The sequence below is a fragment of the Pontibacter ramchanderi genome (assembly GCF_002846395.1).
Lineage (GTDB): Bacteria > Bacteroidota > Bacteroidia > Cytophagales > Hymenobacteraceae > Pontibacter > Pontibacter ramchanderi.
In genome coordinates, this window is sequence record NZ_PJMU01000002.1 from 1 (window position 1) to 115,343 (window position 115,343).

82 protein-coding genes and 1 tRNA gene (1 of these 83 running past the window's edge) are annotated in these 115,343 nt (G+C 50.1%); 33 read left to right on the plus strand and 50 right to left on the minus strand.

Annotated elements, in window-relative coordinates:
• Positions 1-486: 486 nt before the first annotated feature.
• The 4 genes from BD749_RS06805 to BD749_RS06820 are packed head-to-tail and all read right to left on the minus strand — an operon-like array spanning position 487 to position 4,834.
• Positions 487-1,773: an adenylosuccinate synthase gene (locus BD749_RS06805; RefSeq protein WP_101443670.1), complete on the minus strand. Its 1,287-nt coding sequence runs from the start codon at positions 1,771-1,773 to the stop codon at positions 487-489.
• A gap of 7 nt (positions 1,774-1,780) precedes the next feature.
• Positions 1,781-2,131, minus strand: coding sequence for an STAS domain-containing protein (locus BD749_RS06810; protein WP_101443671.1), 351 nt, complete (start codon positions 2,129-2,131; stop codon positions 1,781-1,783).
• The gene (locus tag BD749_RS06815) at positions 2,103-2,603 is read right to left on the minus strand and encodes a Fur family transcriptional regulator (protein WP_101443672.1); all 501 of its coding nucleotides are present in this window, start codon (positions 2,601-2,603) and stop codon (positions 2,103-2,105) included. Before BD749_RS06815 ends, BD749_RS06810 begins: the two co-directional genes overlap by 29 nt.
• 35 nt (positions 2,604-2,638) lie before the next feature.
• Positions 2,639-4,834, minus strand: a complete 2,196-nt coding sequence (locus tag BD749_RS06820; protein WP_101443673.1) for a RelA/SpoT family protein — start codon at positions 4,832-4,834, stop codon at positions 2,639-2,641.
• A gap of 298 nt (positions 4,835-5,132) precedes the next feature.
• Between BD749_RS06820 and BD749_RS06825 the strand changes: the two genes are divergently transcribed.
• The 4 genes from BD749_RS06825 to clpX all read left to right on the plus strand — a co-directional run bounded on the left by BD749_RS06825 (position 5,133) and on the right by clpX (position 8,976).
• Positions 5,133-5,214 (plus strand) — tRNA-Leu (locus tag BD749_RS06825).
• A 76-nt stretch (positions 5,215-5,290) separates the two neighbouring features.
• A complete protein-coding gene (gene tig, locus BD749_RS06830; RefSeq protein WP_101443674.1) occupies positions 5,291-6,613 on the plus strand; it encodes a trigger factor in 1,323 nt (440 codons plus the stop codon).
• An 88-nt stretch (positions 6,614-6,701) separates the two neighbouring features.
• Positions 6,702-7,400 (plus strand): ClpP family protease, encoded by a 699-nt coding sequence (locus BD749_RS06835; RefSeq protein WP_170871878.1) that lies wholly within the window; start codon positions 6,702-6,704, stop codon positions 7,398-7,400.
• Positions 7,401-7,752: 352 nt separating this feature from the next.
• A complete protein-coding gene (clpX, locus tag BD749_RS06840; RefSeq protein ID WP_101443675.1) occupies positions 7,753-8,976 on the plus strand; it encodes an ATP-dependent Clp protease ATP-binding subunit ClpX in 1,224 nt (407 codons plus the stop codon).
• A gap of 109 nt (positions 8,977-9,085) precedes the next feature.
• On the opposite strand, the gene lpxB is transcribed toward clpX, so the two are convergent.
• The 4 genes from lpxB to BD749_RS06860 all read right to left on the minus strand — a co-directional run bounded on the left by lpxB (position 9,086) and on the right by BD749_RS06860 (position 12,607).
• Positions 9,086-10,204 carry a lipid-A-disaccharide synthase gene (gene lpxB, locus BD749_RS06845; RefSeq protein WP_101443676.1) on the minus strand — a complete coding sequence of 373 codons (1,119 nt, stop codon included), beginning with the start codon at positions 10,202-10,204 and terminating at the stop codon, positions 9,086-9,088.
• Positions 10,205-10,289: 85 nt separating this feature from the next.
• Positions 10,290-10,706: a 6-pyruvoyl trahydropterin synthase family protein gene (locus BD749_RS06850; RefSeq protein WP_101443677.1), complete on the minus strand. Its 417-nt coding sequence runs from the start codon at positions 10,704-10,706 to the stop codon at positions 10,290-10,292.
• Positions 10,707-11,714, minus strand: a complete 1,008-nt coding sequence (locus tag BD749_RS06855; RefSeq protein WP_101443678.1) for a FecCD family ABC transporter permease — start codon at positions 11,712-11,714, stop codon at positions 10,707-10,709.
• A complete protein-coding gene (locus tag BD749_RS06860) occupies positions 11,711-12,607 on the minus strand; it encodes an ABC transporter substrate-binding protein (protein WP_101443679.1) in 897 nt (298 codons plus the stop codon). The genes BD749_RS06855 and BD749_RS06860 overlap by 4 nt, the downstream gene beginning before the upstream one ends.
• Before the next feature lie 109 nt (positions 12,608-12,716).
• On the opposite strand from BD749_RS06860, the gene rfaD reads away from it, so the two are divergent.
• Complete coding sequence (gene rfaD, locus BD749_RS06865) at positions 12,717-13,682, plus strand: ADP-glyceromanno-heptose 6-epimerase (protein WP_101443680.1); 966 nt, start codon at positions 12,717-12,719, stop codon at positions 13,680-13,682.
• Positions 13,683-14,267: 585 nt separating this feature from the next.
• On the opposite strand, the gene BD749_RS06870 is transcribed toward rfaD, so the two are convergent.
• The 18 genes from BD749_RS06870 to BD749_RS06955 all read right to left on the minus strand — a co-directional run bounded on the left by BD749_RS06870 (position 14,268) and on the right by BD749_RS06955 (position 38,107).
• On the minus strand, positions 14,268-17,750 hold the full coding sequence (locus BD749_RS06870) for a hypothetical protein (RefSeq protein ID WP_101443681.1): 3,483 nt from the start codon (positions 17,748-17,750) through the stop codon (positions 14,268-14,270).
• Positions 17,747-21,181, minus strand: a complete 3,435-nt coding sequence (locus BD749_RS06875; protein ID WP_245868884.1) for a sensor histidine kinase — start codon at positions 21,179-21,181, stop codon at positions 17,747-17,749. Before BD749_RS06875 ends, BD749_RS06870 begins: the two co-directional genes overlap by 4 nt.
• Before the next feature lie 546 nt (positions 21,182-21,727).
• Positions 21,728-21,997 (minus strand): hypothetical protein, encoded by a 270-nt coding sequence (locus BD749_RS06880; RefSeq protein ID WP_317046346.1) that lies wholly within the window; start codon positions 21,995-21,997, stop codon positions 21,728-21,730.
• A 32-nt stretch (positions 21,998-22,029) separates the two neighbouring features.
• On the minus strand, positions 22,030-22,584 hold the full coding sequence (locus tag BD749_RS06885) for a DUF420 domain-containing protein (protein ID WP_101443683.1): 555 nt from the start codon (positions 22,582-22,584) through the stop codon (positions 22,030-22,032).
• The gene (locus tag BD749_RS06890) at positions 22,562-23,230 is read right to left on the minus strand and encodes an SCO family protein (RefSeq protein ID WP_101443684.1); all 669 of its coding nucleotides are present in this window, start codon (positions 23,228-23,230) and stop codon (positions 22,562-22,564) included. The genes BD749_RS06885 and BD749_RS06890 overlap by 23 nt, the downstream gene beginning before the upstream one ends.
• A gap of 11 nt (positions 23,231-23,241) precedes the next feature.
• Positions 23,242-23,589, minus strand: coding sequence for a cytochrome C oxidase subunit IV family protein (locus BD749_RS06895; RefSeq protein WP_101443685.1), 348 nt, complete (start codon positions 23,587-23,589; stop codon positions 23,242-23,244).
• Between the two features lie 73 nt (positions 23,590-23,662).
• Positions 23,663-24,409 (minus strand): cytochrome c oxidase subunit 3, encoded by a 747-nt coding sequence (locus BD749_RS06900; protein WP_101443686.1) that lies wholly within the window; start codon positions 24,407-24,409, stop codon positions 23,663-23,665.
• Positions 24,410-24,433: 24 nt separating this feature from the next.
• Positions 24,434-25,024 carry a cytochrome c oxidase subunit 3 gene (locus BD749_RS06905; protein ID WP_101443687.1) on the minus strand — a complete coding sequence of 197 codons (591 nt, stop codon included), beginning with the start codon at positions 25,022-25,024 and terminating at the stop codon, positions 24,434-24,436.
• Between the two features lie 3 nt (positions 25,025-25,027).
• Entirely contained in the window at positions 25,028-25,924 is an 897-nt protein-coding gene (gene cyoE, locus BD749_RS06910) for a heme o synthase (protein ID WP_101443688.1), read from the minus strand.
• Positions 25,924-27,000, minus strand: coding sequence for a COX15/CtaA family protein (locus tag BD749_RS06915; protein WP_101443689.1), 1,077 nt, complete (start codon positions 26,998-27,000; stop codon positions 25,924-25,926). Before BD749_RS06915 ends, cyoE begins: the two co-directional genes overlap by 1 nt.
• A gap of 5 nt (positions 27,001-27,005) precedes the next feature.
• A complete protein-coding gene (locus tag BD749_RS06920; protein WP_101443690.1) occupies positions 27,006-28,832 on the minus strand; it encodes a cytochrome c oxidase subunit I in 1,827 nt (608 codons plus the stop codon).
• Positions 28,833-28,850: 18 nt separating this feature from the next.
• Positions 28,851-29,909, minus strand: coding sequence for a cytochrome c oxidase subunit II (locus BD749_RS06925; RefSeq protein ID WP_101443691.1), 1,059 nt, complete (start codon positions 29,907-29,909; stop codon positions 28,851-28,853).
• Positions 29,910-29,930: 21 nt separating this feature from the next.
• Positions 29,931-31,217, minus strand: coding sequence for a quinol:cytochrome C oxidoreductase (locus BD749_RS06930; RefSeq protein ID WP_101443692.1), 1,287 nt, complete (start codon positions 31,215-31,217; stop codon positions 29,931-29,933).
• 26 nt (positions 31,218-31,243) lie between these two features.
• Entirely contained in the window at positions 31,244-31,867 is a 624-nt protein-coding gene (locus tag BD749_RS06935) for a c-type cytochrome (RefSeq protein WP_101443693.1), read from the minus strand.
• On the minus strand, positions 31,867-32,391 hold the full coding sequence (locus BD749_RS06940; protein ID WP_101443694.1) for a DUF3341 domain-containing protein: 525 nt from the start codon (positions 32,389-32,391) through the stop codon (positions 31,867-31,869). The genes BD749_RS06935 and BD749_RS06940 overlap by 1 nt, the downstream gene beginning before the upstream one ends.
• A gap of 2 nt (positions 32,392-32,393) precedes the next feature.
• On the minus strand, positions 32,394-33,812 hold the full coding sequence (gene nrfD, locus BD749_RS06945; protein ID WP_101443695.1) for an NrfD/PsrC family molybdoenzyme membrane anchor subunit: 1,419 nt from the start codon (positions 33,810-33,812) through the stop codon (positions 32,394-32,396).
• A 21-nt stretch (positions 33,813-33,833) separates the two neighbouring features.
• Positions 33,834-36,836, minus strand: a complete 3,003-nt coding sequence (locus BD749_RS06950) for a TAT-variant-translocated molybdopterin oxidoreductase (protein WP_101443696.1) — start codon at positions 36,834-36,836, stop codon at positions 33,834-33,836.
• Positions 36,837-36,874: 38 nt separating this feature from the next.
• Positions 36,875-38,107 (minus strand): c-type cytochrome, encoded by a 1,233-nt coding sequence (locus BD749_RS06955; RefSeq protein WP_101443697.1) that lies wholly within the window; start codon positions 38,105-38,107, stop codon positions 36,875-36,877.
• A gap of 613 nt (positions 38,108-38,720) precedes the next feature.
• Here BD749_RS06955 and rpsF point away from each other — a divergent pair.
• From rpsF to priA, 6 genes are all read left to right on the plus strand, one after another.
• Positions 38,721-39,089: a 30S ribosomal protein S6 gene (gene rpsF, locus BD749_RS06960; protein ID WP_076670074.1), complete on the plus strand. Its 369-nt coding sequence runs from the start codon at positions 38,721-38,723 to the stop codon at positions 39,087-39,089.
• Positions 39,089-39,340, plus strand: a complete 252-nt coding sequence (gene rpsR, locus BD749_RS06965) for a 30S ribosomal protein S18 (RefSeq protein ID WP_068838643.1) — start codon at positions 39,089-39,091, stop codon at positions 39,338-39,340. The genes rpsF and rpsR overlap by 1 nt, the downstream gene beginning before the upstream one ends.
• Positions 39,341-39,353: 13 nt before the next feature.
• Entirely contained in the window at positions 39,354-39,797 is a 444-nt protein-coding gene (rplI, locus tag BD749_RS06970; protein ID WP_101443698.1) for a 50S ribosomal protein L9, read from the plus strand.
• A gap of 108 nt (positions 39,798-39,905) precedes the next feature.
• Positions 39,906-40,886 (plus strand): GSCFA domain-containing protein, encoded by a 981-nt coding sequence (locus BD749_RS06975; RefSeq protein WP_101443699.1) that lies wholly within the window; start codon positions 39,906-39,908, stop codon positions 40,884-40,886.
• A gap of 112 nt (positions 40,887-40,998) precedes the next feature.
• Positions 40,999-43,065 carry a thioredoxin domain-containing protein gene (locus tag BD749_RS06980; RefSeq protein ID WP_101443700.1) on the plus strand — a complete coding sequence of 689 codons (2,067 nt, stop codon included), beginning with the start codon at positions 40,999-41,001 and terminating at the stop codon, positions 43,063-43,065.
• 144 nt (positions 43,066-43,209) lie between these two features.
• Positions 43,210-45,741 carry a replication restart helicase PriA gene (priA, locus tag BD749_RS06985; RefSeq protein ID WP_101443701.1) on the plus strand — a complete coding sequence of 844 codons (2,532 nt, stop codon included), beginning with the start codon at positions 43,210-43,212 and terminating at the stop codon, positions 45,739-45,741.
• Between the two features lie 776 nt (positions 45,742-46,517).
• On the opposite strand, the gene BD749_RS19355 is transcribed toward priA, so the two are convergent.
• The 4 genes from BD749_RS19355 to BD749_RS07000 form a co-directional block, all read right to left on the minus strand.
• Positions 46,518-46,700 carry a hypothetical protein gene (locus tag BD749_RS19355; RefSeq protein WP_180336344.1) on the minus strand — a complete coding sequence of 61 codons (183 nt, stop codon included), beginning with the start codon at positions 46,698-46,700 and terminating at the stop codon, positions 46,518-46,520.
• Positions 46,701-46,736: 36 nt separating this feature from the next.
• Complete coding sequence (locus BD749_RS06990; protein WP_101443702.1) at positions 46,737-48,176, minus strand: SLC13 family permease; 1,440 nt, start codon at positions 48,174-48,176, stop codon at positions 46,737-46,739.
• A gap of 94 nt (positions 48,177-48,270) precedes the next feature.
• Positions 48,271-48,795 carry a DinB family protein gene (locus BD749_RS06995; protein ID WP_101443703.1) on the minus strand — a complete coding sequence of 175 codons (525 nt, stop codon included), beginning with the start codon at positions 48,793-48,795 and terminating at the stop codon, positions 48,271-48,273.
• Positions 48,796-48,962: 167 nt separating this feature from the next.
• A complete protein-coding gene (locus tag BD749_RS07000; protein ID WP_101444685.1) occupies positions 48,963-51,509 on the minus strand; it encodes a M14 family metallopeptidase in 2,547 nt (848 codons plus the stop codon).
• Positions 51,510-51,732: 223 nt separating this feature from the next.
• Between BD749_RS07000 and BD749_RS07005 the strand changes: the two genes are divergently transcribed.
• Entirely contained in the window at positions 51,733-52,425 is a 693-nt protein-coding gene (locus BD749_RS07005; protein ID WP_180336345.1) for a TIGR02117 family protein, read from the plus strand.
• A gap of 63 nt (positions 52,426-52,488) precedes the next feature.
• Here the strand turns inward: BD749_RS07005 and BD749_RS07010 are convergent, their stop codons facing one another.
• A complete protein-coding gene (locus BD749_RS07010) occupies positions 52,489-60,729 on the minus strand; it encodes a PKD-like domain-containing protein (protein ID WP_143741238.1) in 8,241 nt (2,746 codons plus the stop codon).
• A 710-nt stretch (positions 60,730-61,439) separates the two neighbouring features.
• Here BD749_RS07010 and BD749_RS07020 point away from each other — a divergent pair.
• Positions 61,440-62,261 carry a PepSY domain-containing protein gene (locus BD749_RS07020; protein ID WP_101443707.1) on the plus strand — a complete coding sequence of 274 codons (822 nt, stop codon included), beginning with the start codon at positions 61,440-61,442 and terminating at the stop codon, positions 62,259-62,261.
• A 138-nt stretch (positions 62,262-62,399) separates the two neighbouring features.
• The gene (locus BD749_RS07025; protein WP_101443708.1) at positions 62,400-64,988 is read left to right on the plus strand and encodes a M14 family metallopeptidase; all 2,589 of its coding nucleotides are present in this window, start codon (positions 62,400-62,402) and stop codon (positions 64,986-64,988) included.
• A 709-nt stretch (positions 64,989-65,697) separates the two neighbouring features.
• On the opposite strand, the gene BD749_RS07035 is transcribed toward BD749_RS07025, so the two are convergent.
• Together BD749_RS07035 and BD749_RS07040 are read right to left on the minus strand one after the other, a co-directional pair.
• Positions 65,698-66,651 carry a PorP/SprF family type IX secretion system membrane protein gene (locus tag BD749_RS07035; protein WP_101443710.1) on the minus strand — a complete coding sequence of 318 codons (954 nt, stop codon included), beginning with the start codon at positions 66,649-66,651 and terminating at the stop codon, positions 65,698-65,700.
• A gap of 27 nt (positions 66,652-66,678) precedes the next feature.
• The gene (locus tag BD749_RS07040; protein WP_180336346.1) at positions 66,679-76,956 is read right to left on the minus strand and encodes a T9SS type B sorting domain-containing protein; all 10,278 of its coding nucleotides are present in this window, start codon (positions 76,954-76,956) and stop codon (positions 66,679-66,681) included.
• 590 nt (positions 76,957-77,546) lie between these two features.
• Here BD749_RS07040 and BD749_RS19360 point away from each other — a divergent pair.
• From BD749_RS19360 to BD749_RS07055, 3 genes are all read left to right on the plus strand, one after another.
• On the plus strand, positions 77,547-78,089 hold the full coding sequence (locus BD749_RS19360) for a hypothetical protein (protein WP_180336347.1): 543 nt from the start codon (positions 77,547-77,549) through the stop codon (positions 78,087-78,089).
• Between the two features lie 21 nt (positions 78,090-78,110).
• Complete coding sequence (locus BD749_RS07050) at positions 78,111-78,509, plus strand: DUF2721 domain-containing protein (RefSeq protein ID WP_101443713.1); 399 nt, start codon at positions 78,111-78,113, stop codon at positions 78,507-78,509.
• Positions 78,510-78,715: 206 nt separating this feature from the next.
• Entirely contained in the window at positions 78,716-79,930 is a 1,215-nt protein-coding gene (locus BD749_RS07055; RefSeq protein ID WP_101443714.1) for an S-adenosylmethionine:tRNA ribosyltransferase-isomerase, read from the plus strand.
• 346 nt (positions 79,931-80,276) lie between these two features.
• Here the strand turns inward: BD749_RS07055 and BD749_RS07060 are convergent, their stop codons facing one another.
• The 3 genes from BD749_RS07060 to BD749_RS07070 form a co-directional block, all read right to left on the minus strand.
• Positions 80,277-81,704 (minus strand): M20/M25/M40 family metallo-hydrolase, encoded by a 1,428-nt coding sequence (locus tag BD749_RS07060; protein ID WP_101444686.1) that lies wholly within the window; start codon positions 81,702-81,704, stop codon positions 80,277-80,279.
• A gap of 105 nt (positions 81,705-81,809) precedes the next feature.
• Positions 81,810-82,805 carry a DUF1028 domain-containing protein gene (locus BD749_RS07065; RefSeq protein ID WP_101443715.1) on the minus strand — a complete coding sequence of 332 codons (996 nt, stop codon included), beginning with the start codon at positions 82,803-82,805 and terminating at the stop codon, positions 81,810-81,812.
• A gap of 52 nt (positions 82,806-82,857) precedes the next feature.
• Complete coding sequence (locus BD749_RS07070) at positions 82,858-83,922, minus strand: ATP synthase subunit B family protein (RefSeq protein ID WP_143741239.1); 1,065 nt, start codon at positions 83,920-83,922, stop codon at positions 82,858-82,860.
• Positions 83,923-84,143: 221 nt separating this feature from the next.
• Here BD749_RS07070 and BD749_RS07075 point away from each other — a divergent pair, with 221 nt between their 5' ends.
• Positions 84,144-84,968 carry an NYN domain-containing protein gene (locus tag BD749_RS07075; protein ID WP_101443717.1) on the plus strand — a complete coding sequence of 275 codons (825 nt, stop codon included), beginning with the start codon at positions 84,144-84,146 and terminating at the stop codon, positions 84,966-84,968.
• A gap of 130 nt (positions 84,969-85,098) precedes the next feature.
• On the opposite strand, the gene BD749_RS07080 is transcribed toward BD749_RS07075, so the two are convergent.
• Positions 85,099-85,533, minus strand: a complete 435-nt coding sequence (locus BD749_RS07080; RefSeq protein WP_101443718.1) for a DUF3997 domain-containing protein — start codon at positions 85,531-85,533, stop codon at positions 85,099-85,101.
• A 151-nt stretch (positions 85,534-85,684) separates the two neighbouring features.
• A complete protein-coding gene (locus BD749_RS07085; RefSeq protein WP_101443719.1) occupies positions 85,685-86,284 on the minus strand; it encodes a porin family protein in 600 nt (199 codons plus the stop codon).
• Positions 86,285-86,406: 122 nt separating this feature from the next.
• Between BD749_RS07085 and BD749_RS07090 the strand changes: the two genes are divergently transcribed.
• Complete coding sequence (locus tag BD749_RS07090) at positions 86,407-87,003, plus strand: GNAT family N-acetyltransferase (protein WP_101443720.1); 597 nt, start codon at positions 86,407-86,409, stop codon at positions 87,001-87,003.
• Here BD749_RS07090 and BD749_RS07095 read toward each other — a convergent pair.
• Positions 86,969-88,066 (minus strand): AI-2E family transporter, encoded by a 1,098-nt coding sequence (locus BD749_RS07095; protein WP_101443721.1) that lies wholly within the window; start codon positions 88,064-88,066, stop codon positions 86,969-86,971. The genes BD749_RS07090 and BD749_RS07095 overlap by 35 nt on opposite strands.
• A 109-nt stretch (positions 88,067-88,175) precedes the next feature.
• Here BD749_RS07095 and BD749_RS07100 point away from each other — a divergent pair, with 109 nt between their 5' ends.
• Positions 88,176-89,492 (plus strand): M20/M25/M40 family metallo-hydrolase, encoded by a 1,317-nt coding sequence (locus BD749_RS07100; RefSeq protein ID WP_101443722.1) that lies wholly within the window; start codon positions 88,176-88,178, stop codon positions 89,490-89,492.
• A 615-nt stretch (positions 89,493-90,107) separates the two neighbouring features.
• Here BD749_RS07100 and BD749_RS07105 read toward each other — a convergent pair.
• From BD749_RS07105 to porX, 3 genes are read right to left on the minus strand one after another with little or no spacing between them, the layout of a single operon-like run.
• Entirely contained in the window at positions 90,108-91,334 is a 1,227-nt protein-coding gene (locus tag BD749_RS07105) for an alanine dehydrogenase (RefSeq protein WP_101443723.1), read from the minus strand.
• A 2-nt stretch (positions 91,335-91,336) separates the two neighbouring features.
• Positions 91,337-91,783, minus strand: a complete 447-nt coding sequence (gene tsaE / locus BD749_RS07110; RefSeq protein ID WP_245868887.1) for a tRNA (adenosine(37)-N6)-threonylcarbamoyltransferase complex ATPase subunit type 1 TsaE — start codon at positions 91,781-91,783, stop codon at positions 91,337-91,339.
• On the minus strand, positions 91,776-93,338 hold the full coding sequence (gene porX / locus BD749_RS07115) for a T9SS response regulator signal transducer PorX (protein ID WP_101443724.1): 1,563 nt from the start codon (positions 93,336-93,338) through the stop codon (positions 91,776-91,778). The genes tsaE and porX overlap by 8 nt, the downstream gene beginning before the upstream one ends.
• A 226-nt stretch (positions 93,339-93,564) precedes the next feature.
• On the opposite strand from porX, the gene BD749_RS07120 reads away from it, so the two are divergent.
• The 7 genes from BD749_RS07120 (at position 93,565) to BD749_RS07150 (ending at position 100,900) form a co-directional block, all read left to right on the plus strand.
• A complete protein-coding gene (locus BD749_RS07120; RefSeq protein ID WP_101443725.1) occupies positions 93,565-94,797 on the plus strand; it encodes an HD domain-containing protein in 1,233 nt (410 codons plus the stop codon).
• 140 nt (positions 94,798-94,937) lie between these two features.
• The gene (lpxD, locus tag BD749_RS07125; protein ID WP_101443726.1) at positions 94,938-95,960 is read left to right on the plus strand and encodes a UDP-3-O-(3-hydroxymyristoyl)glucosamine N-acyltransferase; all 1,023 of its coding nucleotides are present in this window, start codon (positions 94,938-94,940) and stop codon (positions 95,958-95,960) included.
• A gap of 160 nt (positions 95,961-96,120) precedes the next feature.
• Entirely contained in the window at positions 96,121-97,515 is a 1,395-nt protein-coding gene (locus BD749_RS07130) for a bifunctional UDP-3-O-[3-hydroxymyristoyl] N-acetylglucosamine deacetylase/3-hydroxyacyl-ACP dehydratase (protein WP_101443727.1), read from the plus strand.
• Entirely contained in the window at positions 97,512-98,303 is a 792-nt protein-coding gene (lpxA, locus tag BD749_RS07135) for an acyl-ACP--UDP-N-acetylglucosamine O-acyltransferase (protein ID WP_101443728.1), read from the plus strand. Before BD749_RS07130 ends, lpxA begins: the two co-directional genes overlap by 4 nt.
• Positions 98,293-98,931 (plus strand): ABC transporter ATP-binding protein, encoded by a 639-nt coding sequence (locus BD749_RS07140; protein ID WP_101443729.1) that lies wholly within the window; start codon positions 98,293-98,295, stop codon positions 98,929-98,931. The genes lpxA and BD749_RS07140 overlap by 11 nt, the downstream gene beginning before the upstream one ends.
• Positions 98,932-99,146: 215 nt before the next feature.
• Positions 99,147-99,854 (plus strand): YebC/PmpR family DNA-binding transcriptional regulator, encoded by a 708-nt coding sequence (locus BD749_RS07145; protein ID WP_101443730.1) that lies wholly within the window; start codon positions 99,147-99,149, stop codon positions 99,852-99,854.
• 83 nt (positions 99,855-99,937) lie between these two features.
• On the plus strand, positions 99,938-100,900 hold the full coding sequence (locus tag BD749_RS07150) for a calcium/sodium antiporter (RefSeq protein ID WP_101443731.1): 963 nt from the start codon (positions 99,938-99,940) through the stop codon (positions 100,898-100,900).
• 14 nt (positions 100,901-100,914) lie between these two features.
• Here the strand turns inward: BD749_RS07150 and BD749_RS07155 are convergent, their stop codons facing one another.
• Together BD749_RS07155 and BD749_RS07160 are read right to left on the minus strand one after the other, a co-directional pair.
• On the minus strand, positions 100,915-102,195 hold the full coding sequence (locus BD749_RS07155) for an erythromycin esterase family protein (RefSeq protein WP_101443732.1): 1,281 nt from the start codon (positions 102,193-102,195) through the stop codon (positions 100,915-100,917).
• A 149-nt stretch (positions 102,196-102,344) separates the two neighbouring features.
• On the minus strand, positions 102,345-103,073 hold the full coding sequence (locus BD749_RS07160; protein WP_101443733.1) for a DUF4197 domain-containing protein: 729 nt from the start codon (positions 103,071-103,073) through the stop codon (positions 102,345-102,347).
• A gap of 203 nt (positions 103,074-103,276) precedes the next feature.
• On the opposite strand from BD749_RS07160, the gene BD749_RS07165 reads away from it, so the two are divergent.
• Positions 103,277-104,536 (plus strand): competence/damage-inducible protein A, encoded by a 1,260-nt coding sequence (locus tag BD749_RS07165; RefSeq protein WP_101443734.1) that lies wholly within the window; start codon positions 103,277-103,279, stop codon positions 104,534-104,536.
• Positions 104,537-104,653: 117 nt separating this feature from the next.
• A complete protein-coding gene (locus BD749_RS07170) occupies positions 104,654-106,024 on the plus strand; it encodes a dihydrolipoamide acetyltransferase family protein (protein ID WP_101443735.1) in 1,371 nt (456 codons plus the stop codon).
• A 115-nt stretch (positions 106,025-106,139) separates the two neighbouring features.
• Here the strand turns inward: BD749_RS07170 and BD749_RS07175 are convergent, their stop codons facing one another.
• Positions 106,140-106,664 (minus strand): hypothetical protein, encoded by a 525-nt coding sequence (locus tag BD749_RS07175; RefSeq protein WP_101443736.1) that lies wholly within the window; start codon positions 106,662-106,664, stop codon positions 106,140-106,142.
• A gap of 136 nt (positions 106,665-106,800) precedes the next feature.
• Here BD749_RS07175 and BD749_RS07180 point away from each other — a divergent pair, with 136 nt between their 5' ends.
• Positions 106,801-107,316 carry a hypothetical protein gene (locus tag BD749_RS07180; protein WP_101443737.1) on the plus strand — a complete coding sequence of 172 codons (516 nt, stop codon included), beginning with the start codon at positions 106,801-106,803 and terminating at the stop codon, positions 107,314-107,316.
• A gap of 51 nt (positions 107,317-107,367) precedes the next feature.
• Complete coding sequence (locus BD749_RS07185) at positions 107,368-107,964, plus strand: packaged DNA stabilization protein (RefSeq protein ID WP_101443738.1); 597 nt, start codon at positions 107,368-107,370, stop codon at positions 107,962-107,964.
• Positions 107,965-108,024: 60 nt separating this feature from the next.
• Here the strand turns inward: BD749_RS07185 and BD749_RS07190 are convergent, their stop codons facing one another.
• The 3 genes from BD749_RS07190 to BD749_RS07200 form a co-directional block, all read right to left on the minus strand.
• Positions 108,025-110,652, minus strand: coding sequence for a valine--tRNA ligase (locus tag BD749_RS07190; RefSeq protein ID WP_101443739.1), 2,628 nt, complete (start codon positions 110,650-110,652; stop codon positions 108,025-108,027).
• Between the two features lie 167 nt (positions 110,653-110,819).
• Entirely contained in the window at positions 110,820-111,392 is a 573-nt protein-coding gene (locus BD749_RS07195) for a pentapeptide repeat-containing protein (protein WP_101443740.1), read from the minus strand.
• A gap of 195 nt (positions 111,393-111,587) precedes the next feature.
• Positions 111,588-111,938 carry a 4Fe-4S dicluster domain-containing protein gene (locus tag BD749_RS07200; protein WP_101443741.1) on the minus strand — a complete coding sequence of 117 codons (351 nt, stop codon included), beginning with the start codon at positions 111,936-111,938 and terminating at the stop codon, positions 111,588-111,590.
• A gap of 108 nt (positions 111,939-112,046) precedes the next feature.
• Between BD749_RS07200 and BD749_RS07205 the strand changes: the two genes are divergently transcribed.
• Together BD749_RS07205 and BD749_RS07210 are read left to right on the plus strand one after the other, a co-directional pair.
• Positions 112,047-113,057, plus strand: a complete 1,011-nt coding sequence (locus tag BD749_RS07205) for an acyl-CoA reductase (RefSeq protein ID WP_101443742.1) — start codon at positions 112,047-112,049, stop codon at positions 113,055-113,057.
• 100 nt (positions 113,058-113,157) lie between these two features.
• Positions 113,158-113,457 (plus strand): hypothetical protein, encoded by a 300-nt coding sequence (locus BD749_RS07210; protein ID WP_101443743.1) that lies wholly within the window; start codon positions 113,158-113,160, stop codon positions 113,455-113,457.
• 239 nt (positions 113,458-113,696) lie between these two features.
• Here the strand turns inward: BD749_RS07210 and BD749_RS07215 are convergent, their stop codons facing one another.
• Positions 113,697-114,551: a nucleoside phosphorylase gene (locus tag BD749_RS07215; RefSeq protein WP_101443744.1), complete on the minus strand. Its 855-nt coding sequence runs from the start codon at positions 114,549-114,551 to the stop codon at positions 113,697-113,699.
• 71 nt (positions 114,552-114,622) lie between these two features.
• On the minus strand, positions 114,623-115,343 hold the 3' portion of the coding sequence (trhO, locus tag BD749_RS07220; protein WP_101443745.1) for an oxygen-dependent tRNA uridine(34) hydroxylase TrhO. 248 nt of this gene lie beyond the right edge of the window; 721 of the gene's 969 nt are visible here — the last part of the coding sequence; its start codon lies off the right edge, out of view — the gene reads right to left on this strand; its stop codon occupies positions 114,623-114,625.

A 115,343-nucleotide genomic window follows, 5' to 3' on the forward strand; every position in this document is an offset into this window, starting at 1 on the left:
GCCGCCCTGCCGGCTAGCCTTGTCCCTCTCCCCCGAACCGTATGTCCGGGTTGGGAGTGCAAAGGTCGCAAAAGTTTTCTTCTCCGCAAGGGGTAACCGACAACTTTCAGCTTCCCCGCCCCCGGGTTCCGCCTAACTGCCTGACCGGCACGCCGAATAGTTTTTAAATTTCTTGCGGGTTTTTGCCTTCATTCCTCGAAAGCTTATTCTAACCTACGAAGTGAAGAGCTAAGTCATATTTTCACCTATAGTATTCTCCGCTTCTACCGTTTTTATAGATGACGGCTTTGGGTTAACATCTTTTATGGTTTCTGAAGTTCCAGCTATTTTTATTTTTATAAACTTTTTTCATACTGATTCTTCTATTCTATTTAAGAGATCAATTTTTTTCATACTCTTTCGTTCTTTTATGCTGCATATTACACTTGTAAAGAAAAAGGCTCCACCTATACTAGATGAAGCCTTTTTAATCAGTTCGAATTTTCGCTAGCTTATTCTTGCTCGCTCTCTTCTTAGGGTGCTTTTTCTATCTGGCCCTACAGATGCGATCGTAATCGGCACTTGCAGGTGTTCTTCCAGGAATGACATATAATTGTTAAAAGCTTCAGGCAAGGCATCCACTGATTCAATTTGATTCAGTTCTACTTTCCATCCTGGCAACTCTTCGTAAATTGGCTCTATATCACCTGTGTCAATTGAATGTGGCAACTGATCCGTAATCTCACCTGAGACTAGCTTGTAGTGTGTACATACTTTAATCGTATCAAATTCAGTCAACACATCCGCTTTCATCATGTTTAGTTGCGTTACTCCATTCAGCATAATAGAGTATTTCAGGCTTGGCAAGTCTACCCAACCACAACGACGTGGTCTTCCTGTTGTAGAACCAAATTCGTTGCCTGCCTTTCTGATTTGATCTCCTACTTCATCCAGCAACTCTGTAGGGAACGGCCCGCTTCCTACGCGTGTGCAGTATGCTTTGAAGATACCGTATACCTCACCAATGTGCCGTGGCGCTACGCCAAGGCCTGTGCAGGCGCCGGCAACCAGTGTAGTAGATGAAGTTACGAAAGGATATGTTCCAAAGTCTACATCTAGTAGAGAACCTTGAGCCCCTTCAGCCAACACACGCTTACCGTTTTTAAGCGCTTCGTTGATCATGTACTCGCTGTCTACTAGTTTAAGGGTGCGAAGATAGTCCACTGCTTCAAAGAAAGCCTGCTCCTGCTCTCCAAGGTCTAGGCTCTGGCCGTAGAACTCCACTGTTTTTCTATGACGCTCTACCAATTTGTTATACCGGTCCTGAAAATCATCAGCCAGAATATCGCCAATTCGCATGCCCACTCTACCAATCTTATCCTGATAGGTTGGCCCTATGCCTTTTAGCGTCGATCCGATTTTACCAGAGCCTAGCGCCTCTTCCGAAACTCTGTCCAGTATTTTATGGGAAGGCAGTATGAGTGATGCCTTCTTAGAAATAAACAGGTTCTGCGTTGCATCCACTCCCCTGTCCTGTAACTTTTGCATTTCGGTACGGAACACAATTGGGTCGAGCACTACGCCGTTGCCAATAACATTCTGAATATGCGCGTGAAAAATACCGGAGGGAATTTGATGAAGGACATGCTTGGTACCTTCGAACTCTAGTGTGTGTCCTGCATTGGGGCCTCCCTGGAAACGGGCCACAATGTCATAGGTAGGAGCCAGTACGTCGACGATTTTGCCTTTGCCTTCGTCGCCCCACTGCAGACCTATTAATATGTCAACTGCCATTTATACGTTAGTAAATTGATTCCTTTAAGAATTGCGCTGCGAAGTTATCATTTTCTGCGATGGTAAAAATGGCATTGAGCTTCGTAACGATTAAAAGTTTGCGGATGTGGTCGGATGGCTTGATCAAAACCAACTCTCCTCCCCTGTTCCGAAACTTTGTGAGCAGCGAAACAAGTACACCCATCCCGCTGCTGTCCATGAACCGGACATTTGAAAGGTCCACAGCGCACAACATGACTTTACTTTCCACGTGCTCTTCAGCAACGGCCATCAGTTTCTGGGTGTCAGGCCCTGCAATCAGGTCTCCCTCCAGCCTGATGAAAAGGACATCATCCTTTAGCTCTGTCTGATACTTCATGCGGTTGTTCGGTTGCTTTTTTGGCGCGGCAATCGCCGCACACCCCGTAAAGATTAAGGGAATGGTGCAAGATATGAAAATTTAAAAGGTCGCCCACCATGGTCTGTATATTATGAATGCGCGGGTCGCAGAACTCCACCACCTTGTGACACTCTGTACAGATTACGTGGTCGTGCTGCCGGTAGCCATACGATTTTTCGTACTGTGCCAGGTTACGGCCAAACTGGTGCTTGCTTACAAGGTCATTCTCTACCAACAGATCAAGGGTATTGTACACCGTGGCCCGGCTCACGCGGTAGTTCTTATTTTTCATGCTGATGTAGAGTGACTCCACATCGAAGTGCCCGGAGCGAGAGTAGATCTCCTCCAGGATCGCATAGCGCTCCGGTGTCTTGCGCAGGCCTTTGCTCTCCAGGTAAGCTGTGAATATCTTTTTTACTTGCTCTATTCTATTCTGCAGGTCTGTTACCATGTCGTTGCTCTCTTATATATAATAGGTATAGACACTTAGTCGAACCGTTCGACGGTGAGTACACCTGTTACCTTGCCCATGCGCTGAATCAACTTGTCCAGGTGGCTGGTATCATTTACAAAAACCATTATGTTCCCCTCAAAGATTCCATCATGCGAATCTATTGTGATGGAGCGCATATTCACACGAAGGCTGTTTGAAATGATGCGCGTTAAATCATTCACCAAACCAACGCGGTCTGTTCCTTTGATGCGTATACCTGCCAGGAAGGCCAGTTCCTTCTGATCTGTCCATTTGGCTTTGATGATGCGGTTGCCATAGTTAGACATCAGTTCCATACCTTTCTTGCAACTGGTACGGTGAATTTCGATCCCGTCTTCCTCCGTTTCAAAGCCAAACACTTCGTCGCCAGGTATAGGATTGCAGCACATGGCTACCTTATAGTTCATGTTTGAGGTGTTCTCCCCGATCACTAGCATGTCCGATGTAACACCACGAATCTTTTGTACTTCCCGATCAAAGGACTTAGGCTCGAGCATGGAGGCACCGCGCTCTGCCTGCGCAGAGAAAATGACTTCCTTGATATTTTTGATATCGATATGGCCCGTTGCGATGCGGTAGTGCAGGTCCTGCACGGTAGGCACGTTGAAAAAGGCCATCAGCTTGTTCAGATTCCCCTGCGTTTCGGGCACTTTCAGGTATAGCAAGCGGCGTTCCAGCATGGCCTTCCCCTGCTCCGACTTATATTTGCGGTCTTCGCGCAAGTACTCTTTAATGCGGGAGCGTGCCTTGGACGTCACCACATAGTCCAGCCACTCTTCGTTCGGTTTCTGCTTCTGCGATGTCAGGATCTCCACCTGGTCGCCGTTGCGTAATCTGAAACTGAGTGGCACCAGTTTTTGGTTCACCTTGGCGCCAAGGCAGTGCAGCCCAATCTCTGAATGTATCTCAAAGGCAAAGTCCAGGGCTGTGGCGCGATCGGGCAGTATGAGCAGTTCGCCTTTGGGCGTAAAAACAAATACCTCTTCCACAAACAAGTTCTTGCGGAACTCATCCATGAACTCCAGTGCGTTGGCGGTGTTATTCTCCAGCATGTCGCGCACTTTGTTTATCCACATCTCCAGGCCAGACTCTCCACCGCTACCGTCGCTCTTATACTTCCAGTGGGCAGCATAACCTCGTTCTGCGATCTCGTCCATCCGCTTGGTCCGTATCTGCACCTCTACCCACTGGCCAGACTTGCTCATGACCGTGGTGTGCAGCGACTCGTAGCCGTTGGCCTTTGGCGTGTTCACCCAGTCGCGCAGGCGGTCGGGATTTGGTTGGTAGAAGTCCGTTATAATAGAGTATACCTGCCAGCAGGCCGCCTTCTCATGCTCCAGTGGCACATCCAGTATAATGCGTATGGCAAACAGGTCGTAGATCTCGTCGAACGTGATGTTCTGCTTCTTGATCTTCTTCAGAATGGAGTAGATCGACTTTGGCCTGCCTTTGATGTTGAACTTAAAGCCATGACGGCGCAGCTCTTCTTCAATCGGAGAAATGAAATCCTTGATGAACTTACCACGAGCACTGCGCGTCTGCCGTATTTTTGTGGAGATATCTTTGTAAGTATCGGTATCGGTATACTTCAGGTATAGGTCCTCCAGCTCCGACTTGATCGCATAAAGCCCCAGGCGGTGCGCCAGTGGCGCGTACAGGTACATGGTTTCGGAAGCGATCTTGAGCTGCTTGTGGCGTGGCATGCTGTCGAGCGTACGCATGTTGTGCAGGCGGTCGGCCAGTTTGATCAAAATTACCCGCACGTCATCGGACAGGGTAAGCAGCATCTTGCGGAAGTTCTCGGCCTGCTGCGATGTACCGTAATCGAACACGCCCGATATTTTGGTCAACCCCTCGATGATCCGGGCGACACTGGTGCCGAACTCACGCTCGATTTCCTCTACCTCCATGGCCGTGTCTTCTACCACATCGTGCAGCAGGGCCGCCACAATAGAGGTAGTCCCCAGCCCGATTTCCTCTACAGCGATCTGCGCCACGGCCAGCGGATGCAGAATATAAGGTTCACCTGATTTGCGACGCATGTCCTTATGCGCCTCGACAGATGTGTTGAAAGCTTTCTTGATAATTTTGGCGTCGTTATCCTTCAAGAAAGGCTTGGCGTGCCGAAGTAACCTGCGGTAGTGTCTAAGGATCTCTTTGCGTTCTGCTTCTGGATCGATCATGTTCATGCTAAAGCTAGAAAGTATTGGGTGCTCAGGTTGGGCGAACCTGTAGCCATACTTATGCTACTATACTATAGGTATAAGTGAGGCAGTGTCGTTTTAAGTTTCAAATATACAGGAATATCCGCTTTCATGCACACAATGCCATGCGAATCGCGCAATATGTTGAGGTTGAACAACTAAGCCCAACGCCGCTGCACTATCTTGTAAAAAGGTGAAAAAATATCGGCTTTTTTTAGGCACACTGCTTGCATTTAAGTTTGGCGTTCGTAAATTTGCACCATCATTACAAACAAGCACACATGCGGATGTGGCGAAATTGGTAGACGCACTAGACTTAGGATCTAGCGCTGCGAGGCATGGGGGTTCGAGTCCCTCCATCCGCACACAAACGAAACCCTCAACAGCCCATGTTGGGGGTTTGTTTTTACTAGATGTATCATCAATAAATTTTTGTAAGCCTTGAATATTACATTAAATCAAACCGACGGCACTAACGCGCAACTGAAGGTAGTCCTGGAAGAGGCGGACTATGCTACTAAAGTTGACCAGCAAGTAAAGGAATTCAGCAAAAAAGCCCAGATCAAAGGCTTCAGACCTGGTAAAGTGCCTGCCGGCCTTATCAAGAAGATGTATGGCAAGAGCATACTCGTTGAGGCGATCAACAAACTTCTTCAGGAGGAAATCTCGAAGTATATCAAGGACAACGACGTGAAACTGCTGGGCGAGCCACTTCCGGAGCCAAGCCAGGAGAACATCGACTGGGACAACCAGAAAGACTTTGAGTTTAACTACGCAGTAGGTCTGCTGCCGGACTTTAACCTTCCGCTGGATAAAAGCGTAGAGGGTTACACTGTAGAGTTGGACCAGACAACAGTAGACGAGGCTTACGAAAACCTCAAGCGCCAGTTTGGCAAAACCACTAACCCGGAGGATTCTGAAGCAGGTGACTTTATTTATGGTGACCTGAAGCAGGTAGAGGGCGAGTTCGAGTCTAAAACGCTAATCCCTACAAACCGTGTAGTAGAAGGCAAAGATCAGTTTGTAGGTGTGAAAGCCGGCGACGTGATCCGTTTCGATATCCGTAAGGCATTTGGCGACGACAACAGTGCGCTGGCCCACGTAACTGGCCTGAGCAAAGAAGTAGTGGCTGACCTGAACGGTGAGTTCGAATTCACGGTAGAGAAAATCAACCGCACGGAGCCTGCTGAGCTGAACCAGGAGCTGTTTGACAAGCTGTTTGGCAAGGACGAGGTGAAGACCGAAGAGGAATTCGACGCCAAGATCCGTGAGACCATCAAAGAAAATTACGACCGTGAGGCAGATAACCTGCTGTACCGCAATATCATTGATACTTTGGTAGACAACGTGGACGTGGAGCTTCCTAACGAGTTCTTCAAGCGTTGGCTGCAAGTGACCAACGAAGGTCGCCTGACGACGGAACAAATCGAAGAGAACTTCGACAAGTACCTGAAGGAGCTGAAGTGGTCCATGATCAAGAACAAAGTGGTAGAAGAAAACGAGCTGAAAGTTACCAACGAAGAGGTAGTGAACAGCACGAAAGAGAAAATGTTGGCGCAATTCAACATGCCAGAAGTACCGGAAGAACTGGTAGAGAGCATGAACAACTATGCTAACCAGTATCTGCAGCAGGACAATGGCCGTAACTACATCAATGAGTACGAGCAACTGCTGGCCGAGAAGGTGCTCGCTAAACTTAAAGAAAAGATGACTGTTGTAGAGAAGACTATCTCTACAGAGGACTTCAAGAACATGTCGTTATAAGAACGATTTATAATTTTTAACCTAAAAAGTCCTTTATTATTTAAAGGACTTTTTTATTTTTGACCAAACCGTAAATCTAAACAAGATGATGTTTAACAAAGACGAGTTCCGGAAATTTGCCGTAAAGGGCCAGGGCATGAGCGGCCTGGGCGTAGATCAATATATTAGCCATGTAGAAGGCAGAGCCATGCATACCATCGAGAGTATGACACGTTCTGTAATTGAGGAACGTCCCACGAACTTCCGTGAGATCGACGTGTTCTCGCGCCTGATCATGGACCGTATTATTTTCCTGGGGACCCAAGTAGATGATTTCATCGCCAACATTATTACAGCACAGCTGCTGTTTCTGGAGTCGGCCGATGCGAAGAAAGACATCCTGCTGTACATCAATAGCCCGGGTGGCTCGGTATACGCAGGCCTCGGCATTTACGACACCATGCAGTATGTAAACCCGGATGTAGCGACGATCTGTACTGGTCTGGCTGCCTCAATGGGTGCCGTGCTGCTGGCCGGTGGTGCCAAGAACAAGCGCTCTGCCCTACCACATGCCCGTATCATGATTCACCAGCCGATGGGGGGTGCACAGGGCCAGGCTTCTGATATTGAGATCACAGCCCGTGAGATCCTGAAGCTGAAGAAAGAGCTGTACGAGATTTTGGCGGAGCACTCTGGCAAGTCGTACCAGGAGGTATACGACAACTCGGACCGTGACTACTGGATGAAAGCCGAGGAGGCGAAAGAGTACGGCCTGATTGACGAAGTACTGCACCGCAAGAAAGACTAATTCCCTTTAGAGCAACATTTGATAGCAAAGCCCATCCTATACCTAGGCATGGGCTTTGCTATTTTATTTAGCAAGAAAGAATTGCACCGTAATGGCACGAGTACCTGAAAGTTAAATTCAGCTTAAAAATTTATCAACAGGGCATTGTGGACAGCCTATCAGTATAACACAATGAATATCAGCAGTTTAATTCAAGATAAAGTAATAGCAATTTTTTAATTTATGGGTACTTTTTATAACCATATCAACATTTTAGAAATTAAAATACTACCTTAGTAAGGTTTCAATTTTGTACCTTTGCTTTTGAATTACACCCGCGAGGGCCAATAAAATCTTCTGAACAAACTTTTTTATGGCTGAAATTACCTGCTCATTTTGTGGCAAGAACAAAAAAGACGTATCTGTGATGATATCTGGTATCAACGCGCACATATGCGACCGTTGTATTGGGCAGGCACAACAGATTCTGAACGAGGAGAATAAGATACGCGCCAACAGCCGCACGCCTAAGTTTAACCTGATGAAGCCAAAGCAGATGAAGGAATACCTTGATCAGTTTGTGGTGGGCCAGGACGAAGCGAAGAAGGTAATGTCAGTAGCGGTATACAACCACTACAAGCGCCTGATGCAGCGCACTAATGAGGATGATGTGGTGATCGAGAAGTCAAACATCATCATGGTAGGTGAAACCGGTACAGGTAAAACCTACCTGGCCCGCATGATGGCAGGCATCCTGCAGGTACCGTTCTGTATAGCTGACGCCACGGTACTGACGGAGGCTGGCTACGTAGGCGAGGACGTAGAGAGCATCCTGACGCGCCTGTTGCAAGCGGCCGATTATAATGTGGAGTCCGCGGAGCGTGGCATTGTATACATCGACGAAATTGACAAGATTGCCCGTAAAAGCGATAACCCATCCATCACTCGCGACGTGAGTGGCGAAGGCGTGCAGCAAGCGCTGCTGAAACTGCTGGAAGGTACTGTTGTAAACGTACCACCACAGGGCGGACGTAAGCATCCGGAGCAGAAGATGATCACGGTGAACACCGAGAACATCCTGTTCATTTGCGGCGGAGCCTTTGTAGGTATAGACCGTCTGATCAAGAACCGCCTGAACACACGCCCGATTGGTTTCTCGAAGTCGAAGCAAGACGAGGCAGAGGAAAAAGAGAACTTCCTGAAATACCTGACAGCCCAAGACCTGAAAAACTTCGGCCTTATACCTGAGCTGATCGGTCGTCTGCCAGTGCTCACGCACCTGAACCCACTTGACAAAGAGACGCTTCGCCAGATCCTGTTGGAGCCGAAAAACTCCATTGTGAAGCAGTACAAGCGCCTGTTCGAGATGGAAAATATTAGCCTGAGCTTTGATGATGATGCGTTGGACTACATTGTAGAGAAAGCGGCTGAGTATAAGCTCGGTGCCCGCGGTCTGCGCTCGATCTGCGAAGGCATCATGACGGATGCCATGTTCGAGTTACCGTCAGAAGAGGGAGCCAAAGAACTGGTGATTACCGGAGAGTATGCCCGCGACAAATTTGACAAATCACCGCTGAAGCAGCTGCGTGTTGCCTAAGGTGTAGCAGGACTTAATAAAAAGAGAGGGCCTCAACTGAAAACAGTTGAGGCCCTCTCTTTTTAGGTACACGCCAGCTATAGCGTACTTTAATCTGTTCCTGCTACTTCTATACCTTCTCTTTCAGGTACCCTACCATCAGCTCAGCGGCTCGCTCTGCGGTACGGTACTCTCCTATTTTTTGCTTTACGAGGGCATATCCCTCCTTTTGCTTCTGTAGCGCATATTTATCAAAGAGTATGTTCTTCAACTCAGCCACGATCTTTTTGGCTGTGAAGTCCTCCTGAATCAATTCTGTTACAACAGGCCTGTCTGCGATTAGGTTGACGAGTGAGATATAAGGTACCTTGATCACCCGCTTACCGATGGCATAGGAAATCGCGCTGGTTTTGTAGCAGACCACCTGCGGTACATCAAATAGCGCCGTCTCGAGGGTAGCTGTACCAGAAGTTACCAGTGCAGCTTTTGCATGCGCCAGCAGATCATACGTCTGGTCATAGATGATCTTGATATTCGGGTCTTTGTTGTACTGCTCGTAATACTCCTTCGAAAAATTCGAGACGCCGGCCACGATAAACTGGTAATCGCGAAACGATGGAAGTACGCTCAGCATCACCTCCAGCATGTTTTCAATTTCCTGCTTGCGGCTGCCAGGCAACAGCGCAATAATGGGTTTGTTGTTATAGATGTGGTTGCGGTTTCTGAAATCGGGTGTAACCACATGATCGTTAACTGAGTCCGACACTGGGTTACCAATGTAGTCTACTTTGTAGTCGAAGCGGGCGTAGAAATCTTCCTCAAAGGGCATGATGACGAACATGCGGTCTACAAGGCGCTTGATCTTGTGCACGCGGCCTTGGTTCCAGGCCCAGATCTTGGGAGAGATATAGTAGAAAACTTTTAATCCGTGTTCTTTCGCGAATTTGGCGATCCGCATGTTGAAGCCGGCATAATCTACCAGGATGATCACATCCGGTTTAAAAGCTGTGATGTCTTCTTTACACTCACGCAAAAACCCCAGTATCTTAAAGAAATTGGCGGCAGCCTCTGCAAAGCCCATAAAAGCCATCTCCTGGTAATGCTTGACCAGGTGCATACCGGCCTCTTGCATCATATCGCCTCCCCATCCTCTTATGTCAGCATCAGGGTCTTGTTTCCGAAGCTGTTTAATTAGGTTAGAAGCGTGCAGATCGCCTGAGCGTTCGCCGGCAATAATGTAATATTTCATGTAATGTGTATGCGTTTGGGACTGCCTGACTAAGGCAGAAACGAAGAAAGCAACCGAACAGGTATAGCAGAAAGGCTATGATTGCTTATTCGCCAAAATACTCCACGTAGTTACGCGGCGTTTCATATAATTTAAGCGAGTGCAGCTTAGCACTGGAAATTTCAGCGATTTTAGGCTCCAGAATTTTCCAGAACTCTACCACCAGGTTCTCGGTGCTAGCCAATTTGTCTTCCATGAAGGCTACATCGAGGTTCAGGTTTTTGTGGTCTACCTTCTCAATGATGTTCTTGCGGATAAGGGAGCTCAGCTTTTTGAGGTCAATCACAAAACCGGTGTCGGGGTCCGGCTTTCCTTTTACGGTCACGATCAGTTCATAATTGTGCCCATGCCAGTTGGTATTCGCACACGGCCCGAACACCTCCTTATTCTTCGCCAACGACCAGTTCGGGTTGTGCAGCTTGTGGGCTGCATTGAAATGCTCTAATCTGCTTACGTAAATCATTTAACTGCTAAACTTATAATTCTTTTGGGACAGCAAATATACGAAGAAAGGAACACCAAAGAACGAAGTAATGATTCCAATTGGCAGTCCGGCAGGAGGATATAAAATACGGGACAGCAGATCGCAGAGGAGCATGAACAAACCGCCCACGAAAGCGCAGAAAAGCAGGTTACTCTTGCCGGTCGCCCCCATCAGTCCGCGGGTGACATGCGGAATGATCAGGCCGACAAAGCCGATGGGTCCGGAGGTAGCCACGGCAAAGCCCGTTACCACTGAAACGGTACCCAAAATAGCCCAGCGGGTTTGCGCCACATTCACCCCAAGTGCCTGCGCCCGGTCAGCGCCGAGCAGCAGGATATTGAGCTGTTTCTGTAGGAACGCAAAGAGCAATAGCGCCAGCAGTAAGGCCGTAGCCGGGTAAGGCAGCAGCGTCCAGCTGGCTCGTTCAAAACTGCCCATCGACCAGAAGATAACCGATTTTAATTTCCCTTCTGAATCGGACAGAAAAGTGAGTAGCCCGACAATAGCCGTTACCAGTGAGCTGATGGCTATACCTGCCAGCAGCAGTTGCGCAGGTATAAGCTGCCGCTTCCGGTAACCGAGCACCACCACAACTAACGTCACGACAAAAGCGCCTACCAGCGCAAATACTGGCGGCATGTAAAAACCTCCGATAGATACTTCTATAAATCCAAAGAACACGATGACCGCACCCAAAGAAGCCCCCGAGGCGGTGCCCAGCAGGTAAGGGTCGGCCAGTCCGTTGTTGACCATGGCCTGCATCAGGTAACCGCAAAAAGCCAACGATGCACCGACTACCAAAGCCAGCAATAGCCTGGGCAGACGCAGGTTCGTGATCGCATAATGCGTGGTGTTATCCGGGTCGTGGTGAAAAAAAGCGTTCCAAATGGTAGGCAGATCCACCTCGAATGTACCGACCTGCAGGCCCAGCGCCAGTGCCACCACGATCAGCAGGATAGCACCTATAAAGTAGAAGGCGCTTCTCATGGGTATAGGAAGCTTTCAAGTTCGCGGATCGACTCTACCACTCGCGGACTGGGCCGCTCAATGAGATTGCCGGTGGGTTGATAGATGCGCTTATTCTGGTAAGCGGCGATTTTGCGCAGCTCCGGGTATAGACTAAAAAACTCCCGCTCCAATCGCTCGATGCTCCCGCCGAGCAGCACATCCGGGTTCATTTTGAGGATATACTCACGGGTGAGCGCCGGGTAAGGCTGGTCAAATACTTCCTGCACCGCATTTTGTGCGCCGAGTATACGTAACTGATCTGTCAGGATGGTGTTCTGGCCATACACGTAAATCGGGTCGCTCCAGGTAATGGCCAGCACCCGCTGCCGCTGTGCCTGCTTGCTATACCTGCGCTCGATCGTTTGCACTTCCTGACGAAGCGAGTCGGTCAGGTAATTGGCTTGCTGTTCACGGCCCATAATACGGCCAATGTCCTCTATACCTTTCAGGATGTCTTCGACGCTTCGGTATTTCTGGTAGTACACGGGTATACCTAGCTCCTCTAGTCGGGCCGCCATGTCCAGTGGTGTTATACCTTCTACTGTAAAAATCAGGTCAGGCTTCAGAGCCAGCACCTGTTCCAGATCGACAGGGTAATTGTTCACGACCGGTTTGCTGTATACGGCATCCGGGTAGTCGCACTGTGGTGAGCGTCCGACAATGGAGGCCGTGTCGCAAACGGCAAAGAGCATTTCGGTCATGGAAGAGGCGAAGGCCATCACCCGCTCCGGCTGACGCTTCAGTCTTATCTCCCGCCCCAGGTCGTCCTGTAATACCAGCTCCTCCCCTTCCGACTCCTTTTGTCCGGAGCCACAGGCCCAGCAAATGAGCAGGAGAAAAGCCATCAAAAACTTGTTCAGGTATGGATACAAGGTATAGATCGGTTTCTGATTGAAGGAGTGAAAGCGGGTTGTACGCCTCGGCTCCGTTTATTTTCGTAAATTTAACGCAATATTACTTTACAGCCTATAAAACTGAATTATGATCGTTGTAACTGGTGCTGCCGGCTTTATTGCAAGCTGTCTTGTGAGCAGGCTCAATGCGGCTAACTTTAATGATATCGTGGTGGTGGACAACTTTTCTGTCGCCAAAAAAGAAGGGAACCTGAAAGGGAAAAAAATAAAGGAGTATGTAGACCGCGATGGTTTCTTTAAATGGCTGGACGATAACTACGAAGAAGTTGAGTTTATCTTCCACCTGGGCGCGCGCACCGATACTACCGAGTTTAACAAAGATGTATTCGACCTGCTTAACCTGAACTACTCCAAGCAGGTATGGAATGCCTGCTGCGAGTACCAGATCCCGCTGGTATACGCTTCATCGGCTGCTACCTACGGCTCAGGCACCCTTGGTTACGACGATGAAGAAGCTACTATACCTTTGCTGAAGCCGCTCAACCCATACGGCGACTCTAAAAACGACTTCGATAAGTGGGCACTGGAGCAAACGGCAAAGCCCTTCTTCTGGGCAGGACTGAAATTTTTTAACGTGTACGGCCCTAACGAGTACCACAAAGGCAAAATGGCCTCGGTTATTTTTCATGCCTATAACCAGATCAAGGAAAAAGGCAGTATGAAACTGTTCCGCTCCCACCACCCCGACTTTGCCGACGGTGAGCAAATGCGTGACTTCGTGTATGTGAAGGATGTGGTAGAGGTATGCATGTTCCTGATGCAGCACCGCAAAAACTCGGGCATCTACAATCTGGGATCTGGCAAGGCCCGTACCTTTATGGCACTGGCCATCAACACATTCGATGCCATGGGTATAGCGCCTAACATCGACTTTATGGATACGCCGGAGAACTTGCGCGACAACTACCAGTATTTCACAGAAGCGAACATGAGCAAACTGCGCTCCATTGGTTACGACCGAGAGTTCTATACCTTAGAAGAAGGTGTGAAGGATTATGTGCAGAACTACCTGATGGAGGGAAAGTATTATTAATGAGTAATGATTTAGCTGAATGATGGTTCGGCAGGTATAGCAAGGCCCCGCTTAGATAAGTAAGCGGGGCCTTGCTATTTTCTGGTAAATTTAATTATTCTTAATTCGCTTCTTTTTGCATTGGTGAGGGGGTCTAGTTTCTCTATTAGGACTAGGCTACTTTTTTTGATTTCTAATTACATAAGTAGTTATCCCTGATGTCCTTTCCGCAGGCATGAGGGCATCGCCTACTCTCCTAAGAATTATTTTTGATGTTGCTTCACGATAATAACGCTCGGTATTTTCGCTTACAGTACTTACTATTAGGTCTATACCTACGAGCCCTCCCGCACTACTAATTGAAAGTCGGTAGACGATTTTACCTCCATCAGAAGTTTGGTCTCCGATTAGACACTTAACTTCGTAACCCCCTCACTTTGATGTAATGGTTTCAAGCTATCAGGTATAGCAATAGTTCATTGCCCAGAAGTAGTGCCTATGGAAAGGACCTAAAGCAGTATGCTAAAACAGAGTATCGCAAATTTTATCTCATTAATTTTAATTGGATACAAATATTCCGAATAGCAACACTTTTAGCAAACCACATTAAAACAACACCGACACCTGCGTGCGCCCGGTGTGTACTGCCCCCACACTATTGGCTTTGCGGCCATCATAGTTGAGCGAGATGTTAAGCCCGTTACTCAGGCGCTGCTGCACATTAAAAGACCAGGTCAGGTTATTGCCGGGGCGAAGGGCATTCAGGATCTCATACCCTACATAGGAGTTCATGTCGCCGTTAAATTCAATATTCACCCAACGTACCAAGCCTGAAACCGTGCGTTTGCTCACTTGGCTCAGCTTTGTTTCCAGTCCCAGTTCATGGAAGGTAGCTTGTTGCTCGGCATCGGCGGGCGAGAGTTTGTCTTCGCGCAGGGCCAGTTGGTAGGTTCCTGTAAAACGCAGCTTCGCATTCGGCTGATAAGCCAGTTCCGGCGTCAACTCATTCGACACAATGCTGAAGTTCTTCGAGCTCAGGAAATTAGAACGATTGTCTCGCACGTTTTGGGCCAGGCTAAGCTTCGAGCTTAACACCTCGTTCAGGTTCAGTCGGGCGATCAACTGGTGGTTACCCACACTGCGGGTCTCAGTGCCGTTTGCCAAAAGCGATTTCTGCTGATTCTGCTGCACCGTATATTCCAGGCCATACTTCGGGTTGCTCCGGTTAAAGTATAAGGTATTGCGCAGCGACTTCACCAGCGAGATCAGGAACTCGTCCTCAAAATCCTCACTGAAAGGATTGAAACGGTTCATTACCTCATCGTCCGTCGTTTTTTTGTCGATGCTCACAAAACTCAGGGCCGAAAACTTGGCCATGAACCCCTTGAACCCCTCCGCACTGCGCCAACTGCGGGGTACGTTGCTGTTCAGGCGGTAGGTAAAGCGGTTAGTGTAGGCGTTGATGTACTCATCTGTGGGCAAAAATACTTTGATGAAACGGCGTTGGTCCACAGTCTGGGCCTCCAGGTAATCGTTCAGGTCGTTGGGGTTGCCGCCATCACGGAGGTAATGCGTGCCCTGCCCCGGCATGGTTTCCCTGAAAACAAAGATGCGCTTTAGCTCACGGCCTGTCCCCACCGAGTAACTCATCTCCGAGCGGAAGCTGCCATCCAGGAAAGAGGTATTCCAATCGATGCGCGACTGCACGGTTTCTTCGTCCTGTCCCTGCTCCAGTTTCAGATTACGGTAAGTGGCCTGCAAGGCAATGTCGCTGTCGCGGCCATACCTGCGCTGGAGCATGGCATTGTAAGTCTGTCCCACTTCCGGCGCCCCCATTTCTCCCAGTGCGGTTGGCCGCAAGTCGGTGCGGTAACTGTAATCGACACGGAAACGGGTTTTGGCGGTATCAGGACTTTCCACAAAAAACAGGTGCTCGTCAAAATACATGGCTGAGCCCGTTACAGAGTCACTACCAATGGCGGTAAGTTTGTTTTTATCGAAGCTATACCTGTAGCCGGGCTCAATTTTGCCGAGCCTATACCTGGCGCCTACATCGCCCCTATACCACTCCGACTCGCGTGTAGCCTGATTGCTGTGTAGCATAAAGAAGCTGTTGCGCAGTTCCAGTTTGCCAAACTCGCGGTGCAGGTCCAATTGGTGCTGTGTACCATCCACCTGCTGGTGTCGGTAGCGGCGGCTGATGCGGTAGTTGGCCATATTCTTGGGGCCCAGTACCGCTCCTACCGAGAAGTTGAAAATGTGGTCTTCGGCTTTCTGGTTGGGGTTGTCCAAGCTCCAGTCGCGGTCAAATTCGATGGGGCGGTAACGGTCGATCGGCTCAAAGTTCACATCGGTGTATTCGTAGTTGAGCGTACTGTTGAGGCGGTACTTACCCAGGAAAGACAGTTGCCGGTCCTGCAACGCATACCCTACCCGCATAGCCGCTCCGTTGTCATCCATGGCATCGAGACGGGAAAAGCGGTTGAGGTCGTTCTGCGAAGCGGCACCTTCCAGGAAGAAGTTCACGCCTTTTTGCAACTCGTAGTTTCCTCCCAGCGTGATCAGCTGCTTTTTGCGGGGAGTGGGCAGTATGCGTACCGGCGCATAGTTGCCCTGCGGCACCCCATTCACCGGTGCCACCCAGCGGTATACCCTGCCATTCACGGCATTGCTGGCCGCCACGTAGTTGCCCCGGTTGGCTCCAACTTCCGAGAACCGCACATTATAGATCGCCGAATCCGGATTACTGGAGAATACATATACTTGTTCAGGTATACCATTTACCAGTGTGTCGCGAAAAGCATAGAGTACCTGCGCCGGATCAAAGGGCACCTGCGTTGCTCCCGGAACTACAGCTTGGTCCAGGCTATCGCCTATACCTGCCAGCAAGCGTTTGTCTTCGTCGCGCAGGTCGAGGTGCAGCAGGTTATTAGGATTGTCGGACTCGTTGTAATAGTTAGCGTATACCTGCACTTTGCCCAATTGCTGGTAGTGGCTGGCGTGGTAAATACTGCGGCTGTAGTTGAGGTCAGAGTACTCGAAATCCACCCTAATACGGGAGTTCTTAGTGATGACGTGCCGTGTGGTAAAGGTAATCTCGGCCTGGTTATAGTCGATCACATAATCGAAATCGAAGCCACGGGTCAGCAGGCGGCCGTCCAGAAATACACGCTCCGAGTTAGCCAGCACAATAATGAAGCGCTCATTATTCGGACCTCTCAACCGGTAGGGCCCCTGCACTCCCTCCAATGCCTCCACAGCCTGCGAGGCAAACTTGCCTTTCGACACCGAAGCCGCTACCGTCGTCGTGCCCAGTTTATCAGGCGACTTCCCGAAAGTAGTCTCGAAAGCGCCTCCCTGCACGTTTTTGTAAAACTGCATGAAGTACGAGGGTTTGCTGCGCAGCACCACATCGCCTGCCGAGAGTTGCCATTGCTTGTGCTTGAGCGTAATGTATACCCGGTCGAACTCGTTCAGCTGTTGCGTATTCCCCTCCGGCTGAAAAGGGATGTTCTGATCGGTAATGGCCGCTGTGATGTCGATGTCGTCGGTCAACTTTCCATCGAGCTGCAGGTTCAGGGCAGAGTTCACAAACACATTCTGGGTGTTGCCAAAAGAGATGCCACGTGAAATGCTACCCGTTTTGTTCAGGCCGGGTGTTTTAAAAATCTCTTCCCGCTGGGCAAAATCCTCTTTGTACAACTCGGTTGGCGCACCGCTACGGTCCAGTTTCATGATGTCGCGGCGGTAGGCAGGCTTGGCGAGACTGAGCGGCAGCGTTCTATAGCATACCAGCACCGAGTCAGGCATAGGTACTACCGTTCCGAGTGTGTCGATAATCTGGTAAGTGGGAGCCGGGAACTCCGTCAGTCTGAACTCGTGGGTATAGTAATTGTAGTCAAATTTAAATTGGTCTTTGCGAGGGCCCACAAAAGTAATGGTGTTGACATCGATGGTCAGCGTATCGAGCTGCTGTGGGTAATCGGTCAGGTATAGCCACTTGCAATGGCGGTTGTTCACAGGTGCCTGAGCCAGTACGGAAAAACTCAGCAGCAACAGCCATACTCCGATGACAACACTCCGGATCATGTAGTGGCCAGCGGTAAAGAAATGTAAAACGTCGTCCCCTCTCCCTCTTCTGTCACAAACCAAATGCGACCACCCGCGTTTTCAATTCCTTTTTTGGCAACAGCCAAGCCTATACCTGAGCCCGTATACTTGGTGCTGAAGTTAGGTATAAATACTTTATGCTGAATCTCAGCAGGTATACCGCTGCCATTATCAGCAATAGCGACAAGCGCTGTGTTATCTGCTTCAATTTTAAGATCAATCTTGATTAACGGCTTCCGGTCGGCAGGAACCGCCTGTATTGCATTTAGCAGCAAATTGTTGAAAGTCCGTACCATCAGCGCCTCATCAGCCATCACCATCACGGGCTCTTCAGGTACACGCAGCTCCGTTTTCACAGAAGCCGGATTGGTGTGCAGGTCGGCGGCTTTATGCAGGGCTGCCCCCAGGTCCATCAACTCGGCCTTCGGCTCAGGCATGGAAGTAAAGTTGGAGAACGAAGTAGCAATATCGCTGAGGATGTTGATCTGGGTGATCAAGGTATGCGAGATCTTGTTGATCATCTGCTCCGTGTTCGGGTTCTTTTCTGCAATGGCCTTCTGGAGGTACTGCAGCGAAAGTTTCATCGGCGTGAGCGGGTTCTTGATCTCGTGCGCTACCTGCCGTGCCATCTCCCGCCAGGCTGCTTCCTTCTCCCGCATGGCCAGTTCTACCTTGTTCTGCTCCAGCGTCAGCAGCATGCGGTTATACTCATTTACCAGCATCCCGATCTCATCAGCTCCTTCGTAGGCCAGCATTTCGTTTTTACCTGTCAGAGAGGTATGTTTCAACTTGTCGGCGAGCATACGCAGCGGCACCGTGAGGGCTCGGGAGGCGAAAAAGGTGAGGATGATGAACACGATGAACATGACTGTGAAGATGTTCATCGTGGTTGTGATCAGTTCGATCAGCTTCAGGTCCAGCTGGCGCTCCGAGTCAAAGAAAGGTATACCGATAAAGCCGATCAGCTTTTCCGGGTCGTTGTCGGGGCGAAGTGGCAGGTATAGCGCATTAAAACTAAGGTTTCCGGCGTGCTCATCGGCCAGTACCCGCAACGCCTGCCGCTCCGATATGGCAGCAAAAGCATGTGGGTTCACAAGCTTGGAGAGTAGACCCGATTCAAATATCAACGGCTGGCTGGTAACCAGCAAGCGACCGGTACGATCATAAAGGCTCACATCGGCTTCTGACAAAGCGGCGATGGAGGCAACACGGCGTAGCAAACGGTTTCGGTCAGGAAGCACTTCGAGTGTAGTCGGTCTGCTGAGATGGTCCTGTATGGCCTCTCCCTTTTTCTCGTAAGACGACAACAGGTCTTTCTTATAAGAGCCCGTCACTAAACTCGCTGTCACGATGCTCACCAACATCAGGGGAAGCAGAATACCGAAATTCAGGAAAAGCTGGATCTTGGTACTGAAGTTAGGTTGGAAATCGCGCAGTCTCTCTCTGTTCAGCAAAATATAAAGCACCGCCACTATGATCAGGCAGCCGGTGAAGAACAAAAACAGAAACGAAAAATTAGAAAGCACCTCGCGGGCACCGTATTTACTCGTCGTGATGATCACAGTCGGACCTGAGTCCGTCTTCACGCCTAAATGGTGAAAGCCATCTTCCGTTGCTCCCTGCTTGTATAGTTCACTTTTCTCTAACTGGCTCCGATCGAAATTAGTGGCGTAGTCAAACTCCCCTTCGCTGTAAGTCAGCCTGCCCTTTTCATAGATCCCGTAACTTAGAATATCAGCCCGAAAAGGTTGCTGATGCTGCTGCCCGGCCAGGAGTTCTGGCACCAGGCTGTTTGGCAGCAACTCCTTTAGGCTCAACTGCAACACAATAGTACCGTACTGCTGCGTCCCCAGTGGCACTTCAATCAGTTTCAGGTAAAAACGGGTATGCGGCCGGGCCGGATCGTTGACCAGGTATAGATTCGTATATTCAGTTCGGTTAGAGGTGGTCGCATACTTTTGCCTTAGCTCGTCCAAAGTGGCTGCGGTGGTATCGGCACTTTCCAGCGTTCGTCCCTGGCTGTCGAACAAGAGTATGTTCGCCTCATACTTGTCAAAATAGTCTGGCAGAAACTGGCGGGATATCTTTCGCTTGATGAAGAAAGCATCCACATAAGGGCCTTTCATCTTGGATTGAATTAATACATCCTCCGACACACGCACTGCTACGTCTTCTTCCAGCAGGTACTCCGCCAGCACATCGTTACCCTGCATCAGGTCAAACGCAAACTTCTGCTTGTAAGCCAGCAACTCACTTTGGAAGTGCGTGTAGAGCGAGGCAGCACCCGTCAGGCTACTCACGACGATGATCAGAAAAAAGAAAAGGTAGGTACGGTAAGGCAAACTGATTGCCTGCCGATGCTGCGCTGCTAACAAGATGATGCTCCAGAAAACTGTTCCAATCAGAATAACTGGTACCCAAGGCACGTCCAATAGCACTGCCAGTGCAACAAGCGTAACTGCAATGATTAACAACACTTTGTATGGCCGCCATGCGTCTGATTTCCGCAGCAGCACATTCACAACCGAAGCCAGCATATAGGCAAACAGGCTGAGCGCTACGGTATGCAAAAACATCAGGCTATACATCACCAACTTGTAGCGCTCCAAAGCAATGGATTGGTTGATATCGAGTGCTAGCGGGGAGTTGTGATAGATGCCGTAGTAAAAGCGAAATAAAATGGCCAGCAACACAAAGAAAGCAAGTATGGCTGCCCCCAGCAATAAGTTGCTTTTTTGTGGGGAGTACGCTTTCACAGCTGCTAACACTTCGTTCTTATGAAACAGATAGTAAGCTGCCCAGGCAACTGCAACGAGCAGCAACACATTCAAGGCCAGGTCGCCAACAGAAGGAGACCAGAAAGAAGCAGCGTATAGACGCGGATCAAATAATTCTGTCTCAACGATGAGAAAAGGTAGGTTGAGGAACAAAAGCGCAAAGCGAAAACCCACCAGCAGCCCCAGCAATAGCACAATGCCCTGCGTATAGCGTTGGCGCCTCAAAAACAACCGGCACACGGAGATACTGAACCAAACAAACAGGATGGTTCCAAAAATAAGTAACACTAACTGCAGGTTATCAAATCCAGCATCAACTCTTCCCGAGCCATGATCAATTGCGAAAAGAAAGTCACCCTGGTCGGTCGTTACCTGCGGCAGTCGTCCCGGATTATCAAGTACCAGCCGCACATCGGCTGTGCCGAAAATACTCTTTTGTAATCCTGAGGCCAGGTAATCGTTGGTAATGCCGTAATCAACCTGCAGGGGTATGTAGGTAAAAATATGATAGCCATGGGCACGGTGTGGCATGACTACGAACGTACCGTAACTGTTCCTAACTGTCGTGATGGAACGTATGGTGGGTGGTAAATCGAGGTCGGGAATAACGGTATGGTCTGACCAGTAAACCAAGCGTCCATTCTTATAAACAAATGTGGGATAATGCGTCTTGGAGAGGAGTTTTGTAAAGTTGATCTTATCCTTTTGAAGCAATTTACCCAATTGGGCAGATTCCTGTTGCGCATCCGACAACAGCGCCAGTACCCGCGCTGTTATATGTTGCTGAGTTTGCTCTCTGTCTGCTTGAAGCCAGGAAGCCGGGACCCTATAATGCAAAAAGGCTGTAGCCGCAAAGCACAGCACCGCCAGAATAAATAAAATAAAAGGGGTATAATTCCGGTTCAAAGCAACATGGATTATCCACGAATTTAAGCAATTCGTGCTGTAAGTGCATGACGTAAAAGTGGCTAAAATGTAAGCAACAGCCTGAAGTTAGGTTTAATTCCGGAAACTGCTGCAAATCCGCAACCACAACGGATCAAATTTCACTCCAGAAAAGCACTCCTTTAAAACAAATAACCACACACAGCTTGAAAACCTGCGTGTGGTTATTTATAAACAGATAAAACCTAACGGTTAAATTACCTACGAAAGAAGGCTTGGACTATTTACCTCAGCTTAAGCCATTCTGGCTTTCTTCTTCTGATTGCTTTTGTACCAGAGGAAACCGACAGTACCAACCAGCACATAGGGGATCAACATAAGGTAAAGGATTCCTGTATTCAGGCCTGCTCCAACCTGTGAGTCAGAGTCAGTGCTGCCAGTACCTACATTTGATTCCACGGTAGCGCGACACATAGCGCATTGGCTATATGCCTCCGTAGAAATTAAATTCATGGCAAGCACCATGATACCAGCAATAAATATTTTAAGAAATTGGCGTTTCATAATCATTAAACAAGGGTTTGAGGTTCCTGGTTCTAACTATAATACGGAGAAATCAGCACATAGACAAGTACACCGGTCACAGCTACGTATAGCCAGATAGGGAAAGTCCATTTTGATATGCGGCGGTGGCGTGCAAACTGCTCTGATAAGGCAAAGTACATCGACAGCAACACCAACGGCACGATCACAACGGCTAAGACAATGTGCGTTAAGAGTATAAAGTAGTAAAACAACTTCAGAAAACCGTCGCCTCCATACATGGTGCGTTCGCCCAGGAAGTGATAGGTCACATACGACACCAGAAAGATTGCAGAAAGGCCAAAGGCCGTAGCCATGGCATTGCGATGCGCCTTTTGATTGCCTTTGCGGATGTTATAATAACCGATAACCAATGCACAAGCCGTCAAAGAATTTAGGATGGCATGCAGCGTTGGTAGAAAAGAAACATCAACTGTACCAGAGCCCTCCTTCGGCATAAAGAAAAGCATGGCTACCACAACCGGAATTGTTACCGACAAGATAGCAATCAGTACTAAGAACTTTTTGTCGTTGCCAGTTACGGGACTATTTTGATTTGCTGTATTCATCTAAAAGCACTTTAATTTCCAGTATCAGACGGTCAACATCCTCCTTATCTGTACCATCATAAATTCCTCTCACATACCTGTTTTTATCCACGAGCATAAACTTTTCGCTGTGTATAAAATCCTGCTGACCTTCTACCTTCATAACAGGCAAATAGAAACCTTTCTGAGCTAAGGTGTATATTTTTTCACGGTCACCTGTCAGGAAATACCATTTCTTGGGATCTGCTCCGTAGCGCTCACCATATTCATTCAGAACTTCCGGGGTATCGTGCTCAGGGTTTACTGTAAAGGAGACTAATTTTACCTGTTCTTCGTCCTGAAAGGCTTCCTGTACCCTCACCATTTGGGAAGACATAGCCTTGCAAATATCAGGGCAGGTCGCAAAAAAGAAATCTGTTACATAGATATAACCATCCAGATCTTCCTGCGAAATGGGAAGTCCTTGTTGAGAGGTGAATGTAAAAGGCGGTACCTGATTAAAAAGCGTATCCCCCTGGGCATCCCGGACGACGTCACCCGTAGCGGTTACTTGCGGGAAATATTTACGGAGCGTGAAATGGTGTTCACCGAAACTACCGATAAATATAAAAATAAGAAGAGGCACTAATAATAGGATACCTAATATTAGTGCCTTTGAGTTACTCATGTTCAGTGTACTTAGTTAAAGTAATTTACTATCGAATCAAAGTAATAGCTTCCTTCAGCGATCAGGGCTACCATTAGCCAGATAACAAGGGCCAGAGGAATTAATATAGACCAGATGAGTGCCTTTACCTCATGCTTTAAGTGCATGAACTCAGCTACGATATAGAATGCCTTGAAAATCGTCAAAATAATGAAGATCGCATTTCGAAGTGTGCTCGCATCCATGGTGAAGGCGAAAAGGAATTCGATTGCCGTAAGACCAACCAGAATAAAAAAGGTTTTCCAGATTACTTTAGTCTGCGCCTTTGGAATATCGCCGGTCTGATGAAAGTCGTGAGAATGATCTGTATGAGCTGCCATAATTGGTTTATATTTTGATTGTCGCCTCGCCTTTCAACGCAGGCTACAGTTGTTTTACAGTATACCTTAAGATTTAGATCAGATAGAAGAAAGTAAATACAAATACCCAAACAAGGTCTACAAAGTGCCAGTAAAGACCAACTTTCTCTACCATTTCATAGTGTCCGCGTTTTTGATATACTCCGTTAACCGTGTTAATAAACACCATGATCAACATGACAACACCTGAAAATACGTGCGTTCCGTGGAAGCCTGTGATAAAGAAGAACAAGTTTGCAAACAATGGAGGACCATACTGGTTCATGGTCATGTTAGCACCATAAATACGGCTTCCGTCAGCCAGCAACATACCTTCGTCTGTACCTACGATAAAGTGCGTCCACTCCCATGCCTGACAACCAAGGAATATGCTACCGAACAGGATAGTCCACAATAACCACTTCTGAACATCATTCTTGTCCATGCGATGGCCTGCCTCTACTGCCAGTACCATGGTAACGGAACTTAAAATGAGGATCATGGTCATTAACGCCACAAACGCCAGTGGTAGATCCACTCCATGAAAACCAGGGAAAGCATTGAATACTTTTTCTGGTATAGGCCACCACTCAGTGGAGAAGGTGAAATCTTCCGGACGTCCGGTATACGGAACGTGCGTGTGACGAGAAAGACCGTAAACAATTAGGAAGGCACTGAATGTAAACGCATCAGAAAGCAGGAAAAACCACATCATGAGTTTTCCATAGCTCGCTTTAAGTGGTTCGTTACCACCATCCCATGTACCTGTTTTAGGTTCTTCCAGCGTAGTTGATGTAGACATAGTTTAATATTGAAAAAAACGTGTTTAGTGATTTAGTCTCAAAAATATATACAAGTATAGCCACAGGCCACCCAGGAAGTGCCAATAAATGGTGCATAGCTGAATACGCAGCATGCTCTTCGAGTGAACTCTATAACGTAAACTTGACAATATCACGGCGCCTAAATAGATAAGGCCTGTGATCAGGTGAAAACCATGCACACCTGTTAATACATACATAAATGAACCAGAAGGGTTACTGGACTCTCCTCCGAAGTATACATTGTTGTTTACTAGTTCAGCCCAGCCGTTCCACTGGCCAACAAGAAAAGCAACACCTAACCCGAAAGTCAAATAGAGCATTAAACGCAATCTGGCAATATTGTCCTGCGCAGCTGCATTATGAGCAAGTTGCATCGTCACGCTGCTCAGGGCAATGATCACAGTGTTAATCAGAAGGATGTTTGGCAGGTCGAACTCCAACCAGTTGCCCTCCGCACGACGCACCAAATATGCGCTCGTAAAGGCTGCAAACATCATAATTATACTAATAATAAGCAACCACAGCGCAAATTTTAATGGATGTATTCCGCCTGTGTTGTTCTCCTCCCCAAATGATTTGGCAACCATATCCATATCCTAAATTTTATCTAAAACAAAAGCTATCTGCACAATAGGTAAATACAAAAATGACCCAAACATGATGTTCATTGCCGCTTTGTTAGTACAAGTGCGCATTAAATGAAACGTCTGAGCCAGAAATAATACGCCACAGATGACAGCGATCAAAGCAGAGGTAGTTCCTGTCATACCAAACTGCAGGGGCAGCAAACTAAGCGGAATCAGCACTAGGGTATAGATCATGATTTGAAAAGCTGTTTTCAAGTTTTTTCCGCCCTCCATTGGGAGCATCTTGAAACCGGCTTTTTTGTAATCCTCGTCCAACACCCAAGCGATTGCCCAAAAGTGTGGAAACTGCCAGATAAACTGTATTCCGAAAAGAATCCAGGCCTCTACACTTACAACGCCTGTGGCAGTCACCCAACCGATCAGGGGAGGTAAGGCACCAGGTATAGCACCGACAAAGACATTTATCGGGCTGATACGCTTCAACGGTGTGTAAATGAAACCGTAAAGAACGAGTGACAACAGAGCAATAGCTGCTGTTAGGGTATTGAAGAAACTGCCCAGAATCCATAACCCTCCTACTCCGATAAGTGCACCGAAAACAGCGGCTTCTGTAACACTAAGCGTACTGGTAGGAAGCGGCCTGTTAGCAGTGCGCTTCATTAGTTTATCAAGATCCTTCTCCAGAATCTGATTCACTATATTGGCTGCACCCGTTACCATTAAGCCACCCAGCATTACTAACGCAATCTGAATCCAACTCCCTCCCGGATGCCCCAGGATGTAACCAATTGCACTTGAGAAAGCTACTGTAAAACTTAATCTAAACTTCAGGAGTTTAAAGTACGCTGATGCCTTTTGTGCCATACCGGCCAGAGACAGTACCGATTCTGATCTATCTGTAATCATTAGTTAAGAACCACTACCGGTTTTTGAACCTCTTTCCTAGAGGCGTAGTAATAAAAAATCAATATTAAGAACTGAACACCGAACAGCAAGGTAGCTATCGTTAGGTGCAGCGGCTGCAAAAACGCAGGTATAGCAAAATAAGCCATTATAATCCCAAAAGCTATTTCTGCTACAAGCAGCACCATCATCCAATTCGTCATCATATTCAACTGACGGTCTTTTAGCTTATAGATCAAATAAGCCATGTAAAGGTGCATCGCCAGTAACAGGATAGAAAAAGAACGGTGGATATAGAAACTCAACCCAAGCTGGTCTACCCATAGGTCTCTGTTGCTACCGTTCATCTCAAAAGCCACAACATCAACTTCCTCACGCACTTGCGTTCCAATCAGAATCTGGGCAAACGTAGCTAATGCCACAAGCACTATGATGAATAAAAGTTGCTTCGAAGCTTTGAATCGTGGAGCTATAAAAGCAGCCTGCGATCTTATAACCGCATACTGCAGTAGGGCTACAATTACCAAAGCCAGCGCCATATGTATTGTTATGGTAACAGGCAAAAGATTCGTAGAAACTACTATTGAACCTAGCCAACCCTGGAAGCCAACCAGCACAAAGCTGAGTAGCGATAGGTAAAACACAGACTTATCTGTTTTAAGATAAGGTATAGCGTACACTACTGTCAGGAAAATAAGTATCCCGATCACTACCCCTACCAATCGATTGATGTACTCAATCCAAGTCTTGGTTACATTGAAGTCTGTTTCAATGTGCTGAAGCGGATGATCGCGTAATTCACCGGCTACCTCATCAAAACCTATCTTGTCCAGAAACCCGGCTAGTTTCTGATTTTTGTCTACACGTTGTTCCTTGTAGACCTCCAGATAGTTATCTGGTAATTGGCTAACATCAGTTGGAGGAACCCAACTGCCAAAGCACTTAGGCCAGTCCGGACATCCCATGCCTGAGCCCGTGCTTCGCACGATTCCTCCAACCAATATTAGAAAGTATACAGCTACTACTGTAAGTACTCCAATATTTCTAAACCTTTTGTATGGAAAAGATTTATTTATCATTTAAGCTATTCTAAATCTCTCTCGTAAGGCAGGTTCGAAGACTGCGTCTGAGAGAAAGGTACGTGCTGTGGAATATAATCTTCTGCAGCACCTGGTTTACTGTAATCGTAAGGCCATCTGTAAACAGTTGGAATCTCACCTGGCCAGTTACCGTGACCTGGATTAACCGGCGTTGTCCACTCCAGTGTATTGGAATGCCATGGGTTAGCAGTGGCACGACGACCTTTGAAAATACTGTAGATAAAGTTGAACAGGAAGATCAGTTGAGCAGTAAAGCCCAGGATGGCTGCAATACTGATGAAGCTGTTCAAATCCGTGAAGGTGTTGAACGCGTCGAAGCCTGTCCATGAGTAGTATCTTCTTGGGAAACCAGCTATACCGATGTAGTGCATTGGCATAAATACCAGGTAAGCAGACAGGAATGTTAACCAGAAGTGAACGAATCCAAGTTTTTCGTCCATCATACGGCCAAACATCTTCGGGAACCAGTGGTAAATACCGCAGAACATACCAAAGAACGCAGCAGCACCCATTACAAGGTGGAAGTGAGCAATAACGAAATACGTATCGTGCAGCTGAATATCAAGCGCTGAGTTACCAAGGATAATACCTGTCAAACCACCAGATATGAAGAGAGATACGAAAGCAATTGCGAACATCATGGCCGTCGTGAAACGGATATTACCTCTCCAAAGCGTAGCAAGCCAGTTAAACACCTTCACGGCTGATGGTACCGCAATAATCAGTGTCAGGAACATGAAAACTGATCCCAGGAATGGGTTCATACCTGTTACGAACATGTGGTGCGCCCAAACTACGAACGAAAGCAAGGAAATACCCAGCATAGAACCGATCATAGCTCTGTAACCAAAGATTGGCTTACGAGAGTTTGTTGCAATTACCTCTGATACGATACCGAAGGTTGGAAGAATAACGATGTATACCTCAGGGTGACCCAGGAACCAGAACAAGTGCTGGAACAGGATAGCGCTACCACCAGTATTTGCCAGCGCCTCACCAGCGATATAGATATCAGATAGGAAGAAGCTTGTACCAAAGCTACGGTCAAAAATCAATAGAAGCGCAGCAGAGAAAAGAACCGGAAATGAAAGAAGACCCAGGATAGCAGTCAGGAAGAATGCCCAGATAGTAAGTGGCAACTTCGTCATAGACATACCTTTTGTTCTCAGGTTAATAACAGTAGTGATGTAGTTTACACCACCCAGCAATTGAGAAACGATGAACAGAGCCATACTGATCAACCACAGTGTCATACCCAAACCAGAACCTGAGATAGCCTGTGGAAGCGCACTCAATGGCGGATAAACTGTCCAACCACCGCCTGCAGGGCCTGTTTCGATGAACAGTGACATAAACATAATCACACTCGCCAGGAAGAAAACCCAGAAAGAGAGCATGTTCATGAAGCCTGACGCCATATCTCGTGCGCCAATCTGCAACGGAATAAGGAAGTTACTGAACGTACCTGATAAACCCGCTGTCAATACGAAGAATACCATGATGGTACCGTGCATTGTAACAAGGGCCAGGTAGAATTCCGGATCAAGCTTACCATTTACGATCCATCCGCCAAGGATAGGCTCCAGGAAAGTAAATGTTGCCTCTGGCCAACCAAGTTGCAGACGGAAGATGATAGAAAGGAAGCCACCTATAAAGCCCCAGAATATACCTGCAAAAAGAAACTGCTTTGCAATTACCTTGTGATCCTGGCTGAAGATGTACTTCTCAAAGAAGTTTTGGTCGTGATGATGATCATGCTCATCGTGAGCGTGATGCACATCCTTATTTAGAGAGATATCTGTACTCGACATTGTTGATTTTATTTAATGCTACAACTCTGTTTTTACTTCTTCTGCACTCTTCTCAAGAACCACCTGATCTTTGGTATCCTGTGTGAACTTTGTAAGAAGCTGTGGATTTTGCTCGATAAAAGGCGTCTGCGAAGCTACCCACTCCTCATATTCCTCAGGCTCGTCAACTACTAAGATAAAGCGCATTGCAAAGTGACCGCGACCGCAGATCTCAGTACAGGCTAATTCGTAATTAAATTCAGAGTTACCAGTTTCGGAACGCATTTCAGCTGTTGTCTTGGTTGGCACAAACCAGAATTTGGTCGGCATACCTGGAACAGCATCCATCTTTACACGGAAGTGTGGTAAGAACACACTATGGATCACGTCACGAGAACGTATCTTCAACAGAACAGGCTTCCCTTTTGGCACATGGATCTCTCGCGGCATGAAATCATCCATTGAGTTTGGATCGCTAAAGTCTACTCCTATCTCGTTCGTAGCGTCGATCAGGTGTACATTGGCCTCCCCTAATTTTCCATCTGCACCCGGATAGCGCACGAGCCAGCTAAACTGCTTACCCATTACTTCTATCACAACAGCATCGGCAGGCGCTGCACTTGTAATATTTGCCCAGGTTTTCCAACCAGCAAATACTAAGATTGCCATTACAACAGCTGGAATCATCGTCCACACAATTTCCAGTTTGTTGTTGTGTGGGTAGTAGTAAGCACGTTTCTGGTCCTTGTGCTGGTATTTGTATGAATACCAGAAAAGAAGAATCTGCGTGATCACAAACACGATGCCTATTACGATCATCGTGGTCCAGAAAAGGCTATCAGTCCATCCGCCGTGAACAGAAGCTAATGGCTGGTTCATCTCATCCCATGCATCAGCAAAGGACCAGGCGAATGCTGCTCCTCCACCTATTAGGAAGAGTAGCATCAGCAGGCTATTTACTTTATTACTTGTTTTGGTGGTCCCGACAGCGCGCTGCGACGATCCTCTAAAAATGGAGGCTAGCGTACCTATCCTGAATAGCAGGAAAAGGATTACTAATAACAGAACGATGGATAAACCTATGGCTAACGTAATCATTGTATAATGCTTTTAGTATGACTAAACATGATGGTGAACACTCTCCTCCAGGAACGGATGGTTTACTGGCACAAGCGAAGCCTTTGTTAAGCCTTTTGTGAACGTAATCAGGAATATTCCCAGGAAAATCAATGTAGTTCCTATCTCAATAAATCCGATACCTGCATCTGTACGCATTGTACCCGGCATCATCATCAGGTAGAAGTCCAACCAGTGGCCAATGAGGATCGCAATTGTAACGATTTTCAACATAATCATCTGACGTTTTGCATCTCTTGTCATCAAAACAAGGAAAGGGAATGCAAAGTTTATCAAAAGATTAGTGAAGAATATCCATTTGAAATGGCCACCGTTTCCACCAAGTCGTTCGATGAAATAGATTGACTCTTCCGGGATGTTTGCATACCAGATCAGCATGAACTGAGAGAACCAGATGTAAGTCCAGAAGATAGAGAACGCAAATACAAACTTGCCTAAGTCATGAATATGGTTTGCATTAACCAGTTTCAGGTAACCATTCTGCTTCAGTATGATTACAGTAAGTGCAATCACTGAAAGACCAGATACCCACCAGCTTGCAAAAACATACCAGCCAAACATAGTTGAGAACCAGTGCGTGTCAATAGAGAGAACCCAGTCCCAAGCAGAAGTTGAAGAAGTTACACCGAACACAACCAGGAACATGGCTGAGATTCTGATGCTCTTATGATAGTAGTTTGTACCTCCGTGTAGATCTTCACCAATTGAGTTTCTTCTCAACCAGTTGAAAAACAGGATCCATAATACGAAGTAAGCTATCATTCTGATTAGGAAAAACCAGAAGTTCAGGTATGGGGCTTTACCAGCGATAATAGGATCGTACTGTGGATTTGGTGTTACTCCGTCTTCCAGGAACTGGTTGTAGAGATAATCATGTGTCCAGTGAAAAATATCGTGTCCACCCAATAGGAATGTTACCAGCATTACAGCACCACCTATTGGTAGGTAGTAGCCCATAGCCTCTGGTATGCGTTTGATCAGTACCGACCAGCCTGCATACGCCACATACTGAACCGCTACAAAGAACACACCCACAAGTGCTATACCTGTAAAGTAAACGTTATTCAGCCAAAGATTCATGTAGAGTCTTTTGGACCAGTGTGCTGCTTCATGTCCTGCAGCGGCTGCTTCGCCATGCCCTTCGGCGTGATGGCCTCCGCTCATCGCAGCTATAATTATACCAGCTATAAGCAATACAACACCTATAGCTATCATCAAGAAAAACTTGTTGTTCGTTTTTCTGGAAATGATGAGTCTTTCTTCTGTCATTATCCTTTTGATATTATGCCTTAGACTTAGTTAGTAGGTGTAGTACCTGTTGCTGTAGTGTCTGCTGCTGCAGGGGCTGGCGCTTCGCCACCCTGTAGTTGCTGCACGTACATTACAATTTTCCAACGCTCTGTCGGGTTTACCTGCGAACCGTGCGGCAGCATACGACCACGACCGTTTGTGATTACATGGTAAATATGTCCTGCTGGCAGGGATGCCACACGTCCAGCGGAGTATGAAGGCACACCTTTGAACTTCTGCCCAACCAGACCTTGTCCATCTCCTTGATCACCATGACATGGTGAACAGAAACGGGTATACAATACCTGCCCTTCGGCCAGATGCTGGTCGTTATATTCCAGCGGGTTTTTCAATTCCACACCAGCTACTTCAGCCTCATCTTTCGACAAGTACATGTTGTAGCCCATTTTGCCACGTGCCACGGTACCTTGCGCTGGTTCACGCATGTTCATGCCACCTGGGTTGTATAGGTTCTCCTTTACTTGCGAGTAAGGATCCAGCGGAACAGAGTGATACATGTCCGGAGCATACTCCAAACCAGGATCTTTCTCATTGCTGCAGGCTACCAACACGGCGCCTGAGAATAATACTGCAGAGGCTTTAATACCTAAATTTAGTAGACCTTTCATTATTTGATTACCTCCTTCTCGTTAACCTCGATTGCACCATTTGAGCGAAGCAGATCGTTTAGAGCAGGCATGTCAGTTACACCTTCTTTTACTTCGATCGCCATGACAAACTTATCGTCTGTGGAACGTTTGTCGAAAACATTCACCTTGAACGATGGCTTCAGCTTTGTGACAATGAAGAAAGTGATCACCATACCGAATGCTGCGCATAAAACGGTAAGTTCGAAAGTTACAGGGATAAATGCTGGCAAGGCGATGTGCGGCTTACCACCAATGATCATAGGCCAGTCGAAACCCAGCATCCAGATCTGCATCCAGAGTGCGAAAGAAGTTCCGAACAAACCGCAGAAGAATGCTACGATTGGAAGTCTTGAACGCTTGATACCTAATACATCATCGATTCCGTGGATAGGGTACGGCGAAAAAACTTCGTAAATATTAGTACCGGCAGCCCGGACGTTCTCGATGGCCTGCAGCAGGACATCCTCATCATCGTAGATACCTAGAACGAATTTTTTAGTCATTGCTATGGATGTGTATTAGTGTGCGAATCCTTATCAGTACCGTGCATAGTGCCATGCGGGTGGTGCTTCACCTCTGAAGATGACTTCAGAATAGCCTTTACCTCTGCCATGTTTATTACAGGGAAAAACTTAGCAAACAGAAGGAACAGTGTAAAGAATAGACCGATTGTTCCTACATAGATACCAATGTCGATGATGGTTGGGGAGAACATGGCCCAGGAAGAAGGCAGGAAGTCTCTGTGCAGCGACGTTACGATAATTACGAAACGTTCGAACCACATACCAATGTTCACGAAGATGGTGATGATGAATGTAGCTGTCAGGCTTCTTCTGATGCTTCTGAACCAGAAGAGCTGTGGTGTGATTACGTTACACGTCATCATAGCCCAGTAAGCCCACCAGTAAGGACCGGTTGCACGGTTGATAAACGCATACTGCTCGTATTCAACACCTGAGTACCAGGCAATGAAGAACTCAGTAATGTAAGCCACACCCACGATTGAACCTGTCAGGATAATTACCTTGTTCATCGATTCAACGTGCTCCAATGTTATGTAATCTTCCAGCTTGAACACCTTACGCGTGATGATCATCAGGGTCAGTACCATCGCAAAACCAGAGAAGATCGCACCTGCCACGAAGTATGGAGGGAAGATAGTCGTGTGCCAGCCTGGGATAACTGATGTTGCAAAGTCCATGGATACGATCGTGTGTACTGAAAGTACCAGTGGTGTTGCAAGACCTGCCAGGATAAGGGAAACAGTCTCGTAACGAGACCAGGCTTTGGCTGAACCAGTCCAGCCAAAAGAAAGGAATGAGTAAGCTCTACGGGCGATTGGGCCGGTTGCTCTGTCGCGGATGGTAGCAAAGTCAGGAATTAGACCGATATACCAGAAAACAAGCGAAACAGAGAAGTAAGTCGAGATCGCGAATACGTCCCAAAGGAGCGGTGAGTTGAAGTTAACCCAAAGCGAACCGAAAGTGTTTGGTAGAGGAAGTACCCAGTAAGCCAACCAAGGACGGCCCATGTGCAGTACCGGGAACATCGCGGCGCAAATTACGGCGAAGATCGTCATCGCCTCGGCTGCGCGGTTAATGGAGGTTCTCCACTTCTGACGGAACAGGAGCAAGATGGCGGAGATCAGCGTACCGGCGTGACCGATACCTACCCACCACACGAAGTTGGTAATGTCCCATGCCCAACCTACTGTTTTGTTAAGTCCCCACTCACCTATACCATACCACAGGGTACGATAGGTTGAGTAGATGAAAATAGCCAAGCCTACTAGAGCTACAGCAAGGGCAGCTGCCCAACGTACGTTGGGCTTGGCCTCCACCTGTCTGCAGACATCTTCAGTGATATCGTGGTATGTTTTCCCCCCCGTTACCAGAGGCTCTCTTATCGGAGATACGTGCTGCATAGCGCTATCTAATTTATAAAATTAAGCTAAGTTTCTAATTTTTGTCAGGTAAGTCACGTTTGGCTGTACGTTCAATTCTTCCAGTACGTGGAAGGCACGCTCGCCTTTTTCACGGGCAAGTGTCTTTGATATACGGCTTTCCGGATCCAGCATGTCACCAAAGATGATGGCATCAGTAGGGCATGACTGCGCGCAGGCACTCACGATCTCTCCATCAACTGGTCTTCTGCTCTCTCGCTTGGCTTCCAATTTGCCCAGCTGAATACGCTGTACGCAGAAAGAGCATTTCTCCATCACACCGCGTGAACGAACTGTTACGTCAGGGTTCAGTACCATCTTACCCAGATCGTTGTTCATATTGAAGTCGAACTTATCGTTGTTTGAATAAGCAAACCAGTTGAAACGACGAACTTTGTAAGGACAGTTGTTTGCGCAGTAACGCGTACCAACGCAACGGTTATAGGCCATTTGGTTCAAACCTTCTGAGCTGTGCATGGTTGCTGCAACCGGGCATACCGTTTCGCACGGAGCGTGGTTACAGTGCTGGCACATCATTGGCTGGAAGATTACACTTGGATTCTCCGCCGGATCTTCCATTGTTTTGTAATCTTTCGCCTCGTGCTCTACCGCGCTGTAGTAACGGTCAATTCGCATCCAGTGCATCTCACGACGCATCAGAACCTCTTCCTTACCTACTACAGGAATATTATTCTCTGCCTGACAGCTTACTGTACAAGCACCACAACCTATACAAGAGTTCAGGTCGATCACCATACCCCAGTGGTGGTTCTTGTACTCGTAATCATCCCAAAGAGAGATGGCAGCTGGTTTGGCAGGGCCTTCGTGCGTTGCGATGCGCACATACTGCGTTACCTCTTTCGGGTTGGATTTGTAATTTGCCAGTGTGTTCTCCTGTACCACAATACGATCCATGATCGTATGGTGCGTTTGGGTTTGAGCTATCTCAACAGTAGAACCAGTTTTTTCAAGTTGAACAGCACCTGTGAACAGGATACCATTGTCTGCTACAGTGGCAATTGGGAAGGCATTCGCACCGCGACCTTTGGCAGTTGGCATAGAGTCCAGCTCACGGCCATAGCCCATGGCTATACCTACTGTACCCTGTGCCTGACCTGGCTGAATCAGTGCAGGAAGCTCCAATGTCTTACCGTTAGCATAAGTTACTTTCAGCACGTTTCCTTGTGATACGCCCATCTCCTCAGCCATTTTGCGTGGCATGGTGATGTAGTTATCCCAGGTCGCTTTCGTGATCGGATCGGCCATTTCCTGCAACCATGGGTTGTTGGACTCTGCACCTGTACCGATACCTACTTTTTCATAAACGACAGCTTCAATGCTTCCACCGGCTACAGCTCTTGGGGCTCTACCGGCAGCGTCCGCTGCTGTTAGTGTACTGGCGGTTGCAGGGCTTAGGGCCAGCATGCTGGTTCCGTTCTCCAATACACCGTCGTGGACTGCTTTCTCCCACTGTGCATCAGTTCCTGCTGCACCTTTTCTCCAGTTGTTGCGGATATAGTCGTAGAAAGTTGTCTTGCTTCCACTCCAGGCCAGTAAGCTGTCCTGTGCCTGACGCGTCATAAAGATCGGGCTGATCACCGGCTGGGCCAGGCTCAGGAAGCCTCTCTTCGGCTCGTAGTCGTTCCATGACTCCAGGTAGTGGTTGTCCGGAGCTACATAGTCTGCCAAAGCGGCCGTTTCCTCTACTCTGTCAGCAAAAGAAACTTTCAGGGCTACTTTCGCCAGACCTGTTTTCACGCGGTCAGCAAGTGGGTGATCATAAACAGGGTTCGCGTTGTAGAAGAACACCGCTCCTACGCTTCCATTGTTCATTTCGTCGATCAGACGCAGCATTTGGGCATCGTTACCCTGCTTCACCAGGTATGGAGAGGCAGTATCGATAGTAGCACCTTCTGCGCCAATTGTTTTGTTGATCGCTGTTACAAGCGTTTGTACAGCCGGATCGTTAGAGCCGGACACTACCAGAGCGCGACCGTTGTTGGCACGTAGATCTTTGATAGCATTTTCCAGCGCTTTCTTGTCAACATTGGCTGGAGCGTTTACACCCTGACCTGAGAGGCCATTGTAAATCGCCGTTGCGATAGCCAATTCTTCTGACGGCTTGATTGGAACACGCACGTCGGCGTTTGCACCTGTAAGCGACATAATCGTCTCAAACTGGTAGTGACGCGACATGTTCGAGTTCTCAGCTGTGATTTTTCTATTCTGGATGTACTGCTTCGCGAATGGGATCGGAGCAACCCACGTACCCAGGAAGTCGGCGCTGATGCTTACAATGATATTGGCTTTGCTGAAATCATAGCCAGGTATAACACCCCCGTTTGCGCCAATCAGAGCAGAAGCTGAGTTTGGATCATAGGTTACGTGCTCAAAGTTACCCAGGCCAGCACCGAACTCGTTGATAAGCTGTTTTGTGGATGGGCTGATTACAGTAGAAGAAACTAAAGCTACTTTGCCGTTCACTCTGGCTAATGCCGAGCGGATTTCGCTGTCTACTTGCTCCCACTTCGCTTCTTTGCCCTTGATAAGCGGTGTGCGCAATCTGTTATTGTCGTACAGACTCAGCACAGAAGCTTGCGCCTTAGGGCTTGTACCCATTGGCGTCAGTGTAGAGCTAGGGTTTGGCTCAACCTTGATCGGACGACCTTCGCGTGTCTTTACAAGGATGCTGTTAAAGTCACCGTTGTTGAAGTATGTAGAAGCGTACCAGTTTGCTACGCCTGGCTCTACGTCTACAGGTTTGTTCAGGTATGGGATAGCCTTTCTTACTGGCGCCTCGCAAGAGGCCAATGTAGCGGCAGCCAGACCGAAGCCCAACAGTTTCAGGAAGTCTCTGCGGGGAGCAGTCAAGCCTGTTGACTCACCCTCGCCTCTGGCTTCGTTTATCGGCAGGAATTCTGGAAACTCATTATGAGCGTGTTTCGCGAATTCAGGAGTATTCTCAAGCTCCTCTATTCCTTTCCAGTATTTTATTCTGTCTTGCATATTATATCTAGAAAACTCGAATCCTTAATTGTTACTGATTAGTAGTGGCACTTAGAACATTCTGCACCACCATTTGATGACACTGTGAAGGCACTCTTCGTAGTTGATTCGTGCAGTTTCACCAGGTTGTCATAATATGCATTTCCTTCTGTGTTAAGAGGAGTTTCGCGGTGACAGTCGATACACCAGCCCATTGTGAGCGGTGAGTACTGGTACACTACTTCCATTTCCTGAATAGGTCCGTGACAGGTCTGGCACTCTACGCCACCCACTTGTGTGTGCTGTGCGTGGTTGAAATAAGCCAGGTCAGGCAGGTTGTGGATACGCACCCACTCGATTGGCTTGTTGCGCTCAATTGCTTTGTAGATTTTCTGAATCTCTGGTGATTCAGCCTTAATCTGGCTATGGCAGTTCATACAGATGTTAGCGGAAGGAATGCTGGCGCTCTTGCTCTCGTATACTGTTGTGTGGCAGTAGTTACAATCGATCTGGTGCTCACCAGCGTGCAGTTTATGCGAGAAAGCGATTGGCTGCGTTGGCGCATAACCCTGCTGTATACCAACACCCATTGCCTTGTCAAGCGTCAAGTCGATCAGCACGATCACAAAGATCAGAACAACCAGAGTGCGTACGGCCTTAGACTTATATATTTTAGAGAAGTCGAAGCGTTGGTTTACGATTTCAGCATCGTACTCATCGAGCTGCTTGTTTTTATTCAGGTAGTTTTTCAGTACCGATGTGATCAAAAGGAGTGTCACAACCAGCACGATCAACACTACAATTAGCACTACCAGCACAATGTCCAGGTAACCACCAATTGCACCAACGGCATCCGTACCAACATTTTCACCAGGAGCAGCAGCCGTAGCCTCGCCAGCGGCAGGCGCCTCGGCAGCAGCAGACTCTGCAGACTTGATATAGGTTAGTATCGAGATGATTTCATCGTCAGAGAACGCAAAAGAAGGCATTGCCTGCTTATTGAACTGGTTGTAAATAGCAACCGCATCCTTATCACCTGAAGCGATAAGCGCCTGTGAGTTTTTGATCCAGCTAAGCAGCCATGTCTGCGATCTACGCTCGTTCACGCCTTTCATACCAGGACCAACCACTACATCGCTTCCCACAGAGTGGCAAACCACGCAGTTGTTCTTATACAGGGACTCGCCTGCACTTACAATACCTGCATCATCTACAGGCAGACTTGCGCCTTGCGCATACCCTGTAGTCGACACTCCAAAAGAGGCCGCCAAGGCAAACAAGAAGGCAATCAAGAATTTGGTTTTTGCTCTTTGTATACAGCTAATCATAGCCAGGACGCTTGTGTTTAGTATAATGGTGAATTTACTTTACGGGCACAAATCTACTACCTGAAACCCATTAATCAAATATTATATGTTTATTTTTACCCCTATACACAATATCCCATTAAGTACAATCACTTAAGGGCTATTTTCTGCATTCTTTTAACTGAATCAACTTTTTTATTTAAAATTATTCTAAATAAGCCCAGTTAATCAGGCCAATCTCCACATTGATTTATCCTGTTTTATCTTGTTTTATACCCTATTTTAACCGCACCAACCTTTGAACTTATAAAACGCTGATTTTGTTGTCGTTAGCCATTATTTGATTGCTTATACTTTTTTACACTCCTCCATCCTCCTTTTCCGCTGACTGTAAACCTATATTATAATATATAGCAAAAGCCCTGGCTTTGTAATACTGCTGGTGTCCCGTGTTATAAGCAAGGAGGAGTATGGGCAGCAGATCTGCGAATTACTTAGCAGCATTGGCTGATATGCATTTTATTTTAAGGCAAGTTTTTGTATTACAGAATCATTGCCGTATATTTGCACCTTAAAACAAAAAAATTCTCATAACCAAATGGAATTAAAAAATTACGAAACGGTCTTCATTCTGACGCCTCTGTTGAACGAGACGCAGATGCAGGAAACGGTCGAGAAGTTCAGACAGGTGCTTAAGGAAAATAGCGCCGACATTATCCACGAAGAGAACTGGGGTCTGCGTAAGCTTGCTTACCCAATCCAGAAGAAATCTACTGGTTTCTACCACCTCATCGAGTTTAAGGCTCCATCTACTGTAATTGATGTGCTTGAGCTGGCTTATCGCCGCGACGAAAAAGTTGTTCGCTTCCTGACTACAGCACTTGATAAGCACGCAGTTGCTTACAACGAGCGCAGAAGAAAAGGTGAGTTCAAATCACAGGCTAAAAAAGAGGAGGTTAAAGCATAATGAGCCTAGTTAACGAAAGAGTACACAAGCAAGAAAATCGTCAGAAATACTGCCGCTTCAAGAAGAGCGGTATCAAGTATATCGACTATAAGGATGGCAACTTCCTGCTTAAGTTTGTAAACGAGCAGGGCAAGATTCTTCCAAGAAGATTAACAGGCACTAGCCTGAAGTTCCAGCGTAAAGTGGCCCAGGCTGTTGCCCGCGCACGTCACCTGGCTATCTTACCTTATGTAACTGATTCTTTAAAATAAGGAGGTAACGAACATGGAAGTAATACTTAAAGATGACGTTAAGAACCTTGGTTACAAGAACGATATCGTTACTGTAAAGCCAGGATATGGCCGTAACTACCTGATCCCACAGGGTCTGGCAGTGCTGGCTGACAAAACCAACAAGAAGATCGTAGCTGAGAACATCCGTCAGGCTGCCCACAAACTGGAGAAAATCCAGAACGATGCGCAGGAACTGGCTAACAAGATCGGTGACATCACACTGGAAATCCCTGCTAAAGTAGGTGAGACTGGTAAGATATTCGGTTCTGTTACGACTAACCAGATTTCTGAAGCCCTTAAGGCGAAAGGTCACGATGTAGACCGCAAGCGCATTTCTTTCGATCAGGACGTGAAAACAGCCGGCGAGTACACTGCCACGCTGAACCTGCACAAAGAAGTGAAGCACCAGATCCGCTTTAACGTAGTAGCTGAGTAATTTCAGCCGCTGCCAAGCATACAGAGCGCCCTGCCCGAAAAGCAGGGCGCTTTTTTTATTCCCTGCCTCAGGTTAATTTGCGCTATACCTATATCTATACCTATACCTATGTTTCGGACTGAGCTTCATATACCTGTCAGTGACCTTGCGCTGAATCTAACGAGCGGAATTGTTACGATGGGCTCCTGCTTTGCAGAGGTTATTGGCAATAGGCTGCAGCAGAACAAGGCGCAGGTATTGGTAAACCCCTTCGGCACGATCTTCAACCCGTTTTCGGTAAATAAACTGCTACGGGCCACTATAGGCGAAGCCCATACCCTAGCCGATCATCTGGTGCAGCACAACGGCATTTGGTATGCTTATGACCTGCACTCCTCTCTCTCCTCCCCTTCACGCGATACTTTACTAAAGAACATCGAGGAACGCCTGGCCCTTACACGCCATAGCCTGCAGCAAGCCAGACTTCTGATCATCACGCTTGGCACGTCCGTGGGTTATCGCTCGAAGAGCACAGGAGAGGTGGTCGCGAACTGCCACAAAATACCCGCCAGGGAATTCAATCGAGAGCTTCTCCCTCTCAACACGCTCCTAGACGATACCAACCAGGCATTGGAGGAACTATGGCAATTTAACCCTTCGCTGCAGGTACTCTACACCGTAAGCCCGGTACGCCATATCAAAGAAACGATTGAGGTCAACAGCGTCAGCAAATCCATTTTGCGCCTCCTTTGTCACGAACTTAGCACTGCCCACACGCAGGCCCACTACTTCCCTGCCTTCGAGATTATGATGGATGACTTGCGCGATTATCGTTTCTATGGCCGCGATATGGTGCACCCAACGGAAGTAGCCGAAGATTATATCTGGGAAAAGTTTGTGCATGCATACCTGAGCGAGGATTTCAGGGAATTTTTAAAAGCATGGGAAAAGATGCGCCGGGCCATTGCCCACAGGCCTTTCCACCCTGACTCTGAAGCGCACCAAAATTTTGTCAAAACCACGCTGCTTCAGCTACAAGAGCTCTCAACCAGGTATAAGCTGGATACCTCAGCCGAGGAAAAAGGGCTGCGGCAACAGCTTATTTCGTAGCCGCTTGGTTTACGGCCTCTCCCCTGCCATTTCGCGCCTCGCTGTAGCTATAGCATACTTTTGCCTGCTTAACCCGTAGGTATAGAATGCCAAAAGCTGCAAAACAATAACAATGGCCAAAAAAAAGAACTCACCGAACAAACTGATTAACGAAAGCAGCCCCTACCTGCTGCAGCACGCATACAACCCGGTAGACTGGTACCCTTGGGGCGAAGAGGCACTCCAGAAAGCCAAAATGGAGGACAAACCGATCTTAGTGAGCATCGGCTATGCCGCCTGCCACTGGTGCCACGTCATGGAGCACCAGTCTTTTGAAGACGAGAAAATTGCCGAGGTGATGAACAAGCACTTCGTGTGCATCAAAGTAGACCGGGAAGAGCGGCCGGATGTAGACGCTTTGCACATGGACGCCTTACAGGCGATGGGGCTTCAGGGAGGCTGGCCACTCAATGTCTTCCTGAATTCAGAAGCAAAGCCTTTTTATGGCGGCACATACTTCACACCCGAACAATGGGTCAACTTGCTGCTCAATATCGCCGAGGCCTATTCAAAGAACCGCCCGGAGCTGAACAAATCGGCGGAGCAGTTTGCGCAGCATCTCAACCTGAGTGAACTGAGCAGGTATGGCATCAGAAAAAGTAAGACTGCAGTAAACGAAGAAGAGTTTGAGGAACTGTACAAAAATCTAGCCCGGCACTTCGATAAAAAACACGGTGGCTTTGGCACGGCTCCCAAGTTTCCGATGCCCGCCAACCTGCTGTTCATGCTCCGCTATTATCATCACACCGGTCAGGATGCAGCGCTCAAGCAGCTCAACCTTACGTTGCATGAAATGGCCTATGGCGGTATTTACGACCAGATTGGAGGTGGTTTTGCCCGCTACGCTGTGGACCAGAAATGGCTGGTGCCGCACTTTGAGAAGATGCTGTACGACAATGGCCAACTGATTAGCCTGTATGCCGAGGCCTACCAACTTACGAAGGAGCCACTCTACAAAGCAGTTGTGTACGAGACCATTGCTTTTACAGAGCGTGAGCTGCTGAGCGAAGAAGGCGGATTCTACTCGTCGCTCGACGCAGACAGCGAAGGTGTGGAGGGCAAGTTCTATGTGTTTACGCGCAAAGAGCTGCAGGACCTGATCGGAGCAGAAGAGCCTATCCTGTCGAAATACTACCACGTGACCACGACCGGCAATTTTGAGCACGGCCAGAACATCCTCCATCGGCGCATCAGCGATGAGCACTTTGCCAAAGAGAACGAACTGGAGCTGGAGGTGCTGGAGGAAATGGTGAAGACCTGGAAGGAGAAGCTGCTGGAAGTGAGGTCCGAACGTATTCGTCCGGGACTGGACGACAAGATTCTCTGCTCTTGGAACGCCATTATGCTCAAGGGCTTAGCAGATGCCTACTATACCTTCGGTAACAAACACTTTTTGCACCTGGCTGTGCGCAATGCCGATTTTATATTGCAGCATTTAAAACGAGGCGATCGGCTATATCATAACTACAAAAAAGGCAACACCACCATCGATGGTTTCCTCGAGGACTACGCGCTGCTAATACGGGCATTGATCAGGGTATACGAAATCACCTTCGAGGAAAAATACCTGCAGGAAGCGAAAAAGCTCACGGCCTATACCCTGGCCAACTTCTTCGACGAGCAGGAGCAGCTGTTCTTCTTCACCGACCGAAACGCAGAGAAACTGGTGGCCCGCAAGAAAGAGCTGCTTGATAATGTCATTCCGTCATCTAACTCCGTGATGGCGACCAACCTATACCTGCTCGGGCTATACTTTGATGATGAGCGCTACCAGCAGCTTTCCGACACCATGCTGGCGCAGGTAAAAGAACTGGTCATAAAAGAGCCAAGCCACATGGGTAACTGGGCCAGCCTGTACTATCATAAATTGCAGCCCACAGCCGAAGTGGCCATTGTAGGACACCAGGCGCCGGAAATGCGCTCAGAGCTGAGTTCCTTCTACATCCCGAATATGCTGCTGGCTGGTACCGAAAACCATAGTGCGCTTCCGCTGCTGAAGGATCGCAGTGACATAGGTGGGCAAACAACAGTTTATGTGTGCTATAACAAGACCTGTCAGTTGCCGGTGCATACGGCTGCTGAGGCGCTTGAGCAGCTACAGAAGGGCAGTGGCGAAAACCCTAAGTTTCCGTCGCTGTAGGTATAGAATTATCTTTGCATGATTGGAATTGCAGGTATGGCTTATTATGCGGGCATGCAACAGGGATCGCCATACCTTCCGGAAAGCCTTCGGGAATTCCATGCTTTTTTGCGACATTTGCATCTATAACCTATACCTGCACCCTTGTCTGAGTTACTCAATTTCAATTACCCGCCGGAGCCAGCCGTGGACCGCGTCACGCTTTTTGCTGACGTGATTCTGCCGCTGCCGCTGCCAAAGCTCTATACTTACCGCATCCCTTTCGAGATGAACGACGAGGTGTTGGTGGGCGCACGGGTGATTGTGCAGTTTGGGGCTAAGCGGGTGCTGAGCTGCATCGTAGCCGACATCCACGAAAACGCCCCTGCCGACTATCAGGCCAAGTATATCTTGGATGTACTCGACGACAAGCCGATCGTGACGGCGCCACAGCTCAAGCTTTTCCGCTGGATCGCCGACTACTACATGTGCACCATCGGTGAGGTGATCAATGCGGCCCTGCCTTCGGCACTCAAGCTCAGCAGCGAATCGCGCATACAGCTGCACCCGCATTTTAACCCGGAAGAGGACGATATTCCGCTGGCGGCGCAGGAGGCCAAGATCATTTATGCACTGGAGCAAAACCCGGCCCTGACCTTTACCGAAGTAGGCAATCTGCTGCAGGTAAAAAGTTACCACAAGTACATCAAATCGCTGATCCAGAAGGAGGCGATCATCATATTTGAGCAGGTAAGCGACCGCTTCTCCCCGAAAGTGGTGAAGAAGATCCGGCTGACAGAGCATTTTGTGCAGGAAGAAGGCATGCTGGAAGAACTCTTCAACCAGCTGGCCGCCAAACCCAAACAACTTGACATCCTGCTCAACTACCTGCAGAAGGTGCCGGTACACCAGAACATCCACCTCAATGTGGCAGGCATAGAAAAGAGTGTGCTGGCCAATAACCCGCACCTTTCCAAGTCCTCCATTGACTCGCTCATTAAAAAAGGCGTGCTGGAGCAGTTCGACCAGATCATTTCGCGCTTCCCGGTGGATAACACCGTGCCACTGCAGCCCATGAAGCTGTCGGAGGACCAGGAGCGGGCGAAAGACGAAATTCTGGGCCTCTTTAAAGAGAAAGACACGGTGCTGCTACATGGTGTGACGGGTAGCGGCAAAACCGAGCTATACATCGACCTGATCAAGCATGCGCTGGAGGCTGGCGGTCAGGTGCTATACCTGCTCCCTGAGATTGCACTCACGGCCCAGATCGTGACCCGCCTGATGAAAGTATTCGGCGATAAACTGGGCATCTACCACTCAAAGTTCTCCGATAACGAGCGGGCCGAGGTATGGCAGGGCGTGCTGTCGGGTCGTTTCCAGATGGTGGTGGGTGTGCGCTCGGCGGTGTTCCTGCCATTCCATAACCTGTCGCTGATCATCGTGGATGAAGAGCACGAGCCCAGCTACAAGCAGTATGATCCGGCTCCCCGGTATAATGCCCGTGAAACAGCCTTGATGATGGCGCACCTGCAAGGAGCCAAAACGCTACTTGGATCTGCTACGCCCTCCATCGAAACCTACTATAACTGCAAAACCGGCCGCTGGGGACTGGTTAACATGCATAAGCGCTTCGGTGAGGCACAACTTCCGACCATTGAGCTGATCAACGTGCGGGAAGAGCAGCACCGCAAGAACATGCACAGTCACTTTTCGGGCAAGCTGATCACGGCCATTGAAGAGCGACTGGCACGGCACGAGCAAGTGATCCTGTTCCAGAACCGCCGCGGTTACGCCCCATTTGTCAGCTGCGACGAGTGTTCCTGGATACCTAAGTGCCGCCATTGTGCCGTGAGTCTCTCCTATCACAAGTACAACAACGAGCTCCGCTGCCACTACTGCGGTTACCACGAGCGCATGCCGCACGATTGTCCGGCTTGTGGCGCCACAACACTCAAGAGCATGGGCTTTGGCACCGAGAAAGTAGAAGACGACCTGAAGCTGATGCTACCAAACGCAGAGGTGCAGCGCATGGACCTGGACACGACCAAAAAGAAGAACAGCTACCAGCAGATCATCGCTGACTTCGAGAGCGGCAAAACTAATGTGCTGATCGGCACCCAAATGGTCACCAAAGGCCTGGACTTCGAGAACGTGAGCCTGGTAGGCATCCTCAACGCCGACAGCATCATCCACTTTCCTGATTTTAGAGCGCACGAGCGGGCTTACCAACTGTTTGTGCAGGTAAGCGGCCGGGCCGGTCGCAAAGGCAAGCCCGGCACGGTACTCATCCAGACACGCGACCCGCTACAGCCGATCTTTCGCAAAATACATAGCAACGACTATACTTCACTCTACGAGCACGAGATTGAGGAACGCATGCGTTTCGGCTACCCTCCCTTTACCCGCATGATCCGGATTACGGTAAAGCACGCCGACGAGAAAACCTCCGAAAATGCAGCCATTGTACTGGCCAAGGATCTGACGGACCAGCTAGGTTCGCAATTAGTGCTAGGACCGGAAGTGCCGTACATCTTCAAGATCCGGAATCTATTCCTTAACGAAATCCATGTGAAACTCCCGCGTGAGAATACGAATCTGCGAGCCGCCAAACAGGCGATTGCCAAAGTGATACAGCAGTTGTACCTGTTGCCTGATTTTAAGGGGGTGAGGGTTGTGGCGGATGTGGATCCGGCTTAGATTGCTTTTCTATTGAAGTTAAGGCAAGGTATGGCTTATAGGTTGAGCATCTGCGCTCATGTCTATTTCAGTGGGGCCTCTGGCACAAGTGTCAGGTAAATCCATAGGTTTGTCTATACCTAGCTTAGCTTTTGCTTTCCTATACCTGAGACTTTCTTGTTTTATAGCTTCGCCTGTGCGGCGGGCACCTTCTTTTTGTCTTGCTATACCTGCTAGTGGTCATGGTCTACAGTGCTTATACCTGTTGATTTGCAGTTAAAGAAAATTCCCCTTAGGGGTAGGGGTCCTTTATAAAAGACAAGGAGGGGCAGAGGTGGTTCGACCCGGTATAGCAAAGCAGTAACTACGAAGCTATAAACAGTGACTTGTAGTAGCAGAAGTCCCCCTTTGAAGGGGGCAGTGGGATGTTAATCGTGCACCGGTATACAGTAACTACAGCACTTATACCTGAGCAGCAGCAGAAGCTCCTCTGAATAGGGGCCTTCGACAAACAATGGGGGTAAGATATCTTAGAATTAGCTAAAAGAGCCACAACCACTTATAAGCTTACTCATTGAGTTAGGGCTCTCAATAAAAGGCGTGATCAACCAGAAACGAGAAATGCCCATGCAACGAACGTCGCAGAAAAATATTTCATTTTTCAATAGCAGCTGTAACCTTCGGCATGATTAAGAGCGTATAAGGAGTACCTTTGGCTAAAAGTTGAAAGCCTGAAAGTTGGGAATGTCTACCAAGATATTTTTTAACTTTCAGGTTTTTCTCTTTTTACCCCCTCCCTACTCCTGCGGTTTGTTCTTGCTGAGCAGCACCACGTACATGATCCCGAAGCCCAGGAACGCGATCAGGAAAAAGATATCCATCCACTCGTACTCTCCCTGTAAGATCTGCCAGCCTTTAACACCCGCAAACACGAAGCAGGCAACAGCAAGCAGTATTCTGAACATTCTCTGGTTAGGCATAAAATTGTATTTAGGTATAAAGAAGAAGGTATAAATTTAGCGGGACATATAGAAAATAACCCAGGCTGTGATGATGACTGAACTGACGAGATTGAGAAACAACCCGGTCCGCACCATGGTGCCGATGGGCACCTGTCTGCTTCCGTATACAATGGCGTTTGGCGGTGTTGCCACAGGCAGCATAAAGGCCATGCTGCAGGCTATCACTACCCCTAGTACAGGGTAAAGCTCAGGCAGTTGCAATTGGTTGAGGATTCCGATAATGATCGGCACAAATGTAATAGCAATCGCTGTATTGGAGCTTACTTCGGTTAGAAGCACCACACCTGCTACCAGCACGAAAACCAGCAGTACTAACTGCGCCGGGTCCACAAAAGCAATTATGCCTGCGCCAATGATGTCGGCCAGGCCCGAACTGACCACCAACTGCCCCAGTGCCATACCCCCTCCGAACAAAAGGATCGTGTCCCAGTCAATGCGCACCAGATCAGAGGCAGTGAGGGTGCCCTCTCCCCCATTCTCCTGCCCAGGCGGAATCAGAAATAGCAGCAGTGCAGCCAGAATCGCCACCGTGCTTTCGGCAAAATAAGTGCTCATAAAGGTATAGGCTTCTTCCAAACCCAGCAGGTTAAACACTCCCGGACTCAGCCATAGTACCACTGCCAGCACAAACACGCCCATTGTAATCAGTTCGCCCTTCGAAACGGGATGCTGCTCACGGCTCTGCGCTTCTACATAAGCCTGTATACCCGCAGAACTGAACTTGAAGGTTTTGAGGCACCAGCGCACATACAGCAACATCAGCGCATAAATACAAAGCGAAATGGGCAGCGTCATGATCATCCACTGCAAAAAATCGATGCTGATGCCTTCCTTAGCCAGATAGTTCACCCCGATCAGGTTAGGAGGCGAACCAATGATCGTGCTGATGCCCCCAATCGAAGCACTATACGCAATGCCAAGCAGGAAATAAGGCGCCGGCCCCTTGCGCGAAGCTGGATCCTGAATAAGTTGCAGTACCCCAATGGTAAGCGGCAGCAGCATGGCTACCGTAACCGAGTTGCTCACCCACATCGACAGCACATACGACACCAGCGAGAAGCCCAGGAACATGCTGAACAGGCTTTTCTGAAAAACCTTGCGAGATAGAATAAAGAGGGCGATCCGTTTGTCGAGGCCGTGGCGGGTCATGGAACGGGCCAGCAAAAAGCTGCCTATAAAAAGCAGAATGATCGGGTGACCCAGGTTCTGGAAAGCGGTATTGATGTTGGCTATACCAGTCAGGATGGCCATCACCACACCCAGGAAAGCCGTCATGGAAAGCGGAATCACTTCGGTCATCCAGAAGACCAGGCAAAAGACCATGATCGTGGCCACTTTGCGGGCCTGGGGCTCCAGTCCGTCTGTGAGCCACCACATCGTAAGAGCCAGCAGAGGCGCCAGCAGCAAGCCTATATTTCTTCGGGTGAGCGTCATGGATATAAATATAGCGATAAGCCAGCATAACTTACTGGATTATCGCTATGAAGAAAAATAACTGCTATACCTGCGCAAGGTATAGCAGTGTTGGCTAGACTAAGTAACGCTGCCTAATGATGTTGAGGTGATGGATCTCGTGCCCCAGAATGGCAAAACCCAGCGCCCGCACCGACACCTTACGCCCACTAGCTATACCTGTATGGCTCAGCATCTCGTCATCAAAGGCTTTAAACTGCTCGATCGTGGATTGGCGGGCAGCGGCATACTCAGCCAGTATGGACGTGATCGCGCGTGCATCGGCTTTGCTGTGCTCTGCGTAGGCGTTCTCGTCGAAACCGGGCAGTTCGGTTTTATCGTTTCGGGCAAAGCAGAGGGCCCGGTAAGCGAAAATGCGCTCGGTATCGGCCATGTGCACCAGCATCTCCTTGATCGACCACTTGCCGGGCTGGTAACGGTGATGCAACTGTTGTTCTTTAAGGGAAAGCATGAAATTGACGATGTACTCCTCGCTTGCCGCCAGCGCCGACAACAGATCATCGGTGTTGGCATTGGTGATATAACTGTTGAAAAACTCGTCGTACTCAGCCGGATTGGGCGCACTGATCATTCTATCCATAGTTTAGGAGATTTGGTAGTAGGATTATAGGTATACGTGAAGGTACAAATTATACACGTATACTGTTTCTGTTTATAGATAAAAACAAAGACCTGACTCATATGAGCCAGGCCCTTGCTGCGATTGGTTCTATACCTGCTGCTCGGAGAGAGTAACACGGGAAATGGCTATTGCCCTACCAGGAACACCGCGTTACCGAAGAGTAATTTGCCATTGTGCCAGAAACCGCGGAACAGCGGGTTGTCGGCCAGGTATACGACCTGCCCTCTGCCCATGGGCTGTGTTCCTAAGATCAGCGCGTCTTTGAGTCGCTCTTTTGCCTTGGTTCCTACAAAGCCTGTAGCGTAGTTGTCTTTCTTGAGTACACCCACATTCCAGCCATCTTTCATGAAGCTGAAGGTATCGGAAGTGCGCACCAGGGCATAATAGGTGTCGCCGTAGCCAAAGGCCAGCGGATGGGTTTTATCGAGGTTCACGCGGAACACGCTGCCCTGCACGTCTTCTGAAATCGCATCGCGCTCCCGGTCGCCGTAAGCACGCAGGAGTCGATAAGGGTCTTCCTTGGTCTCTTTGGCTTTTTCTTTCTCAGAAGCTTCTTCCCCATTCTTTTTCTGTAAGTTGAAATCTTTTTTGCCAGCCAGGAAACCTGCGGCACTCTCGAGCACGATTAGCTTGCCACCGCCACGCACCCAGTTCTTTACCTGTTCCAGCGTTTGCTCGTTCAGCACGCGGCCGTAAGAACCTGCTGGAAGAATGAGCACATCGAACTCATGCAGCGGCACGTTGGCGAAGTAGTTGGTGCCCAGCACCGTTACCGGGTAGCCGATCTGCTGCTCAAAGTAGTGCCAAATTTCGCCAAAGGCATAAGGTGACACACCCTCCCCTGACATCACAGCCACTTTTGGCATTTTGAGGAAACGAACACTGCCTGAACCAAAGTCGGCACCGCTGCTCACAAAGCCTGTCGTGGATGCCTGCAGCAGCACGCCATGTTTTTCGGCAGTAGCGCGTACCACAACATCCAGCTTGTCGCCCATGCCTTCGTTGCCGGTGCGGGTGATGATCAGGGTACCGGCGTCGTATTGCTTGCCCTCCATCTCAAATGGCTTCTCCGACATGCGCACTTTCACTTTCTGCGCCATCAGCTCGGTCAGGAATTTCACATCCTGCAGGCTGTTCCAGCGGGCCAGGTACGCAAACGGGCGCTCTACTTTTATAGCAGTTGCTGTTTTGGCTGGCTTCTGGCTACCTGCCTCCAGACGGCTCTTCAGGGCATAGGCCTGCACTCCAAAGGCATAAGGCATGGCCCAGGAAGTGATGTCGTAAGTGAGGGAATCCTCGAGGTTAGAGTTTGGTTCGAACAGCACTTTCACCAGCGTGGACTTGGGCTGGTACATGCTCACCACCAGGTCGTTCTGGCTTACCTTCACATTCTCTTCTTTGCCGGTAGCATAGTTATAGCCTTTTGCTGAGCTGTTCTTTCCTGCATAGCCATACTGAATCTGCTGCTGGTCGAGGTAATCAGTAAGTGCTTTCAGGTTACCGGCGCTGCGGGCATCGGCCTTGAAAACAAAGGTTTTGTAGTCGCCACCCGGCTTCTTCAAGTTGTTGTCGTAGTACTTGCGGAATTCCTGCGTGAGCTGATCAGCTTTCTCGGCCGTGGCCTGCAAAGTTGCGAGGCTGGCGATGTGGTGGTGGGCGATGCGGTCTGTGAGGGTGAGTGTGTCGCCGTCCTGCTTTTTGTAAGCCAGACCAGCCCGACCAGAGCCGCCCTGTTCGTAAGTCATGCCAATGGCGCCGTTAAAGGTAGGCCAGGTGTCGCCGTAGCTTGGGTAGAACAGGTCAAAATTCTCGCGGGTGAAGTAGAGCCAGTTGTTCTGGTCGAAATACTTGCGGTTGTAGTCGCCAATGGTGTACTGGAAATCGCGCTGCCACGGGGTGATGCTCTCGTGCAGCGGCTTGGCGGCTGGCGAGAAATAGTAAGGCTGCTCCGGTCCCATTTCGTGGAAATCGGCGTGCACCTGCGGCAGCCACTGGTTGTACTGCGCCATGCGTTGCTTCGACTCGATCTGTGTTTGCCAGGCCCAGTCGCGGTTCAGATCGAAGTAATAGTGGTTTGGTCTGCCGCCCGGCCAGGGCTCGTAGTGCTCCCAGGCATAAGGCGATGCGTTCCCCCCCCGGTTCTGCGTCTGCTTATACCACTGCACATAGCGTTCGCGCCCGTCCGGGTTCACGCACGGGTCCAGAATCACGACGGTGTTCTCCAGCCACTTTTTAGTTTGCTGGTTGTTGGGGTCTACCAGGTCGTAGAGCACCTGCAGCACGGCCTCGCTGCTTACCGATTCGTTGCCGTGAATGTTGTAGCTCATCCAGAGTATAGCCGGCTGTTTGCCCTCCACCTGGCCGCTGGCTATACCTGCCTGACGCAGGTTGTTTTCGCGGATCTGCTCGAGGCGCGGCAGGTTCTCGTCGCTGGCCACGTAAGCAAGCAGCAGCGGGCGCCCTTCGTAAGTTTTGCCGTACTCCTGTACCTTGATGCGGTTCGGGGCCTGCTGCGCCAGGTATAGTACATAGTCTGTGATACGGGCGTGGGTCGTAAACTCCTGGCCCAGGGTATAGCCCAGGAATTGCGCCGGTGTCTGCAGGGCCTGCTGCTGTGCCAGGGCCGTTTGCAAACTCAGCAACACGAGGGCAAAAGCGAACAATCGCTTCATGATGTTTTGCATGATGTAACTCTTTAGAGAGGGTATGTAAATGGTGTAGAAAATAAAGTCACAATCTGCGCAAAAAAGCTGAAATTGACAATTTTGCGCCTTCAAGGTTCCAGCTATACCTTGTCGAACAAACAAGCACAGGATCTTTGTGGAATTTTAGCAGGCAGGCTTCCGTTTACTTTCTATACCTGGCATCAGACTTTTTATGTGTGTACCTCTGGCAATGTATCTGTTCTGGCGAAATACAGGCAAGGGCCTTCTGGCATTTTTATCAGGACTGGCCCTGATGACGGTGCTATACCTGCTAACCGGCCTCATACTGGGCAGTATACCTGTAAACAGCAGCTATGCGCAAACCACAGAAGGTATAGAGATCTTTGTGACAGACAACGGCGTGCACACCGACCTGGTATTGCCCGTGAAAACAGACATCATTGACTGGCGCGACAAGCTATACCTGCAGGATTATGCCGGCGCCGACAGCTCTTTTACACACGTCGGTTTCGGTTGGGGCGACCGGCGGTTTTACATGGAGACGCCTGAGTGGAGAGACCTCACTCTGACCACCGCCCTCACATCCCTCTTCTGGCCCACCCGCACCGCCATGCATGTAGAGTACATTGCCAAACCGCTCCGGCAGAACAAATACCAACAGCCCGTACTGCTAAGTCAAGAGCAGTATCAGGCGCTGGTGCAATATATTCTGGACAGCTTTCAGCAACAGCCCAATGGCGAATTCCAATTAATTGAAGGCCGTGGTTACCACTCCCGCGATAATTTCTACGAAGCTAACGGTAAGTTTCACCTCTTTAAGACCTGCAATGGCTGGGTAAACGGTGGCTTAAAAGCTATGGGCCACCGGGCCGCTCTCTGGGCTCCATTTTCCTTCTCCGTGATGCGCCAGCTTCGGGACTGATCAGGTATAAAAATAAAAGCCCCGGGTAAAATACCCGGGGTTTTCTTATTAAACCCTAATAGTCTATTGTTTGAGTAATTTGAAATGACTGTTAAAATCGCCCATTCGGGTCGAGATAATGTATACCCCGCGTGGCAGGTCCGGATCGAGCGTGAGCTTCTCGATGTTAGTGCCCCTTGCCACCTGCACACTGCGTTGCAGCAACTGCTGCCCTGTAGCTGTGGTCACAGTGATCTGCAGTTCACCGTCCAGTTCCGCATCGATGCTCAGCTCCACTTCAGAGTGGAATGGGTTCGGGTAAGCCTTCACCTTGTTCATCGACACTTCATCGAAGTGCACCGCTTTGATGTTAAAGATCTCAAACTTGCCATCCAGGTCCACCTGCTTGAGTCGGTAGTAGCGGACGCCTTGCTTGCCTTTTTCCTTGTCTACAAAGCTATATACCTGTTTCAAGCTCGTTGTATTGACTTTGGACTCTACAAAACTCAATGCCCGGAAGTTCTTCGCATCACTTGACACCTGCACCTCAAAACCCTTGTTGTCGAGTTCCGAAGCTGTCGCCCAGTCCAGCACAACATCGCTTCCACGCTTAGTGGCGTTGAAGTAGAGGAGTTCGACTGGGAGTGGGATGATAGGTTGCTCTGTAAAGGCTACTATTGGTATATAGCAAGCAGATCCAACAGTCAATACTTCAGCCTTTACGTCAAAAGGTTCAGTAGTTGTAGGTGTCATCTCGAATTTGTTACTCGAGCTTGTTTGTTTGACAGCCCAGATATCTGAAGCAAGGCTACCTACTGACCATCTATACCCTATGATATCAGCCTGATTTACATTTGGCAGCATTGATACTGTAAAAGTAACTGGTTCGTTAATACCAATTGGGTTCGTCGGTTCTTCTATTGGTCCATTTGCATTCTCTGCAGTGATCTTCGCGACAGTGGTTTTCATAGGGGTCACCGTTACTGTGCCAACCACGGGCTCACTTGTGCAGGATTCATTATCTGTTACAAGAACCGTATATTGGCCTTCTACCTTAGTGGCGAATGATGCAACGTTTCCAGGATTGACAACTCCGTTTGGTACTGTCCAGGCATAGCTGTAATTACCTGATCCATTGCTAGCTACCGCCTCAATAGTTGTAGGGTCATCATTCGCACACATTGTAACACTATTCACTGTTACTGTCGGCAGCTCTTTCACTACTACTGTGGTGCTGACAGGCGCACTCATGGCGCAGGACTTAGCGTCTGTCACCGTAACTGTATAAGTGCCCGGAACCATGGTCGTGAAGCTTGAAGTGTTTCCAGGATTTGTTGCTCCTGCTGGAACGGTCCAGGTATAGTTGAACGGAGCTGTGCCAACAATTGGTGTAGCGGCGACTTCTACTGGGGTACCTGCACATGTAGACGGACTGTTTACAGCAACCGTAGGTATAGGATTGATAATAATCGTGGCCTTACCCATTGGCAGCGGACAAGCAGCTACCGTTCCATCCTGTGCTACTGTAGTGGCTAATACGCTGTACTCACCGGCAACCGTCTGATTTGGGAACACAATGGGCTGGCCAGTGCCCATAACTTCTTCTCCTACATTTGCAGTTGAGCCATTCACAGTTCGCTGCAGCTGGTATCTTACATCGCTTTGCGAGCCGCCAAGTGTAATGGCTACACCGTTGCCACCAGCACAATATTCGCCATTGTTTGCTGCTGTGAGCGTATGCGCAACAGGCTGCGGCGTGACGTAGACGTTAACTGGCCCGAATGTGAGACAAGATGCTACAGCAGTGTTAGCTAATGCCTCTACTGTGTAGGCACCGGCTACGGTCTGGTTACCAAAACTCAGGGCGCTGCCTGTACCTGCCACCGGACTACCTACTGGCTGGCCATCTCGCTTGAGCTGGTAGAACACGTTTTGCTGTGAACCGGCCAGGCTAACAGGAACGCCTACTCCACCCTGGCAGAAAGCACCTCCGCCGTTTACCGTCTGCGCACCGACTACTGTAATCGGAACAACGTTCGTAATAAAGCCTCTGGCACATTTATTTGCATTGTTATATTGGTCGAGGGCAGAGCTGAACTCTATAAAAACTTTGTCTCCATCAAGGAAACCACCCGCTGGCCCTGGTGTAGGAAACTGTATGTTGTCACCGCTCTTGTACTCTGTTTGACCTAATTGTGATACTACTCCTCCACGGTCCAGCATCCAGTAAAGCGTCAGGCTAATATCCCCCCAGAATGAGAATGCATCATTTAGATCAGCGGTCATCGTGATTCCCTCTCCCTGGCAGATAACAGCTTTATCTGTCTTCAAAGCAACTTCATAATTTACAGTGGCAGAGGTATACATTCTGTTCGTCATCTTGGATGTGATAGGCTGAGCGCAATTACTGTTTTTGCTTGTCACTTCCACTGCATAGTAATCCAGAGATGACAGACCTGCATTTTGGATAGTAGGAGCGTTAGCCCCAAAGAAGTTAGTCCTGTTCTTAGTCCATTGGTAATTAAAGTTCGATGCAGGCATCAATGTACCTCCTTCTACTTTCGGTTGGAAATAGCGCCAGGCGTTATCATATAGAATTTTTGGCATGCTTTCCTTATTAGGGAAAGGATAGTCCGGATTTGTAATTGGCAAAGTCTGGTCACCTAGCTTATTGCCATTTAAATCTACTGCAATGCCATTTGCATCGGCCAGGTACGGGTATATTATCCGTGTCACGTCTTTATACACGTAAGCTGTGTACTCCGTAACCTGGCCGCGGCAAGTTGGGTAAGGGTCTGCCAGGACAATAACCGTGTAGTTAGAACGTCGGAGCGTATAAGTAATATCCTCAAAATTGCTACAGGCATTGCCTCCAGAACCCTGGGAAACCGTGTAACGGATAGTCACCTGCCTGGAAGTTTCCTCACCTAGTGCAGTACATGGGTTCAACGTAGCAGTAGAACCACTCGTAGTGAAGCCAGACAAACCAGCTGGAGAAACAACTGAGAACGCACCTCCTGTTGCTCCTGTTGGAGTGAAGGTTACATTGCCGCCATCGGAATATATGGTTGAGCCAGCGTCTGCAGTACCTATCTTAGCTGCGAAAGTAGCTACTGGCTTTGGATTCACCTGTACAACAACATCTTCCGTAAGACCTGTACAACCATTCGCGCTACTGGTTATTCTGAAAGTAACATTAATAAAGTTTGATGTGTTATTGGTCAATGTCTGGTTGATTGGACCAGAGCCTGAAACCGCACCATCACTGGTTATACCTGTAGCTGGCAGTCGCTCCCATGTGAATGTGGTTCCGGTGGTGGCACTTGCCGGAGTATAGCTTAATGGTGTTCCACTACAAACGCTAGTGGCAAGCAAGCTGCTCAGTTTTGGTGAGGGGTTTACAACTACTTTTACCTCTTGCACAGTACCTGCACATGAACTACCATTCGATGCATAAGTAGTGGTATAACGGTAAGTTACGGTAACCGGAGCCGTTCCAGTATTCACCAAGTTTTCATTTACAGCGCCTGCGACCGGCGTAGTTACAGCTGGATTGCTGATGTTTGTAACAGCCGCTCTAGTCCAGGAGAATGTGGCACCCTCAGTAGCACTTGCAGGTTCGTAGCTAAACGATGTTCCACTACAGATAGCGGCAGGTATGAGCGTGCTGCTCAGCTGTGGTCTTGGGTTAACAGTTACCACTAGATTCTGAGTTGAATTCCCGGCGCAGCCATTAGCAGTTGTAGTATAAACGTAGATTACGTCAATCGGATTTGCCGTGGTGTTCACCAGCGTTTCGTTTACGGAGCCGGTTCCATTCGTTACTGCCGCGTTCGATATACCTGGCACAGCTGCTCTTGTCCAGGTATAAGTAGCTCCGGTTGTAGCGCTTGCAGGAGTGTAGGTAAATGCTGAACCACTACATACGGTTTGTGTGAGTGCACTACTTAAGACTGGACGTGGATTAACAGTTACAACCAACTGCTGTGGTTCGCCGCTGCAGCCATTGGCCCGTGTCGTGATTTCGTAAGTTACTGTAATCGGCGCTGTGGTCGAGTTGGTGAGCACTTCATCAATATTACCTGCTCCGCTGGAGGCTGTATTTCCACCCGAAGCTGCCCTGGTCCAGGAGAAAGTGGCACCCGGGGTCGCACTGGCTGGTTCGTAGCTGAAGGTGCTACCACTACATACACTGCCTGTGAGCAGTGTGCTTAATTTCGGACTTGGATTCACTGTTACCACAACACTTTCTGTAGTGCCAGCGCAGCCATTGGCGCTTGTCGTAACACGGTAAGTCACATTGATTGGGTTGACTGTAGTGTTCACTAACGCCTGACTGATATTTCCTGTACCACTGGTTGGATCAGCGCTGGTAATGCCTGTTGCTGCGACCCTGGTCCAGGAGAAGGTGGTACCATCTGTCTCGCTGGCTGGTGTATAGCTGAAAGTGGCCCCGCTGCATATGGCTGGAGGTGTAAGTGTACTGCTCAACTGAGGGCGTGGGTTCACTGTTACTATCACATCCTGGGTATTGGAGCAACCGTTAGCTGTCAGGGTATAGGTATAGGTTACATCAATTGGATCTGCAGTTGTGTTTGTCAACACGTGTTCTACCCTGGCGCCATTGCCACTTTCAGGAGCCGCTGTGGTTATACCTGCTGCTGGCTTGCGTACCCAAGTGTAAGTTGTACCTGCTGTAGCACTGTTTGCTATGTATTCAAACTCAGTTCCTCCACAGATGGCAGGAGGCGTGAGTAAGCTGCTCAATACAGGAGTTGGATTGACGCGCACAACCAGGTTCTGTGCGGGCCCAGTACATCCTTCATCATCACTCGTGGTATATACATAGGTTACGTTGACAGGCGCAGTTAACGTGTTAACCAAAGTTTCATTGATACCGCCTGTGCCACTAGCGGCATCATTGCTAATACCTTGTACTGCGGCACGCGTCCAGCTAATCGTCTTGCTTCCTTCGCTGCCTTCAGGGGTGAAGGTATAAGCTGTGTTGTTACAAATGGCAGGTGTTGTACCTGGCAGATTTGTGACACGCAACAAAGGCTTAACGGTCACTTTTATGGGCGAGCTTGTGATAGAGCAACCTGAGCCTACACGGGCAATTCTGCGGTACCAACGGTCAGCAGTTAATGCAGTGTTTAAATTCAGGTTTTGAACGTTTGAGTTGTTTATTTTGGAGAAGTTAGTTCCATCGACACTTACCTGCCACTCATATGTAACAATTCCCAAATCAGACTTTGACTCTTCGCCTTGCAATGTAGAAGGCACCGTGTTGTAGCAGATTGTTTGCGCACCAGATATGATGTTGGTGTACATAATGGTCGACTTAACCTGAGTTGGAGCAGAAGTGGATGTACAACCATTCTCCCCCCTCACAACCACATAATATGAGCCCTCTACGTTAGTCGTATAGGTATTCTGATCCGTCCCAACCTGCACATCACTGCCTTCTTCTGCAACTCTGAACCAAGTATAGCTGTAATCTGGGTCTTCTTCTGCAGTTAAGGTAGACAAGGCTGGTGGACAGAAATAATCATTCGGTCCATCCAATATCTTAGCAATTGGCATCGCCACAATTCTGACACTCACAGGCTCGCTAAAGCTGGTGCAGTTACCGGAAATTACCTTGCGTCTGTAGTAAGTCGTTTTGGAGGTGGTTAACACTTCTGCTTCCGGTGTATAGTTAAGTGCGCTGCTGGCACCTGGCGCATTTTCCCAACCGGTGGTGCCATTCGCACTCTGCTCCCATTGGTAGCTTACCTCACCCGGTTTGCCTCCCGTAACGGTTCCTATAATCTGAGCTATCGTTTCGCCGGAGCACACTACCTGATTGTCTGATGTAATGGTGTTTGTTATGGATGGGGTAACTGTCACCGCCACCGGTGATCCATAGCTGGTACAACTACCTGACTCTACCACCCTTCTATAATAAACGGTTCCTGCAGTAGCTACAGAAGGCGTATAGCTTGGGGCATTGTTTGTACCAAGTGCGTCTTCCCATGGTCCGTCAGCACTTGCGCTTTGCTCCCAACGGTATGACTTAGCTGTAACGCCACCACTCACCGTGCTGGTTAATGCTGTACCAGTGCCACCAGCTGTCTGGCAGTACTGTGTGTTGCCAGTGACAGTCCCTTGCGTAAGTGCAGGCGTAACTGTTATAGTGATTGGCTGGGGAGCAGACTGGCAGCCATTTGTTACCCCAATCACAGTATAAGTGGTTGTGGCAGTGGGTGTAACTGTAACTTTAGGACCAGTTGACGCTGCAGGTATACCTGTACCCGACCAAATATAGCTATCGGCACCAGATGCAGTTAGCTCGACAGCTTCACCCTGGCAAATTGCGTTTGCATCTGCGCTAACCTCAATGGTTGGGTTAGATTTTACAACCACTTCAAAGTTTGATGTTGTCAAAGCGCATTCTCCGGCAGACACAGTTCTTCGGTAAAAAGTTGAACCCACCACATTAGTCAATGGTGTATAGCTCTCTGTTGTTGCTACTTGTGTCCAGGTGCCTTCATTGCCAGTAGCACTTTGTTCCCACTTATAGGATTTAGTAGTACTGCCACCTCCAGAAGTTACTACGGTTAGGGCAGTGGCTTGCGCATTATGACAGTATTCAGCTGTACCTGCTATATCTTGTTGTGTTAGAGCAGGTGTTACTTCAATTGTGATTGACTTTGGTGCAGAGGGACAGTTATCTGTGGTACCTATAACGGTATAGGTAGTAGTGACTGAAGGTGTTACAGTCAGTGTGCTACCTGTTGTGCCAGCCGCTATATCTGTACCAGACCAAACGTAAGAGTTTGCCCCAGCAGCTGTTAAAACAACAGATTCTCCCTGGCATACAGCAGTATTATCATTCTGCGCAGACACCGTAATAACAGGTGTTGGCTTGATTGTGATAGTGTGAGTTGTGGCAGGGCCTGATTTGCCACACGTGTTGAAAGCTACTACTGATACTTGCACAGTGCCGGCAGTATTGCCAAAGTTTATATGTGCAGTTCTGGTATTGCCTCCAGAAGCAATGGTCGCATCACCTGACACAACTGTCCATTGGTAAGAAGTAACGTCACTGTTTGTAGGCACCGAAAATTCAATATCTGATTCGCCTGGACAAACTTCATCTACACCAGAAATAGTACCTGCAGGCTGCAATGCGATAACAGCCTTGCTGAACGCCTCTGACTCGCCATTGTCTTGAGCTGGAGCAGGATTCTTAACTATAATAGACAAATTTATTGCAGAAGCTAACTCGGCAGCAGTTAAAGAGGTTGTAAGGGTTGTAGAATTTGAGACTGTGGCTGCTCTTGACTGCCCATCTACTAACACAGTAGCCCCCACCACGAAGTTAGTACCAGTTATTGTTACTATAGTGGCAGGGTCACCAGCTGACAAACACCCGCTCACGCTAATAATAGCAGGTTTCTTATTGTTGACTGTAAAAGTGTTGCTTGTGACACTAGGGGCCCCTGCACTAGAGGCAGAAAGTGTATAGCCATTTCCTACTCTATTGATGCTATAGCCTGAGAAGGTAACTATACCATTTGTAATAGAGGAAGTGCCTCCTGAAAGATTGCCGCCACTTGGATTGGATCCAAGCGCTAGGGAGATACTAGGAGTTAGCACTATATTACCAAACTGATCTCTAGCCTGAACTTGTACTGCAGGAGTTATGGGTTCACCCAGCAGCACATCAGATGGCTGCGTGATGAAAGAAAGCTGTTTTACTGAACCTGCTTTTTGGGAGATAGAATGAGATAAAGTAGTAGGTAAACCTGAAATTACAGCACCATTCGCTACCTCTACTCTTATGCTTCCAGTACCTGGCATATTACTTCCATCTACGGCCTGAACTTGAACACCTGAGATAATAATCTGCTCACGCTTGTTTACTCCACTCACTACCAATGGGATAGTGATGGTTGATCCATCCGCACTATAAGTGGCCGATCCAACAGAGATAGAAGAATTTCCAGTATCATTAAATAAAGATACAGCAGGCGTAACACCTGAACCCCTAAATCGCCACCCTACAGGTGCTCTCAACACAATATTACCACTTGATGCAAAATCGCCACTAACTTCTTCTTGAATGGCAATTGTTCCTACTGTTGTATAACCCGGAGTTGTGAGTGTTGCATTCGCAGCTAAATCAGCAGAGACGGGAAAGGCCCCACCTCCCGTTAAGGTCACACCCACAGCCGCCATTAAATACATAGAACCAGCCAGAATCATCAGGCTGGTGAGGGCGATTACAAAGCTTTTGGTGCGGGATACATTACTAATCAATTGTGTAAAATTCTTTCTCATATACTCAAGGGTTAAGGTGAGATGCGAGCACACTATTAGGGTTTTGGTGCTTGTTTTCTGATACAAAGGGCAAAAGGGATCATGCGAAGGCTCTTTAGGAGCTTCGGAGGGAGGCGCAGGGCTCTTTTGAGGAGCTATTCCGTAAGGATCAGGCTTTTACTGGCCCAGCAGGCACAGTTAGCCGGGTTTCATCATTGTGGCGGGGGAAAAAGAAGCATTGATGAGCCAGATAATGCTGGCTGGCATGGACGACCCGCTTTGAACAGGTACATTCCTGGCAAACTTTCGGCTAAATTACTCACAGGTTTTACTATTAAGGGTAGCGTAATTAGCTTATGATACCTTTATTAAATATAAAAGTTTCATACTTAAGGTATAATTATAAGGAATTTACATAAATAAATTCTAAAAATTTAAAATAATAATCTAATAAATTGCACTGCAGTTTACCTGGTGTTAAATACTTATTTTTTTGCAGATTGACGCAATAAGGCCCTCCTTGTTATTCAAACGTAAATATGAATACTTATATATATTGGATTACAGGTATAAAAATTGCACTAAAATTGATGTGTAATTTTTAAAAAACCACTTAAAAAATTCGCCTCTAAAAGCAGCGTTTCAGCAAAAGCTTACTTCAATGGCACCGTAATTTGCATTTGCAGAAAGTAATTTGATCCTGTATATTGATAGCTGTAACTAAAGGCTTTATGAAAAGAAGAACCCATCTCCGCATCCGCAAAACACACCGCTACCTGGGCCTGATCACAGGTATACAGTTCGTAATGTGGACCATCGGCGGCATCTATTTTAGCTTTAGCGATATAGATGAAATTCACGGAGATCTGCAGCGAAAGCCAGGCGGTATGGCTCTTCCACACAACACAGAACTGGTATCGCCTGCGATGGTAATGGCACAGTTGCCAACCAATGCCCTGGTCACGTCCGTCAAAGTGATCGACATCCTGGGGAAACCCCATTACCAGATCGCTTACCATGAAAACACTGACCATACCTCCGCTGCCAGCAGCGAAACAGGCCACAATCATGGCCAGGTGAGGGCTCGTACGCAGCTTGCCGAGGCGGCAACCGGCAAGCTGCGTCCTGCACTGACCGAGCAGGAGGCCATTGAACTTGCCCGTCAAAATTTTGTGGATGTGGCGGCAGTAGCTAAAACAGAATATGTTACAGATGAGAATATAAACGGACACCATGAGTACCGGGGTAGCTCCCTGCCTGCCTGGGCTGTTACCATGGAGCACCCTACCAAAACCACCGTGTATGTCGCAGCCGAACAGGGCGTGGTCACCAAGTTCCGAAACGACAAATGGCGTGTGTTCGACTTCCTCTGGATGCTGCACACTATGGACTACCAGGGGCGCGATAATTTTGGCAATCTGCTGCTTCGTGTGTTCTCCATCGCCGGTATCGTCACAATTCTGTCGGGTTTCGCGCTTTATTTTGCGAGCAGTGGTGCACGTCGCCATACTACGCAGCGGCAACAAGAGCACAGGCGCCCTATCATGCGTTAAACTGCACCGGCATGCGGTATGTACCCTGCTTTAAGCCCTGCCCCGCCGGCAGGGCTTTTATTTTTGGAAAAGGCGAGGCAAAAGGGGAAATTGCATAGCTAACCTATTATCACGATCACCCTTAAAACAACCGTACCCATGAAGAAAATCTATGCGCTCGCCACGGCGGCACTGCTCTTTCTGAGCCAGTGGACCATGGCGCAGGCAGACCTCTCCTACTACCTCCCGCAGGACGTAAGCTACAACAAAGAATTTCCCACTCCTAAGGATATACTGGGCTACAACGTAGGCGAGTGGCATGTGAGCCATGACCAACTGGCCATGTACATGCGGCAAATGGCGGAACTCTCCGACCGTATTACCATTGAGGAGTATGCGCGCACCCACGAGAACCGCCCGCTATACCTGCTTACCATCACCTCACCGGAGAACCACAAAAACATTCAGCGCATAAAAGAGCAGCATCGCCAGCTGACCGACCCGAACGCATCGGGCAAACTCGATATCAAAAACATGCCGGGCGTGGTGTGGATGGGCTACAGCGTGCATGGCAACGAGCCGAGTGGTAGCAATGCCTCTTTGCTGGCTGTGTACCACCTGGCTGCTGCTCAGGGGCCTGAGATTGAGAAGCTACTCAACGAAACCGTTATCCTGATTGATCCCTCCATTAACCCGGACGGGCTGAACCGATTTGCCAGTTGGGTGAACACGCACCGCGGCAAAAACCTGGTGACAGACCCAAACAGCGAGGAGTTTGCCGAGGCCTGGCCACGCGGCCGCACCAACCACTACTGGTTCGACCTGAACCGTGACTGGCTGCCCCTGCAGCACCCAGAGTCGAGAGGCAGACTGGCTAAGTTCCATGAGTGGAAGCCAAACGTGCTCACCGACCACCACGAAATGGGTACCAACTCCACTTTCTTTTTTCAGCCAGGTATACCGAGCCGCAACCACCCGCTCACACCAGCCAAAAACTACGAACTAACCAAGAAAATCGCCGGCTTCCATGCCAAGGCATTAGATAAAATCGGGTCGTTCTACTACACAGAGGAGAGTTTCGATGACTTTTATTACGGTAAAGGCTCCACTTACCCTGATGTGAATGGTGCCATCGGTATTTTGTTTGAACAGGCCAGTTCCAGAGGCCATGCGCAGGAAAGCGTTAACGGGGTGTTGTCCTTCCCTTTCACCATCCGCAACCAGTTTACCACTACCCTCTCTACCTTAGAGGCAATGCAGAACATGCGCGAGGAGCTGCTGGCCCATCAGCGTGATTTTTACCGCGATGCCCTGAAAGCCTCTGCCAAGGCTCCGTTCGGTGCCTATGTGTTCAGTGCCGAGAAAGATCCAGCCCGTGCCTACCACCTGGCGGAGATCATCCACCAGCACCAGATCGACATCTACCGTCCACAGGAAAAATTCACGATCAATAACGTAACCTATACGCCAGAGAATAGCTACATCGTGCCAACCAACCAGCCACAGTACAAGCTGATCGAAGGAATGTTCGAGCGTCGCACTTCATTCCAGGACAGCCTCTTTTACGACGTGTCGGCCTGGACGCTGCCGCTTGCCTTTAACCTGGAACACGCCAACCTCAAATCCGGCCAGTTCAAGCGCGGCATGCTTGGCCAGAAGCTCACCTCCGTTGACTTCCCGACCGGGCAAGTAGTAGGTGGCAACAGCGCTTACGCTTATGCCTTTGAATGGCACGGCTACTATGCCCCAAGAGCGCTGAACACACTCTTCAACCACGGTTTGCAGGCCCGAGTAGCCACTGACAAGTTTACAGGCGCCAATGGGAAGCAATTCGACTACGGTACGATCCTGATACCTGTGACAGGTCAGCCGCACAGTGCCGAGCGCATACACGAACTGATGACGCAGATCGCAAAAGATAACGGAATCATGGTACACGCCATCAGCACAGGATTTACCGAAGGCATTAACCTGGGCAGCCCGGGCATCTATACCTTGCAGCAGCCCAAAGTAGCCATGCTGATCGGGGATGGTGTCAACAGCAACGACGCCGGCGAAGCCTGGCACCTGCTCGACCACCGCTTCGACATCAACACCAGCCTGGTTAATGCTGAGTCTGTAAACCGCATTGACCTGAGCCGCTACAATGTGATCGTGATGGCCGATGGCTCTTACGGCAGCATATCGGAGATCGGCAAAACGAAACTGCGCACCTGGGTGCAGCAGGGCGGTACGCTGATCGGTATGGGCAATGCCACCCGTTGGCTGGCGGATAACAAGATCGGTAACTTCAGCTTTAAGCAGGGCGAAGCCTCCGGCAACACCTCCCGCCTGCCCTACGCCAGCATGAGCAACACAACTGGTGCGCAGGTGATCGGTGGTGCCATTTTCGAAACGAACCTCGACCTGACGCACCCGCTGGGCTACGGCTACTACAACAGCAAACTGCCTATCTTCCGCGACAACCGTCTGTTCATGGAACCGAGTAAGAGCCCTTATGCTAACCCGGTAGTATACACAGCCAACCCCTTGCTGAGCGGCTACATTTCGAGACCGAATCTGAAGCAATTGGGTAACAGCGCAGCTATTACGGTATCGGCATTGGGGAGCGGCAAGGTGATCGGTATGACGGACAACCCGAACTTCCGGGCATTCTGGTTCGGCACCAATAAGTTGTTCCTCAACAGCATTTTCTTCGGACAGATCATCAGCGGAGGTTCCGCCCGTGCCGACGAAGAAGCCCATTAATCAGGTATAAACCTCTTGTTTGAAAAAGGCCGGTGCATGCGCATCGGCCTTTTTTATTGGGGAGGGCTTTAGTAGCACTGGCTGCATTTGTTCGTAAGAGAGGGTATTTCTGTTGTTTTTAGGTATAGCATGGTGCCCCAGTACTCACTGTTTCGAGAGAGCCTTGCACGATTAACATCCCCCTGCCCCCTTCAAAGGGGGACTTTCTACTGTTGCCGTTTTACAGGTATAAGCGCTGTAGGTATAGCTCTTCTATACCGGGTCCAACCACCCCTTACCCCCAGAGCTACACTCGCTACCTTCGAACTCACGTTCTCAGTAGTCCAAGGAGGGGAGCTTCTGCTACTACCAATTCGTTATTATAAGCTGCGTTGTACGCACCACTGTCAGGTTTAGCAAAGGTAACTTGCACGGAACCTATGTAATAAACAGCGGTGCCAGGTGCACTTTATGGCGCTCCACTGTTGGGGGTGAAGGGGTCCCCCTGTCAAGAGCGTTCAGCGAGTGGGGGTAGGGGCCCTCGATTTTTTGTCAAGAAAAAAAGTAGGTGCCCGCCGCACAGGCGAAGCTATACAACAAAACGGGTGGCTATACCTGCAAAATGTTCTGCTTCAAAAGGCAAGCATTATGGCCATAAACTATTTCACAAACCAAAAGGGCCAGCGCAAATGCGCTGGCCCTTTTGGTTTGTGAAAGATGGACTTAGATCTTATTTGAAGCGATAGCCTAGTACAATCTCGTGAGAACCTGCACTTTGGTGGCGCATGCGCGACACGGTGATGTCGTAGGTATAGCTCAACTGAAACTGTTCCTGAAACTGCACACCCACCAAGCCTACAATCGCGTCCTGGGTGCGGTACGAAATACCTGCCCATACCTGGTCGTCATAGACCGTTTTCTGACGGCGCTTGCTCAGGTGGTAGGCAGCTTTCATGTTGAAGTCGGCCTGGGCCGGTGCACCCTGCACATACTTCAGCAAAGCAGAAGGCATCAGGCGGATCTTATCGTGCACATCAAAGTTATACCCACCCGACACAAACCAATGGCGCGACAGGCGGCTCACTTCATCTCCCCCATCTACCTCGTGTATCTTGTTGCCAAGCACCTGAAAGAGGGAAATACCGAAGTAAAAGTCTTCGGAGTGCATAAAAGTTCCGAGGGTCAGGTCGGGCATAAAGGCATCTACACGACCGTGGTTGGTCACAGGGTCACGCTCGTTGGAGCCATCTGCCAGGCGCACTTTGGCCGGATCGAAGCGAAACTGCTGGAAACCGGCAGAAAACCCCGACGACAGGTAGATGCTTCGGTTCAGCGGCACATGGTAGGCATACGATGCCAGTGCTCCCGTGCGGGTAGTGGGACCGGTTTGATCGGTATAGACCATACCGCCTGCGCCATGGAAGCCCTGCGCCTTGCGGCTACGCTTCAGGTGCTGGTTAAACAAGGCGCCTTCTCCGCTCACATAAAAAGTTTTGGGAGCGCCTTCAAAGCCGACCCACTGGTTGCGGTAGCCCATTTTAATATTTACATCCTTCTCGAACCCGGCTACTGCCGGGTTGAGAATGAAGTAATTGGTCATGTACTGTGAGTAAAGGGCTTTCTGCTGGGCTGACGCGGTAAAGGCGATCAGCAGGAAGCAGAGTATTAAGATATTATTTTTCATAACGGTCTCTTTCTAAAATGGCGAAACTTAACGCATGATGGTCACTGATGTCTTGACAGCCGGCGTATCGTCGCCGAACTCGATGATGGCGTAGTAAGTACCGTCCGGCAGACGTTTACCGTTATGCGTACCATCCCACTCTTTGCCGTATCCTTTCGATTCGAATACCGGGCTACCCCAACGGTTGTAAACTGTTACTCGGCAGTTAGGGAAAGTCTCCGGCAGGTTGCGAATCACCCAGGTGTCGTTGATGCCGTCGCCGTTCGGGGTGAAGCCGTTCGGTATGTCCAGCTCGCCGAGGCTTATCACCTCAAACTCAACCTCCGTGATACAGCCATTGGCATCGCGCACTTTCAGGTAGTGCTTGCCACCGCGCAGGTTCAGGAACTCCGACTCGTTTACAAACTCACCGCCATTCAGGGAGTAGACGTAAGGTGCCGTGCCTCCACTGATCGCGCTTACTTTGGCGCTGCCTGAGTTTGGCTGGCTTGGTTTCCCGTCCGTCACGGCCATTTCCACTTGCAGGGCAGCCGGCTCTTTGATCTCCACGGCACCCAGTGTAATGGTGCAGGTAGAAGAGAAGCGCGTTACGACCTGATAAGTGCCTTTGGCCAGTCCCGTGAACTCTGGGCTCTTCTGGAAGGTCTTACCATTGTCGATACTGTATTCTGTGTTTGCATCGCCGCCGGTCGCCTCGATCAGGATCACCCCGTTCTTCTCGCCGAAGCAGCTGATGTGGCTTACGTTCGCTACTTTGCTCGACATGCCAGCTACTGTTACCGGCACTGAGAAGGTACAGCCTTTCGCGTCTTTCACGATCAGGGTATAGCTACCCGCCGCTACATTTTCCAATGTGGCCGAAGCAGAGAAGTTAGTACCGTCAAGCGAGTAGGTATAAGGAGCCGTACCGCCTGTTACTTCGGTCACAGTTACCTCACCAGCTTTATCGCCACAAGTGGCAGCCGATACGGTAAACTTCGCATTGGTCAGCATCGGGCTGTTCTGGAGTGTTACCGTTTCTGTCAGCAGACAGCCGCTGGCGTCCTTCACGTATACTGTGTATTCGCCCTCGGCCAGACCTGTGAAAGTAGCATCCGTTACAAAGTTGGTACCGTCGAGGCTGTAGGTATAAGGTGCGTTGCCACCCACAATTTCGCTGATGGCGATGCGGCCGTTACGCTCTCCGCAGCTGGCATCGGTGCCGGTAGCCGTGAAGCTTTCTACACCGCCGTTGTTCGAAACTGCCTGCTCTACCGTGATAGTACAGCCTTCGGCGTCTTTAATAGTGATGGTGTATGCACCTGCTGCCAGGTTGGCGAAAGTAGCCGCAGACTGGAAGCTGCCACCGTTCAGGCTGTAGGTATAGGGGGCTGTGCCTCCGTCTACTGCTGTCACTGTGATCGATCCGTTTGACACGCCGCAGGCAGCTTTGTTGGCTGTCACAGTCGCTTCTTTTGGACCTTTCTGACCAACGGTTACTGTCGTCAGGGTGCTGCAGCCGTTCGCGTCTTTCACTGTCACTTCGTATTCACCCGGCGCCAGCGCCGCAAAGGCAGCGGAAGCCTGGAAAGCAGAGCCGTTGATGGAGTAGGTATAAGGAGCTGCGCCACCTGTTACCTGTGCTACCGTAATGGTACCGTCGTTGGCGTTGCAGGAGGCTGCCGTGGTGTTGGCAGTCAGGGCAGATGGACCCGCTACGTTCTCCACAACCACTTTCTTCTCGATGGTACAGCCGTTGGCGTCGCGCACCGTAATGGTATGCTCACCTGGCGCAACTGCCGCAAAGGCTGCATCGCTTTGGAAAGCACCGCCGTTCAGGCTGTAGGTATACGGCGCCGTGCCACCTTTCACGCCGCTTGCTGTAATGCTACCGTTGGCTTCGCCGCAGGTTGCTGTTGTGGCAGTCAGGGCAAATTCAGTAGGACCGGCAATGTTCTCGATGATGATCGCTTTGCCGAACACGCAACCGTTCGCGTCTTTGATGTACACGGTGTGGTTTCCTGCTGCCATACCTGTCAGTTCGGCTGAGGTCTGGAAGTTCGTGCCATCCTTGCTGTAGGTATAAGGAGCACGTCCTCCGGTTACGGCACCTATTGTTACACTGCCATTGCTGGCGCCGCAAGTAGAGGCTTTGGTCGTCGTGGCGAACCCTGAAGGGCCGTCGGTGTTGGTTACCGTCACCGCCTTGGCGAAGGTACAGCCATTGGCATCTTTTACGGTTACCAGGTACTCGCCAGCCGCCAGACTTGTAAAGTTGGCTGATGACTGGAAGTTGGTGCCGTTGATGCTGTAGGTATACGGAGCCGTACCGCCCGCCACGTTGCTCACGCTGATCTGTCCGTTGCTGTTGCCGCAGGTTGTGTTCTGGGCAGAAGCAGTTAGGTCAGATGGACCGGCTACGTTGGTAATGGTGATGGTCTCGGTGTGGGTACAGTTGTTGGCGTCTTTTACAGTGATGGTGTAAGTTCCTGCCACAAGTCCCGAGAAGCTGGCGCCGCTTTGGAAAGCACCGCCGTTCAGGCTGTAGGTATAAGGTGCTACACCGCCGTTAACCGAAGTAACCCGGATGCTGCCATTGTCGCTGCCGCAAGTTGAGTTGTTGGTTGCCGCAACAAAGCTACCCGGACCGTCTTTGTCAACTTTCACAGTCGTAGTGGTTTCGCAACCGTTGGCGTCACGAACGGTCAGGGTATACTCTCCGGAAGCCAGTGCCGTGAAAGCTGTGCTGGTCTGGAAGGCACCGCCATTCAGGCTGTACTGGTAAGGAGCCGTACCGCCCGTTACCGCGCCAGCCGTGATGCGGCCGTCGTTGTCAGCGCAGGTGGCAGCCTGGGCACTCACCGCTACTGCCGATGGACCGGCAATATCCGTTACCGAGAAGGCTTTGGCAAACGTACAACCGTTAGCGTCCTTCACCGTGATGGTGTGGTTTCCGGCCAGCAGACCTGTAAAGGTAGCCGAAGCCTGGAAGTTCACGCCGTCGATAGAGTAGCTGTAAGGTGCCGTTCCACCTGAAACGTTTGTCAGGGTGAGTTCACCGTTTGCAGCGCCACAAGTAGAGGATTTCGCAGTAGCTACCAGGTCAGCAGGTCCGGCGATGTTGGTCACCACGATTTCCTTACTGAAGGTACAGCCGTTGGCGTCACGCACTGTCACGGTATAAGTACCGGCAAGCACCGATGCAAAGGCAGTACCTGACTGGAAGTCGCTACCATTGATGCTATAGGTATAGCCGGCTGTTCCACCCGTAACGCCTGGCACGGAGATGGTGCCGTTGGCGCTGCCGCAGGTAGAAGACGTGCTGGCCAGGGTCATATCGCTTGGACCAGGCACATCTTCGATGCGCACTACTTTGGCCACTGTACAGCCGTTGGCATCTTTTACCGTGATGGTATGCTCACCAGCCAGCAATCCGGTCAGGGTAGCCGAGGTCTGGAAGTTCACACCGTCTTTGCTGTAGGTATAAGGAGCAGTGCCTAGTTCGATACCGCTTACCGTTACGCTGCCATTCGCACGACCGCAGCTCGAAGACTGGGCCGTGGCCACAAAGGCAACCGGTCCCGGGATGTTCTCTAGCGTTACCGCCTGGGTATAAGTACAGCCGTTGGCGTCTTTTACTGTTACATTATAGGTACCGGTAGCCAAAGCAGCAAAAGAAGATGCGCTCTGGAAGTTCGTGCCGTCAATGCTGTAGGTATAAGGCGCCGTGCCACCCGTTACACCCGTAATGTTGAACGAAGCATTCGGGTCGCCGCAGGTGCTGGCTTTTAGTGTAATCGCCAACTCAGACGGGCCTGGTATATCGCTCACCTGCACCTGCATGGCGTAGGTACAGCCTTTGGCGTCCTTCACCGTGATGGTGTGCGTACCTGCCACAAAACCAGTCAGCGTAGCCGAAGCCTGGAAGTTGGTTCCGTCCTTGCTGTAGGTATACGGAGCGAAACCACCGGTTACATCACCCACCGTAATCGTGCCGTTGTTGCTGCCGCAAGTTGTAGCGGTAGTGGTTGTGGCGAAGTTCGTCGGGATGTTCTTGTTGATGGTCACGGCTCTGGTTACGATACAGCCGTTGGCATCGCGCACCGTTAAGGTATAGCTTCCGGAGGCAAGGCCTGTGAATGCCGTTCCGCTCTGGAAGGTAGTGCCGTTAATGCTGTACTGATAAGGAGCAACACCACCTGTCACCGTGCCGGCTGTGATGGTACCGTCGTTGTCGGCGCAGCTGGCCGCGCCAGACGTAGCGGCTACTGCCGTCGGGCCACCTACATTCGTGATTTCAAAAGCCTTCTCGAAAGTACAGCCGTTGGCGTCTTTTACTGTGATGGTGTGCGTGCCTGCTGCAAAACCCGTCAGGGTCAGCTCCGACTGGAAGTTCACACCATCTTTGCTGTAGGTATAAGGCGCTGTGCCACCCGTTGTTCCTGTAATCGTCAGTTCACCGTTGCTGGCACCGCAAGTAGTGGCTTTGGCGGTAGCTGCCAGGTCAGATGGTCCGGCAATATCCGTCACTGTGATTTCTCTGCTCAAAGTACAACCGTTGGCATCCTTAACCGTTACGGTGTGCTTACCAGCCAGCACCGACTCAAAGCGGGTGCTTGTCTGGAAGGCGCCGCCGTTGATTGAGTAGGTATAGCCAGCAGTACCGCCGGTCACGCCACTCACCGTGATCACCCCATTGGCGCTACCACAGGTAGAAGAAGTGCTACTCAGTATAAGCTCGCTTGGTCCAGGTATATCGGTTACTTCGATGGTCTTGGCAATGAAACAACCGTTGGCGTCTTTCACCGTGATGGTGTACTCGCCAGCCGCCAGCGAACCGAAATTGGCCGAAGTCTGGAAGTTCGTACCATCTTTGCTATAGGTATACGGAGCCGTACCGCCCACTACATCGCTAATTTGGATGCTCGCGTTTCTATTACCGCAAGTCGAGGACGCGCCAGCTAGTGTGAAATCAGATGGGCCGGCGATGTCTTGTACTTGCACCGTTACCGTACCGATACAGCCGTTGGCATCCTTCACCGAAACCGCATACTCCCCTGCCTTTATATTGGCAAAAGTTGTCGTGCTCTGGAAGCTGGAGCCGTCGATGCTGTAGGTATAAGGTGCTACGCCACCCGTTACGGCTCCTATTGAAATGCTGCCGTTGTTATTGCCGCAGGTAGTGTTTGTGGTAGCGGCGCTGAACTGCGGACCCTCCACGTTCTCCAGCGTAACCGACTTCGTGAATACACAGCCTTTGGCATCGCGCACTGTGATGCGGTGAGCGCCTGCGGCTAATCCGGTGAAGGTAGTACCAGACTGGAAGCCGCCGTTGTTGATGCTGTAGGTATAGGTACCGGTACCGCCTGTCACAGCACCCACTGTGATGCTACCATCGCTGCGACCGCAGGTAGATGGTACCGTTGTGTGGGCAAAGTTAGTTGGTACGTTGGTGTCTACGTTTACAGTTCTTGTAACAATACAGCCACTGGCATCTTTCGCCGTTAAGGTATAGCTACCTGCCGCAAGGCCCGTAAAGCTGGTACCTGTCTGGAAAGTGGTTCCATCGATAGAGTAGGTATAGGGCGCTGTGCCGCCTGTTACTGCACCGGCTGTAATGGTACCGTCGTTGTCGTTACAGCTGGCCGGTGTGGCAGAAACCGCTACTGCTGTCGGTCCGCCGATGTTGGTTACTTCAACCGACTTCGTGAAGGTACAGCCGTTGGCATCTTTCACCGTGATGGCATGTGTGCCCGCTGCAAAACCTGTCAGTGTGGTTTCTGTCTGGAAGTTCACCCCGTCCTTGCTATAGGTATAGCCCGACTCACCGCCTGTTACATTGGTTACCGTAATGGTACCGTTGCTGGCGCCGCAAGTGGATGCTACCATGGTGGCCGTCAGATCAGATGGTCCCGCAACATCGGTTACAACAATCTCTTTGGTGAAAGTACAGTTGTTGGCGTCGCGCACTGTGATGCGGTGCGTGCCGGCCAGCACATTGCTGATGGTCACACTGCCCTGGAAAGTACCACCGTTGAGGCTGTACTGATAAGGGGCTGTGCCCCCTGCCACGTTAGTAACCGTTACTGAACCGTTGGCGCTGCCGCAGGTAGATGCTTTGGAGGATAGTGTCAGGTCAGATGGTCCGGCGATGTCTGTTACTTCAATCTCCTGCGTGGCTGTACAACCATTGGCATCTTTCACGGCAATGGTATAAGTACCAGCAGCCAGATTTGTGAAGCCGGTGCCTGTTTGGAAAGTACCGCCGTTGAGGCTGTAAGAGAACGGAGCAGTACCACCATTTACGTTGCTAACGGCTATGCTACCATTGCTGGCGCCGCACTTAGATGATTGCGCATTTGCCGTGAATACAGGGCCTGCTACATCCGTTACTGTAAATGACTTGGTAAAGGTACAGCCGTTGGCGTCTTTCACGGTAATGGTATGCGTGCCAGCCATCAGCCCCGTGAAGGTAGCCTCACTCTGGAAAGCAGTTCCGTCTATACTATAGGTATAGCCTTCTTTCCCGCCGGTCACACTTGTTACAGTCAGGGTGCCATTCGGATTACCGCAGCTCGATGAAACAGCTGAAGCAGCAATGTCAGATGGACCGGCTACATTGCTCACAGCCACCTGGCGCGATACCACGCAACCTTTGCTGTCGCGCACCCAAACGGTATGCGTTGTAGCTGAGAATCCGGTAAGGGTAGCGCTGTTGCTGAAGCTCTGACCGTCTTTGCTGTACTGGTATGGAGCCGTACCACCAGTCACTGTACCTACCGTAATCGTACCGTTACTGTTGCCGCAGGTAGATGGATTGGTGGTGAAGGCGAAAGATGTCGGCACGTTTGTACCCACTGTCACCGGTCTGGTCACGGTACAGCCATTGGCGTCCTTCGCCGTCACGGTATAAGTTCCTGCCGCCAGACCGGAGAACACCTTGCCAGCCTGGAACGTGGTACCGTTGATGGAGTAAGACATGGTACCGGTGCCGCCTGTCACAGTGCCCACAGTAATGGTACCGTCGTTGTTCTGGCAGCTGGCAGCCTGTGCGGTAGCCGTCACTGCTGACGGGCCAGCCACATTGGTCAGGGTGAAAGATTTGGCGAATGTACAGCCTTTGGCATCTTTCACGGTAACGGTGTGCGCACCCACGGCCAGACCAGTAAAGGTAGCCGAAGCCTGAAAATTCACGCCATCGCGGCTATAGGTATAGCTACCTGTTCCGCCCGTCACGCCCGTTACGGTGATTTGGCCGTTCGCAGCGCCACAAGTGGTATTCTCCACAGTGGCGGCAAAGTTGCTCGGACCAGCCACGTCACCTACTGTCACCTCTTTTGTAATAGTACAGTTGTTGGCATCTTTCACCGCAATGGTATAGGTGCCAGCCAGCAGACCTGTGAAAACATTGGAGCTCTGGAAGCTGCCTCCGTTGAGGGCATAGGTCTTGGTGCCGGTGCCGCCTGTTACAGCTCCTACCGTGATGGACCCGTTCGCACCACCGCAACTAGAGGAAGCAGTCGTGTAGGCAAAGTCTGATGGACCTGGCACATTGCTGATATTCACAGATTTTGAGATCGTACAACCACGGGCATCCTGTACTGTGATGGTATAAGTTCCTTCGGCCAAACCAGTCAGTGTCGCATTGTCCTGGAAGGTAGTGCCGTTGCTGCTATACTTATAAGGTGCCACCCCGCCTACAACATTACTCACTACAACAGAACCGTTCGGGTTTCCGCAGGTCGCCGCAGCTGGTGTAACTGTAAAATCGGTCGGCATTACCTGCTCTACACGCACACTGGCCGTAGTGGTACAACCGTTGGCATCTTTTGCCGTCAGGGTATAGTTGCCGGAGGCCAGGCCTGTAAAGGTTGTGCCAGCCTGGAACGTGGTGCCGTTGATAGAGTAAGACATGGTGCCGGTGCCGCCCGTTACGGTGCCTGCCGTAATGGTACCGTCGTTGTTGCGGCAGCTGGCAGGTTGGGCTGTAACAGCTACTGCTGTAGGTCCGGCCACATTTGTTACCGCTACAGACTTAGAGAATGTACAGCCATTGGCATCTCGTACTGCGATGGTGTAAGTACCCGCCGCCAGACCCGTAAAGGTAGCTGAGGACTGGAAAGCGCCGCCGTTAATGGAGTAAGAGAAGGTTCTGTTCCCGCTCGAAACAACATTGCTCACCACGATCTGCCCGTTGCTGTTGCCACAGGTAGAGGCAGTTGGTGTGGCCGTGAAGTTGGTTGGTCCAGGTATGTTGGATATGACCACTGACTTGCTGAACACGCAACCTTTTGAGTCGCGCACCCACACAGTATGTGTGCCAGCCAGGAAACCAGTCAACGTAGAAGAGGCCTGGTAAGTCTGTCCGTCTTTGCTATACGCCAGCGTGCCGACACCACCTACTACATCCGAGATAGCCACAGAACCGTTTGCGCTACCGCAGGTTGACGCGGTTGGCGTTACCGTAAAGTTGGTGATGGTAGCCTGCGCCACTGTAACCGTCGTCGTGATAATACAGCCGTTGGCATCCTTTGCAGTTACAGTATAAGTTCCTGCGGCCACGCCGGAGAATTCCTTGCTAGCTTGGAAGGTGGTACCGTTGATGGAGTAAGACATGGTACCGGTGCCGCCTGTTACGGTGCCTGCCGTAATGGTACCGTCGTTGTTCTGGCAGCTGGCAGGAGTTGAAGAGGCCGTAACCGCACTTGGGCCAGGCACATTGGTCAGTGTGAAAGACTTGGCAAACGTACAACCGTTGGCGTCTTTTACGGTGATGGTGTGATTGCCCGGCGCAAGATTGCTGAAAGTATTGGAAGACTGGAAGTTCGTGCCGTCTTTGCTATAGGTATAGGTACCTGTTCCGGCAGTCACTCCCGTCACGACGATGCGGCCATTGCTGGCGCCACAGGTGGGGTTGGTAGGCGTGGCCGCAAAATCTGATGGGCCCGTCACCTCTGTTATGGTAAGCGACTGCGATATGGCACAGCCTTTTTCATCTGCTACGGTTACAGTGTAGCTACCGGCAGACAATCCATTGATCGAAGCTGTAGTAGCCCCATTGCTCCACAGGTAGCGCACGGCACCCTGGGCGCCTGTTACATTCGCTGTGATCGTGCCTTTCGTACCGTTACAGATTACGGGCGTACCCTCCAGGGCCACTGTCATATTATAAAAGGTGATCAGCACCTCATCGCGCACCGGCGAGCAGTTTCCGTTGCCAGTCGATGTGAGGGTGAGCCGTACGGAACCTCTGCTGATGTCAGCTGCTGAAGGGGTATAAATGGCATTGAGGTCATCGGCGTTGGAGAAAGAACCAGTTCCGCTCGTACTCCAGCGGCCACCAAGCGCTGCTGTGATCGTACCTGCCAGTTGTACTGTGCCAGAGGAACAGGCCAGTTGATCAGGTCCTGCATTAGCTGTCAGGTTGGTCACTACCTCCACGGAGGCCGAGAATTCACGGCAATTCGGATAGTTGCGGTTGCGCACTTCCAGCTTGTAGGTACCAATAGTAGTCGCAGCGTAACTTTGGCTGTTACCGACCTGGTTTCCGCTGGGGTCATACCAGATGTAGTCAAAAACGCCGTCTCCCCCGGTTACATTACCCGTTAAAAGAACACTTCCTCCGCCAGGGCAAATAATGGCTGGTTGAGGCCCTATGGTAATAACAGGAGGCGGGTAGAACCAAACGCGCACCACATCGCAGTAAGGCAATGAGGAGCAGGGCGAAGCCACCGAGCGGCCACACACTTCATAGTCAACGAAGGCTGGAGCATTTTCATCAGGTGTCACTGTCACCTCAGAAACACCACTGGTAGCACTCAGGTATTTGTTATAGATGCCGCCGCCCGTAATATCTCTCCATACGATGGAGGCTTCTTCGAAAGCAATTGGGGCTTTCAGTATGGCACTACAGCCAGCTGTAACAGAAATATCATTTTGGGGCTCGAAGGCGGCAATGGATTTGATTCTGAATGAGCCCTTCGCATTACCCGGCATACACAGCGTAAGAATGTGGGGACCTGTACCGTCCACGCAAATTGGCTGGCCTACGGGGACCTGAGGGCCACAATCGATCTGGTATCCCATAGATCCGGAAGGAACTGGTCCATCGGTAATCTCGAACTCCAGGCCAGCCGCGTTCCTGTCCAGAATGATATTGAACTGGACGCAGTTCTCGTTGCTTTCTGCCCCGCAAAGCTGTCCCCTTCTATTTACTGACCCTGAATCCCAAACTCCGTTGGGTTTACCAGTCAAGTCTACCGTGAAGGTAGGCACCTGGTTATTCCCTTGCGCAAACACATTTGGGGAGGCTAGCAGCTGTAGCATCCCTAAAAGTAAAATCGCAAGAAGATGGGTAAATTTTCGAGTAGAGTTTATTTCCATACAGGCGGGTTTAGTGTTTCAATTGCTTCAAAGGTCTTCATAAGCTGATAAAATAGGTTTGACTGCATAAAGTAACACATCTGGCGAAGGCTAAACCTAAAACCAAAATATAACTTTACTTACAAGCATTTTTAATGAAATTAAACTAATTAAACTATGTTAAGAATTTATAAAATATAATTTATTCAAAAATTATTTTATGCTTTAGTGTTGTAATTGCTTGAATAAAGCGCCTGTAAAAGCCTATGATACTTATACTACACAGGTTTACATTAAAGCCAGACTCGATTTCACATTATTAGCAAGTCAAATCTATGCAAAATTTATTTAATAGAAAGGAATAAATAATCAAAAGGTAACTATACTTTTTCGAAGTTTACTCTTAAATATACATATCTTTTGATATATGCATGAATTCTGTGAATTTTCACAGTTCACTAAATGTTATGAACTATTCTATCAGGGGATGTTTTTAGTAAAACCTCTCGCAATCCATTACCTTTGCAAATCACTTACCTAAGATAAATGCTGATATGAGCGCCAAAAGCTTCGAGCTATTACTCCAGACTGCCTACGCACCAGAAACTCCACAAGTATTCGAGGAGTCAGCACTTGCTGTATACCAGAAATTAGAGCAGGCCCTGAAACAGTCCCGCATGGGCAGAGGAGAGAAAGTAGCCGAAGAGGTGGGGTACCGGTTTGAGCGCCTGCGATTGGGTGTAGCGATCGCTCTCATTAAGGCCTATGCCCGCTTGGCTGACAATGAAGGCGCCAAAGATGTGCTGGCTTTGCTGCTAGAAGCCGTTAAGGCAAAAAACACCCGCGAAATTGACAAGATCATTCAGAAGAAGATTGCGCTTTTCGACAACCTCTACCACGAGATTTTTGTGAACGAGCAGCGGGAACACCTGCTTGCCCTGTTTGAGCAAACCCTGGATGCCACCTCGAAGGAGGAGCTGGACGAGCTGATACTGGAAGGGTTGGAAGCGCTGCAGGATATCGATTTTGACGCTCCACAGGCAGATGACGACGATGACGAGCTGCTTGACGAGGACTTCCTGAAAAGCATCCAGTAATTACGTAACGCCATTGGGTCTATGGAAATCACACTGACTACTCCTGCCCTGCTTTTTCCGGCCATTTCGCTGTTGCTGCTGGCTTATACCAACCGCTTTATGGCTCTTGCCAATTTGATCCGCAGCCTGAAAACCAGGTACGCCACCACACAAAGCCGGCTGGTGTACGGACAGATTGAAAATCTGCGAACCCGATTGGTGCTCATCCGCAACATGCAGGGCTTCGGTATTGCCAGCATGTTCGGCTGCGTGTTTTGCATGTTCATTCTCTTTGCGGGCTACAACACGGTTGGCAAGTATACCTTCGGCCTCAGCCTTTTGCTGCTCATGATCTCACTGGCACTTGCCCTGCGCGAAATCCAGATATCTGTAAAGGCCCTGGAGCTGGAGTTGAACGACCTGGAAGAGAGTGCTACGTAGCATAAACAGCATACCATGCTTGTTCTACTGCTATACTCTTCTCCACTAACCTTGCCAATACCTCTCGATGGTCCCCAACATAAGAAGCTAAAATAACTTTACCATCATTGCGTAACTTTGCGCTGTATTAAGTTAAAAGTTATGAGTTAAGAATGAGAAATCTATTCACAGACTCATATCTCTATATTCTTACTTACCTCAATTTCATGCATACCAACCCGAAGAATCTGGCCATAAAGGATTTTGTGTACGAGCTGCCGGATGAGCGCATAGCCAAGTTTCCCCTGCCGGAGCGTGACCAGTCCAAGCTACTCTATTACCAGCACCACACCATAAGCGACCACACCTTTACGGAGCTGCCTGAGTTGTTGCCTACCGGTAGTCTGCTGGTATTCAACAACACAAAGGTGGTGCAGGCAAGGCTCATTTTTCATAAGCCAACCGGAGGTGCGGTCGAGATTTTCTGTCTGGAGCCCGTGGCCCCGCACCGCGAAGTGCAACTGGCCATGCAGCAGACCGGGAGTTGCACGTGGAAATGCCTGGTGGGTAATAACAAGCGCTGGAAAGAAGGTCCCTTGAGCCTACACTTTGAAGGCGGAACGGTGACAGCCGAGCGGGAAACCCAACAGGACGGGCATTTCCTGATTCGCTTTGCCTGGACACCCGCTCAACTGACTTTTGCCGAAGTGCTGGAGCGCTGTGGCCGCTTACCGCTGCCCCCTTACCTCAACCGCGAGCTTACCCCTGAGGACCGCACCCGTTACCAGACCATTTATGCCCGTAACGAAGGCGCGGTGGCTGCCCCTACCGCCGGCCTTCATTTCACAGACAACGTGATGGCTGACCTGCAAGCCAAAGGTATAGACAGCACCTACCTGACCTTGCACGTGGGAGCCGGCACCTTCAAACCCGTGAAAGCCGATACCATGGAAGCCCATGAAATGCACGCCGAGCAGCTGATGGTGTCGAGGCATGTGGTGGACCAGTTGCTAAGTCACCTTGGCAGGCCGCTTATACCTGTGGGCACCACTTCCATGCGTAGTCTCGAGAGCCTGTATTGGCTAGGCACTTTGCTCCTGCAACAGCCTGAGCTGAAACCCGAAGAACTGCACGTAACACAATGGCTGCCCTACGAAACCAGTACGCCACCTGCCACGAAGGACGCACTGCACGCGTTGCTCGACTACATGGCCCGCCACCAGACCGAACACTTGCATGCCAGCACCCAGATCATCATCGCGCCAGGCTATAGCTTTAAAGTATGCAACGGATTGGTTACCAACTTTCACCAGCCAGAGAGTACGCTATTATTGCTGGTTGCCGCTCTCATCGGCGAAGACTGGAAACAGGTATACCGGCACGCGCTGGACAACGGTTATCGTTTCCTGAGCTACGGCGACAGCTCGCTGTTGCTGCCATAATACCCTAAGGTCCCGTGTGTGTCGAACGAACCACTTTATTTGAGGCTTATCAGTTGCAAAGCAAGGTATAGAAAGTCGGAGTCAGGTAATAATGAACACGGGAAATGCCATCGCTCAGGCATACAACAAGGTATAGCCCAGCTATCGGTATAGACGCTCATAGGCCTTTTATATGCTGTGAGGTCATTTAAAGAGCTTCTACAAAAAAGCCAGTTCTGTTAGAGTACAGAACTGGCTTTTTGTTAATGATTTAAGCTGACTTCTTCCAGACCGTGGAAGAGGCCTAATGCTGTTTATGCTATTAAATTACTGAAAGTCTTCAGTCAAATATCTTGCTGCTTGTGCCTTATTTCCCAGCCTTAGCGCTACCACCGTTCAGGCCATGCTCTGAGATCAGGTAGACCAGGGCAGCCATACCTGCGGAGCCAAGTTGCATCTCGCGGCGGCTAACGGTTTCGAAGGTGTCGATCTCGGTGTGGTGATAGTCGAAGTAGCGCTGGGAGTCAGGGCGCAGGCCGATGAGTACCACGTTGTTCTGCCCTTTCAGCGGGCCGATGTCGGCACCACCGCCTCCACGGTTCATCTCGTGCAATCCGTAAGGTGCCAGCAAGTCTTTCCAACCCATTATTTTGGCAAACTGCTCGTCGTTGGCATCGAAGCCGAAACCGCGAGGTGTGAATCCACCTGCATCCGACTCGATGGCGGCTACGTGCTTCTCGTTTTTCGCTTTGGCCTCCTCGGCATACTTGCGACCGCCACGCAGCCCGTTCTCTTCGTTCATGAACATCACGGCGCGCACGGTGCGCTTCGGACGTATACCCTGCTCCTTAAGCAAGCGCAGTACCTCGATCGACTGCACACAACCGGTGCCGTCGTCATGGGCACCTTCACCTACGTCCCAGGAGTCCAGGTGACCGCCTACCACGATGATCTCGTCTGGTTTCTCAAAGCCTTTGATCTCGCCGATGACATTATAGGAAAGCACATCCGGTCGGGTTTCGCAGGTCATGCGCATGTAGAATTTCAGCTCCGGATCGCTTTTGAGCATCGCACTCAACTCGTCGGCACCACGCGTGCTGATGGCGGCAGCTGGTATCTTTTCCACATCGTCGGCATAGCGAGTGTTGCCGGTGTGGGCCACATCCTGAATGTCGTTGGCCATGGAGCGTACGAGCACACCCACGGCACCCAATTTGGCAGCTGCCACCGGGCCGCCGCCACGCTGGTCTACGGCACCACCGTAAGCGGCCATGGTATGCACATGTTTGTTATCAAACGGACGGTTGAAGAACACGATCTTGCCCTTCACTTTCTTCTTGCCCAGCTTCTCGAGCTCCTCAAAGTTCTGCACTTCGATCACCTGCGCGCTCAGGCCTTGTGCACCGGTTCCTACCGAGCTGCCCAACGCCAGAATATTTACCTCCTGACTGCCGTTACGCCCGCTCAGAATGCGGCCAACTTCCTTGTCGCCACGTACCCAATGCGGTACCATTACCTCCTGCAGGTATACGCGGTCGAGACCCATCTTTTCCATTACCTGGCGGCTCCACTCCACGGCGGCGGCGGCTTGCGGCGATCCGCTCAGGCGGGCACCAATGTTCTTGGTGAGGTAGCGCAGGTTCTCGTAGCTCTCATAGCTTGTGAGGGCGTCGTCGTAAAATTTGCGGATAACGGTAGAATCGGACTTGTAGGTGTTTTGCTGCGCTACAGCAGGTATAGCGGCCAGCATGGCAGCCCCTGCCACAAAGGCGCGAAGTTTGTGTTTAAGTAACATCATCAGGTGAATAATACTTGAAAGGTTAGTGTAGATTAGTTTGTGGGGTTAAGTTAGGAAATCATTTCGAAGTATAAACAACATTCGATATAATTCCGGCTATACCTATTTCACCTGCAGCACCTTCTGCAAATTTTGCGGACTTAATGTAAGCAACCCCACTTCGGGCAGGCGCTCGGTCAGTTCTTTCCAGTTCTTGTCTTTCTTGTATACCTCTTTCAGGAGTTTAGTTGCCCCGTTGATGTCGCCGTTGTTTGCCAGCGTGATGGCGTGCCAATACTTCATTTCAAGGTTATTTGGGAACATGGTTTCTGCCTTGCCATATTCTTCCATAGCCTTGTCCATCTGCCCTTTCTCTACGGCCAGGTCGCCGTTGTTCATGTGCTCGTAGGCGCGGTATACCTTGAGCAGGCGCTCCAGTTCATCAAGCGGCTTCTCGTGATCGTCTACCCGCAGATCAATGGTCTTATCGTCCCAGGGCTGGTCCGTGGCCTTGCCGCGTACTACTACCAGCACAGCAGACTGCTTGCCCCGGATGTCGCCCCCCTCCCGCTCGGCTGCCTGCATGGCCAGCAGCACCCGTTCGGCCAGCGGCTTGCCCGCACTCGTCTCAAAAGCCTTCGCCATGGCTGGCCACACCTTATCGGTGAGCATCATGTTGGCCTGCACCGAAAAGTTCGTGCCGATGGTGTGTCCCGCATAGCGGATGCACTGCTTGCCGGTGTGCGTCGCCACGCGGCCCTGCGCGTCGAGAATCGATACCTGCCGTACTTCGCGCCCTTCGTCATCGGCCAGCAGAATATCCAGCGCCTTCTGCGGCGTTTTACCTTCTTTCAGCAAAGCAAGCCCACGCATACCAAACGACTTGTTGGTGAAAGACTGCGTGGCAACCACGCCCACCCCCGCCTCTACCCAGGGCACGGCCGTGCCCACCGAAAACCAGTGGCTTTGCACGCCAACGGCCATCTCGCCGGTTTTTGCGTCGCGGGCTACAATCGAATAGGTATGGGCCAGGGGCTCTTCGCTTTTAAACACCTGCGCCTGTGCGGAAAAATGTGTCACGGTGAGAATGAGGGTTAGTATGGAGAAAAGGTTTTTCATGGTGGGTACTGGGGTTAAGTGGGTTGGGTTATGAACGAGGCTATTATTTTAGCTAGATTGTATTAAGAATATCCTCCAGAGACAGTTCTTTTTCCTTAAAGAGGCGCTCTTTGTAGGGCACTTGTAGCTTGTCGAGGATTCTTGCCATATTAAAACCCGTAGCGTAAAAATAGACGCCCGATTGGGCTGTCAGGTATAGCCATTCATCATTTTCCAGTTTGTGGTTCTTAAACGAGTGGTAGCCTTGATAGGCTGTATCTGCCCGTTGTAGCTTCCTGTCAGGTTGTTTTTGCGAAAACTTTTCATAGAGCTTCTGTTCTACATACCTTGCCGTACCCTCCATCGTTTCGTGCATCTTTTCCGCCGCTTCAATATCCGTGTTGAACCTTCGCTTTGTTTCATTTCTACGGTTTTCCCTCTCCTGCCTAAAGGCGGCCAGCAGTGTCCTGATCTCATCACGGCTATCGGTTTCTAAAGCCTCTAGCAAGAGGCCATTTTCTTTGTCTACCTGCTCTTTAAACCACGCATTATCCTTGTAAAGTCCCTTTAGGGTACCCTTTTGAAAAGTGCCCAGGCTATCGGCAAAATGCTGCAGAAAATCTTTGTGCCTGAACTGGAATCCATGGAAATACTCATGTACTACCATCGTTACCCACGTCTCTGTTGTCACTACATCGGTTACGACTTTGCCTGTCTCCTCCAGACTACTGCAGTGCATAAAGGGCGATAGATCATCGTAGACACTTGTATCTCCGATTGTGAAGTTTACAGCCATGTGAAAGGGCGTGCTGTCAAGGCGCGCAGTAGTTTTGTATACCTTTAGATCGCTGGTCCGAAATACCAATGCAGGATTATACATCCGAAGAAACCTGCTTGTTGGATTGGCTATAAAAGAAGAAGAATCGGTATAGTACACTAAAGGGACATCGTACTGCTTCGCATCAAAGCCTTGCCAAATGTCAGATGCTATGGTTGGTTTGAGAGCGTATACATAAGCGATCCTGTCAAATACCAATTGCTCTGAGCTTGCTAACTGCTTGGTGCAGGAGAGTGAAAGGACTGCCAGCAAAAGTAGAATGAGTCGGTGCATTGGTTTCCGGCTTTTTAATGTGAGCAAGGTTTCGGCTCTTTCTAAAGAAACCCAAATATTGGAATCACCACAAATGAGTTAAATCAGGTTGCCCTAACTGCCTGAGTCAAAAAGTATTTAACCCCACCCCAATATAATCATTCTCTCCTTATATAGTAAATTCCCTACCTTTATACAACTCATCTCCATTTCCAAAGTATAACCTACCTAACATAGCACTGGCACCAATTGTCTGGAGCAACCAATTTATGAGCAAACCCTTCAACGAGAAAAAACAACAACGCATGGCCATGCTGATTGATGGCGACAACGCGCAACCTACCCTTATCGTCAAAATACTGGCTGAGGCTGGCAAATACGGGCAAACCACTATCCGCCGCATTTACGGCGACTGGACCACCCCGCAGATGAACGGCTGGAAAGATTGCCTGAACAACCACGCCATCCAGCCCATCCAGCAGTTCCGCTACACCGTGGGCAAAAACGCCACCGACAGTGCTCTGATCATCGACGCGATGGACCTGCTCCACAGTCACCTGGTAGACGGTTTCTGCATCGTGTCGTCTGACAGCGACTATACCCGACTGGCGACACGCATCCGGGAGGCGGGTATTTTTGTGATGGGCATCGGGCAGCGCAAAACGCCCAAGCCGTTCGTGAATGCCTGTAACATCTTTATCTATACCGAAAACCTGACCGACGATATTGACGATAAGCAAATAGCTGAAGCCGACAAGTCCACGCCAAACGGGAAGGAAAACCCAAGGCCCAACCCAGTTCCGATGTTGAAAGAGGCTTTTCAGATGGCGGTGGGCGAAGACGGCTGGGCGCACCTGGGCGGTATAGGCACCAGCCTGCGCACCCTGGACCCCGCTTTTGACCCGCGCACCTTTGGTTACGGCCAACTGATTCAGTTGATCAAGGCACACAAGGACTTGTTCACAATCCGCAAAGAAGACGATAAAGGCTCGTCGGCGGTATACGTGAAGCGCCGCAGCCCTGACAAGCGCCGCAAATCCACCAAAGCAAAAGAAATAGCGCCCGCCAAAGAAGAGCGCAACGAGCGTAGTTAAGCCACTGGCTATACCGTTAAACCTAAAGCCTGAAAGAGATTATAGCAGCTCCTTCAGGCTTTTGGGTTTTTAGTCAGGTTTTGTCTTTATGGCTATACCTGGCATAATCTAATAGATATAAACATTTTATCTATTCAACTGAGACTTGCTTCAGCTCCAGACTTATACCCAGTTCCTCCCGTTTTTGTAAATATTCTTCCTCTGTAAAAGGGCCATACCTGCTATCCTTAATCTTGTCAACGATCCAGTAATGGCGTAAGGTGCTTTGATCGAAGATTTTCTCCTCTTTAAGGTACGTTATGTCAGAATTAAGATATACATCTTTTAAAATGACATGCCTCGGTTTTTGTTCGACGACTATGAACACAGAGTCAAAATTATAGGCTGTCACATGCCCATCAACAGCATAAACGTTTTCGTCTGGACCAAAAATAGCGTCGTCGCTGCTTATCACCGGGTCGTAGTCGAATCTATATCCATTCCCTAAATCCACAGCGCTGCCCTCCGAACACGCATTCGTTACGAGAATAATTAAGAGCAGGAGGCTGTAAAAAGTTAACTTCATGTGGGTGGACCTAATTCAAATGGCTCAAACGAAATGCACGCTCAAGATAGTGAACATGTAGCAGAGATTTGCTTTATAATAATCCGTGCCAGAAACCTCTTCCCTCTATTGGAGCTGATCTTTGACACGGATTAAGCGTGACCTCTGGCAATTAAATACTAAAACCCACCGTCAGCGAGAAATTCCTGAACTTCCCATCAGCACCGCTGTCATTGAACACCGTGGTGAGCCCATGGGTGTACATCAGGTCGAGTTCGATGAGACGGAGCAGTTTGATGCCCACACCGCCGTGCAGCGCAAACTGGGCATTGCGGACGTTGCGTCGGCGCACATCTAGATTATTGTCGCTCACCCCTATGTTGTAAGCAAAGGACGGACCCACCATAATTCTGAAAGGCATGGAGCCGCCGCTGCGTTTTTTATAGTCACTTTCCCAGCCTAGCAGCACCGGTGCCCGGAAGTAGCGGAAGCGCACTTCATCGCTCTCACCGGAACGGGGCTGCACCGTGCGCTGTATGGTCACTTTGTTGTTCACAAAATCGACCCCCGGCTGCACATAAAAGCGGTTTCCGATGCGGGCAAACACCCCGAATTCTGTTCCCACCTCAGCCGACTCCTCTACCAAGTTAGGATCTTTGCTGATGTTGGAGATGTTGAGGCCAAACTTAGCGCCCAGGTCAATGTTGGTGTCTTGCGCAGCAGTTGTGAAGGCAAAACCTAAAAAAAGCAAAAGTAGTAGCGTGTTTTTCATAGTATTGTGTAAAGTTTATGCGTTTGTTAAAATAGCAGTGCTAACTCTACCTTATTTAACTGATTTTAAGGCACCTATGTTTAGCATACGCATTCCGGGCATCATATAAACCTCGCCAACACATGAAAACTGCAGCAGCTCCAAAGCAACTAACCGTAGCACCCGACATCAACCTGCACGAGGCACAGGTAAGCGATGCTGCGGCTCTCTACCAGCTCATCGACAGCGGTCGGCTATACCTGCGGGAGTGGTTGCCTTTTATCGATTTCAGCCAATCTGCCTCCGACACCGAGCTATACCTGCGCAGCGTTACCGCACCCGGCAACCTGCAGGACAAGGTATACATCATCCGCTATCAGGAGCAGGTGGCCGGCATTATCGGGTATAAGACCATTGACAGGGTGAACTGCAAGCTGGAAATAGGTTATTGGCTAGGTGAGTCTTTTCAGGGAAAAGCCATTATGGTGCGCAGTTGCCAGGCACTGATCAAGCATGCGTTTGAGTACATGCGCATGAACCGCATCCAGATAAAAGTTGGCGTGGGCAATACCAAAAGCAGCCGCATACCGCAGCGACTGGGTTTTCAGCTGGAAGGTATAGAGCGGGCTGGCGAGTGGTTACGAGGCCAGTTCATCGACCTGGAGGTATACAGTTTGCTGAAACAGGAGTGGCTCGAGCAAAAACCTACTTCTGGCCCCGGCGGAAACGACCGAGCTTGATTCCGGGTTTCGGTTCGGCAGGCGCCTTCCCCGACCCAAGCAGCAGCGACACCGGCCGCAGTTCCTCATGTTTGTCGGCAATCAGTTTCAGAATGGCCACAAAAGGCACGAACAGGATCATGCCGGAGGCTCCCCACAGGATGCCACCCGCCACTATGGCCAGCAACGTAAAGAGCATGTTCACCTGCAGCCTGTAGCTCACCGCCAGCGGGAAAATCAGGTTTGCCTCCAGGTACTGCACCACCGTGAACACCATCACCACCCCAATCGGGTACCAGATAGAGTCGTAGGTGATCCAGGCCACGGCCATTGGCAGGATAGCGCCAATCGAAATGCCCACATAAGGTATAAACGTGAGGATAGACGCCACAATACCAAAGAAAACAGCATGTGGTATACCTAGCAGCAAGAGTCCGACGCTGTTGAGAAAGCCCACCACTGCATACACAATGATCATCCCTTTGATGAAGTTATAATAGGTGGTAATGGTTTCGTGGAGAATGCTGCGGATCTTGCTGTGCTCGGAGCGCGGGAACATCGAAAAAAGCGCTGCCGCCAACTGCTCGCGGTTGTACAGGATAAGGGCAGCGTAGAGCGGAATCAGCAGGAAAAGCACGACTGTGGTGACCGAGGCATAGAGTACGCTCCGCACAACATTCAGCACCGCTGAGGAAGCGTCTTTGATCATCCCCTCGACCCAGTTGCTGCGCTGCACATCGTCCACGCCAAACTGCCGCTCCAGGTATAGCCCGAACTGCTGCCAGGCCTGCAACAGCTTTTCCTGCAGCGTAGGCCACTCCTGCCCGAAGCTCACCATTTGCCGTACCAGCAGCCAGCTCAGTGCCCCTACCACCAGAACCAAGGTTAGCAGGCAGCATAAAATGGCGGTCCAGCGGCCCCAGCCGTGGTCTTCCATCCATTTGACTACCGGGTATAAGATAAAGCTGATAAGCAGGGAAAAGCTAAGCGGGACGAAAAGCGTGCGCCCGAAGTAAAGCAAAGCCGATACCAGCAAGATGTATTGCAGTAACTTTAGCCAGTTTACGTTGGAGCTCTTTTCCATAATTTGCTATATTGGGTGCTCTTTGCGCTGATCCGCAGTGGGGCAGTGATTGCCCTGACAATATTCCCAAAAATATATCAAAATCCTAATCGTATACACCGCTATACCTATGACACGCCAAAAGCTATTCGTTACTGCTTTTACCCTGCTGCTCGGCACATCACTCTCGGCACAGGACCTCTCCGTGATTAACCAGCAGGAGGCTACCCGCATGCTGCAAACCCTCAGCCACGACAACATGCAGGGCCGCGCCGCCTTCTCGGCAGGTATAGAGAAAGCCGCTGATTTTATCTCATCTGAGTTCCAGGCGGCGGGCCTTTTGCCACTCAACTCTAATGGATCCAGCCAGGGGGCTTCTTACCGCCAAACCTTCCATGTGCATCGCCTCACACCCAGCCAGACCGAGGTAACGCTGGGCAAAAAGAAAATTGCGCCGGAGCACTTGTTTGTGAACACGGCACACGAGGGCATTAACTGGAAGCATAAAAACAAGATCAACATCATCTCTATACCTGCGGGCGAGAACTTCAGGGCCGCCTTTGGTAAGGCAAACGCTGAAGAGCGCGACGCGATCGTGCTGGTGCACCCGAGCCATGCCGAAGCTTTTGCCAACTACAGAGGATATTTTGCCAGAGGCGGCGTGAAGAAAGAGATCGGTAAGGGCAGCAGCAAAGTGTTTGTGCTCACCGACCAGCCGTCTCCCAAGAAATATGAAGTAAAGTTTGCGAATAAGGTAGAGAAGTTGCCGCTTTCTAACGTGATAGGCATGATCGAAGGCAAGCGCAAAGATGAGTTTGTGGTGTTCTCCGGTCATTACGACCACATCGGCTTCCACCACACCATCGACGGCGACAGCATTGCCAACGGCGCCGACGACGATGCCTCGGGCACCACAGCCATGATGATGCTGGCCCGTTACTACAAACAGCAGCCACAACCGGAGCGCACCCTAATCTTCGCCGCTTTCACAGCCGAAGAGATTGGCGGTCACGGCTCACGCTACTTCTCCGAGCAGCTCAACCCTGACCAGATTGTGGCCATGTTTAACATCGAAATGGTAGGCAAACCCTCCAAGTTCGGCCCAAACAGCGCCTACCTGACGGGCTACGAGAAGTCTGACCTGGGCAAAATGATGCAGAAACGCCTGGAAGGCACCACCTATAACATCCACCCCGACCCATACCCAGAGCAAAACCTTTTCTACCGTTCTGATAACGCTACGTTGGCCCGTCTGGGTGTACCAGCCCACACAATCTCATCGGTGCAGATCGACCAGGATAAGACTTACCACACTGTGAAGGATGAGTTCGAGCTGTTAGATATGCCACATTTCACCAGCATGATCCGCGCCATCGCGCTAGCCGCACAAGGGGTTGTGTCGGGAGAGGACACACCGTTGCGAGTGGATAAGGCGTTGGTGAGGTAATTGGGTTTAACCACCTCCAATCCCCCTCCTGACATCAGGAGGGGGATATTTTAAGTCTGAATCAGGATTTTGGGATTAACAGGATTCATGTGCACTATTGACATCCCCCTGCCCCCTTCGAAGGGGGACTTTTCAGCTACTACTTAATGTACAGGTATGAGCTTCGTAGTTGCAGTTTAGCTATACCGGGTCCAACCACCCCCGCCCCTCCTTATCCAAGGAGGGGAGCCTGTGACTACTACTCCAAGGTATAAGCATTGTAGGTTACTCCACCTCATAATCCACTGGCAGGTATAGCAAAACTAACTTGCACCTGAGCAATGAAACAGACATCTGTGCCGTGTGCTCAAACGACGATTTTGTGTTTGAGCGGTCAGCGAGTGGGGGTAGGGGCCCTCGATTCAAAATCGTCTTGATTTTTTTGCTTACTGGGGGTAGGGGCCCTCTTTCTTTTCATCAAGGAAAAAAGTAAGGCCCGCCCGGCCAGGGCAAAAGCCAGCTATGAAACACATTAGGTGGCTATACCTGCAACAGCCGCTGCTACAAAGCAAAACAGGTCCCGCCTATACCTAGACGGGACCTGTTCTGTTATACCTAATAGCTATACGCTATACCTTAATTCCTCACCGCAATCATCAACCCCAGCTCCTTATACCGCATCCCAAACTTCTTGGCGATCTGCGAATTCGTCAGGCTGCCCTTGTAGATATACACGCCGCTGCGATAGTGCTCGTTCATGAACAGCACCTCGTTGATGCCCCCGAACTTGGAAATCTCCGTGAAGATCGGGGTGAAAATATTGCTGAGCGCTGTAGAGGCAGTGCGGGGCACACGCGAAGCAATATTCGGCACACAGTAGTGGATGATGTCGTATTTTCGGAAGATCGGACGGCTATGCGAGGTCAGCTCGGAAGTTTCGAAGCAGCCTCCCTGGTCGATGCACACATCGATGATGATGGAACCTGGGTTCATCTGGGCGACCACCTCCTCCTCGACCATGCAGGCCATGCGTCCTTCTTCGGCCACCAGCGCGCCAATCACCACATCGGCGTTTTTGAGTTCGTGGTGCAAAATGGTTTTGTCCAGCGTAGAGGTAAAGATAGGCTGGCCAATGTTATGCTTCAGGCGGCGCAGCTTGTAGATGTGGTTGTCAAACACCTTCACTTCTGCTCCCAGTCCGAGGGCGGCGCGGGCGGCGTATTCGGCCACTGTACCGGCACCCATGATCACGACTTTGGACGGGGCCACACCGGTTATACCTCCCAGAATAATTCCCTTACCATCGTTGCTGCTGCTCAGGTACTCCGCTGCGATCAGCATGGCCGAACTGCCGGCTATCTCGCTCATGGCACGCACCACGGGCTTCGATTCCGACTTGTCGCGGATCAACTCAAAAGAGATGGCATTTATCTTTTTTCGGAGCAGGGCATTGATGTAGTCGGAGGTCAGGTTGCCGAAGTGCAGGGCAGAGATCAGCGTCTGGCCGGGGCGCAAGTACTCGATCTCATCGTAAGTGGGCGGTGCAATTTTGAGGATGATGCCGGCTTCGTATACCTCTTTGCAGGAGTACACAATGCGGGCTCCGGCCTCGGAATAATCGTTGTCAGAGTACTTGGACGGGCCGCCCGCGCCGGTCTCGACCCAGATCTCATGCCCTTGGTCAGTCAGCTGCTTTACAGCATTTGGAGTAAGACCAATGCGGTTTTCCTGAAACGACGACTCTTTCGGCAGCCCGATAAACAGGCTCTTGTAGCGCTCCTCCACGGCCAGCATCGACTCTTTGGGGTAAAGGGCCTGGCTGGCGGCCAGCTTTCCTAGTTCAACGGCGAATCTCTCCGTCATGCTTATACACGGTTTATGGTCATGGTGCGCTCCTCGCCTTCGGTGGCGGTTTGCAGCTTTACCAGCAGGTAATGCTCCGGCAACAGGTTCGGGATCATGGACGGCCACTCGATCAGGCAGGTATGGCCGGAATCGAAATACTCCAGCGCCCCGATATTGAGTGCCTCACGCTCCTCATTAATCCTATAAAAGTCAAAATGATAGATTAGGTTCCCTTTGGTTGTTTCGTACTCGTTCACCAGGGCAAAAGTCGGGCTGCTCACGTTCTCCTGCACGCCCATTTGCCGGCAAAGCTCTTTGATGAGCGTGGTCTTACCTGCTCCCATGGGGCCTTCAAACAAAACGATAGGCTCCTCGCGGGCCTCCTCCAAAAGCACAGAAGCCGCCGCCGGCAGGTCAGCCAACGACGACATCTTCATACTTCTCTTCTCAACTCCTGTGTTATACATTCTTAGGCGTCAGTGTCACAAACGGTATAATGCACTCCTCCAGCGACACCCCGCCATGCTGGAAGGTGTCCTTGTAGTAGTTCACGTAGTAGTTATAGTTATTTGGGTATGCGAAGAAGTAGTCCTCGATCGCGAATACAAACGTAGTGGAAACGTTGGCCTTTGGCAAGAAAAATCGCTCCGGCTTGCGCACCGTAAACACATCTTTGTCGGTGTAACCGAGGTTCTTACCGTGCTTATACCTTAAGTTGGTGTTCGTCTGGCGGTCGCCGATGATCTTGAACGGGCGCTTCACCCGAATCGTGCCGTGGTCGGTCGTGATGATCAATCGGGCCTTTCGATCGGCAATGAGCTTCAGCATCTCGAACAAAGGCGAGTGGATGAACCATGAGCGCGTGATGGAACGGTAAGCTGACTCGTCCGGCGCCAGTTCGCGCACCATGTTGCTGTCCGTGCGGGCATGCGAGAGCATATCCACGAAGTTGTACACGATCACGTTCAGCTTGTTGTTGTCTAGGTTGTTGAACTTGCTGTTCAGGTCTTTGCCAGCCGCCGGGTTCGTAATTTTATGGTAGCTGTGCTTTTCAGAAATGCGATTCTGCTGCAGCTGTATCTCCAAAAAATCGGGCTCGTTCAGGTTCTTACCTTCCTCCTCGTCATCGCTCACCCACAGGTTCGGGTACTTTTTCATGATCTCCGTCGGCATCATCCCCGAAAAGATCGCATTACGGGCGTAAGCGGTGGTGGTAGGCAGAATGGAGTAGAACATCTCCTCTGAGTCCACCGTGAAGTACTCGGAAATGAGCGGCTCCAGCACCTTCCACTGATCGTAGCGCAGGTTATCGATCAGCACAAAATACACCGGCTTGTCCGACTCCTTCATCATCGGGAAAACCCGCTCGCGGAACAACTGGTGCGACATCATCGGCGCGTCGTCCGATTCTTTGTTGATCCAGTCTTCGTAGTTGTCCATGATAAACTTGGCGAAGTTGGAGTTGGCTTCGTCTTTCTGCATGTTGATCACGTCGGCCATGCTCTTGTTCTCGGTCTCGTCGATCTCGAGCTCCCAGTATACTAGCTTTTTGTAGATGTCGGCCCACTCGTTCGGGCTCAGGCGCTCACCAAAGGCCATACCCAACTGGCGGAAGTCGCGCTGGTAGCTCATATTCGTCTTTTCAGACACCAGGCGCTTGTTTTCCAGCGTCTTTTTAACAGAAAGCAGAATCTGGCTTGGGTTGAGCGGCTTGATCAGGTAATCAGAAATCTTGGAGCCAATGGCCTCCTCCATGATGTGCTCCTCCTCGCTCTTGGTGATCATGATCACGGGCATGGCCGGACGAATGGTCTTGATCTCGTTCAGCGTCTCCAAACCGCTGATACCGGGCATGTTCTCATCGAGGAACACCACGTCGTAAGCTTGTTCCTGCACTTTCTCGATAGCGTCGGTTCCGCTGTTTACCGGGGTAATGTCGTAGCCCCTTTCTTCAAGGAAAAGAATGTGTGGCTTGAGCAGGTCGATTTCGTCATCGGCCCATAAAATCGTATATCTTTGCATAGTTTTATTTGTTGCGCGCTGTTAATAAGTAGCTTTATTTTAATTGGTTACACCACAGCTAAATCAAAACAGGTATAAATTGTTTACTATACCTGCCCCTGAAAGTTTCCGGTTACCTGAACGCAAACATAAGCGCACAGATTGCGGTTGATGCTTAAAGCTGACTGGCCCCGTAGGAGCAACCAATTAACGATTAGCAATTTAACAATTAAAAACCTCGGTTTTTGTGAATAAGAAAAAAATATTAAACGACCCTGTATACGGTTTCATCACGGTGCCGTCTGAATTACTGTTCGACATCATCGACCACCCTTACTTTCAGCGCCTGCGCCGGATCAAGCAGCTTGGCCTGACCGAAATGGTATACCCGGGCGCTTTGCATACCCGTTTTCACCATGCTTTGGGGGCGATGCACCTGATGAACCTGGCTCTGAACACACTGCGCGGCAAAAACAACGAGATATCCGACGCCGAGTTTGAGGCCTCTCTTATCGCCATTCTTTTGCACGACGTGGGCCACGGGCCTTTTTCGCATGCCCTGGAGACGGCCATTTTTCAGGAAGTGCACCACGAGCACCTCTCACTGCACATCATGCACTTGCTTAACGAAGAGTTCGGTGGCAGATTGAGCCTGGCCATCAAAATCTTTACTGATACCTACGAGCGCCGCTTTTTTCACCAACTCGTATCAAGCCAGCTCGACGTGGATCGCCTCGACTACCTGAACCGCGATAGCTTCTATACTGGTGTATACGAAGGAAAGATCGGTGCCGACCGTCTGATCAAGATGCTCGACGTGGCCAACGACAAACTGGTGGTGGAGGAAAAGGCCATTTACAGCATTGAGAACTTTTTGGTGAGCCGCCGTCTGATGTACTGGCAGGTATACCTGCACAAAACCGTGATCAGTGCCGAGCACATGGTGTTGCGCACCGTGCAGCGCGCCCGCGAACTTCTGCAGCAAGGTGTAGACGTTCCGGCCAGCTCCTGCCTCAAGTTTTTCCTGTCGTCCAACCTCACCATGGAAGATTTCCTGAACGACAGCAGTATACTGGCCCGCTTCGTTTCGCTCGACGACCACGACGTATGGAGCGGCATCAAGGAATGGGCCAATCACCCCGACCCTGTTATTTCCTACCTTTCCAAAAGCATTCTCAGCCGCCGCTTGTTTAAGGTTTACATCTCCAGCAAGCCGATTGATGAGGAGATGATGTTGGGTATAAGCGAGTTGGTGCAGGAGCGCTTTCAGGTGCACCCAGAGGACGTGAAATACCTGATGATCTCGGGCCGCATCAGCAACAACGCCTACCAGGCCGAAGGACAGTCGATTGATGTGCTAACCAAAACCGGCTATGTGGTGAATGCGGCGGATGCCTCGGACCTACCTAATATACAGGCGTTAAGCAATAAAGTGGAGAAATACTTTGTCTGTTACCCGAAAGAAGTGGCCGCCCTGTAAAACGAAGTAATTGGACTTGCACAGGATTTGCTTGTGCTCTCCGTAATCTGCTGCAGAATATGGCGGTGCAGCGTAAAGTTTTTAGTAAGTTTGCGCCCCCAATGGGTAGCACATTTTATTTTTTGCTCTAATTTTACAAGATGGAATTCACTATTCAACAGATTGCGGACCTTTTGAAGGGAGAAGTTGAAGGAGACAATACAGTAAAGGTCAGCACATTAGCCAAAATTGAGGAGGCCCAACAAGGAGCTCTCGCGTTTTTGTCTAACCTAAAATATGAACCCTATCTTTATACTACCGGAGCAAGTGCGGTGATCGTGTCGGACAAACTGGAGCTCAAAAAGCCCGTTTCCGCCTCCCTTATCCGTGTAGCCGATCCATATTCCAGTTTTTCAACCTTGCTGGCCTATTACCAACAGGCTGTGCTCGCCTCTAAAGTGGGCGTAGAAGAGCCTTGCTTTATGGGCGTTGGCAGCGAAATTGGCGAAGGCCACTACCGCGGCGCCTTTTCTTACATTGGCAACAACTGCAAGATCGGCCAGAATGTACGCATCTATCCACAGGCGTACATCGGCGATAATTGCACCATAGGCGACAACACCACCATTTTTGCAGGCGCCAAGTTATACGCCAATACCGTAGTGGGCGCTAACTGTACCCTGCACGCCGGCGTGGTGCTGGGCAGCGACGGCTTCGGCTTCGCCCCTCAACCTGACGGAACTTACAAAAACGTACCCCAGATCGGCAATGTAGTACTGGAAGACGACGTGAACATCGGCGCCAACACCACTATCGATTGCGCCACCATGGGCTCTACCATTATCCGCAAAGGCACTAAGATCGATAACCTTGTGCAGGTTGCCCATAACGTGGAAGTTGGCCAGCACACCGTTATCGCCTCGCAGACAGGCATTTCCGGTTCCACCAAAATAGGCAGCAACTGCGTTATTGCCGGGCAGGTAGGCATCGTAGGCCATATCAGCATTGCCGACAAAACCACCATCGGAGCGCAGTCAGGCGTTTCCAAGTCCGTGAAAGAGTCAGGCACCGTCATTCAGGGTTCCCCTGCCTTCGACTACAAACAAAACCTCAAAGCCATTACCGTGTTCCGCAAGCTGCCGGAATTACAGCGTGTTTTAGACGAATTGAAAGAGAAGAATTAAGATTTCAGGTACTTGCTGTGCTCTGCCAATAATTAAAATTGGCAGGCAGTATATAAAATCTTAAGTTTGCACTCGCAATACGCTCTACGCTGTAAGTCTGCTCATACTCTGTGCCCTACAGTTGCGAAGGTATCGCTACAAGTTAACAACGAAACATTAAATGAATTATAAACAGCACACTATCAAGGGTCCGGTTACTGTATCGGGCATTGGATTGCATACGGGCGTTGTGTCGAACATGACGTTTAAGCCTGCTCCTGCAAACCATGGCTACAAGTTTCAGCGCATCGACCTCGAGGGCCAGCCCATCGTGAACGTGGACGTGGACAATGTGGTGGACCTTTCGCGTGGCACAACCATCGAGCAGAACGGTGCCCGTGTAAATACCGTGGAGCACACGCTGGCTGCACTGGTAGGCCTGCAGATCGACAATGTGCTGATTGAGCTCGACGGACCGGAACCTCCGATCATGGACGGCTCATCCATTGAGTTTGTGAAAGCGCTCATCTCGGTTGGCGTACAGGAGCAGAACGCCCTGCGCAACTACTTCGAGATAACGGAAGGCGTGAGCTACAAAGATGAAAAGCGTGGTGTTGAAATTGCCGCTCTACCCCTCGACGACTACCGCCTGACGGTAATGGTGGACTACAATTCGCCCGTATTGGGCAGCCAGCATGCCTCTATCACCGACATGAACCAGTTCGAGGATGAGATCGCCCCTTGCCGCACCTTCTGCTTCCTGCACGAGCTGGAAGCGCTTTATAAGCAAAACCTGATCAAAGGCGGCGACCTGGACAATGCCATCGTGATCGTGGACCGCGTGGTAGAGGACGGAGAACTGTCGTACCTGGCCGATTTGCTGGGCAAGAAAAAGGTGAGCGTGGAGGAAGAGGGCATTCTGAACAACACAGAGCTCCGCTTCAAAAACGAGATGGCCCGCCACAAGCTGCTCGACCTGATGGGCGACCTGGCCCTTATCGGCCGCCCGATCAAAGGACAGATCCTGGCCGCAAGACCCGGACATGCCGCCAACATCGCTTTCGCGCGCCGTGTAAAGAAATTGATACAGGAGGCTTCCATCAAGACTGTACCTACTTACGATCCGAAAAAGCCGGCGGTGATGGATATCAACCAGATCGCGGCCACTTTGCCGCACCGTTACCCCTTCCTGCTGATAGACAAAATCATCCATCTGGACGAAACCACTGTAACGGGCGTTAAGAACGTGACCATGAACGAGCCTTTCTTCCAAGGGCACTTCCCTGGCAACCCAGTGCTGCCCGGCGTGATCCAGATCGAGGCAATGGCCCAGACGGGTGGTATCCTGGTGCTGAACACGGTGGAGAATCCGGAAGACTACTGGACTTATTTCCTGGGTATAGACCGTTGCCGCTTTAAGCGCAAAGTTATACCTGGTGATACCATAATATTTAAATGTGAATTGCTTGCCCCTGTGAAACGGGGTATTGCCAAGATGAGTGGTCAGGCCTTTGTGGGTGGCCAACTGGTAATGGAGGCAGAGATGTCGGCAAGTATAGTAAAGAAAGACGCATGAATCAGCCATTAGCATACATCCACCCAGAGGCTAAAATTGCCCAAAATGTGGTCGTAGAGCCTTTTTCCACTATTTACAAGAATGTAGAGATAGGAGAAGGCACCTGGATCGGTCCGAACGTGACCATCATGGAAGGCGCACGCATTGGCAAGAACTGCAAGATATACCCCGGTGCCGTTATTTCTTCTGTGCCGCAGGACCTGAAGTTCGCCGGTGAAGAGACAACCGCCATTATTGGTGACAATACCGTGATCAGAGAATGTGTGACCATCAGCCGCGGCACCATCGACAAGATGAAGACCGTAGTGGGCAGCAATTGCCTGATCATGTCTTACGCACATATTGCACACGACTGTATTGTGGGAAACAACTGCATCGTGGTAAACGCTGTGCAGATGGCCGGCCACGTGGAGATGGGCGACTACGCCATCATTGGAGGGTCTAGCGCCGTGCACCAGTTTGTAAAGATCGGTGCCCACGCCATGATATCGGGTGGCTCCCTGGTGCGTAAAGATGTGCCTCCTTTCGTGAAGGCAGCACGCGAGCCGCTTACTTATGCCGGCATCAACTCCATCGGCCTGCGCCGCAGAGGCTTCAACAGTGAGCAAATCAACGAGGTGCAGCAGATCTACCGCATCCTGTTCATGAGCGGCAACAACACCACCGAGGCACTGGACAAGATTGAACTGGAGATGGCGCCAAGCCGTGAGCGTGACGAGATCATCAATTTTGTGCGCAACTCCGGACGTGGTATCATCAAGAGCTATTTCTCTAAAGATGCAAATTAACCTAAGCAATTTAGGTAAACGCTACAATTACGAGTGGATTTTCCGGAACCTGACCTATACCTTAGAGTCAGGCACCTCTTATGCCATACTGGGGCATAATGGGTCCGGTAAATCCACTCTTCTTACTGTTATAGCCGGTCATAACCTGCACTCCGAGGGCGAGATCACGTATCTGCTAAGCGGTAAACCTGTTGCGCCGGACAAAGCCTATCGCGAACTCTCGCTCACGGCACCTTATCTTGAACTGGTAGAGGAATTTACGCTGCTGGAGATGATCGACTTCCATACCCGCTTCAAACCGCTGCGCAATAACCTTTCGCACGAACAGCTGGTAGAGCGGATGGGGCTGCAGAAGTCACGCAACAAGTATGTGAAGGACTTCTCGTCAGGTATGAAACAGCGTCTGAAACTTGGCCTGGCCATTTACTCCGACACCAAGCTGCTGGTGCTTGATGAGCCTACCACCAATCTCGACCAGGAGGGCGTGAGCTGGTACCAGGAGCACGTTGCTGCCAACAAGGCAGGCCGCTTGATTATAGTAGGGTCTAACATTGTGCACGAATACAGTTTCTGCGACCAGCACCTCTACATCACGGATTATCACGCGCAGGCCAGGCAAGCTCGTTGATCGTTAATTGTTGATCGAGTTGCTTTAAATTGTAGTCTATTTTCGAATAACTGCCCCATCTTAGGGTGGTCTTTTCTGAAAGTGTTTCGGTTATCCATCCCGGATATCCAACAGGAAATCACAAGCAACGATAAAGGCATAACGAATAACGAAAAAGTTACCAATTTACAGTTAAGGTGCCTAAATTTGTAAGATATAATACTTAACCAGATACCATGGGAAGAGCATTTGAATTTAGAAAAGCCCGTAAGTTTAAGCGTTGGGACAAGATGTCGAAGGCCTTTACCCGCCTCGGCAAAGAGATCGTGATGGCGGTGAAGGAAGCCGGCCCAAACCCGGAAACCAACTCCCGACTGCGCACGGCTATCCAGAACGCCAAAGGCGTGAACATGCCGAAGGACCGCGTGGAAGCGGCCATTAAGCGTGCCTCCTCCAAAGAAGAGAAAGATTACGAAGAAGTAGTATACGAGGGCTACGGTCCGCACGGCATTGCCATTCTGGTAGAAACCGCTACTGACAACCTGAACCGCACGATTGCCAACATGCGCGTTTATTTCTCGCGTGCAGGTGGTGCGGTAGGCAAAACCGGCTCTCTGGATTTCATTTTCACCCGCAAAGGTATTTTTAAAATCGCTGCTGAAGGCTTAGACATTGAAGAACTGGAGCTGGAACTGATCGACGCCGGAGCCGAGGACATTTACGAGCACGAAGGTGAGATCATTGTGGAGACGGCCTTCACCGATTTCGGTGCTATGCAGAAAGCACTGGAAGAGAAAGGCTTGAACGTGATCAGTGCCGAGTTGCAGCGCGTACCGAATACCCGCACAGAATTGACAGACGAGCAGGCCGAGGAGATCGAAAACCTCATCGAGAAGATTGAAGAGGATGACGACGTGCAGGCGGTTTACCACAACATGGCATAACCCCTCGCTTCGCTTTAAAGTATAGTGGAAGGCTGTCTGGCGATGTTTAGACGGCCTTTCTTTTTTGTGAAACCCTACTACCTATGCTGTTATACATACTGTTTATACTAGGTTTCGTACTTCTGATAAAAGGCGCCGATATGCTCGTGTCAGGCGCTTCGTCTATTGCCAAGCGCTTCAACATTTCCGATATGGTGGTCGGCCTGACGATCGTTTCGTTTGGCACTTCCCTACCTGAATTGATCATCAACATTATGTCGAGTGTGCAGGGGCAGTCGGAGTTGGCAATAGGCAATGTGTTTGGTAGCAACGTGGCAAACCTGCTTTTGATCATAGGTATAGCAGCAATCATCTGTCCGCTTCCTATCAAGCGCAACACCATCCTGACTGAAATTCCTTTTTCGCTTATTGCCACGCTGCTGGTAGGTTTCCTGGCCAATGCGGTCTTGTTTGGTGATAAAACGTCGCTGTACATAAGCCGTATCGATGGGGCTATTCTGCTGTTCTTCTTTGTGCTTTTTATGGCCTATATCTGGAATATCGCCAAAACAAACAAAGATGAGGCGATTGAAGAAGAAGACACTCCTATGATGACCATACCCAAATCGGCGCTTTACATTGTGCTGGGGGGCGTAGGCCTATTCCTGGGCGGTAAGTGGGTAGTAGACGGAGCTGTGAGCATTGCGCAGTCATTCGGCTTGAGCGAGTCATTCATCGGCCTCACAATTGTGGCGATTGGTACCTCGCTGCCAGAGCTTGTTACTTCGGCAATGGCCGCTTACCGCAAAAACATCGACATTGCGATCGGCAATGTCGTGGGCTCAAACATCTTCAACCTGCTTTGGATACTAGGTATAAGCGCCCTTATCAATCCACTGCCTTTTAATGTGGTGAGCAACTCCGACATCATCATGATGATCTTTGCCAGCACCCTGTTGATCATCGTTATACCTATCGGCAAGAAGAATACAATTGACCGCTGGAACGGTATTCTGTTTCTGGCAATCTATGTGGCCTACATCGTGTTTCTGGTGCAGAGAGGATAAGGAGGTTTGATAATTTAATAATTCCAAGGATACAGCTCCGGCTCCCTGCCACCCCGAACTTTCATGTGCAGTGGGTGCACCGCTTCAGTTTCTTCGAAGTACAGAAACGCGTCGTAACGATCCGGTATGATGGTGGGTACGTAGTTGCCGAGATGCTCCGTTTTGGGGTCGTACACCACTCCAATGGCGCGATGTGGAACGTGCTGTTGCAGTTCAGGTATAGCTTCTAGGTCCTTGGACAGGATGATCTTATCATCGGTGCTCAATTCGTGCAACATGTGCTCCCAGCTGCCCTGCCGGGCGGGCGGCATATCCATCTTCTGCATAGGCGCTCCCCAGGAACTGCTCGCAATCACGTTGCCCTGGTAACTGCCAAACCCTACCAGCTTTACCTGCTCACGACCGTATCTCTCCCGGGCCAGCTGCCCGATGTTATACATCCCATCGTCAGCCATGTCGGTATACTTTGCATCGCCGATGTGCGTGTTGTGTTCCCAGACAATCGCTTTGGCATTGGGGCCATGTAGTTCCAGCAGACGGTCCAGGGTTTCCATCATGTGGGTGTCGCGCACGTTCCATGAGCCTGCCCCTCCCCTGATCATGGCCCTGTAATATTTCTCGGCATTCACTGCCACCAGTGCATTCTGGGTCGTGCTGAAGTCGTGCTCGGGATCGTCGGGGTATACGGGGCGGCGCGAAACCTGCTCCAGCATCTGCACTACTTCGTCCTGGCAATCGGTGGGCACAAAGGCGGTCGCTTGTGCGTAGTGTTGCGGATCGCGGTGATAGGGTTCGAAGCAACGTACTGCCGCGCGTGCTGCCTCTGCCGCCTTGCCGTCGCGCTGCTCCATAAACTTGAGCACCTGCTCCAGCGACTCCCACAAGCTGTACACGTCCAGCCCATAAAAGCCGACCTTATCGTGTACCTGCCTCAGGTGGTTGAAATCCCGCATCCATTCAATGAGCGCGGCTACCTCCCAGTTGGCCCACATCCAGGTTGGCCATCGGCGGTATACCTCCAGCACCTCGGCAATTTTGCGACCCGAGTTTTGATACCCCTTTATAAAGCGGTTCACAGCGTAGCATTCCGGCCAGTCGCCCTCCACGGCTATAAAGCAAAAGCCCTTGTCCTCTACCAAGCGCTTCGAAATGGCTGTGCGCCAGGTATAGTACTCCGATGTTCCGTGCGAGGCCTCGCCCAGCATCACAACCCGGGCATCGCCGATTTCATCGATCAACACATCCAGGTCCTTCTCTTTCTTGATCGGGCTGAATTTTATGCGTTTGTTTTCCATAGGTAGCAAGAGGCGGTAAAAGTGTATCTAACTCACTCTTAAAATTTTGTGTATTTTACTTCCAATCCGGATTTAATGTTTTGCAAAAAAGAAAGCCCGCCGTACCATCAGGTGCGGCGGGCTTCCCGGAGCCGTAAAGCAGGTATAGCCTACGACTGGTTCTGGTTGGCAAAAACCCTGCGCAGCAGCTCCGTGGTACGGGCGATCGGGTTCTCGCGTATGTTGGCCTCCTCTTGTGCAATGAGCTGAAAGAGGCCGTCCATGGCTTTTTGTGTCGCGTATTCGTCCAGGTTCGGGTTTACTTTCTGCACCATCGGGATCTGGTTGTAGCGGGTTACCAGGTCGGTGTAGTAGCGGGTGGCATTTGTCTTCTCCAGCGACTGGCGTATGACAGGCATGAAGGCCGCCTGCAGTTGCGTGGACGTGGTGCGCTTCAGATATTGGGTGGCTGCGTCTTTGTCGCCTTTCAAAATACCCCAGGCATCCTGAATCGTCATTTGTTTGATGGCGCTCACAAAAATAGGCGCGGCACTCTTGGCAGCATCTTCAGCACCACGGTTCAGGGTCATCACAAAACGGTCCACCTCCTTGCCCAGGCCAACCTGGCGCAGGGTGTTCTCCACACGCTGAACATCAGGCGGGAAAGGGATGCGGATAAGTGAGTTTTTGTAATAGCCGTCGGTTTGCGATGCCTGGCTGGAGCCTTTGTTGATACCAACTTCGAGGGCCTGCTTGAGGCCAGAGGCAACTTCTTCGCGGGTTACGGCCCCGCCTGTGCCGGCCACCACGCCGTCAACGGTACGCTGAATGTCGGCCACGGTGCAGGCTGAGGCGCCTAGGGTGAGGGCTACGAGTGAGGAGTACAGTAATTTTTTCATAAGCTGTTTAATTTTTGGTCAGGCTATACCTGCGCATCGGGGTAAATTACGGAAAATAAAATTTGCCTTGCGCCAGTTCGCCCGAACATCTTTAACTTGAATGAGTTTTAGAGCATGTTTACTTATCATGTTTGCAAGCGCAAAAGTTGAGCAGGAAACATCTTCTTCATCGGCAACGCACAAATCAGACCAAAAATAATTTTATGAAAGCGGTATACGCAGAAATAATAACCATAGGCGACGAAATACTCTACGGCCAGATAGTGGACACCAACTCGGCCTGGATGGGAACGGAGCTAACCAAGATAGGGATACGGGTGAAGCAAATCACCTCCGTGTCGGACGAGGCCAGCCATATTGTGGAGGCGCTCGACAATGCCAAGACCCGCGCCGACATTATCCTGTTGACAGGCGGGCTCGGCCCTACCAAAGACGACCTCACCAAAGATGTGCTGGCCGATTACTTCCACACCGAACTCAAACTCGACGAGCAATCGCTGGCCGATATTACGGAGCTTTTCAAAAATCGTGGCTATGGCCTGACCGAGCTGAACAGGCAACAGGCCTTTCTGCCAGCCTCCTGCAAGCCTGTGCGCAACGTGCTGGGTACGGCGCCAGGTATGTGGTTTGAGGACGGGGGCAAGGTATACGTGTCGATGCCAGGGGTGCCGTTTGAGATGAAGCGCATGATGACCGACATTGTGCTGCCGCAGCTCAAGGCGTTCTTCAAAACCCCGCACATCATCCACAAAGTCATACAGACGGTAGGTATACCCGAGTCGATGCTCGCCGATACGCTGGACGAATGGGAGACTAACCTGCCGCAGCATTTGAAACTGGCCTACCTCCCCCACCTCGGCGGTGTGCGGCTGCGCCTGACGGGCACAGGTATAGATGCTGCTAAGCTGGAGCGTGAACTGGAGGCTGAAGTAAGCAAGCTCGACCAGTTGATACCGAAGTATATTTTTGCCCACGGCGAAGTAGTACTGGAAGAAGCCCTGGGGCAGCTCTTAAAGGAACGCGGCCTCACCATCGCCGCTGCCGAAAGCTGCACGGGCGGCTACCTGGCGCACCGCATCACGAGCGTGCCTGGCAGCTCGGCCTACTTTATGGGTGGTGTGGTGGCTTACGACAACAAGGTGAAAATGCAGCTACTGGGCGTGAAGCCTGAAACCCTGCAACAGCATGGCGCCGTGAGCGAAGCCACCGTGCTGGAAATGGCCCAGAACGTGCGGCAAAAGCTGGGGACCGATATCGGGGTGGCCACCAGCGGCATCGCAGGCCCCGACGGCGGCACGCCCGATAAGCCCGTTGGCACCATCTGGATTGCCTACGCCGACCAGCACGGGGCCAAGGCAAAACTTTTGCAGTACAACAAAAACCGACAGCTCAATATCGAGTATACTGCCTTGGCCGTGCTCAACCTCGTGCGCCAAAGTTTGAATATAGCGGTTGATGAATAGGCTAAAATCCTTAACTTTGTTTGCAAATTCGGGTTGTTGGGTATAGCATGGCGTTGCTGTTCTGTGTCTTAACGACCTATTAAACTGTCCCTTATTAGAACAACGAATAAATAAAATATGGCACTTGTAGAAATGGTTATGCCCAAAATGGGCGAGAGTATCATGGAAGGTACCGTTCTGAAATGGCTCAAAAACGTGGGTGACACCATTGAGCAGGACGAATCGGTGCTGGAAGTAGCTACAGACAAAGTGGACACGGAAGTACCTGCCATTCAGGGTGGTGTGCTGAAGGAGATACTGGTACAGGAAGGCGACGTGGTAGCCGTGGGCGCCCCGATTGCCATTATCTCTACCAACGGCGAAGACACTGCCGCTCCTGCCCCTGCCGCTACAGAAGCTCCTGCCGCCGCAGCACCAGCCCCACAGGCCGCCGCGCAGCCTGCAGCCGCTTCTTCTGACGGTGCCGTAACCAAACTCGACCAGCCAGCGTCTGGCCGTTTCTACTCGCCGCTCGTGCTCAACATTGCCCGCGAAGAAGGTATTTCGATGCAGGAACTGGAGTACGTACCAGGCACAGGCAAAGAAGGTCGCGTGTCGAAGAAAGACATCCTGACGTACGTGGAGAGCCGCAAAAATGCGCCGCAGCAAGCTGCCGCTCCGCAGGCCCAACCACAGGCACAAGCTCCTGCCGCAGCGCCTCAGGCCGCTCCAGCGCCAGCTGCACAGCCACAAACGCAGGCTGCCCCTGCCGCTTCCAAACCAGCTTCTTCTTATAGCGGAAACGTGGAAATCATCGAGATGGACCGCATGCGCAAGATGATTGCCGACCGCATGGTGGACAGCAAGCGCGTATCGCCGCACGTAACTTCTTTCGTAGAGGCTGACGTGACCAACATCGTGAACTGGAGAAACAAGTGGAAAGACGTGTACAAGAAGCGCGAAGGCGAGAACCTGACGTTCACACCAATCTTCATTGATGCGATTGCCAAGGCGATTAAAGACTTCCCGATGATTAACGTGTCCGTGGACGGGGGCAACATCATCCGTCACAAAGACATTAACATCGGTATGGCCGTGGCCCTGCCAAGCGGAAACCTGATTGTGCCGAACATCAAGAACGCCGACCAGCTCAACCTGAACGGCCTGACCAAAAAAGTAAACGACCTCGCCAACCGTGGCCGTATCAACAAACTGACGCCAGACGACCTCGCAGGCGGTACGTACACCGTATCGAACGTAGGTTCTTTTGGCAACGTGATGGGCACCCCAATCATCATGCAGCCTCAGGTGGCGATTATGGCCGTGGGCGCTATCAAGAAAAAGCCTGCCGTTATCGAGACGCCAGAGGGTGACCTAATTGGTATCCGCCACTTCATGTTCCTGTCGCACTCCTACGACCACCGCGTAGTGGACGGCTCGCTGGGTGGCATGTTCGTGCGCCGTGTGGCTGATTACCTTGAGAACTGGGATGTAAACCAGTCGATTTAAGTTTTGACAAAGGAGTTTTTTGACGAAAGACAAAGGACTTCCGACATAAACAGAAAGCCTGCCTCCAGAAATTGGGGCAGGCTTTTTTGTAGGTGTTAGGTAAGGCTGTTAAAAGTTAGATGATGATATTCGTGATTACACCCTTTGCGTCATACTCAAAAAGTATTGCATCATCTGTTGCTGTCCCACTGCTTGTTTTGAAATTTACAAATAGCTGGCCGTCTTCTTTCAGATGATAGGAGTTTGGGAAAATATCTTGGAGGCTACTGATATTATCCCCTACCCTAATATGATTTTGACCGTTAAAACTCATGATAACAGAGCCTGAGTTTATATTAATACTGACTAACTTGTCAACATCAAAATAAAAACTTCCATGCTTGTAGGTATACAAGTAATAGCTCTTATTATCTTGCTCAGAACGTACATTGTCAATACTTTTAGGTTTTCCTAAAACTGAGGTTAGAGCTGTAGGGGTATCATTCAATTTAAATATGGAGCTTGTCTCCATGTTAATTTTAATAGCCACTGCTGATGGATCTATTAAATCTGGCAATCTAGAATTCGTTTGGCTTTGAGCATCACAGCCGTAAATACCTATACAAATGATTACCAGAATTGAGACAACTATTTTTTTCATAACTATGATTAAATAAGTTTGCAGTGCTGTACACAATAATATAGATATTTATATAAAAAAAAATATTCTTAAGTATTTCTACCGTCTTTATTCTTTATAGAAATCAAAAGCTAAGTTCACCTTCATCACCAAAACTATGAGAGTTGCCATCGCCTGGATAGTAGCCGCCGTTTTTCTTTTCGCAGCCGTTTATTTCTACTGGAAAAAGAATGATGCGGAAAGCCGCTTGCGCATCGCCGACAACAAACTGGCTGAAACGGGTCAGCAACTGGAGCAGGAAGAAGCCGAAACGGATTCACTAGAGGACATGATGCTGCCGCCGGACACGATGAGTGTAGCTCCTCCAGGTGGTGTGGAGTTTGTGGACGAAATGGGCAGCCTTAGCGAGAGCGACATACAGAAACTGCGAAAAAAAGGCCTGCGCAACCCCGAAGTGGACCTGATGAACGACCTGAGCCGCAAGCAAGGCCAGCTTATACCTAAAGAGGGCGTAGTAGGTGGCACGATGACCATCCGCGACAGCCGCATCCTGAACGACCGCTATGCCATGGCCTATTATGAAGACGGCCATATCGGCGGTTACATGATCTTGCGCTACGAAGTGAACAACGGCAATATTACCTGGAGAGTAGTGGATAGCTCTGGTTTGTAGCTTTCTGCACGGTATTTGAGTATAGGGAAACAGGTATAAACCCAAAGCACTATGACGTCACTTGCCCTCCTGTTTCCTGTACTCTTTTCTATGCTGTTTAGTCAGCAGACGAATCTTCAACTTGCTGATGATATCAGAAAAGATGCCCAACTGCTTGCCAACACGTCGGTTTTCATAAGTGATAATGCTACGTTAAGCCCTTCCCTGCAGACAGTGGACAGCGACATGCAGTTGTTCCTGGTAACAGCTAGCATTGACCTTTCGCTAAGCAGGTATAGCGCGAAGCAATTGGGCAAACACCACGTGCAGACGTGGCGTTTCAATGAAGGTAACATCACAGCCATTCACCAGATCGAAACCAGCATCGACCTGGATACAGTTGTCACGCAGCGATACCTTGAAAACAGGGCTCCCACGCAACAGCGCATCCAAAACAACTTCCAATTTCGCACCTACGCCGTTTCAACTGCAGATGCACCGATCAAGCTCTACTACCTTACCGAAGCCGAGCAAGGCTTGCTGGAGTATAAGATAGACGATCGCCACGTGGAACTTGTGTATTCTAAAAAGAAACAAGGCTTAAGCGACCTGATGCCCAAAGTGAAGGACGAACTGGATCAGTTGGTGGTGATGTTGAGTAAGGAGTAAACCAACAGCGGCCGTTCTCGTGAGGGAACGGCCGCTGCCTTATTTATCAAAGCTTATACCTTAAAGCGATGCCAGACTCTGCTCAATGGCGTGAATCTTGGCTTCGGCATCGGCTTGCTTCTTGCGCTCGTTGGCAATTACTGCCTCAGGGGCACCACTTACAAAGCGTTCGTTGCTAAGCTTTTTCACAACTGAGTTCAGAAATCCTCTGGTGTACTCCAGCTCTTTTTGCAGACGTTCACGCTCTGCGTCTACGTCGATGTTGCCCTCCATCGGAATAAAGAACTCGTCGCCAGCCTCTACGAAGCTAATAGCACCCTCCACACTCTCCTGTACCAGGGTTATTTCGTTGATGTTGGCCAGCTTGCGGATGATGCTGATAAAGTCCTCGTAACCATCCTGGTTCATCACTTTAATGGCCAGATCAAGCGGTTTGTTCGGCGATATATTCTTGGAGTTTCGGATGTTGCGGATGGCGGCTACGATTTTGAGAACGCTCTCCATTTTCTCGTTCAGCTCCTTGTCGAACTTGTCCTGTTTCGGCCAGGCTGCTACTATGAGGAACTCCTTCTCTTTGCGCTCTTTCAGGTCCTGCCAGATCTCCTCGGTGATGAATGGCATGAACGGATGCAGCACTTTGAGCACTTTCTCCAGGTATACGATCGTCGTATCAAGCGTCTGCTTATCGATCGGCTGCTGGTAGGCCGGTTTGATCATTTCGAGGTAGCTCGAGCAGAAATCGTCCCATACCAGTTTATACACCGCCAGTAGGGCATCCGAAATACGGAACTTCGTAAAGTGATCCTCGATCTGCACAAAAGCCTCGTTGAAGCGGGAGTCGAACCAAGCCATGGCCGTTTCGTTCGGGCAAGGCAAGCTCTCGTCCACTTGCCAACCTTTGATCAGGCGGTAAGCGTTCCAGATCTTGTTGCTGAAGTTACGGCCCTGCTCTACCAGTTTCTCATCGAACAACAGGTCGTTACCAGCTGGTGAACTGAACAGCATACCTGCCCGCACACCATCGGCTCCGTACTGATCGATCAGGTCGAGCGGGTCTGGTGAGTTGCCCAGCTGCTTCGACATCTTACGGCCCTGCGTATCGCGCACAATACCGGTAAGGTATACGTTGCGGAACGGCGGCTCATTGCGGAACTCAAAACCAGCCATGATCATACGCGCTACCCAGAAGAACAAGATCTCCGGAGCCGTTACCAGATCATTGGTTGGGTAGTAATATAGGATGTCTTTGTTATCCGGGTCCTTGAAACCATCAAAAACTGAGATCGGCCATAGCCACGACGAGAACCAAGTATCCAGCACGTCTTCGTCCTGACGCAGATCTTCGATCTGCAGGTTGTCGTTGCCGCTCTGCTTGCGGGCCAGTTCCAGCGCCTCTTCAGCTGAAGTGGCCACTACAAACGAACCATCCGGCAGGTAGTAAGCAGGTATCTGCTGTCCCCACCACAGCTGGCGCGAAATACACCAGTCGTGTACATTCTCCATCCATGAGCGGTACATGTTCTTGAACTTAGGCGGGTGCAGCCGAATTTCGTCGTTCATCACGGCCTCAAGGGCAGGTTTGGCCATTTTGTCCATCTTGCACCACCACTGCATCGACAGGCGCGGCTCGATAACAGCACCCGTGCGTTCCGAGGTCTGCAGCACGCTTGCGTACTCTTCTATCTTCACTAGCAAACCAGCTTCCTGCAGGTCTTTCACGATGTTGCGACGTGCTGCGAAACGGTCCTGGCCCACATAAAGCTGTGCTTTTTCATTCAGCGTACCGTCATCGTTCAAAATATCGATGGTCGGCAGTTTGTGTTTCTGACCCAGTTCATAGTCGTTTAGGTCGTGGGCAGGCGTTACTTTCAGGGCACCTGTACCGAACTCAATCGACACATACTCATCCAGGATCACCGGAATTTCCTTGCCCAGCAAAGGGATACGCACAGACTTGCCGTGCAGGTGGGTATAGCGCTCGTCCGTTGGATTTACCGCCACGGCTACGTCGGCCATGATGGTTTCCGGACGGGAAGTCGCAACGGTGATATAGGTTGGTTCTGCAGCACCCACTACTTCGTAGTTCAGGTGGTACATTTTGGCCATGGTGTCTTTCGGTACTACTTCTTCGTCAGAAAGAGCCGTTTTGCCCTGCGGATCCCAGTTTACCATGCGCACACCGCGGTAGATCTGGCCTTTGCGGTACAGGTCCACAAACACCTCGATTACGGCAGCCGAAAGCTCGTCTTCCATCGTGAAGCGGGTTCGGTCCCAGTCGCAGGAGGCGCCCAGTTTCTTGAGCTGCTCCAGAATGATGCCGCCGTACTTCTCTTTCCACTCCCAGGCATACTTCAGGAATTCCTCGCGTGTCAGGTCGCTCTTGTTGATGCCTCTCTCCTTGAGCATGGCCACCACTTTCGCCTCTGTGGCAATGGAAGCGTGGTCAGTTCCCGGTACCCAGCACGCCTCCTTGCCTTTCATGCGGGCACGACGGATAAGCACATCCTGAATCGTGTTGTTGAGCATGTGGCCCATGTGCAGCACGCCCGTTACGTTTGGCGGCGGAATCACAATGGTGTAAGGTTCTTTTTTCGGGTTAGGCGTAGAACGGAAGAGGCCGCGCTGCATCCAGCTGCTGTACCACTTCTCCTCTACTTCTCTGGGATTATATTTCGTTGAAATCGACATCGTAAACTGATTTTATCTGCTAATTGCGCTAATTGGCAAAATTAGGAATTTTGATTTAATTGTTGATTGCTAATCGCTGATAGTTCATCCTCAGGTATAATAAAACTCCTGCAGGGTTTGTTGAACAGACAGGTATAGCTATAGACCATCAGGTACACCTATACCTGTCAGACGACTCGGATATCATACCTGGTCAGTAAACCTGCCAGTCCATCCTGCGAGAACTTCGCCTTTTTGATCGTATTCAGTTCTGGGTCGATGCTATAGTTGTAGGCCGTGGAGAAATCCGCTTCCGTCAGAGTAGTATGCTCGAAAACTGCCCCGGCCAGATCTGTATTGTCGAACCTCGCTTTTGTTAAAACAGCCTGCTCAAACACCACGTTTTTGAGGGAGCAATCGACAAAGGTGGTTTTCGGCATTTTCCGCCTGAGGAAAGAGGTATAATCCATCTGACAACTCTCAAAGCTTACCGTGAACAGAAACTCCTCGCACTCGCTGAAGTTGATGCCTGTAAGTTTACACTCTTTGAACGTGACATTGTTCAGCGTCGACCCGAGCAGCTTGAGCATAGCCAGGTTGCAGCCCACAAACGTGCAGTCAGCGAAGCGGTTGTGAGAGAAATGGGTGTTGGAGAAGTCGCAGTTACGGAACACGCAGTCCTCGAACTCCCTGCCTCTGATGACTTTGTTCGGGTAGCTGATTTTCTCAAATGTCTTGTCCTGGTGCAGTTGCTCTTCCATGGGTATAGATACTTTAGACAAAAGAATTTTTGACAAAGGATAAAAGACGCGTGACTAGTGAACGGTCGCCTATAAGTCAAGTACACTTAGCTTATTACTTAATAAATTCTGGTCCTTTCTTCAATTTGATGTCGCTAAAAATAAAAAAACCTGCCGCAAGAGACAGGTTTTTTGTGCTTTGGTATTGGCTATACCTTAGCTGGCCTGGTGCAGCCAGTCTTTCTTCGCCAAGAGCTCTTCTTCTGTCTCGCGGTAGTCTGGGTCGTCGACGCAGCAATCCACCGGGCAGACAGCGGCACACTGAGGTTCCTCGTGGAAGCCCATGCACTCGGTACACTTATCTGATACAATGTAATAGAACTCGTCTGAAATAGGAGGCTGCGGTGCATCGCCGGGGATGATTTCACCGCCGTCGATCTCTACTTCTTTGAGCTCCGTGCCGCCGCCCCAGGTCCATTCCGCACCGCCTTCGTATATGGCAGTATTCGGACACTCTGGTTCGCAGGCGCCACAGTTAATACATTCATCAGTGATCATTATCGCCATAATCGTATCTCCTGTATATTTTTAGTACTTTTGTATCGCTTTACTTATCGAACAAAATTAGGAACAATACCTATCCCTATCAAATAAATTTTAACACAGCGGTTTGCCATGACATTAGAGAACAGAATCGAAGCTTTCGTGAAGTTGGGGAAGCAACTGCAGGACATGACGCCTGAGGATCGCCAGGCCCTCGCCTTTGTGGCAAAGGCCAAGAACCCATGGTTCGACGAGGCCAACGTTTCGGCTGCCCTGCAGGGCATCATCACCCTGCTCGATGAACAGTATCTCCGTGAATGGCTTTACCCCTACCACCTCAAACAGGTTACACCTAAAAAGGTTGGCGTGGTGATGGCGGGCAATATTCCGATGGTCGGTTTCCACGATTTTCTGTCGGTTTTGCTGAGCGGGCACTTCCTGCTGGCCAAACTGAGTTCCGATGACGATGTGCTCATGCGCCGCCTGGCCAGTATGCTGGTAGCTATAGAGCCAGCCTTTGCCAACCAGTTCGAGTTTGTGGACATGCTCAAAGAGGCCGACGCCATTATCGCGACAGGCTCTGACAACACGGCCCGCTATTTTGAGTACTACTTCGCCAAGCGCCCGCATATCATCCGGAAGAACCGCACCAGCATTGGCGTGCTCACGGGTCACGAAGAGGAAGAAGACCTGCGTGCCCTGGGCAATGACATTTTTCAGTACTACGGCCTGGGCTGCCGCAACGTGTCCAAGGTATACGTACCCGAGGGCTATACCTTCGACGAGCTGTTTGAGGCAAACGCGCAACACCACAACATACTCGATCACCACAAATACCAGAACAACTACGACTACAATAAGTCGATTTTGCTGGTAAACCGCGTGCCCCACTTCGACAACGGTTTCCTGCTAGTACAGGAAAGCGAGCAACTGGTATCGCCTATCTCGGTGCTGTTTTACGAAACTTTCACCTCGCTACCTGACCTGCGCCACAAACTGGCTGCGGTAAAAGACAAGACGCAATGCGTGGTGTCAGCCCACGGCTGGTTAGAGGGCAGCATCGCCTTTGGTGAGGCCCAGTGCCCGATGCCGTGGGATTATGCCGATGGCGTGGATACAATGGCGTTTTTGCAGCGTTTGTAAGGTATAGCCAGGGCTTCAAAATCAGCTTCTTCTTAGAACCAAAATAACAGTGTGGCATGTTTTGTGGTTATATACCTGCCAACACTAAATTTTGATAACTATGAAGAGGACCGAGAAGAGAGCCAGTCTGATCGAAAAAGAGCGCATTCCGATGCTCCATTTTAGCACTGAGGATGTGCTGAAAGACCCTACTGCCCGCAGTATACGCTCATACGAGGCAAACCGCGCTACCATTCTGGGCAATGCCTACCGCAACAAAGCGATTATCACTTTTTGCACCGACGATGGTGATGTCAAGAAAGTAGAAACCACTGTCTGGTGCTACGACGATAAGTTCGTGCTGCTAAAGTCAGGTACGTTCTTGCCGCTGAAATCCATCCTTAAAATCGAAAACAGCTAATGGCGCAACAAATTGCTCACCTCAAAGATCGCTATACCTGCCAACGAAACGTAGCAAAAACATAACAGCCCGCACAAGAAGATAAGACTTCTCTGCGGGCTGTTTTGGTTATGCAGCGTTGTATACTTCCAGTAGGTAAACCTGAAAAAAGGGAATACTCGTGCACGATTCGGACAAGTCACAACCTGTCCCTACGAGATAAACTTTCTCCCTTTTTAACTTCCCAACTTTCTAACTCCTTATATTCTCTCAAGCACCTTCACGATCAGGCTGTCGATCACCTCTTCCGCATTTGTCGCGAACTCCTGAGAAATACGATTCGCTACAATGGCGTTAAGCGATAGCATTTCGTGGCCCAGCAGACGGCCCATAGCGTAGTAGCCAGCCGTTTCCATCTCGAAGTTAGTGAAACGGAAGTCGCATACCTTGAAGTCCTGGTATACCTTGAGCAGATCCGGATTACGCAGGCCTCCGCGCAGCACACGGCCCTGTGGAGCGTAGAAGCCCGGGCAGGTAAGGGTGTTTCCCGGTATCATATCAAAAGCAATCTTGTCGATCAGCATCTTTGAGCCGTTGACTACATACGGACGGAAGCCAACACCCAATTGCTCCTGAAGTGCTTTGGAGATGCTCTGTTCGTTTTCGTCCTGCTCCAGCGGATAGAACTCCATGAGCGAATCCAGGCCGATGCCGTAGTGCGATGCCAGGTGACTGCCCAGCGGAATATCCGACTGCAGCGAGCCCGAGGTACCGATACGCACAATCTTGAGCGAGATATTCTCCTCATTTGGCTCCCGCGACTGAAAATCGATGTTCACCAACGCGTCCAGCTCGTTCATCAGAATATCGATATTATCGGTTCCCATTCCTGTTGAGATGACCGTGATGCGTTTGCCTTTATAGTAGCCGGTATGCGTCACGAACTCTCGCTTGGTGATCTGCACCTCTATTTCATCGAAATACTTACTCACCATCGGCACGCGATCCGGGTCTCCTACTGTAATGATCGTATCCGAAATATGCTCCGGCTGCAGGTTGAGGTGGTAGATCGTGCCGTTTTTATTGATGATCAGTTCTGATTCTGGAATTGCCATAGATTGGTTATGTTAGAAACAAAGAAAAGCGTGGCTGGTGGGCGCACGCTTTTCCTAGCTTTAGAGAATACTTATTTAGATACGGTAGAAGTCTTGCGACGGTTGAATCCTTTCAGCGGATTGTAGCCATTCAGGTTCTTCTGGTAGTAACCAGTGCCGTCGTAGGCGCGTTTTTCAGGGTGCTCTTTGCACTCGGTAGAGCAGGCGCCTTCCAGTTCCCAGCCGCATTTCTCGCAGATGGGCACGTGCAGGTTGCACACCGGGTTGGCGCAGTTTACCATGCGGTCTTCCACAGTGCCACAAACGTAGCATTTGGAAATTACTGTAGGATTCACAGAGTTCACATCCACCGCCACACGGTTATCGAATACGTAGCATTTGCCCTCGAAGTCTTCGCCGCCTGCCTCCTTGCCATACTTGATGATGCCACCATGCAGCTGGTATACATCTTCGAAGCCCTGCTCCAACAGGAAGGCACTTGCTTTTTCGCATTTGATACCGCCGGTGCAGTAGGTCAGGATCTTCTTGCCTTTCAGCTCTTCTTTCAGCGCATCAATCTTCTCCGGAAACTCCCGGAAGTTCTCGATGTCCAGCGTTACGGCATTTTTGAAACGGCCCACGCTGTACTCGTAATCCGAGCGCATGTCCATGATCACCACGTCTTCGCGATCCTTCATCTCCTTGAACTCCTTCGGCTCCAGGTGTATACCGGTACGCACGTTCGGGTCTATGTGTAACAGGCCGGAATGCACGATCTCGGCTTTGGTACGCACGTGCAGCTTGGCGAAGGCG

What these genes read in the sequence shown, in the direction of transcription:
- BD749_RS06805 (WP_101443670.1), bottom strand. Translation starts at nt 1,773, where the DNA reads ATGGCAGTTGACATATTAATAGGTCTGCAGTGGGGCGACGAAGGCAAA.
- BD749_RS06810 (WP_101443671.1), bottom strand. Translation starts at nt 2,131, where the DNA reads ATGAAGTATCAGACAGAGCTAAAGGATGATGTCCTTTTCATCAGGCTG.
- BD749_RS06815 (WP_101443672.1), bottom strand. Translation starts at nt 2,603, where the DNA reads ATGGTAACAGACCTGCAGAATAGAATAGAGCAAGTAAAAAAGATATTC.
- BD749_RS06820 (WP_101443673.1), bottom strand. Translation starts at nt 4,834, where the DNA reads ATGAACATGATCGATCCAGAAGCAGAACGCAAAGAGATCCTTAGACAC.
- BD749_RS06835 (WP_170871878.1), top strand. Translation starts at nt 6,702, where the DNA reads ATGTTTAACAAAGACGAGTTCCGGAAATTTGCCGTAAAGGGCCAGGGC.
- clpX (WP_101443675.1), top strand. Translation starts at nt 7,753, where the DNA reads ATGGCTGAAATTACCTGCTCATTTTGTGGCAAGAACAAAAAAGACGTA.
- lpxB (WP_101443676.1), bottom strand. Translation starts at nt 10,204, where the DNA reads ATGAAATATTACATTATTGCCGGCGAACGCTCAGGCGATCTGCACGCT.
- BD749_RS06850 (WP_101443677.1), bottom strand. Translation starts at nt 10,706, where the DNA reads ATGATTTACGTAAGCAGATTAGAGCATTTCAATGCAGCCCACAAGCTG.
- BD749_RS06855 (WP_101443678.1), bottom strand. Translation starts at nt 11,714, where the DNA reads ATGAGAAGCGCCTTCTACTTTATAGGTGCTATCCTGCTGATCGTGGTG.
- rfaD (WP_101443680.1), top strand. Translation starts at nt 12,717, where the DNA reads ATGATCGTTGTAACTGGTGCTGCCGGCTTTATTGCAAGCTGTCTTGTG.
- BD749_RS06870 (WP_101443681.1), bottom strand. Translation starts at nt 17,750, where the DNA reads ATGATCCGGAGTGTTGTCATCGGAGTATGGCTGTTGCTGCTGAGTTTT.
- BD749_RS06880 (WP_317046346.1), bottom strand. Translation starts at nt 21,997, where the DNA reads ATGAAACGCCAATTTCTTAAAATATTTATTGCTGGTATCATGGTGCTT.
- BD749_RS06885 (WP_101443683.1), bottom strand. Translation starts at nt 22,584, where the DNA reads ATGAATACAGCAAATCAAAATAGTCCCGTAACTGGCAACGACAAAAAG.
- BD749_RS06890 (WP_101443684.1), bottom strand. Translation starts at nt 23,230, where the DNA reads ATGAGTAACTCAAAGGCACTAATATTAGGTATCCTATTATTAGTGCCT.
- BD749_RS06895 (WP_101443685.1), bottom strand. Translation starts at nt 23,589, where the DNA reads ATGGCAGCTCATACAGATCATTCTCACGACTTTCATCAGACCGGCGAT.
- BD749_RS06900 (WP_101443686.1), bottom strand. Translation starts at nt 24,409, where the DNA reads ATGTCTACATCAACTACGCTGGAAGAACCTAAAACAGGTACATGGGAT.
- BD749_RS06905 (WP_101443687.1), bottom strand. Translation starts at nt 25,024, where the DNA reads ATGGATATGGTTGCCAAATCATTTGGGGAGGAGAACAACACAGGCGGA.
- cyoE (WP_101443688.1), bottom strand. Translation starts at nt 25,924, where the DNA reads ATGATTACAGATAGATCAGAATCGGTACTGTCTCTGGCCGGTATGGCA.
- BD749_RS06915 (WP_101443689.1), bottom strand. Translation starts at nt 27,000, where the DNA reads ATGATAAATAAATCTTTTCCATACAAAAGGTTTAGAAATATTGGAGTA.
- BD749_RS06920 (WP_101443690.1), bottom strand. Translation starts at nt 28,832, where the DNA reads ATGTCGAGTACAGATATCTCTCTAAATAAGGATGTGCATCACGCTCAC.
- BD749_RS06925 (WP_101443691.1), bottom strand. Translation starts at nt 29,909, where the DNA reads ATGATTACGTTAGCCATAGGTTTATCCATCGTTCTGTTATTAGTAATC.
- BD749_RS06930 (WP_101443692.1), bottom strand. Translation starts at nt 31,217, where the DNA reads ATGACAGAAGAAAGACTCATCATTTCCAGAAAAACGAACAACAAGTTT.
- BD749_RS06935 (WP_101443693.1), bottom strand. Translation starts at nt 31,867, where the DNA reads ATGAAAGGTCTACTAAATTTAGGTATTAAAGCCTCTGCAGTATTATTC.
- BD749_RS06940 (WP_101443694.1), bottom strand. Translation starts at nt 32,391, where the DNA reads ATGACTAAAAAATTCGTTCTAGGTATCTACGATGATGAGGATGTCCTG.
- nrfD (WP_101443695.1), bottom strand. Translation starts at nt 33,812, where the DNA reads ATGCAGCACGTATCTCCGATAAGAGAGCCTCTGGTAACGGGGGGGAAA.
- BD749_RS06950 (WP_101443696.1), bottom strand. Translation starts at nt 36,836, where the DNA reads ATGCAAGACAGAATAAAATACTGGAAAGGAATAGAGGAGCTTGAGAAT.
- rpsF (WP_076670074.1), top strand. Translation starts at nt 38,721, where the DNA reads ATGGAATTAAAAAATTACGAAACGGTCTTCATTCTGACGCCTCTGTTG.
- rpsR (WP_068838643.1), top strand. Translation starts at nt 39,089, where the DNA reads ATGAGCCTAGTTAACGAAAGAGTACACAAGCAAGAAAATCGTCAGAAA.
- rplI (WP_101443698.1), top strand. Translation starts at nt 39,354, where the DNA reads ATGGAAGTAATACTTAAAGATGACGTTAAGAACCTTGGTTACAAGAAC.
- BD749_RS06975 (WP_101443699.1), top strand. Translation starts at nt 39,906, where the DNA reads ATGTTTCGGACTGAGCTTCATATACCTGTCAGTGACCTTGCGCTGAAT.
- BD749_RS06980 (WP_101443700.1), top strand. Translation starts at nt 40,999, where the DNA reads ATGGCCAAAAAAAAGAACTCACCGAACAAACTGATTAACGAAAGCAGC.
- BD749_RS19355 (WP_180336344.1), bottom strand. Translation starts at nt 46,700, where the DNA reads ATGCCTAACCAGAGAATGTTCAGAATACTGCTTGCTGTTGCCTGCTTC.
- BD749_RS06990 (WP_101443702.1), bottom strand. Translation starts at nt 48,176, where the DNA reads ATGACGCTCACCCGAAGAAATATAGGCTTGCTGCTGGCGCCTCTGCTG.
- BD749_RS06995 (WP_101443703.1), bottom strand. Translation starts at nt 48,795, where the DNA reads ATGGATAGAATGATCAGTGCGCCCAATCCGGCTGAGTACGACGAGTTT.
- BD749_RS07000 (WP_101444685.1), bottom strand. Translation starts at nt 51,509, where the DNA reads ATGAAGCGATTGTTCGCTTTTGCCCTCGTGTTGCTGAGTTTGCAAACG.
- BD749_RS07005 (WP_180336345.1), top strand. Translation starts at nt 51,733, where the DNA reads ATGTATCTGTTCTGGCGAAATACAGGCAAGGGCCTTCTGGCATTTTTA.
- BD749_RS07010 (WP_143741238.1), bottom strand. Translation starts at nt 60,729, where the DNA reads ATGAGAAAGAATTTTACACAATTGATTAGTAATGTATCCCGCACCAAA.
- BD749_RS07020 (WP_101443707.1), top strand. Translation starts at nt 61,440, where the DNA reads ATGAAAAGAAGAACCCATCTCCGCATCCGCAAAACACACCGCTACCTG.
- BD749_RS07025 (WP_101443708.1), top strand. Translation starts at nt 62,400, where the DNA reads ATGAAGAAAATCTATGCGCTCGCCACGGCGGCACTGCTCTTTCTGAGC.
- BD749_RS07035 (WP_101443710.1), bottom strand. Translation starts at nt 66,651, where the DNA reads ATGAAAAATAATATCTTAATACTCTGCTTCCTGCTGATCGCCTTTACC.
- BD749_RS07040 (WP_180336346.1), bottom strand. Translation starts at nt 76,956, where the DNA reads ATGCTACAGCTGCTAGCCTCCCCAAATGTGTTTGCGCAAGGGAATAAC.
- BD749_RS19360 (WP_180336347.1), top strand. Translation starts at nt 77,547, where the DNA reads ATGAGCGCCAAAAGCTTCGAGCTATTACTCCAGACTGCCTACGCACCA.
- BD749_RS07050 (WP_101443713.1), top strand. Translation starts at nt 78,111, where the DNA reads ATGGAAATCACACTGACTACTCCTGCCCTGCTTTTTCCGGCCATTTCG.
- BD749_RS07055 (WP_101443714.1), top strand. Translation starts at nt 78,716, where the DNA reads ATGCATACCAACCCGAAGAATCTGGCCATAAAGGATTTTGTGTACGAG.
- BD749_RS07060 (WP_101444686.1), bottom strand. Translation starts at nt 81,704, where the DNA reads ATGTTACTTAAACACAAACTTCGCGCCTTTGTGGCAGGGGCTGCCATG.
- BD749_RS07065 (WP_101443715.1), bottom strand. Translation starts at nt 82,805, where the DNA reads ATGAAAAACCTTTTCTCCATACTAACCCTCATTCTCACCGTGACACAT.
- BD749_RS07075 (WP_101443717.1), top strand. Translation starts at nt 84,144, where the DNA reads ATGAGCAAACCCTTCAACGAGAAAAAACAACAACGCATGGCCATGCTG.
- BD749_RS07080 (WP_101443718.1), bottom strand. Translation starts at nt 85,533, where the DNA reads ATGAAGTTAACTTTTTACAGCCTCCTGCTCTTAATTATTCTCGTAACG.
- BD749_RS07085 (WP_101443719.1), bottom strand. Translation starts at nt 86,284, where the DNA reads ATGAAAAACACGCTACTACTTTTGCTTTTTTTAGGTTTTGCCTTCACA.
- BD749_RS07090 (WP_101443720.1), top strand. Translation starts at nt 86,407, where the DNA reads ATGAAAACTGCAGCAGCTCCAAAGCAACTAACCGTAGCACCCGACATC.
- BD749_RS07095 (WP_101443721.1), bottom strand. Translation starts at nt 88,066, where the DNA reads ATGGAAAAGAGCTCCAACGTAAACTGGCTAAAGTTACTGCAATACATC.
- BD749_RS07100 (WP_101443722.1), top strand. Translation starts at nt 88,176, where the DNA reads ATGACACGCCAAAAGCTATTCGTTACTGCTTTTACCCTGCTGCTCGGC.
- BD749_RS07105 (WP_101443723.1), bottom strand. Translation starts at nt 91,334, where the DNA reads ATGACGGAGAGATTCGCCGTTGAACTAGGAAAGCTGGCCGCCAGCCAG.
- tsaE (WP_245868887.1), bottom strand. Translation starts at nt 91,783, where the DNA reads ATGTATAACACAGGAGTTGAGAAGAGAAGTATGAAGATGTCGTCGTTG.
- porX (WP_101443724.1), bottom strand. Translation starts at nt 93,338, where the DNA reads ATGCAAAGATATACGATTTTATGGGCCGATGACGAAATCGACCTGCTC.
- lpxD (WP_101443726.1), top strand. Translation starts at nt 94,938, where the DNA reads ATGGAATTCACTATTCAACAGATTGCGGACCTTTTGAAGGGAGAAGTT.
- BD749_RS07130 (WP_101443727.1), top strand. Translation starts at nt 96,121, where the DNA reads ATGAATTATAAACAGCACACTATCAAGGGTCCGGTTACTGTATCGGGC.
- lpxA (WP_101443728.1), top strand. Translation starts at nt 97,512, where the DNA reads ATGAATCAGCCATTAGCATACATCCACCCAGAGGCTAAAATTGCCCAA.
- BD749_RS07140 (WP_101443729.1), top strand. Translation starts at nt 98,293, where the DNA reads ATGCAAATTAACCTAAGCAATTTAGGTAAACGCTACAATTACGAGTGG.
- BD749_RS07145 (WP_101443730.1), top strand. Translation starts at nt 99,147, where the DNA reads ATGGGAAGAGCATTTGAATTTAGAAAAGCCCGTAAGTTTAAGCGTTGG.
- BD749_RS07150 (WP_101443731.1), top strand. Translation starts at nt 99,938, where the DNA reads ATGCTGTTATACATACTGTTTATACTAGGTTTCGTACTTCTGATAAAA.
- BD749_RS07155 (WP_101443732.1), bottom strand. Translation starts at nt 102,195, where the DNA reads ATGGAAAACAAACGCATAAAATTCAGCCCGATCAAGAAAGAGAAGGAC.
- BD749_RS07160 (WP_101443733.1), bottom strand. Translation starts at nt 103,073, where the DNA reads ATGAAAAAATTACTGTACTCCTCACTCGTAGCCCTCACCCTAGGCGCC.
- BD749_RS07165 (WP_101443734.1), top strand. Translation starts at nt 103,277, where the DNA reads ATGAAAGCGGTATACGCAGAAATAATAACCATAGGCGACGAAATACTC.
- BD749_RS07170 (WP_101443735.1), top strand. Translation starts at nt 104,654, where the DNA reads ATGGCACTTGTAGAAATGGTTATGCCCAAAATGGGCGAGAGTATCATG.
- BD749_RS07175 (WP_101443736.1), bottom strand. Translation starts at nt 106,664, where the DNA reads ATGAAAAAAATAGTTGTCTCAATTCTGGTAATCATTTGTATAGGTATT.
- BD749_RS07180 (WP_101443737.1), top strand. Translation starts at nt 106,801, where the DNA reads ATGAGAGTTGCCATCGCCTGGATAGTAGCCGCCGTTTTTCTTTTCGCA.
- BD749_RS07185 (WP_101443738.1), top strand. Translation starts at nt 107,368, where the DNA reads ATGACGTCACTTGCCCTCCTGTTTCCTGTACTCTTTTCTATGCTGTTT.
- BD749_RS07190 (WP_101443739.1), bottom strand. Translation starts at nt 110,652, where the DNA reads ATGTCGATTTCAACGAAATATAATCCCAGAGAAGTAGAGGAGAAGTGG.
- BD749_RS07195 (WP_101443740.1), bottom strand. Translation starts at nt 111,392, where the DNA reads ATGGAAGAGCAACTGCACCAGGACAAGACATTTGAGAAAATCAGCTAC.
- BD749_RS07200 (WP_101443741.1), bottom strand. Translation starts at nt 111,938, where the DNA reads ATGGCGATAATGATCACTGATGAATGTATTAACTGTGGCGCCTGCGAA.
- BD749_RS07205 (WP_101443742.1), top strand. Translation starts at nt 112,047, where the DNA reads ATGACATTAGAGAACAGAATCGAAGCTTTCGTGAAGTTGGGGAAGCAA.
- BD749_RS07210 (WP_101443743.1), top strand. Translation starts at nt 113,158, where the DNA reads ATGAAGAGGACCGAGAAGAGAGCCAGTCTGATCGAAAAAGAGCGCATT.
- BD749_RS07215 (WP_101443744.1), bottom strand. Translation starts at nt 114,551, where the DNA reads ATGGCAATTCCAGAATCAGAACTGATCATCAATAAAAACGGCACGATC.